General features: G+C 47.0%; 77 protein-coding genes and 3 pseudogenes (1 of these 80 only partly in view). 33 read left to right on the top strand and 47 right to left on the bottom strand.

Annotated elements, in window-relative coordinates; translation table 11 throughout:
- The 4 genes and pseudogenes from I2H74_RS05725 to I2H74_RS05705 form a co-directional block, all read right to left on the bottom strand.
- Positions 1–1,391, bottom strand: a 1,391-nt coding sequence (locus I2H74_RS05725) for an FGGY-family carbohydrate kinase (RefSeq protein ID WP_229106422.1), incomplete at its 3' end; no start/stop codon positions are given.
- Between the two features lie 47 nt (positions 1,392–1,438).
- A pseudogene (locus I2H74_RS25090) lies at positions 1,439–2,199 on the bottom strand (NAD-dependent protein deacylase).
- A 135-nt stretch (positions 2,200–2,334) separates the two neighbouring features.
- On the bottom strand, positions 2,335–4,626 hold the full coding sequence (locus I2H74_RS05710) for a thiamine pyrophosphate-dependent enzyme (RefSeq protein WP_229106471.1): 2,292 nt from the start codon (positions 4,624–4,626) through the stop codon (positions 2,335–2,337).
- A gap of 95 nt (positions 4,627–4,721) precedes the next feature.
- The gene (locus tag I2H74_RS05705; protein ID WP_195572353.1) at positions 4,722–5,741 is read right to left on the bottom strand and encodes a 2-oxoacid:acceptor oxidoreductase family protein; all 1,020 of its coding nucleotides are present in this window, start codon (positions 5,739–5,741) and stop codon (positions 4,722–4,724) included.
- 385 nt (positions 5,742–6,126) lie between these two features.
- On the opposite strand from I2H74_RS05705, the gene I2H74_RS05700 reads away from it, so the two are divergent.
- A complete protein-coding gene (locus I2H74_RS05700; RefSeq protein WP_195572352.1) occupies positions 6,127–6,798 on the top strand; it encodes a stalk domain-containing protein in 672 nt (223 codons plus the stop codon).
- Between the two features lie 137 nt (positions 6,799–6,935).
- On the opposite strand, the gene I2H74_RS05695 is transcribed toward I2H74_RS05700, so the two are convergent.
- Positions 6,936–7,631 (bottom strand): bifunctional 2-keto-4-hydroxyglutarate aldolase/2-keto-3-deoxy-6-phosphogluconate aldolase, encoded by a 696-nt coding sequence (locus I2H74_RS05695; RefSeq protein ID WP_195572350.1) that lies wholly within the window; start codon positions 7,629–7,631, stop codon positions 6,936–6,938.
- Positions 7,632–7,674: 43 nt separating this feature from the next.
- The gene (locus I2H74_RS05690) at positions 7,675–8,649 is read right to left on the bottom strand and encodes a sugar kinase (RefSeq protein WP_195572348.1); all 975 of its coding nucleotides are present in this window, start codon (positions 8,647–8,649) and stop codon (positions 7,675–7,677) included.
- 291 nt (positions 8,650–8,940) lie between these two features.
- On the opposite strand from I2H74_RS05690, the gene I2H74_RS05685 reads away from it, so the two are divergent.
- The 5 genes from I2H74_RS05685 (at position 8,941) to I2H74_RS05665 (ending at position 15,405) form a co-directional block, all read left to right on the top strand.
- Positions 8,941–10,032 carry an acyltransferase family protein gene (locus tag I2H74_RS05685; protein WP_195572346.1) on the top strand — a complete coding sequence of 364 codons (1,092 nt, stop codon included), beginning with the start codon at positions 8,941–8,943 and terminating at the stop codon, positions 10,030–10,032.
- Positions 10,033–10,382: 350 nt separating this feature from the next.
- Positions 10,383–12,068 carry a dihydroxy-acid dehydratase gene (gene ilvD / locus I2H74_RS05680; RefSeq protein WP_195572345.1) on the top strand — a complete coding sequence of 562 codons (1,686 nt, stop codon included), beginning with the start codon at positions 10,383–10,385 and terminating at the stop codon, positions 12,066–12,068.
- Between the two features lie 436 nt (positions 12,069–12,504).
- Positions 12,505–13,200, top strand: a complete 696-nt coding sequence (locus tag I2H74_RS05675) for a response regulator transcription factor (protein WP_195572344.1) — start codon at positions 12,505–12,507, stop codon at positions 13,198–13,200.
- Between the two features lie 9 nt (positions 13,201–13,209).
- The gene (locus I2H74_RS05670; RefSeq protein WP_195572343.1) at positions 13,210–14,610 is read left to right on the top strand and encodes a sensor histidine kinase; all 1,401 of its coding nucleotides are present in this window, start codon (positions 13,210–13,212) and stop codon (positions 14,608–14,610) included.
- Positions 14,611–14,679: 69 nt separating this feature from the next.
- Entirely contained in the window at positions 14,680–15,405 is a 726-nt protein-coding gene (locus tag I2H74_RS05665) for a hypothetical protein (protein WP_195572342.1), read from the top strand.
- A 97-nt stretch (positions 15,406–15,502) separates the two neighbouring features.
- Here the strand turns inward: I2H74_RS05665 and I2H74_RS05660 are convergent, their stop codons facing one another.
- The 13 genes and pseudogenes from I2H74_RS05660 to I2H74_RS05600 all read right to left on the bottom strand — a co-directional run.
- Positions 15,503–16,858, bottom strand: a complete 1,356-nt coding sequence (locus I2H74_RS05660) for an ABC transporter substrate-binding protein (RefSeq protein ID WP_195572341.1) — start codon at positions 16,856–16,858, stop codon at positions 15,503–15,505.
- Positions 16,859–16,997: 139 nt separating this feature from the next.
- A complete protein-coding gene (locus I2H74_RS05655; RefSeq protein WP_195572340.1) occupies positions 16,998–18,401 on the bottom strand; it encodes an ABC transporter substrate-binding protein in 1,404 nt (467 codons plus the stop codon).
- Positions 18,402–18,495: 94 nt separating this feature from the next.
- Positions 18,496–19,857, bottom strand: coding sequence for an ABC transporter substrate-binding protein (locus tag I2H74_RS05650; RefSeq protein WP_229106421.1), 1,362 nt, complete (start codon positions 19,855–19,857; stop codon positions 18,496–18,498).
- Between the two features lie 174 nt (positions 19,858–20,031).
- Positions 20,032–21,009 carry a carbohydrate ABC transporter permease gene (locus I2H74_RS05645; RefSeq protein ID WP_195572337.1) on the bottom strand — a complete coding sequence of 326 codons (978 nt, stop codon included), beginning with the start codon at positions 21,007–21,009 and terminating at the stop codon, positions 20,032–20,034.
- Between the two features lie 36 nt (positions 21,010–21,045).
- Complete coding sequence (locus tag I2H74_RS05640; protein WP_195572335.1) at positions 21,046–21,906, bottom strand: carbohydrate ABC transporter permease; 861 nt, start codon at positions 21,904–21,906, stop codon at positions 21,046–21,048.
- A complete protein-coding gene (locus tag I2H74_RS05635; protein WP_195572333.1) occupies positions 21,903–22,802 on the bottom strand; it encodes a DUF5696 domain-containing protein in 900 nt (299 codons plus the stop codon). The genes I2H74_RS05640 and I2H74_RS05635 overlap by 4 nt, the downstream gene beginning before the upstream one ends.
- A complete protein-coding gene (locus tag I2H74_RS05630; protein ID WP_195572331.1) occupies positions 22,732–23,607 on the bottom strand; it encodes a histidine kinase dimerization/phospho-acceptor domain-containing protein in 876 nt (291 codons plus the stop codon). Before I2H74_RS05630 ends, I2H74_RS05635 begins: the two co-directional genes overlap by 71 nt.
- Entirely contained in the window at positions 23,604–24,311 is a 708-nt protein-coding gene (locus tag I2H74_RS05625; RefSeq protein WP_195572329.1) for a response regulator transcription factor, read from the bottom strand. Before I2H74_RS05625 ends, I2H74_RS05630 begins: the two co-directional genes overlap by 4 nt.
- Before the next feature lie 86 nt (positions 24,312–24,397).
- The gene (locus I2H74_RS05620; RefSeq protein ID WP_195572327.1) at positions 24,398–26,110 is read right to left on the bottom strand and encodes a multicopper oxidase family protein; all 1,713 of its coding nucleotides are present in this window, start codon (positions 26,108–26,110) and stop codon (positions 24,398–24,400) included.
- A gap of 322 nt (positions 26,111–26,432) precedes the next feature.
- Positions 26,433–27,590, bottom strand: a pseudogene (locus tag I2H74_RS05615) (pyrimidine-nucleoside phosphorylase); the annotation flags it as partial.
- An 80-nt stretch (positions 27,591–27,670) separates the two neighbouring features.
- Entirely contained in the window at positions 27,671–28,378 is a 708-nt protein-coding gene (gene deoD / locus I2H74_RS05610) for a purine-nucleoside phosphorylase (protein ID WP_195572326.1), read from the bottom strand.
- A 30-nt stretch (positions 28,379–28,408) separates the two neighbouring features.
- Positions 28,409–29,557, bottom strand: a complete 1,149-nt coding sequence (deoB, locus tag I2H74_RS05605; RefSeq protein WP_195572324.1) for a phosphopentomutase — start codon at positions 29,555–29,557, stop codon at positions 28,409–28,411.
- A 4-nt stretch (positions 29,558–29,561) separates the two neighbouring features.
- A pseudogene (locus I2H74_RS05600) lies at positions 29,562–30,114 on the bottom strand (Na+ dependent nucleoside transporter N-terminal domain-containing protein); the annotation flags it as partial.
- Positions 30,115–30,514: 400 nt separating this feature from the next.
- On the opposite strand from I2H74_RS05600, the gene I2H74_RS05595 reads away from it, so the two are divergent.
- The 5 genes from I2H74_RS05595 to I2H74_RS05575 all read left to right on the top strand — a co-directional run bounded on the left by I2H74_RS05595 (position 30,515) and on the right by I2H74_RS05575 (position 34,462).
- On the top strand, positions 30,515–30,958 hold the full coding sequence (locus I2H74_RS05595) for a hypothetical protein (protein WP_229106420.1): 444 nt from the start codon (positions 30,515–30,517) through the stop codon (positions 30,956–30,958).
- A gap of 394 nt (positions 30,959–31,352) precedes the next feature.
- Positions 31,353–31,676: a hypothetical protein gene (locus I2H74_RS05590; protein WP_195572322.1), complete on the top strand. Its 324-nt coding sequence runs from the start codon at positions 31,353–31,355 to the stop codon at positions 31,674–31,676.
- Between the two features lie 511 nt (positions 31,677–32,187).
- Positions 32,188–33,276 (top strand): serine hydrolase domain-containing protein, encoded by a 1,089-nt coding sequence (locus tag I2H74_RS05585; protein WP_195572320.1) that lies wholly within the window; start codon positions 32,188–32,190, stop codon positions 33,274–33,276.
- 698 nt (positions 33,277–33,974) lie between these two features.
- Positions 33,975–34,175: a hypothetical protein gene (locus I2H74_RS05580; RefSeq protein WP_195572319.1), complete on the top strand. Its 201-nt coding sequence runs from the start codon at positions 33,975–33,977 to the stop codon at positions 34,173–34,175.
- Positions 34,151–34,462: a DNA cytosine methyltransferase gene (locus I2H74_RS05575; protein WP_195573371.1), complete on the top strand. Its 312-nt coding sequence runs from the start codon at positions 34,151–34,153 to the stop codon at positions 34,460–34,462. The genes I2H74_RS05580 and I2H74_RS05575 overlap by 25 nt, the downstream gene beginning before the upstream one ends.
- A gap of 660 nt (positions 34,463–35,122) precedes the next feature.
- On the opposite strand, the gene deoC is transcribed toward I2H74_RS05575, so the two are convergent.
- Positions 35,123–35,788: a deoxyribose-phosphate aldolase gene (gene deoC / locus I2H74_RS05570; RefSeq protein WP_195572317.1), complete on the bottom strand. Its 666-nt coding sequence runs from the start codon at positions 35,786–35,788 to the stop codon at positions 35,123–35,125.
- Between the two features lie 239 nt (positions 35,789–36,027).
- Complete coding sequence (locus I2H74_RS05565) at positions 36,028–36,963, bottom strand: sugar-binding transcriptional regulator (protein ID WP_195572315.1); 936 nt, start codon at positions 36,961–36,963, stop codon at positions 36,028–36,030.
- A 323-nt stretch (positions 36,964–37,286) separates the two neighbouring features.
- On the opposite strand from I2H74_RS05565, the gene I2H74_RS05560 reads away from it, so the two are divergent.
- Both I2H74_RS05560 and I2H74_RS05555 read left to right on the top strand, forming a co-directional pair.
- Complete coding sequence (locus I2H74_RS05560) at positions 37,287–37,613, top strand: PadR family transcriptional regulator (protein WP_195572313.1); 327 nt, start codon at positions 37,287–37,289, stop codon at positions 37,611–37,613.
- Positions 37,614–37,616: 3 nt separating this feature from the next.
- Positions 37,617–38,906: an FtsW/RodA/SpoVE family cell cycle protein gene (locus I2H74_RS05555; RefSeq protein WP_195572311.1), complete on the top strand. Its 1,290-nt coding sequence runs from the start codon at positions 37,617–37,619 to the stop codon at positions 38,904–38,906.
- Between the two features lie 125 nt (positions 38,907–39,031).
- Here the strand turns inward: I2H74_RS05555 and I2H74_RS05550 are convergent, their stop codons facing one another.
- The 3 genes from I2H74_RS05550 to I2H74_RS05540 all read right to left on the bottom strand — a co-directional run bounded on the left by I2H74_RS05550 (position 39,032) and on the right by I2H74_RS05540 (position 43,410).
- A complete protein-coding gene (locus I2H74_RS05550; RefSeq protein WP_195572309.1) occupies positions 39,032–40,378 on the bottom strand; it encodes a GH1 family beta-glucosidase in 1,347 nt (448 codons plus the stop codon).
- Between the two features lie 194 nt (positions 40,379–40,572).
- The gene (locus I2H74_RS05545) at positions 40,573–42,030 is read right to left on the bottom strand and encodes a BglG family transcription antiterminator (RefSeq protein WP_229106468.1); all 1,458 of its coding nucleotides are present in this window, start codon (positions 42,028–42,030) and stop codon (positions 40,573–40,575) included.
- 345 nt (positions 42,031–42,375) lie between these two features.
- Positions 42,376–43,410, bottom strand: a complete 1,035-nt coding sequence (locus I2H74_RS05540) for a hypothetical protein (protein WP_195572305.1) — start codon at positions 43,408–43,410, stop codon at positions 42,376–42,378.
- Between the two features lie 150 nt (positions 43,411–43,560).
- Between I2H74_RS05540 and I2H74_RS05535 the strand changes: the two genes are divergently transcribed.
- Positions 43,561–43,878, top strand: coding sequence for a DUF4870 domain-containing protein (locus tag I2H74_RS05535; protein ID WP_195572303.1), 318 nt, complete (start codon positions 43,561–43,563; stop codon positions 43,876–43,878).
- Positions 43,879–44,068: 190 nt separating this feature from the next.
- Here I2H74_RS05535 and I2H74_RS24955 read toward each other — a convergent pair whose 3' ends face one another.
- The 3 genes from I2H74_RS24955 to I2H74_RS05525 form a co-directional block, all read right to left on the bottom strand.
- Positions 44,069–44,200 (bottom strand): hypothetical protein, encoded by a 132-nt coding sequence (locus I2H74_RS24955; RefSeq protein ID WP_267490711.1) that lies wholly within the window; start codon positions 44,198–44,200, stop codon positions 44,069–44,071.
- A gap of 76 nt (positions 44,201–44,276) precedes the next feature.
- Complete coding sequence (locus tag I2H74_RS05530) at positions 44,277–44,627, bottom strand: hypothetical protein (protein ID WP_195572301.1); 351 nt, start codon at positions 44,625–44,627, stop codon at positions 44,277–44,279.
- Positions 44,624–44,950, bottom strand: coding sequence for a hypothetical protein (locus tag I2H74_RS05525; RefSeq protein ID WP_195572299.1), 327 nt, complete (start codon positions 44,948–44,950; stop codon positions 44,624–44,626). Before I2H74_RS05525 ends, I2H74_RS05530 begins: the two co-directional genes overlap by 4 nt.
- Positions 44,951–45,537: 587 nt before the next feature.
- Between I2H74_RS05525 and I2H74_RS05520 the strand changes: the two genes are divergently transcribed.
- Together I2H74_RS05520 and asnB are read left to right on the top strand one after the other, a co-directional pair.
- On the top strand, positions 45,538–45,825 hold the full coding sequence (locus I2H74_RS05520; protein ID WP_195572297.1) for a CD3324 family protein: 288 nt from the start codon (positions 45,538–45,540) through the stop codon (positions 45,823–45,825).
- A gap of 239 nt (positions 45,826–46,064) precedes the next feature.
- Entirely contained in the window at positions 46,065–47,912 is a 1,848-nt protein-coding gene (asnB, locus tag I2H74_RS05515) for an asparagine synthase (glutamine-hydrolyzing) (protein ID WP_195572295.1), read from the top strand.
- Between the two features lie 157 nt (positions 47,913–48,069).
- Here the strand turns inward: asnB and I2H74_RS05510 are convergent, their stop codons facing one another.
- From I2H74_RS05510 to I2H74_RS05490, 5 genes are all read right to left on the bottom strand, one after another.
- Positions 48,070–48,822, bottom strand: coding sequence for an SDR family NAD(P)-dependent oxidoreductase (locus I2H74_RS05510; protein ID WP_195572293.1), 753 nt, complete (start codon positions 48,820–48,822; stop codon positions 48,070–48,072).
- A 307-nt stretch (positions 48,823–49,129) separates the two neighbouring features.
- On the bottom strand, positions 49,130–50,425 hold the full coding sequence (locus I2H74_RS05505) for a homocysteine synthase (RefSeq protein ID WP_195572291.1): 1,296 nt from the start codon (positions 50,423–50,425) through the stop codon (positions 49,130–49,132).
- A gap of 243 nt (positions 50,426–50,668) precedes the next feature.
- Entirely contained in the window at positions 50,669–51,328 is a 660-nt protein-coding gene (locus I2H74_RS05500) for an XTP/dITP diphosphatase (RefSeq protein ID WP_195572290.1), read from the bottom strand.
- 2 nt (positions 51,329–51,330) lie between these two features.
- Complete coding sequence (gene rph, locus I2H74_RS05495; protein WP_195572288.1) at positions 51,331–52,086, bottom strand: ribonuclease PH; 756 nt, start codon at positions 52,084–52,086, stop codon at positions 51,331–51,333.
- A gap of 136 nt (positions 52,087–52,222) precedes the next feature.
- Entirely contained in the window at positions 52,223–53,317 is a 1,095-nt protein-coding gene (locus I2H74_RS05490) for a GerMN domain-containing protein (RefSeq protein WP_195572287.1), read from the bottom strand.
- A gap of 250 nt (positions 53,318–53,567) precedes the next feature.
- Between I2H74_RS05490 and I2H74_RS05485 the strand changes: the two genes are divergently transcribed.
- Positions 53,568–54,101, top strand: a complete 534-nt coding sequence (locus I2H74_RS05485) for a phosphatidylglycerophosphatase A (protein ID WP_195573369.1) — start codon at positions 53,568–53,570, stop codon at positions 54,099–54,101.
- Between the two features lie 82 nt (positions 54,102–54,183).
- Here the strand turns inward: I2H74_RS05485 and I2H74_RS05480 are convergent, their stop codons facing one another.
- Positions 54,184–55,263, bottom strand: coding sequence for an MBL fold metallo-hydrolase (locus I2H74_RS05480; RefSeq protein WP_195572286.1), 1,080 nt, complete (start codon positions 55,261–55,263; stop codon positions 54,184–54,186).
- A 244-nt stretch (positions 55,264–55,507) separates the two neighbouring features.
- Between I2H74_RS05480 and I2H74_RS05475 the strand changes: the two genes are divergently transcribed.
- Complete coding sequence (locus I2H74_RS05475) at positions 55,508–56,938, top strand: hemolysin family protein (protein ID WP_229106418.1); 1,431 nt, start codon at positions 55,508–55,510, stop codon at positions 56,936–56,938.
- A gap of 100 nt (positions 56,939–57,038) precedes the next feature.
- Here the strand turns inward: I2H74_RS05475 and I2H74_RS05470 are convergent, their stop codons facing one another.
- The 5 genes from I2H74_RS05470 to I2H74_RS05450 all read right to left on the bottom strand — a co-directional run bounded on the left by I2H74_RS05470 (position 57,039) and on the right by I2H74_RS05450 (position 62,815).
- Positions 57,039–58,385 carry a uracil/xanthine transporter gene (locus I2H74_RS05470; RefSeq protein ID WP_195572284.1) on the bottom strand — a complete coding sequence of 449 codons (1,347 nt, stop codon included), beginning with the start codon at positions 58,383–58,385 and terminating at the stop codon, positions 57,039–57,041.
- Between the two features lie 472 nt (positions 58,386–58,857).
- Positions 58,858–59,580, bottom strand: coding sequence for a ThuA domain-containing protein (locus tag I2H74_RS05465; RefSeq protein WP_195572283.1), 723 nt, complete (start codon positions 59,578–59,580; stop codon positions 58,858–58,860).
- 36 nt (positions 59,581–59,616) lie between these two features.
- On the bottom strand, positions 59,617–60,585 hold the full coding sequence (locus I2H74_RS05460; protein ID WP_195572282.1) for a sugar phosphate isomerase/epimerase family protein: 969 nt from the start codon (positions 60,583–60,585) through the stop codon (positions 59,617–59,619).
- 244 nt (positions 60,586–60,829) lie between these two features.
- Entirely contained in the window at positions 60,830–61,912 is a 1,083-nt protein-coding gene (locus I2H74_RS05455; RefSeq protein ID WP_195572280.1) for a Gfo/Idh/MocA family protein, read from the bottom strand.
- Positions 61,913–62,059: 147 nt separating this feature from the next.
- On the bottom strand, positions 62,060–62,815 hold the full coding sequence (locus I2H74_RS05450) for a sugar phosphate isomerase/epimerase family protein (protein ID WP_195572278.1): 756 nt from the start codon (positions 62,813–62,815) through the stop codon (positions 62,060–62,062).
- Between the two features lie 191 nt (positions 62,816–63,006).
- On the opposite strand from I2H74_RS05450, the gene I2H74_RS05445 reads away from it, so the two are divergent.
- From I2H74_RS05445 to I2H74_RS05425, 5 genes are all read left to right on the top strand, one after another.
- On the top strand, positions 63,007–63,858 hold the full coding sequence (locus I2H74_RS05445) for an AraC family transcriptional regulator (protein ID WP_195572276.1): 852 nt from the start codon (positions 63,007–63,009) through the stop codon (positions 63,856–63,858).
- 352 nt (positions 63,859–64,210) lie between these two features.
- Entirely contained in the window at positions 64,211–65,068 is an 858-nt protein-coding gene (locus tag I2H74_RS05440; RefSeq protein WP_195572274.1) for a MurR/RpiR family transcriptional regulator, read from the top strand.
- 6 nt (positions 65,069–65,074) lie between these two features.
- Positions 65,075–65,803, top strand: a complete 729-nt coding sequence (nagB, locus tag I2H74_RS05435) for a glucosamine-6-phosphate deaminase (protein ID WP_195572272.1) — start codon at positions 65,075–65,077, stop codon at positions 65,801–65,803.
- Positions 65,796–66,977 (top strand): N-acetylglucosamine-6-phosphate deacetylase, encoded by a 1,182-nt coding sequence (gene nagA, locus I2H74_RS05430; protein ID WP_195572270.1) that lies wholly within the window; start codon positions 65,796–65,798, stop codon positions 66,975–66,977. The genes nagB and nagA overlap by 8 nt, the downstream gene beginning before the upstream one ends.
- 195 nt (positions 66,978–67,172) lie before the next feature.
- Positions 67,173–67,517, top strand: a complete 345-nt coding sequence (locus I2H74_RS05425; RefSeq protein WP_195572268.1) for a hypothetical protein — start codon at positions 67,173–67,175, stop codon at positions 67,515–67,517.
- A gap of 142 nt (positions 67,518–67,659) precedes the next feature.
- Here I2H74_RS05425 and I2H74_RS05420 read toward each other — a convergent pair whose 3' ends face one another.
- Positions 67,660–69,447 carry a sensor histidine kinase gene (locus I2H74_RS05420; protein ID WP_195572266.1) on the bottom strand — a complete coding sequence of 596 codons (1,788 nt, stop codon included), beginning with the start codon at positions 69,445–69,447 and terminating at the stop codon, positions 67,660–67,662.
- Positions 69,444–70,121 (bottom strand): response regulator transcription factor, encoded by a 678-nt coding sequence (locus I2H74_RS05415; protein ID WP_195572264.1) that lies wholly within the window; start codon positions 70,119–70,121, stop codon positions 69,444–69,446. The genes I2H74_RS05420 and I2H74_RS05415 overlap by 4 nt, the downstream gene beginning before the upstream one ends.
- 129 nt (positions 70,122–70,250) lie before the next feature.
- Between I2H74_RS05415 and I2H74_RS05410 the strand changes: the two genes are divergently transcribed.
- Genes I2H74_RS05410 through I2H74_RS05395 form a run of 4 tightly spaced genes read left to right on the top strand, consistent with a single transcriptional unit; the run spans position 70,251 to position 74,648 of the window.
- The gene (locus tag I2H74_RS05410; RefSeq protein ID WP_195572262.1) at positions 70,251–71,120 is read left to right on the top strand and encodes a carbohydrate ABC transporter permease; all 870 of its coding nucleotides are present in this window, start codon (positions 70,251–70,253) and stop codon (positions 71,118–71,120) included.
- 31 nt (positions 71,121–71,151) lie between these two features.
- Complete coding sequence (locus I2H74_RS05405; protein ID WP_195572260.1) at positions 71,152–72,042, top strand: carbohydrate ABC transporter permease; 891 nt, start codon at positions 71,152–71,154, stop codon at positions 72,040–72,042.
- A 45-nt stretch (positions 72,043–72,087) separates the two neighbouring features.
- Entirely contained in the window at positions 72,088–73,269 is a 1,182-nt protein-coding gene (locus I2H74_RS05400; protein ID WP_195572258.1) for an efflux RND transporter periplasmic adaptor subunit, read from the top strand.
- A gap of 35 nt (positions 73,270–73,304) precedes the next feature.
- Positions 73,305–74,648, top strand: coding sequence for an ABC transporter substrate-binding protein (locus I2H74_RS05395; protein ID WP_195572255.1), 1,344 nt, complete (start codon positions 73,305–73,307; stop codon positions 74,646–74,648).
- Between the two features lie 118 nt (positions 74,649–74,766).
- Here I2H74_RS05395 and I2H74_RS05390 read toward each other — a convergent pair whose 3' ends face one another.
- Entirely contained in the window at positions 74,767–77,385 is a 2,619-nt protein-coding gene (locus tag I2H74_RS05390; RefSeq protein ID WP_195572245.1) for a GH116 family glycosyl-hydrolase, read from the bottom strand.
- A 294-nt stretch (positions 77,386–77,679) separates the two neighbouring features.
- Between I2H74_RS05390 and I2H74_RS05385 the strand changes: the two genes are divergently transcribed.
- From I2H74_RS05385 to I2H74_RS05365, 5 genes are all read left to right on the top strand, one after another.
- Entirely contained in the window at positions 77,680–78,672 is a 993-nt protein-coding gene (locus I2H74_RS05385) for a LacI family DNA-binding transcriptional regulator (protein WP_195572243.1), read from the top strand.
- A gap of 356 nt (positions 78,673–79,028) precedes the next feature.
- Positions 79,029–79,838 carry a ComEC/Rec2 family competence protein gene (locus I2H74_RS05380; protein WP_229106466.1) on the top strand — a complete coding sequence of 270 codons (810 nt, stop codon included), beginning with the start codon at positions 79,029–79,031 and terminating at the stop codon, positions 79,836–79,838.
- Between the two features lie 507 nt (positions 79,839–80,345).
- Positions 80,346–81,203 (top strand): TetR/AcrR family transcriptional regulator, encoded by an 858-nt coding sequence (locus tag I2H74_RS05375; RefSeq protein WP_195572239.1) that lies wholly within the window; start codon positions 80,346–80,348, stop codon positions 81,201–81,203.
- Between the two features lie 570 nt (positions 81,204–81,773).
- On the top strand, positions 81,774–82,223 hold the full coding sequence (locus I2H74_RS05370) for a hypothetical protein (protein WP_195572236.1): 450 nt from the start codon (positions 81,774–81,776) through the stop codon (positions 82,221–82,223).
- Positions 82,224–82,673: 450 nt separating this feature from the next.
- Positions 82,674–82,928, top strand: coding sequence for a hypothetical protein (locus I2H74_RS05365; RefSeq protein ID WP_195572234.1), 255 nt, complete (start codon positions 82,674–82,676; stop codon positions 82,926–82,928).
- A gap of 462 nt (positions 82,929–83,390) precedes the next feature.
- Here the strand turns inward: I2H74_RS05365 and I2H74_RS05360 are convergent, their stop codons facing one another.
- The 6 genes from I2H74_RS05360 to xylA form a co-directional block, all read right to left on the bottom strand.
- Positions 83,391–83,636 carry a hypothetical protein gene (locus tag I2H74_RS05360; RefSeq protein WP_195572232.1) on the bottom strand — a complete coding sequence of 82 codons (246 nt, stop codon included), beginning with the start codon at positions 83,634–83,636 and terminating at the stop codon, positions 83,391–83,393.
- Between the two features lie 42 nt (positions 83,637–83,678).
- Positions 83,679–84,236 (bottom strand): spore coat protein, encoded by a 558-nt coding sequence (locus I2H74_RS05355; RefSeq protein ID WP_195572230.1) that lies wholly within the window; start codon positions 84,234–84,236, stop codon positions 83,679–83,681.
- A gap of 33 nt (positions 84,237–84,269) precedes the next feature.
- A complete protein-coding gene (locus I2H74_RS05350; RefSeq protein ID WP_195572228.1) occupies positions 84,270–84,650 on the bottom strand; it encodes a spore coat protein in 381 nt (126 codons plus the stop codon).
- Positions 84,651–84,785: 135 nt separating this feature from the next.
- A complete protein-coding gene (locus tag I2H74_RS05345) occupies positions 84,786–85,232 on the bottom strand; it encodes a hypothetical protein (protein ID WP_195572226.1) in 447 nt (148 codons plus the stop codon).
- A gap of 169 nt (positions 85,233–85,401) precedes the next feature.
- Positions 85,402–86,913 (bottom strand): xylulokinase, encoded by a 1,512-nt coding sequence (gene xylB, locus I2H74_RS05340; protein ID WP_324254012.1) that lies wholly within the window; start codon positions 86,911–86,913, stop codon positions 85,402–85,404.
- A gap of 97 nt (positions 86,914–87,010) precedes the next feature.
- Positions 87,011–88,324, bottom strand: coding sequence for a xylose isomerase (gene xylA / locus I2H74_RS05335; RefSeq protein ID WP_195572222.1), 1,314 nt, complete (start codon positions 88,322–88,324; stop codon positions 87,011–87,013).
- 303 nt (positions 88,325–88,627) lie between these two features.
- Between xylA and I2H74_RS05330 the strand changes: the two genes are divergently transcribed.
- Positions 88,628–88,659 carry the start of an ROK family transcriptional regulator gene (locus I2H74_RS05330; protein WP_195573367.1) on the top strand. The gene runs 1,138 nt beyond the window's last position, so 32 of the gene's 1,170 nt are visible here — the first part of the coding sequence; it begins with the start codon at positions 88,628–88,630; its stop codon lies beyond the right edge, outside the window.

Genomic DNA, 88,659 nt, shown 5'->3' with positions numbered 1-88,659 from the left:
TCCACGCCCCGCCCCTCAACAAGCTGCTTGAGCTCCTTGATATCGTTCAAATGCCCCGCACCGAGCAGCGCTGTATAAGCAGCGCCCTGAAGCGTCGCCTCTTCGACAGGCGGAACGATGAGCGTCACATTCGCCGCATTCGCCTTCATCTGAAGCCATGGCTTCAGGCGCGTGCCGCCGCCCACTGCGCGAATCACGTGAATCGGCTGCCCTGACACCTGCTCCGCGCTTCGCTTGATCATCTCAAGCTGATAGGCGGTTCCTTCACAGACCGCTTTGACAAGATCGGCTTTGCCGTGAGCATAGCTTAAGCCGATAAAGGAAGCACGCGTCCGCGAGTTCGGATAAGGCGCCCCGCTTCCCGACAAATACGGGAAGAACAGCACCTCGCTAGGCGCATCTTCCTTCTCTGCGAGCAGCTTCGCGACCTCTTCATAGGTCAAAGCATCGTCGCCAAGCTGCTTGCGAATCCATTCAACCGCACCGCCGGAAGCGGCATTGCCGCCCATCCAGAATTGGTAGCCTGGTATGACATGATAGCCATAGGACAAGCCTGTCTCAAATTCCGCTTGTCCAAGCGCTCTTGGCTTCATCATCCCTACCAGCGTCTCCGCGGTGCCCATGGAGGCGAATACTTCTCCCGGCTCAACCGCACCGACAGCAAGCGATGCCGCCACATGGTCGTGACCCGCGATAGCAACGGTCGTATCCTCCCATAGGCCAAGCTCTGATGCAAGCTCCGCCTTCACCTTGCCAAGCGGCGCTCCGCTTGGAAGCACATCCGGGAACACCTCTGCAGGCAAGCCAAACTCTCGGATCCATTCCGTATCCCATTGGTCACGTCTCATATCATAAGCAAACGTCCGTGTCGCAAGCGTAGGGTCGAAAGCCATCACTCCGCTAAGGCGATACGCAATAAATCCCGACACGGAAAGCCACTTCGCCTCACGGAACATTTCACGATCACGCTCATAGAGCCATAACAGCTTAGGAAGGCCGTGCTTGAAGGACAAATGCAGGCCTGTCCGCTGGAATAGCGCGAGCGGCGTATCCGACTGTTTGATGATCTCTGCTTGCGGAGTTGAACGGGTCTCGAACCATGGCAGCAGCGGGGATTGGATTGTTCCCGTATCTTGGTGCACCAGCAGACCACTTTCCGCCATGCTGGCGATTCCAATGACTTGAACCTTGCTGACATTTGCTTTCGATGTTACTTCCTTGATCATATCCACTACATCCTGCCATAACGCCTCAGGATCGTAGACGGAATAGCCCTCTTCTGTTTCAAGCGCAACCGTCGGCCGGCTCGCAATCGCAAGCACCTGCCCTTTCGGATCAAATAATCCCACTTTACGATTCGTTGTCCCTAGATCAATTCCCATCATGTACATGCTCGGTTCCCCCTCTTCACTCCTGTGTATGAAACAAATGGCTGTGCTTAGAGCTTGTTATACGCGTCCGCCAGCAATTGGCCCAGCGGCTCTCTAAAGATAGCCTCCGCCTGCCAATCCATTGAGGTCTCCGTGCGATTCATTAATACGATCTTAGCGCCCTGCCCCATTCTCACAAAGCTTGCCGCTGGCTGCACACTTAACGAGGTGCCCCCGATAATGAGCAGATCAGCCTGCTGCACGTAATGAATGGCACGCGCAATCACGGCTTCATCGAGCGGCTCTTCATACAACACCACGTCCGGCTTCAGCATCCCCCCGCATGCCGGACAGGTTGGAACATTGGCTGCACTTTCAAGCACAACTGACAGATCGTACCTTGCATCGCACGATAAGCAATAATTGCGATGAACCGAGCCATGCAGCTCGATGACCTCTATGCTGCCTGCAAGCTGATGCAGGCCGTCAATATTTTGCGTAATGACGGATTGGAGCCTTCCTTCAGCCTCAAGCTTAGCCAGTGCGATATGACCTGGGTTAGGCTTCGCGTTCGGATGAATCAGCTTGTCCCGGTAAAGGTGTAGAACATCTCTGTATCCTGATAGAAGAAGGAGCGGCTCACCATCACCTCTGGCGGATACGGATAAGGTGCATCCCCCTTGAATACTCCGCCTGCGGAACGGAAGTCCGGAATTCCGCTCTCTGTTGAAGTTCCGGCTCCTCCGAAAAATACGATTCGCTCGCTCGAACGAAGAAGCTCGGCTAATTGCTCGACCTTCTCCTCGTAATTCGTCGGCTGCTGCTTCATGATTAACCTGCCTCCTGATTCACAACATATGGTACTAGTATAGCACAGCCATACAAAAAGACCGCTTCCTCGGAAGGAAACGGTCTGTATGGATGACGCAGTTATATCATTGTAGAAAAGCGGTGAGCATTTTTCTTACAAATACGGGTTTTCGTTCTTCGCCTTCAGTATATTCCAGCGGCGCTCGACCTCTTCCTCAAAAGCCTTCAAGCTTGCTTCATTCTCTGGCTTCGTCAGATGGCGCGTCTTGCCCATCTTTTTCAGCCAATCCGAGAGTGGAATGCGCTTGTTCTTCTCTTCAGGGTTGTAGGTGATCGACGTTATGCCCTGTTCCACCTCATACAACGGGAAGAAGCAGGAATCGACAGCAGCCTGAATGATGGCTGTTCCTTCCTTCTCATCAGACAGCCAGTTAAGTGGGCAGGTGATCAGAATCTTGCCGTAGACAAGCCCCTCATGCTGCGCATACCACTGCGCTTTTGCTGCCTTTTTGACCAAATCCTGAGGGTTAGCCTCACAGCCGGTAAACACATAAGGAATATGTGTCGCTGCCATGATTTGAGCCGTATCCTTATGGTGGAACGCTTTGCCCTTCTGAACAGACCCAATATTGGATGTCGAAGTACGGTGTCCAAGCGGCGTGGAATACGACATTTGCGCCCCTGTATTCATGTAGCCCTCGTTATCGTACTCCAAAATAATCATCTTATGGTTGCGAAGCGCAGCACCGATCGCTGGCCCCATGCCAATATCCATGCCGCCGTCGCCTGTTACCATGACAAATGTAAAGTCATCTGACAGGTTCAAATGATCAAGTTCCCCGCGGCGCTTGCGCTCCCAGAACATTTCAACCACACCTGATAACGTAGCCGAACCATTCTGGAACAGGTTGTGAATGTAAGTTGCTTTATGAGACGAATAAGGATAACCCGTCGTCACGACCATAGCACAGCCTGTATGGAACAAGGTTACGATGTCCCCTTCGATGCCCTTGAAGAACATCTCAAGGCCAGAGAAGATGCCGCAGCCTGGACATGCACCATGGCCAGGAGCGATGCGCTTCGGCTTGCGAGTCAGGTTCCGAAGCGGCGGAATGCGGACATTCAGCTTGCCGGTCTCCTCGTTAGGCGTAACCTTGATCAAGCCCGTCTTCAAGTCCTCCAGCTTTAGAGGCTCTATGACACGCTTAGGCGCATGGTTAGGATCGCCTGGCGTATGGCCATGGTAATCAAACGGCTTCTCTACATAGCCCTTTTGAACCGCATCAAGCGCATATTGGAAGAAGGCATGACCGTCCTCTGCATAGAAATCCTTGCCTCCAAGACCATAGATACGGCTAATGACCATCGGCTCATGTACGCCATGCGTCATCAGGGCGGATTTGATCTCATTTACCATATTGCCGCCATGACCGCCGTAAGAGTCTGCGCGATCACCAACGGTAACGGCCTTCACATGCTTAAGGGCTTCCGCAATCTCCTTTGCCGGGAACGGCCGGATGATATTGGGCGAGATTGAGCCAGCTTTAATGCCTTCTGAGCGGAGCTGATCAACCACATCCTTGATAATCTCAGCAGAAGAGTTCAGCAGGAATACCGCAACCTCAGCATCCTCCATTCGGTACAGATCAAGAACAGGATAATCACGTCCCGTCAGCTTCGCATATTCCTTTCTAATGCGATCGAATACTTCTCCCGCCTTATACATCGCCATAGACTGTTGATAACAGTTATTGATATAGTCCGGTTCATTCATATACGGACCTACGGTAATCGGGTTATTCCGATCCAGCGTATCCGCAAACCCTTTAACAGGCTGTTCGCCAACATATGCTCTAACATCCTCCACGTTCGCAAAGGTCGTTACGCGGCGCTTCTGATGAGACGTAAAGTAGCCGTCGTATGCAACCATGACCGGGAGCCGAACCTCAGGGTCTTCCGCCAGCTTAATAGCCATCAGGTTCATATCATATACGGCCTGAGGATCACGGCAGAGCAGAATAGGCCAGCCTGTGTTTAAGGCAAAGTACAAATCCGAATGGTCGCCATGAATATTAAGCGGCCCCGATACGGAGCGGCACACCAGATTCATAACCATCGGGAAGCGTGTACCCGATTGTACAGGCATCTGCTCCAGCATATACATATAACCGTTTGCACTTGTCGCATTGAATACACGGCCGCCAGCCGTCGAGGCGCCGTAACAGATCCCTGCTGAGCTGTGCTCGCCGTCTGCTGGAATTAGCTTAATGTCGTGCTGACCATTCGCCTTCATCAGATCGAGGAATTGTGCAACCTCAGTCGAAGGCGAGATTGGATAATACCCCATGATATGATAGTTGATTTGATAGGCAGCATAAGCGGCCATCTCATTCCCCGATTCATACACAACGCGCTCTTCAATCGTGCTTGTTGTTTGGTCTTTCATCGTCTCCAAAGACACGGACCCTCTCCCCCTTTATGCTTTATTTCATCTATTTCTTCATCCATTAGATCATTCTTAAGACAATCTTTGCAGCTGCCCTAGCCGCGGGATGCTAGCTGAACCAGCGAGAATGGATGCGGTGTGCGGTGTGCTTCTCCGTAGCCATCTTGTTCTCTTGCACTGGACAATGCATCTGTCGGGCAAGCTTCGATGCACTTCAAGCAGCCCTTGCAATATTGATAATCAATGCCTTGCAGGAACATTTGCGGTCTGCCCTTCTTGTCTTCCTTCTCCTCCCAGACGAAGCAGAAGTCTGGACAAACATTATCGCAAGCCGCACAATGAATGCACGCGTCTTCTGCAAAGTGCGGCAGCATTCCCGCACGAGAGATGCTAAGATCCTTCAGCACCGAATTCCCCGGGTTCACGACCACGCCGCCGATTGGCTGATTGTCATAGCCCAGAACGGATACATCCCAACGTGTCGGCTCAGGCAGCTTATAGCCTTCAGGGAAGGCGAACGTTTCAAAGCGCACCTCATCATAGCCGCGCTGGAACGTATTCAGGGCAGGCTGTACCGTGTGAGGATACTTTTTCTCCAAGGACTTGCGAATGACGTCTTTCATGTTCTCCGCGTCCAAAAAGTCGCACAGCCGGAATAATGCGCCAAGCATCGCCATATTGACACGGTTATGCTCCTCTAGGGCAATGCCCGTTGCGTCAATTACCGCAATGCTGCCTCCAGCAAGCCCCATACGATCCATGAGCTCTTTTGGAGACTTTTCAGAATTGACAAGTACGAGGCTTTCTTCATTAATGCCGCTTGTTACGTTGACCGTTTTATATAAGGACTCGTGAAAGATGCCCACGATATGCGGACGCTCAATCGGCGTCGTATCTCGAATCAACGTATCCGGCATGCAGAAGCGAATGTGTGCCTTAACCGGGGAGCCTTTCTTTTCAGAACCATAGGAAGAAAAACTTACGCCATTCAAGCCGCTGCCCATGACACCAGCTTCCGCAAGCATCTTACCAGCCAGGTTGGCACCTAAGCCGCCGATGGATTCTAAGCGAATCTCAAAAAAGCCGAGATCATTGACTTTCGGCAATTGAACCATATCATGTATCTCCTTTCCTTGATCTCAAATGGTCGAGACCGGAACGAATCTAGGAATCATCCTGCGCACCTGTTACCTATAGGCATACCTCGCCTTATGTATGGTGCGACCAAATCTTAACCTATTCAGAAGGAAAGCATTGTGCGTTACATCACACCATTTTGCTGTGCCGATGACGATTACGTGAAAATGAAGTAATTAAATTTTTACTCTTTTCATGGTAAAGGGAAAAATGTCATCACGTTTTTGTAACTCTTCTCTGAAAACGATGACAACCTATTCATGAACATTGTGAAAGCTGTCATTTTATTTTCATCCATTCCCTATCGAAGGGACCTATAATAAGAACTGCAACATGCATCAACCAACTAGGAGAGAGCATACGATGAAAAAAACAACGATTATTACAGGATTAAGCGCGCTTATGCTGTTGTCAGCATCTGTAGGTGTATATGCGGGGACGAATCTGCAAGAGATTAAAGCTTACCTGAACAAAGATATCAAGTTCGAGGTTAACAAGAAGGCTGTTGAACTAAAAAGCGGCGAACAGAAACTAAGCCCTATTACATATAACAATACGACCTATGTGCCGCTTCGCTCCGCTGGCGAACTGCTGGGTGCAGGCATTCAATACGATAGCAAAAGCAAGACCATTCAAATTACACCAGGTCATAGCGGAGCAAATGCCAATACAGACGAGAACCCATCAAAGTTCGTCTATACCTTTACCGCACCTGCGAAGTGGGATGGCAAAGTTAATTCCTATACCTACAATATGAATGAGCTGAAAGAGAAATTCCCTGGTTTCGGTTCGACCGTTGAGTATATGTACAAAGATGAGTCTGTATTGATAATTTATACGATGGATAAAGCAGCTTGGGATAAGGAGCAGAGCAAGGATGAGCCTCCATTCGGCGAGCTTGTTACGGTAAAAGGGCAAACAGCTGTCGTAGCGGTATTCCCGCAAAGCAATCCATTTGATGAGAAGAGTGCAGACCACAAAGAATACAATAACTTGGTGCTCGATCTTGCAACCGTTAAGAAGCTTGTGAAGTAGCGTCATGCAATGACCGACTGTTATAGATGGATAAAAAATCCCCTTTCGCACACTGAATCTAAGGATTCATGGCTGAGGGGATTTGTTTTATTAAGCCTTCTGATCGTCTTGTAAATGATGATGCTCGTGCGATGTTCTTAAGATGAGATCGCGGCGCCTTCCTTCGCGCTTGCTCCGACTGCTTCTTGGTAGGCTGCCATATAGCGTTCAGCCTGCTTGCGTACACAGCTCATATCGCCTGTCGCTACTGCTTCCTTCGTCAGATCGGAACCGATCCCTACCGCTACTGCGCCTGCCTTGATCCAATCCGCAAGATTATCAACATTAACGCCTCCAGTAGGCATAATGTTCACTTGCGGAAGAGGCCCCTTAATCGTCTTGATGATAGATGGATCATAGAGATTGCCTGGGAACAGCTTCACGATATCGACACCAAGCTCAAGCGCCGTCTGCGCATCCGCAATGGTCATCACACCTGGCATAATAGGCACCCGGTAGCGATTGCACAGCTTAACGGTATCTTCCTGCAGCGAAGGCCCTACGACAAATTCTGCCCCAGCCAAGATACAAGCTCTTGCTGTAGCGGCATCAAGCACGGTTCCTGCTCCAATGATCGCAAATGGCTTGTCGGCATTAGGTTCTGAGGAATATCTAGCAGCCAGCTCTTCAATGGCGCGCAGCGCTTTTGGAACCGTCATTGTAATCTCGATTACCTTGATTCCTCCGCGGATCGCCTCCTCGGCCATCTCGATTACCTGCTCATGGTCATCTGCACGCAATACGGCAACGACACCTTGCTCTTGGATTTGCTTCAACAATTGAATCTTCTTCATGTCTTCCACTCCTCCTCATGAATCACGCTGATATAGTTGATGACTAGCGTTCGATATGTACGGCTTTGCTTTGCTTTGCCTCGACTTGAGCCCAGGTCGGAAGCGCTTCCCAATCTCCAAATGCCTGTACCGCCATCGCGCCTGTTACGTTGGCTAGCTGCACGGCTTCCTGCACGCTGCAGCCTCTCACAAGGCCTGACAAGAGCCCTGCGCAGAATGCATCGCCTGCGCCTACCGTATCCACTACCTGCTCCACGGGTTGGTAGGGCACCTCGTTAACTTGGGAGCCCTGAACGACATAGTTCATGCCGACTCCGCCCTTGACGATGCTAACAGCTGACAGCCGCCCGAGCCGCTTGAAAATGTCCCTTTGGTCGTCTGTCCCATACAGCAGCTTCAGCTCATCAAGGCCAGGCAGAAAATAATCTGCTTCGTCAGCCAATGGCAGCAGCCTTGCTCTTGCCTCTTCGATGCTCCATAGCTTTAAACGAAGGTTCGGATCGAAGCTGACCTTGACCTTCGCCTCCTTCGCTATGCGAACCGCGGCTTCAACGGTATCTGCGCAGTTCGGACTCAATGCGCAGGTAATACCGGTAACATGGAGAATCGACGAGGCTTCAATATAAGCGCGGTCGAGATGCTCCGGCTGAAGCCCTCTTGCAGCCGCATGCTTGCGATAGTAATACACCGATGATTGGCCCGCGACGAGCTCCCGCATCATGACGCCGGTTACCTCTTGCTCGGCAAGTTGTACACGCGATACATCCACGCCTTCTCCGCGAATTCCTTTCAGAATATAACGTCCAAGCGGATCCATGCCCAATCGGCTGAACCAGCCGACACGGTGTCCGAGTCTTGCAAGGCCAATCGCAACATTGCTTTCCGCACCGCCAAATGATTTCATCATCGTCTGCGCATATTCAATGCCGCGTGTGTCCGTTGAGCTGAACAAAGCCATGGTTTCGCCAAAGGTCACCACATCGAGCTGTTTTTCCCCACAAGCTGATAACGCTTCCAACAATCTCAACTCCCTCCGCCTACCCGTGATACCCTTTAGTTTAGGAGATGTCGAATTAACCGTCAATCTTTGGAAATCAGGTTTCTTCTCCGTAAAGTCTTATGAGACAAGGATGATCGTCTGCGTTATATCGCGCGTTCAATAAACTGCCATGAATTTAAACCTTTTCACAAAGGGTTTGTGATCAATATCACAAGAACTTTCTTCTATATATGTTATCTTCGATACGAATCAATAAATAAATAAAAATTCCTGCGCGTTACCTTGATCTCGCAAGAGGAGGAAACGACAATGTCGGGAGACATGTTGCCGTGTATTCGACACAGCAACCGTCCGAATGGCTCGCCTTGGAGTGGAGAGAACTTCGGACTTAATCTACGCTTCTTGTTGATTGTGTCTGTGTTTGTAGGAAATGCGATTGAACCCTTGATTCAAGCTATGCCTGAGATGAAAGCACTGTTCTTATGGCTGCTAACCTTTCAAATGCCTCTGTTCGTAGGGGTTACCGGTTACTTCGCTAAGAACAACCTATTTGGTCATTCGGGCAACCGTATATTGAAGCAAATTACGCTTCAATACCTGTTGTTTCAATCCATATATTCGCTGCTTGATATCATCTGGTTCCAAGTTCCTGGAATCAAGCATTCTTTTTTCGTTCCATATCTACTGTTATGGTTTCTTGTTGGTCATCTGATCTGGAGACTGCTAATGAGACTATTCGCCCGCTTGAATGTAAGACATCCATTCGTATGGGCATGTTTGATTGGTATTCTCGCAGGCTTTCTGCCCATTCAAGGAACATGGTTCGGATTCATGAAGACGCTGGTCTACTTTCCATTTTTCATCATCGGATACAGCTTCTCCTTGGAATGGATTCAAGCTCGCATGAATGGCATCATTCGCATCGTCAGCATAGGTGTATCCCTTGCCTTGTTCGCAGTGATATTCATTCTAGCGCCTTATTTGGAACCTGCTTGGCTGTCCAATAGCATGAACTTCTATGAGCTCGGGTGGATGCACTCTTCTTGGAAGGCGATCCTCATGCGCTGTGCGATCTATGGTGTCGAATTGATCGGCTCCATCGTATTCCTAGCATGGGTACCGCAGCGAATATGTGCATTTACCGATTGGGGCAAACGCACCCTTTATGTGTTTCTCCTTCACGGCATCATCATTCGCATCATTGCAGCCATGGACGTGTATGAACATATCACCAATGGGTGGTATGCGTTACTCTTGATCGCTGGCGCGATGACCAGCACCATATTACTGTTACATCCGAAGGTGCGTCATTGGACACACACCGTTATTGAACCCAATAGCGAAGCTGTATTCGGATGGATCCGTCGCGACGCTTGGCGCTCGCACATGAAGCATAGTTAGCCTCCCCCCGCTAACCCTTCATCTCATCACACCGGATCCAAACGAATGCTTCACATATACTTTACCGCTTCACTCCTAAACACAGGGCGCAACCCATAAGGTTGCGCCCTGTGTTATTTCCTCTATCCCTCTTCTTTCTTGCCCTATTTCAATGGCCGCATTCAATTGGAGACGGTCCTGACCCGCATGGATGCCATAACCCTGCACTGTTACTCTTAGTCACTTTTTATATAAAATACGAGTTTTTGAGTTAAAAAAGATTATGTGTTTTTTCCACAATTATGGTAGACTCATATATTAATAACTTGATTTACGTTGAAGCAATGACGTACAGAAGTGGAGGAATCGAAATGGCATCCCCTAGAATGCGCTCAGATATGATTAAAAAAGGTTTTGATCGTGCTCCTCACCGCAGCTTGCTTCGTGCAGCTGGCGTTAAGGAAGAAGATTTCGACAAGCCATTTATCGCAGTATGTAACTCTTACATTGATATCGTTCCTGGCCATGTGCATTTGCAGGAATTCGGCAAGATTGTTAAGGATGCGATTCGTGAAGCTGGCGGCGTTCCGTTCGAATTCAACACGATCGGTGTTGATGATGGGATTGCCATGGGACATATCGGCATGCGCTATTCCTTGCCAAGCCGAGATATTATTGCAGATTCCGTAGAAACCGTCGTTTCTGCACACTGGTTCGACGGTATGGTATGTATCCCGAACTGTGACAAGATTACACCAGGGATGATCATGGGTGCCCTTCGCTGCAACATCCCAACCGTATTTGTAAGCGGCGGCCCAATGAAGGCTGGTAAAGACTCAACAGGACGCTCCATCTCGCTTACAAGCGTATTTGAGGGCGTAGGTGCCTTCCAATCAGGCAAGATCGATGAACAGAGCCTGCTCGAGCTGGAACAATACGGCTGTCCAACATGCGGCTCCTGTTCCGGTATGTTCACAGCCAACTCCATGAACTGCTTGGCTGAAGCGCTTGGTCTTGCGCTTCCTGGCAACGGCACAATCCTTGCCGTATCCCCAGAGCGCCGCGAATTCGTGAAGCGCTCCGCTGCACAGCTTATGGAGCTGATCAAGCGAGACATTAAGCCTCGTGATATCGTTACGGAAAAAGCAATCGACAATGCCTTCGCTCTTGATATGGCGATGGGCGGTTCTACCAACACTGTTCTTCATACCCTTGCAATCGCTCATGAAGCTGGCGTTGAATATTCGATTGGCCGCATCAATGAAGTGGCAGAACGCGTTCCTCACCTTGCGAAGATTGCGCCTGCTTCTGACTGGCATATCGAAGATGTGCACAATGCAGGCGGCGTAAGCGCGGTCCTCAATGAGCTGTTCAAGCTTGACGGCGCCCTACATGGAGAATGCATCACCGTAACCGGCAACACGCTTCGCGAGAACGTTGCTGGCTGCGAGATCTTGAATACGGAAGTCATCCATACGATTGACAACCCTCATTCCGCTCGCGGCGGTCTTGCGGTATTGTTCGGTAACCTTGCACCAGAAGGCGCGATTGTCAAGGTAGGCGCTGTCGACCCATCCGTAGGCGGCCATCATACCGGACCTGCGATCTGCTTCGATTCTCAAGATGAAGCGTTGGCAGGCATTGCGAATGGCCAGGTTAAAGAAGGCCATGTCGTTGTCATTCGCTACGAAGGACCTAAGGGTGGCCCTGGTATGCCAGAAATGCTCGCTCCTACTTCCCAAATCGTCGGTATGGGACTTGGCGCTAAAGTCGGCTTGATCACAGACGGACGTTTCTCCGGCGCTTCGCGCGGAATCAGCATCGGCCACATCTCACCTGAGGCTGCTGAAGGCGGTCCAATTGCTTTCGTTCAAGACGGCGACATCATTGATCTTAACCTGAATGATCGTAAGATCGAGTTGCTTGTATCTGATGAAGAACTAGCGAAGCGTCGTGCTGAATGGAAGGGCTTTGAGCCTAAAGTGAAGACCGGCCTGCTCGCTCGCTACTCCAAGCTTGTAACGAATGCTAGCCAAGGCGGCGTATTGAAGATCTAATCTCTCTAATCTATTCCTTCTATGATTCAACAACATGACCAGTTAGAACGAATTCCCTTCGCTCTAGCTGGTCTTTTTCTCCTAATACATGAAGATGTTCGTTTACATCTTTCTACAAAAACTAGGGCTTCTGTCTGTAACACTTATCATGCCAAAGACGCATTTCACAAACTCGCTTAACATCAGGCTCCCACATCGATAGAATTTGATGTAAAATATAACCATTCATTATTGTAAGCGTTTACTAATAACATATTTGTATAGTTGATATATTCCCCAGCCGAATATGATGCATGGCTCTAGTCCTATAAATGAAGCGATTATAACAGTCTAATAGAGCTTCACTACCTATCATCGTTCATACTGCATTTGAATACATAAATGAGGAAAGCTGTAAGTCACAACATCATGATGAAGAGTTCTAGGGGGTAACAGAATGGACATCTTGATTGTAGAAGACGAAGCCTCGGTCCGGGATATCCTGCAGTCGTATTTTATTAATGAGGGTTGGAATGTGCACATAACGAGCGATGGCAGAGAAGCGCTGAAGAAGCTCCAGCTGCACAAGCTGGATTTGATCGTGCTGGATCTCATGATTCCTGGTCTGCCGGGAGAGGATGTATGCCGCAGTATTAGGCAGGTTTCCAATGTACCTTTGATTATGATTACGTCAAAGGCTCGCGAAGTGGACATGATTCATGGACTGAATCTGGGTGCGGACGATTATATTACGAAGCCATTTCGTATGAAAGAAGTTATTGCACGCATCTATGCCCTTCAGCGACGGATGAATCTCATGAATAAGATGGGACCGAGCCTTCTATACTTCAATCGGCGAAAGCTTATGGTTAACTTTGAATTGGAAGATGTATACATCGATGGGCGACCTGCAAACCTGACTGCAACGGAGTTCCGTACACTAAGCATTCTTGTAAAAAAGCCTGGCAAAGTATTTAGCCGTCATGACCTCTCCTATGAGGTACAAGGCTATCGATTTATCGGCGATGGTAGAGTCATGGATGTACATATTCGCAACATTCGAAAGAAAATTGAAGAGGACCCTAAGAACCCGCAGTATATCACGACAAAGATCGGTTCTGGCTACAAATTCAATTTTCAGCCGGATGAATGAGGAGATCGTATGCGGAAATTCACTTCGCTCACATTCTCAACAAGAAACGGGCTTCTTATTCTGCTGTTCGGCATTTCGATTATCTTGATCATTGGCTTCTATATGGCCCTGACTCAGTCATGGAGCAAGCAACTGATCCAATATAAGCAGCAATATGCCAAGGAGCAAAGCTATCATTTATTATATGTGCTTCGTGAACGTCTGAAGGTTCATCCTGATCAGGAGGAGCTATTGCCTATTTTTAAAGAGACAGCCTATCACTTTTCTGTCCCTATTCGCTACCTAGATGAGCATCGAGAGACGATCCTCATTGATCTGCTCGATCACGATTGGCTGACTCGGTCTTCTCTCTATACCGTTGAAGCCCCGATCATTAGAGATGGGCAGATTGATGGCTATCTTACAACCTATTACGATCTCGACAATGCGAATTACTCACCTGCCCTTCAGCAGCTGGAAGATCAGTATGAGCGGCGAAGCAAGCAGCTGTTATATCTATTCATTAGCATCGCTATAGCCTTATCTGTGTACACTTCTTGGCGGTTAAGTCGAAATCTACGTGCTGCGGCTCGTTTAGCGGAGTCGATTGTTATCGATAACCACTGGGAAACGATTCCCGTTCGCGGAACAGCAGAAGCTAAGGTGCTGATCACCGCCATCAATTCGCTGATACAGCAGTTTGAACGCCACGAAGCCTGGCGCAACCAGCTGATGCAGGACCTTACGCATGAGCTTCGGACACCGCTGACGGCTGTCCTGTCTCATCTTGATGCGATTATTGATGGCATTTACCCGCTGACAACCAATAATATCCAGAGAATACTCGTAGATATCGAGAGACTCTATCGACTTGTCGAGGACATGGAGAAGCTCTCGGAAGCAGAGGGAGCTCAATTCGAGCTCAATAAGCAGGAGGTCAACCTATCCCGCGTCGTGCAAAGCATCTATGAGGGCTTCTTGTTCTTGAGCCGGGAAAAGGGAATTTATTTCGACTTCATTCCGTCCCGCACCCCTTGTGTGATACAGGCAGATCCTGACCGCATTATGCAAATTGTATCGAATGTGATGTATAACGCCATTAAGTATACGCCCCGCGGCGGCCAGATCGAGGTGGGCATTGTCTCACAGGACGAAAGCTTTTCCATTTACTGCAAGGATACGGGCATTGGAATTGCGGAAGAAGAGCTGCCCCGCATATTTGACCGATTCTATCGAACCGATAAATCCCGATCGAGAGACAGTGGCGGTTTAGGTGTAGGACTAAGCATAGCGAAAGCACTTGTTGAAGCCCATCAAGGCGAGATCTGGGCAGAGAGCACCCTTGGTGAAGGGTCCATCTTCTGGATTCGCCTTCCCAGCCAGCAGCTCTCTCTGCTGGAGCAGCCAAGACACCATTTGTCTGCTGGCTGAATGTGAGCTCATCCTTTAACCGTTACCATTGAAATACGATTGTCGATCTTTATTCCCAAGGAGGCTGCCATGTCAATCGTGCAAGCATTTCGTACGCTTAAGCGTCATCCATATGTGATCCTGCAGCCGATCGTTATCGATATGATCCTGTTAGGGCTGCTGCTCGTCTCTCATGCCTTTCCGCTAGAATCGCAGTCAAGCTCGCGCGTGATATTAAGCATGGGACTCCCATCAATCTTTCAATTGTTCTCTCTTCCCTTTTCATGGTTTTTGCTGGTCGTCATTCTGTTATGGTCATTTGGACAAGGGGGATATATTCGTGCGCTTGTTGCTGCATGTGAGGATACTTCGCTGCCCACTGCCCAGATCATGAAGGCCAATACGCGATACGGCCTGCCCTTCATGTTCTTGTACTTCGCACTGCTGCTCGCCACTTCTGCTGCTGGCGCACTGCTCCTCCTGCTGTTCGGCACGATCGGATCCGGGGCGGCTTTGTTGTTCTTTTTAGCATTTCGCGTGCTGTTTGTTTATTTGGAGTTTACGATGGTAACGGACAGACTCCCTTTTGACGCAGCATTTCGCCGTGCTTTTCAGACCTTGAAGCAGCATTGGCCCGCTTCGATTGGGATGGCTGCCTTGATCCTCATCTTTTCAGGTGCTGCCAGCTTGATCGCGAATCTGTATACTGCTCCGATCCTGCTCCTCGTGATCCTTGTGGTATACAATGTGATGATGACGCTGTTGTTTATAGCCTTAATGCATACCTATAATGAAGCAAGAAGATATGAAGGTTAAAGCAGGAATTACGAGAACGGATGATTTACTCCAATACCTGCAAGAGATAACACGGCCCTCTTCCATATCCATATGGTTGAGGGCCTTCGTTCATCTGTTATTGTCCGCTGGCTGACTTCGCTTCCTGAATCGCCTTCTGCGACTCCTCCTCCAGCTTTCTTAAAAACACTTGAATATCCATATCCGATTGTAAAAATTCCTTCATGCCATCATCAAGCTTCACATAGCTGTCCCAGGGACTGCTCTTTGCAGGCGGTGGCGTGAATGGATATTGGAAGAACGCTGCAATATTTTTCCCTTCATAACGAATGTTGTCTTGTGCGAATTGCTCATTGATCGTCTTGTCTCCTGTAAGCACAGACGGAGTGCCCGCCTTAGCCAGGATGGATTGATATTCGGGTGAAATGCTCTCCAGGATCCACTGGAAGGCAGCTTCCTTATGCTCACTGAACGCATTGATCGTAAAGATCTGCGTATTCGGTGTTGGAGCTGTAAGTTCCTTGCCAGGGAACGTGGGCACAGGCACGATATCCATTTCCTGCTGGAACTCCTTCGCTTCTTCGTCATTGCCTCCGAACCACGTCAGGTATCCATGCCAATCAATATGCATCGCAACCGTTTTTTCGCTAAAGCCGCTCATGTTCTCATCATACATGCCAGGAATGCTGTACAGCTTCTTCATTAGCTCCATGTATTGCACAAACTCTGCCTTCTTCGTCAACTGAACCTCGCCTGTGTCAGGGTCGGTATACGTGACAGACAACTGCTTCAACGGGAAGGAGTAGCTGCCAAGCTCCAGTCCGCGATATTTTATGCCATTTCGTTCCGCGGTCAGCTGCTTTGCCAGCTCAATGGCTTCATCCCAGGTCATATCATCGCTTGGATATTCAACACCGAACAGATCAAAGATTTCCTTATTGTAATGAAGTCCGATAACGCCCATCTCTTGTGGAATGCCGATCAAGCGGCCTTCCTTATCGCGGGATTGGACTTGGGCAACAATCGCTGGGTCCACCGTGCTAAGATCTATGCCATACTCTTTTATCATGTCATCAAGCGGATAGACCATTTCCAGCTCTTCCAACGGCGCCTGGCCTGTATAGGCAAGCACAATATCCGGAACGGTTTGCGAGGCATTAAGCTCCTGCATCTTCTCCACCGTACCGTTCCAATCCACATGGGTCACTTGGATATGAGGCAGCTTCTCCCGCATATAATCTCCGATGCGAGTATTGAAGTATTCCTCCCCCCACGGTGTGGCGACAAGCAGCTCAGCAGGTTCATTGGAGAATGTCTTCGCAGGCGCTTGCTCCTCAGGCTTCGCTTCTTCTTTGGTCTGTGATTCTTGAGTTGGTGCTGGCTGTGCTTCCGGTGTTCCTCCGCTTGAGCAAGCAGAGACAATGAATAGCAGCATTAGGCTAAGTAAGAATAGAATAACTCGCTTCCTGACCATCTGGTATCCTCCTCAAGCTTGAACTTGCTGATCGTTATCAAATCATCCGCTAGAAGTCTATAAAGAGAAAGAGGCAGCGAACTGCCTCCTTTTTGTTATCAGACAGATGCTAAGCCGCATCACGCGGATCCGGTCAACCTTATTGCTGTGCCTGCTTCTCCTTGACTAATACCGCATACTCCTCTTCAATCTCGCGCAGGAAAGTGGCGACGTCCTTATCCTGAAGCTTCACAAAGTCCTTCGACTTTACATTGATAAAATCATCATAGTGGAATGTAACTAAAGGACCATAGGGCGATATAACCTCGATCGCGGCCAGCTTCTGGCTAAAGATCGGCTTTACGTTATACGCTTTTCCGCTTCCTTCTATAACGTCAGCTGCATATTCGTTGATCACCTGCTCATCCTTCACAATCGGCGGACTGCTCGCACGTGATAGGATCAGCTGTCCCTCGGGCGAGGAAAGATAGGCCATTACCGACCAAGCCGCCTCCTTTTGCTTGCTGTGCTTGTTGATGCTTATGGATACAGGAGGAGCTGTCGGTCCAATCCCCGTGTGATCAGGCCATTCCGGCACGGTGACCATATCGAACTCCAACCCCTCTACTCCTGCATTCAATGGAAGATGCTGAACCTGGCCAACATACATAGCCAGATTCTGCTCGTTGCTGAAGCTGTACTTGTAATCGCTAGGGTCAATCATTCCTGGAATGCGGCGATAACGATCAAGCAGCTCAAAGTAACGGGTAAATGCTGGATCCTTCGTAAACAGCACCTCCCCGCTCTTCGCATCCGTACCGTTGACACCCAACTGGGAGAAAGCATGTGAATAGTATCCGAAGGACAGGCCCTTGAACTTCACCCCGTCACGTCCAGCCGTTAGCTGCTTCGCAACCTCCAGAATCCCGTCCCACGTCATTCCATCGGTCGGATAGTCAACACCAAAGCGGTCAAAGATGTCTTTGTTGTAGTAAAGTGCTTTTTGAGAACCCTGAAACGGCAGTCCGTACAGCTGCCCCGCCCCCTGCGGGTCTAAAGCTCGAATGATGTCTATGGCTCCATCTTGAAAAATAGATAGATCATAGCTGCTCTTCTCAATAAACGGATCAAGAGGTTCAAGCATATCCAGCTCTTCAAACAACTCGTAGCCTTCATGCATCACGTACATATCAGGCGTTTCTCCTCGGGCATTCAACTCCTGAAGCCCGTTGCGATCCAATGACGCCTCTACAAGCTGCAGCTTAATATTCGGAAACTTCTCTTCGACGTGACTGGCAATTTGATTTTTGAATGTTTCCTCATCCATGGCAATAATAAATTTAAGCGTTGCAGGCTCGCCGTCATACGGTACAAAGGTCGTCTTTTCCGCTTGATTCGCTTCCATCTCCTCTTCCCCATCAGGCTTAGCCGATCCATTGTCTGTCGTTGTTGTGGCCTCTTTATCAGGTGTTGGACCAGGTTCTGCCGCATTGCCGCTGCAGCCCGCTAATACCGTCAGCAAGATAAGACATACAACGAGGAACACAGGTAACCGCCTTTTCACCACTCATAACCCCTTTCGTTTCATCGGATTCTGCACAGTCGTTCTCTCACATCATCCTGCTTAGGATTGCTCATGATGAAAAGGATGGATCTATTTAGTTTTGCAGTTTGCGCTCTTTCACAATGGTCGTGTATTCCTCATCCATCTTGCGCAAGAATGTCTGAACATCATCGCCTGATTTTAGGAATGGCGTCACTTGTGAGCCTACAAAGTTCGTACCGTAAAGGAGAATATCCGGTCCGTAAGGGCTATAGATAGCTGGCTTTGCTTGCTCCAAAGAGTAAATACCTTTGATATTCATCTCGCGATCTTCCTTTTGCTCTAACGTATCTGCGGCAAACTGTTCGAGAATGCTTAAATCTCCCGATACAGAAGGAACCTCCAAACGGTGCATCCGCAGCTGCTGCTCGTCACTGAGCAAATATTCAAGAATGTCGAGCGATTCATCAATATGCTTGCTGTGCTTATTAATCGCAACGGTAAGCGGCAGTGTAGAAGGCCCCACGCCCGGCAGATCTGACCAAGTCGGGAAGCTGACCACATCATAATCCAATTCATCCGGATAATGAGGAATTGTATTCGCGATCAGTCCGAGACTCATGGCCACTTCGCCTTTGGTGAAGTCGTATTGAATATCTGGCTCCCAGTTGCCTGGAATGCTCGCGATACGCTTGGCAAGATCAAAAAACTTGGCGAAGGCAGGATTTTTAGAGAATTGAGGCTCTCCTGTCTCCGGGTCCGTTCCATTCGCTGACAGCTGTGTCATCGCTTGAGACATAAGGTTTGTAGCAAGTCCTCGGTAGTGGATTCCGTCACGCTCTCCGGTTACCTTTCCCGCAAGCTCAATGACCTCATCCCAGGTCATGCCGTCGGTTGGATAGTCCACACCGAACTTATCGAAGATCGTTTTATTATAATGAAGCGCAACTGTAACATCCTCGATTGGAATGCCAAGCAGTCTTCCTTGCCCTTCTGGATCCCGCGCACGCAATGCCTCCATGATGCCTGGTCTGATTTTATTAAAATCAAAATTTCGTTCTTTCAGCAGATCATCGAGTGGGAGCAGCATATCTCTTTCCTTTAAAATATCAAAGCCGTCAGTCGTCAGAATGATATCCGGCATCACTTCTTGAGCAAAAAGCTCATCAAAGGAGGTTGCATCTGCGAATTTCCCTGTTGGCTCGACCGTTATATGCGGAAATTTCTCTTTCGTTCCCGCATGAAAGCGGCCCTCCACCTGCTCCTTGCTCCATGGAGCCATAAATACCAACTTAACTGGCTCTTTAGGTTCATTGTCTTCTTGCTTTGGGTCTGTCGATGGATTGGTTCCTGTTCCCTCAGTCTGGGCTTGCTCCTTCACAGGTGCTTCTGTCCCTGTATTGCTGGAGCTGCATCCCGCCAACATGAGAGCAAATACAAGCGAAATCAAGAGAATCACATTCATCCGTTTCTTCATAACTGAAATCATCCCTTCATCGTGTATTTACTTTTTCCCCTATGACGCTGCAAATTTGGCAGAGTGCATTCTATTTGAACCTAATCCACCCCCTATGACCTTCTTCACTATGCATGACGACGCTGAAGACAGGCAGCCAACAGCGCGCCATGCTTCATGAAGCTCTTCGGAATATTATTCTACGAGTCCTGTACGCTCGACACTCTCCACGAAGTAACGCTGTGCAAAGAAGAATATAAGCAGTGGCGGCAGGAGCGCAAGGAAGCTGGCAGACATCTTGATCGCCTCGACGAGAACGAGCGCAGTCTCCTCATTCCCAAGTAGGCTCGTAATGCTGGCGTCCACTCTGGACATCTGAGTCGCTAGCGGAACCAGCGGGGACTGCCCCAGGAACATTCTTGGGTAGTACGTATCATTCCAGGTCCATACGAAGGAGAAGAGCGACACGACCAGAATGGCTGGTTTCGCCAGCGGGAACATGACCTTCCAGTAGAACTTGAAGCTGCTTGCCCCATCGATCTTCGCCGCTTCCTCTAGCTCCTTAGGCTGAGTCGTGTAGAATTGGCGGAAAATGATGACAAACAAGGCTCCCTTGATCCCGAAGCCAAAAAGAGACGGCAGGACAAGCGAGAACAAGCTGCCCTGCAGCCCAAGCTTCGTGTACATGATAATCATCGGCAGGACGATGACTTGCGGCGGGATAATAAAAGTCATCACCAGCAAAAACGTAAGCAGCTTCTTGAATGGAAACTGCATCCTTGCAAGGGCGTATCCCATTAAGCCGCAAGAGATGACATGAAATACAGCAACAATGGTGGATATTCCGATGCTTACGAACAGCGATTCCAAATAATGAAGCGCGGTCCAGGCCGTTTTCAGATGTCCAAGATAAATCTCATGAGGAATCCAGGTCACCGTAGGATCATTGAGATCCTTCTCATTCATGACCATCTTCACCAGCATCTTCAAGATCGGATTCAGATAAATATAAGAGGTTACAATCAGAATCCAGTAAATGAACAGCTTGAACAGCAAGCCTCTGTTAATCTCGCGACCCAATATGGCGTAGCGAATCGTATGAAGACCGTCCCGCATCATTCTCTTTTTGAATAATGGAGGCTTGATCTTCGCAGTATTGATTTTACCTAACATCGAAATCCTCCTCTCCTCGAAGCTTCTATACGGCTACTAGCGGCTTCGGGCTTGTCGATTCAGTCGCAGGAACATGAGCATGATCAAGCTTAGGAATACAGCAATCACGACAAAGTAGATCCAGGCAAGCGCACTGTTATAGCCATAATTGCCGGTATTGATCAGCTCAATGACAGGGTTGTATGGGAATGTGAACATGTCGACCACCGTATAGATCAGATTCAGCAGGATAAAAGGAGACATCGCAGGGAGTGTAATCTTCCAGAACACTTCCCACGGAGATGCACCGTCGATCCGTGCAGATTCATAGCTCGACTTCGAGATCGTTTGTCTTCCTGCGAGGAAGATCAGGATCTGTACGCCGGAATACCACAATACAAGGACAAATCGATTTAGCACGTCCATGACCGGTTTTGCCCATGAGCTGTCCCCGAGAAACTGAATCAGATATTCCCCGATTGCGAATCGATCCAGAAAGCCAAGCGTGCCCTCTCCCTGATTCACGAACTCCGTTAACACATAGCCGGAGGTAAAGATAATCGGCAGGAAGAATACAACTCGGAAGACGAGTCGGCCTGGGAAGTCCTGGTTCAGCATGATGGCGATAAACAAGGAAAATACGATGATGACCGGCACCATAATGACAATCTCTTGGAAGAACGGAAGCAGATTATCATAGAAGGCCGAACTGCCGAACAGAATTTCCGTGTAATACTTCAAGCCTTGAAAGTCATATTTTAAGCCTGTCGGCAGGACCGTCACCTTATGCAGGCTCATATACAAGGAGAAGCCAAGCGGAAAGGCCATGAATAAAAGGAAGCCGATGACCCAAGGAGCGATGAACACGAGCGCCTCAAGGTGACGTGATGTCCGAGCTTTCAATTTGAATCTGCTCATGATGATCTCCCCCCTGTAACAACAGCAAAGTCCTGCCCTTTCACTTCAATGCCGTCATGATGAAATGGCATCTCATTGTAATTGACGATCATGCGCTTGCCGTTCTCATAGGTCGTCTCATAGACGCCGTTCGCCAATGCTTGATGGTTGACGATTAATTGATCCTGCACATCGCCAAGCGCCTCATTGAATCGGCTGTACTGCTTGGCAATTTCTTCAGACCAGTCCTTATAGTGCGTGCTGTAGAAGTTGTACAGCGAACGCGTGCCAATTAGATCCTGCGATGCTGCATACGTCAGCATAAAGCTCGGAATCGAGCCGTACTCCAGATTTTTCAGAAGATACGAGGTGTAATTATCCGAAATATTAGCAAACTCCGACGAATAGGAGATCAGGCCATGCAAAGCCATCTGCATGAACGGAACCGTCTCATCCACAAATAAATCAAAGGAATTCTCAATCGGTACGCCGCTCAAATGATTCACATACTTCCACGAATACGCATTCGCATCGTCAGCTTGCGCGGACCCAAGCATTTCCGTCGCCTTGGTGAACAAGCCCTCCTGAATGCCCTTCACGTCGTCTCTTGAAGACGCGTAGCGATCATTGAAATCACTGTTCAACAGCGATCCCATGCCGTCTCCAAACGTCAGCCCATCCGCTCCAAGCTGCTTCACCTTATCGAAATCTTTGAGCAGCACCTTCTCCATAAAGCGAGGGCTTACAAGCGTCCGTGCTGCCTCTCTTCTGCCGCCGTATTTCATGACAACAGCCCCAAGATCCTGCAATCCGTCCCGACTGGAACGAAAGCCATCACGACCGGTATTATTGTAGGTATAGAAGCGCCTCCTGATGAATGATTGCCAAATAGCGCTGCTTCTCCTCTTCTGTATCATACATGTCGTCCTGAAGCACCTTGGCGTAGCCCTTTAGATACGTAATGGGGGTTCTAAGTTCATGCGAGATATTCGCAAAAAATTCCTGGCGATTGTCACGATAACGCTTCAGTTCCACCCCAAGATCATTGATCGCCTCCGCCAAATAACCAATCTCATCCTTGCTCCGAATATGAACCCTTGTCTCCAGCTCACCGCTTGCAATCTTCTTTGTCGCCTGCTGCATCTGAAGCAGCGGTCGGGACAGCATGTACGCCATGATCCAGGTGATGCCTAAGGATAATAGGAAGGCTCCCGCTCCAGACAGCATAAGCAGCTTGCGAATGGACAGCAGCGATTCATCCAAATGCTTCGTTGAAGCCATCACATAGATTGCGGCCTGCGTAGCACCGTCCTTGATTAAGGGTTGTCCTACAACGAGATACCCTTCTCCGCTCGGATCGGTATGAGAGAGGCTGATCGATTCTCCCTTGAAAAGGGACGCCAAATCTGCAGCCTGAATAAATGAACGATCTGCCGGATCATGTGGACCTGAATGGAAGCCAATCTCCCCATTTTCCTGCACGTAGAACATACTGACATTCGAGAAGTCGGCAAGCGTGCTCATCATTTGCGCTGAGGTTGGATTCGTCTCTTTGCACATCGCAACAAAGTGTGCCGTGAGCTCCGACACCTCCGTTTTCATTTCAATATGATAAAAATTCGAAAACACCTGGTAAACCATCGTACCTAGTGACAGCAGCACGATGAGAAAGGCTGTCGTAATGAGCAGACCAAGCTTAATCCCGATCACATTGCGCTTCATGTAGACGCTCCTTGTGCGTGGAATTTGTAGCCAACGCCCCATACCGTTTGAATAGGCGAATAATCTAGACCTGCACGATGCAGCTTCTCTCGAATATTTTTGACATGTGTATCGACGACACGGGAATCTCCGCTGTATTCATATCCCCAAAGACGCAGCACCAAGTCCTCGCGCTGGAAGGCACGCTGTGGATGCTTCGCTACGAGATACAACAGATCAAATTCCTTTGGTGTAAACTCCACCTTCTCCTCTTGGACATAGACTTCACGCGCATCAGGATCGATTCGCAGTTGAGGGTAGGTCAAGAGATCCGAATCCTCTTTCGCCGCCTGGCTAATCGAAGATCTTCTTACCAGAGCGTTCACTCTGGCCACAAGCTCCTCAGGTTCAAAAGGCTTCGTCACATAATCATCCGCGCCTATTTCTAAGCCATGGACCTTATCCTGTGTATCTGATCGCGCTGTCAGCATGAGAATCGGAACGGTAGTCTGCTCCCTTATGGCTCGGCATACTTCCCAGCCATCCATGCCAGGCATCATAATATCCAATATAACGACGTCCACGGAATGCTGCTGAATGATCGATAGCGCCTCGTAGCCTGTGGAAGCTTCTTTAATCGCAAAGCCTGCCTTTTTAAAATAGATTCGAAGGAGATTCCTCATGTTCCATTCATCATCGACAAGCAGTATTTGGTGTTGAGACATCTGTTTCACCGCCCTGAATCATTTCCATTGCCTTTACTAAACATACAACTCCTGCTGAGATCAATCAACAGGAGTTCATGCGCTTGTTATTCCGGCTTATTCCCTACGCTTGGATCGGGCACATAATCCGATTTGTAGTCCTTATACATCACATCGGTGACCATTCCTGCCGACGCATGATGAAGGTCGTGGCAGTGGAACATCCAATCCCCTGGATTATCAGCTTCAAAGGCAACCTCATACGTTTCTCCAGGCCTTACATTCAGTGTATCCTTAATCACTGGAGAGCCTTGCAGCGGCTTGCCATTTTTGCTTAGCACTTGGAAGAAATGCCCGTGAAGATGCATCGGATGATCCTCCGTCATCGATTGGTTGACGAACGTGACAAGCACCTTCTCTCCCTTCTTTACAGAGATCTTTTCCGTATCCGGGAACACCCTGCCATTAATCGTATATACCATCTCTCCATCGCGCATCTCGGTATTCAGATTCATATGAACCTTTTGATCAAAATTCTGGTTGAGTGTGAATTTCGTATCAGCCTGCTTACCATAGAGCACGGGATCGAATTCTGGCAGCTCTTCCGCAGCATTGGATTGATCCTTAGCAGTGGTTGCGACTTCGTACTGAATGAGCGCTCTCATTCCGTTAACCCGCTCATCTGTGCCGTGCTCCTCCAACAACCAAGAGCCTGGATTGTTGGCGATAAACTCGATGTCATAGCGTTCACCGGGTGCTATCGACAGCGCTTGATCAGAGATCAGCGCAGGACTATTAACCGGCTGACCGTCAAGTGCCACGATCTTGAATTCATGGCCATGCAGATGCATGCGATGCGTGATGTATCCTGCATTGATAAGACGCAACCGTACTTTATCGCCTTCCTTAACCACCAGCTTGTCGATAGCGTCGCCCGTCTTGCCATTGATCGTATATAGATCATACATGCTCATATCATGACCAGCCATGCCCTCATGCTGCATACTGCCATCGCCGTTATCAGCCTGCCCTTGTTCCATTGCCCCATGTTCCTGAGCATTCTGTTCTTCGTCCTTGCTGCTGTCACTCGCATTCATGCTCATATTGCCATGATCCATGCCGCTATGATCGCTCTCATTCTGACCCATGCTGCCGTGGTCCATTCCCTCCATGTTGGGCATGTCGTGATCGTCCTTATTGGTGTCCGCGCCATCTTTTGAAGCTTCACTCTCTGCCGCAGCGCTCATCCATTCATCCAGCATCAAAGTATAATCTCGGTCATAATCCTCATTGGGATCCTCTACGATAAAGGAGCCATAAAGTCCTTTATCCAGCTGATTAACGCTGTCTTGATGCGAATGATACCAATAGGTTCCCGGAATTGTTGCCTTGAACTCGTAAACAAATTCCTTTCCCGCCACAACAGCATCCTGCGTTACGCCTGGAATGCCATCCATCTCATTCGGAACAGGGTAGCCATGCCAATGGATAGATACCGGCTCCTCCAGTTCATTCTGAAGCTTGATCCTTACGGTATCTCCAACCTTCACACGAATCTCCGGACCCGGCACCGATTGGTTAAACGTCCATACGGGCAAGGTAACCTTATCATTCACAGGCAGCAGGCTTGGCTTCGCAATAATCGTATACGTCTTGCCATCCACAACAGGTGTCGCCTTGACCGTCTCTATCTTAGTTACATTAGAGCTGGAAACGGTGCTCGCATTCTTCGATTCTTGATCGTCCGTACAGCCAGCCAGTACAATCGTCAAAGCGCCGAGCAGCAGCCAAAGCTTTGTAATCGAGTACTTTCCTTTCATCTCTATATCCCTCCACATTATAGGTTGTATCGTTTCCCATGCGGTGATAAGCTCTTGTTCATCCGATGGAATTAAGATAACCAACAGTTGTGGAGAAACTGTGTAGATTTTTCAATAATTGTGATAAATGTAATTGCGAATTCCATTGTATAAGCAAACAACCATTCGATTCAGCATCAATACGATTGATTGTAATCAAGAAAGAAAGGTTTACCATGATAAAAAAGCAGGATACTCCCACTTAGGGCAGCATCCTGCTCATATATTCACGCTAACTTTACCGTTCTTTTCGAAACTACCACTGCTTGATATTTGCTAAACCTTACTCCGTTACAAGATCATGGACAAGTACCTGAGGCTCAGCATGGTCGCCAATGCGAATATTCGCATAGATCATCTCAATGACTTGAGCGACATCTTCACGATTCGCATGGATCGTTACGAGCGATTCGCCTGCCTTGACAGCATCGCCAATCTTCTTGTTAAGCATCAAGCCTACCGCAAGATCGATCTCCGATTCCTTCGTGGCGCGGCCTGCTCCAAGCAGCATTGCTGCGGTTCCAATCTCATCGGCTACAATCTGCTGCACGACGCCATCCTGCTTTGCAGGAACCTCAATCCGATAGGAAGCCTGCGGAAGCTTGCTAGGATCATCAACAACCTCTGGATTGCCCCCTTGGTTCTTGATAAAGTCCTTGAACTTCTCCAGCGCCTTGCCGTTCTGAATCACTTCCTTCAGCTTCTCTTCCGCTTCTTCAAGGGAAGACGCCTTGCCTGCAAGATAGACCATTTGTCTGCCGAGCGCAAAGCACAGCTCCTCCAAATCCTTCGGACCATGTCCGCGCAGCGTATCGATCGCTTCCTTAACCTCCAAGGCATTGCCGATGGCACGGCCAATCGGCTGGCTCATATCCGAGATGACTGCCATCGTCTTGCGGCCGACATTGTTGCCGATGCTTACCATGGCATGCGCCAAATCCTTCGCATCCTCAACCGTCTTCATGAATGCGCCTGCGCCTGTCTTTACATCCAAGACGATCGCATCAGAGCCTGCTGCAATCTTCTTGCTCATGATCGAACTCGCAATAAGCGGAATGGAATTGACGGTTCCTGTCACATCGCGAAGCGCATAAAGCTTCTTATCCGCAGGCGTCAAGTTGCCCGATTGCCCAATGACCGCAATCTTGTCCTTGTTGACAAGGTTGACGAACTCGTCCTTGCTAATCTCCACATGAAAGCCTTCGATCGATTCCAACTTGTCGATCGTTCCGCCTGTATGACCAAGCCCGCGTCCGGACATCTTCGCGACCGGAATATCAAGCGCGGCAACCAATGGGGCCAGCACCAGCGTCGTGGTATCGCCAACGCCGCCGGTCGAGTGCTTGTCTACCTTGATTCCCTCGATCGCAGACAGATCAATCGTATCTCCCGAATGAACCATGGCCATCGTCAGATCTGCACGTTCACGCTCATTCCTTTCCATCCCGCTTCTTCGCAATTACATCTACCATCTCATCGTGTAATTCCTCCCTGTCTCCCATGGATTCATGTAAATATGAATTAGATGGACAAAGCCGTTTCCAGTGCAACCTCCATCATATCGTTGAAGGTCGTTTGTCGCTCTGCCGCTGTTGTCTCTTCCCCTGTGAGCAAATGATCGCTTACCGTCAAGATCGTGAGCGCATGGACACCAAACTTGGCAGCAAGGGAGTACAGCGCCGTCGTTTCCATTTCAACAGCAAGCACCCCGTATTCCATCATCTTCCCTACGACAGATTTATCGTCACGATAGAACATGTCAGAGCTGAAGATGTTGCCGACATGAAGCTTCAAGCCCTTCTCTGTTCCCTTCTCGTAGGCCGTCTTAAGCAGAGGGAAGCTTGCGATTGGAGAAAAGTCATAATCCTTAAACACATGACGGTTCATGCTGGAATCCGTACAGGACGCCTGTGCCAGAACAACGTCCCGAACATGAACATGCTCCTGCATCGCGCCGCATGTGCCGACTCGCATTAAGTGTTTAACCCCGTATTCACTAATCAGCTCATTGACATAAATGCTGGTCGTCGGAATCCCCATTCCTGTTCCTTGAACGGAAATTCTCTTTCCTTTATAAGTCCCCGTAAATCCAAGCATGCCGCGAACCTCGTTATAGCACGAGATGTCTTCCAAATACGTTTCAGCAATATACTTCGCACGCAAAGGATCGCCTGGAAGCAGGATCGTATCCGCAATGTCTCCTTGCTTTGCACCAATATGAACACTCATCGTTATCCCTCCAATTATCGTCTCATACTCTTATTTCAAGGCTGTCCAAAAACTAACCACGTACGCTGGCATGGTCACATTGAAGTTCTCTGCAATCGTTGCCCCTAGATCAGCAAAGGTGGTTCGAAGCGGCAGCTCCTGTCCGCCACTCGTGAAGCGGGGAGAATAAGCAAGCAAAGGCACATATTCACGGGTATGATCTGTTCCCTTGTAGGTTGGATCATTGCCATGATCGGCCGTGATCAGCAGGAGATCATCTTCACCAAGCTTCGCCATCACCTCTGGCAGCCTTGCATCAAATTCCTCCAGCGCTTGGCCGTAGCCCTTCGGTTCTCTGCGATGACCATAGAGCGCATCGAAGTCTACGAGATTATGGAAGCTGAGCCCTGTAAACGGTTCGTTCAGGCTCGCTATGAATTGGTCCATGCCATCGCTATTAGACTTTGTTCGAATGGCCATTGTAATTCCTTCACCGTCATAAATGTCTGAAATCTTGCCTAGCGCGATAACATCATAGCCTTGGTCCTTCAGCTCATTCATCGTGGTGCGGCCAAATGGCTTTAAAGCATAATCATGCCGATTGGCTGAACGCGTGAAATGTCCCGGTTCTCCATTAAACGGCCGTGCAATGATACGTCCCAGCATGTACGGATCATCTCTTGTAATCTCGCGGCAGAATTCGCAGATCTCGTACAACTCGCTTAGCGGCACTACATCTTCATGGGCAGCAATCTGCAGAACCGAGTCGGCAGATGTATACACAATAAGCGCACCTGTCTTCATCTGTTCTTTGCCAAGCTCCTCGATAATCTCAGTCCCGCTGGCCGGCTTGTTGCCAATGACCTTGCGGCCTGTCTTCGCTTCGATTCGCTTGATCAATGCCTCTGGGAAGCCATCCGGAAATACGCGGAACGGTGTATCGATATAAAGCCCCATGATCTCCCGATGACCGGTCATCGTATCTTTTCCGCGAGAAGCCTCCTGCATTTTGCAGTAATGAGCAAGCGGCCGTTCTGCTGCTGGCATACCTTCAATGGATCGAATATAGGAAAGACCAAGGCTTCCCATATTCGGCATGCTGAGCCCGCCGCACGCCTGCGCAATATGGCCTAGCGTGTCAGCGCCAATGTCATCGAATGCTGCCGCATCTGGCGCTTCTCCAATTCCTACGGAATCCATCACAATATGCCCCGACGATGGACATCGACACGGTTGACATGGCAGATGCACATAGGGTGTAGAGACGGCGCTCGGGAAGGAGCCCGATTTGTTTTTTCACAGAGATAAATACTTCTGACTGGCCTAATATAGCTGAAGCGACTGCATTATAAGATTCAAGCTTGCCCATGCCGTTCACTTTGCTTAAGCCTAATCCAATGTACTTGATGATAAAGGGCAGTATCTTGGTGTATTGCAGAATCCCGATTAATGCGGATAAACACAATCGGAAGCAATATCGATAGGAAAAACTGCGTTCCTTGCCCCTCGTTGACGATGCCGCCGAATACAAAGTTGATGCCTTCGGCTGCATAAGCGAGTATCGATTCAAAGATGGAGGCAAAGCCTCGAATCAGCGTATCACCAACAGTTGTGTTTAATAGCACGAACGCCAATACGGCCTGCAAGATAATCATTTGCGTAAGCGGGCGATAGCGGATGCTGCGCCGGTCTTTACTTGCGATATAGGTAAGTCCAAACACAGTCAGCAAACCTACGATTGCGATCCCATACTTCATCTGTAGTTCCTCCCCTATTCATAGATGCGAAATTCATAACTGAAACAAAAGGAAATAGTTGTTGTTTTGGTATAAGGCAAGTGAATCAACCCATCTGTTACTCTAACAGCTGATGCATGCCGAAGGAGGAAATCAAATTTAAAGAGCCACAGGCCAAGGGAGAGATGGGAAATGAAAGGCTGCACATAAGTAAAAACTTACACTCCAATCATTCCAGCAGGAACAGGACCTACACTTAAAAATCTGGAAGATGCAGTTATGGAAATGCTCACGGACATGAATGATCTAGTAGTCGATCAATTGGACAATACGCAACTGGAAATGGTGCAAAACTTGGTGATTAGAGCGCTAAATTTAACAGAGTTGACAGATGGTGAGTATGCCCTCTAAGGGGGATGACATGGCAAAAACAGCAGTAACGTTATCACTTGAGCGAGCACTTGAATCCGTTACAAACAAAGCCGGCGTGTTTGGTTGTTTTGAAGTGACAATTGGATGGGATGGAAAAGAACGTGTTGACTATATCACCTATGACACAAAAGGTACGTGGCGCTGCTATGAAATTAAAGTATCGAAGAGTGATTTTAGATCCAAAGCACATCACACCTTTTGTGGTCATTATAATTATTTCGTGATGACACAAGAACTATTTGATCAAGTAAAAGAAGAGATACCGGAACACATTGGAGTTTATATCAATTTCGAGTATTGGCCTTATATTAAGAACGTAAAGAAAGCAAAGCGTCAAGAGCTTGGTATAGATGAACAGGTGCTAAAAAGATTCTCTTATTCGTTCGTTGAGCCGAGAAGCAGACAAAGCAAAGGCGAAGCTTCTAAAGCTTGAACGCGAAAATCCACAAAGGGGTAATTGTGATGAAAGACATTATTCTTAAAATAGTTGAACTTTCTACCGCACATATTCAACAAGAGACAGGCCAGTTTCTAAACCAGATTGCTAATGTGTCAAATGAATTCGCTTACCTGTTAATTCTATGGATTACGGTTATCTAATTGGAGTAGATACCGAGAATGTAGGAAATCGGCATCCGATTCCAGCTGAACTACTGAATTCATTGGTTCTTGCAGAAAAGGAAGGCTGTTCTTGGATTCCCTTGGATCGAGACGCTTCTCAATGTGAGGAATTACCTACTTGGGATTGGTAAGGGAGTTAATGTCCGTGCAAGTCAATTGATCTTGTACGGACATAAATACCGCATAGCTAAAAAGGAGGTATAGCTATGCTTGAGGATGATCAAAGAGAGTACCATATACGTATAAAAACAGACACTGAAACATACATGGCTGAGGTAGTGCAGGAAATTGAGGAGCTTGAGCAGTTTGTCATTAAAGCATACAAGAACACTACTAGAAGTGGAAAAAAAGATAGGGATTATGCGAATACGCTGGTACATGAGGTTCTTCCTCGATTACGCGAGGTTGTTAAAGGTGGTGAAAGAAACATACGACTTCATGAGCTATATATAGCCGGCCACAGCCGAGATGAAGTCCTTGCAATCTTGGAACAAGAAGATAATCAGGAATTAGAACCAATCCTGTTTTAGAAGTAAGGCTGAACAAAAAAAGCCCGTGCTATACGGAGTGAGCTGAAAAAGCGGCGAACGGGGAATTGGAGAAGGTAGAAGCGGTAGTTGAAGTATCCGTCGAGCCTAAAGTAAATGAGACCTTGGAACGGTGGAAGGCCTTGCTTGGAGAGCTCGGCAAAAAGTAAGCATCACCGATGTGGCATCCTTCTAGACGAGTTGGATATATGATGTTGATGGTAATGTGTGAGTTTCTTGAAGCAGAGAAGTTGTTCTTCCATTTCGAATCTACATGATTATAAGGGATTTACATATTAATAACGTCTTATTCATGAATAGGACGTTAACAAAGGGGTTGTTTTGGAGAAATCACAGCAAACCATTTGATCAGGTGAACAATCAATAGCTGTTCGATTATCATCATCGTAATTAATTTCTACATCAGCACGAGTACCATTTCCTACATAATAAGTTTTAAGTTTGCTTTTAGAAGGATCATCACCAAAATCCCAATAGACTGAGAGGTATAAATATGAAAAAGTCCTTTAAAATATTCTATATTACTATAATTGTTATAGTAATCGTGGTTATAGTAGCTTTGCTGTTATTGGGACGTAACAGCCATAGTGATTTATCAGGAAGCATTTCCGAAAAAGTCGATCAATATTTGACCAATGAAAAATTTCAAGGAACCGTCCTGATTGCAAAGGAAGGTGAAGTGTTATTTTCAAAAGGTTACGGATTGGCTGCCGCTGATGTACCTAACAGCCCAAGCACGCTCTATCCGATCGCTTCGTTATCGAAAACATTCACTGCAGTAGCAGTCATGCAACTAGTAGAACAGGAACGCCTACACCTAGATGATGCAGTTTCGCAGTACTTTCCAGACTTTCCAAAGGGAGAGTCTATTACAATAAGTCATCTACTAAGCCATAGCTCGGGGATTCCGGATTATCTAAAGCCGAATTTCAAATTCGACTACAGCCAAGAATGGAATCCACTTGATATTGTAAAAACCGTTAGCTATTCTGAATTAGAATTTACCCCAGGTAAAAGCTTTCGCTATAGTAATACGGGTTATGTGATGCTAGGACTTATTATTGAAAAAGTCAGCGGACAGTCATATGCCAATTATATTGAAGAGCATATTTTTGAACCGAGCAGCATGTTTAATTCTATGTTCACAGTTCCAGCAGGCATGCCGCAAGCGGAAGGACATATTGAAGGAAAAGTCGGACCCTTCATGCATCATTCTGCAGCGTACGCAGCTGGAGATATTATTTCTACAGCGGAAGACTTAGAACGGTTTGACAGAGCCTTGCGTAATCATGTGCTGATAAGCAAAGAAACATCTGAGTTGATGAGTATGACCCATGCTAAAAAGTTTCCGCATCGATATGGATATGGTTGGTACACTCAAGATGTTATGGGAAAAAAAGCAGTTGGGCATCCAGGAGGATATCCAAGTGGCTTCCGCCATTATGTTGCACGGCTAATTGACGAGGATTTAACCGTGATCGTGCTTAGCAACGAGATGACAGTGAATGCAAAAAGAATCAACCGTCATCTTACATCTATCGTTCTTCAGCAGCCAATTTGGATATGGGAAGAGCGACTTTAATGACTTGATTTCCCATCGTCTCGCTATTTTGTTGTCATGTTATTTGATTTTAGAAAAGGTTGAATGATTGGCTTGTTCTGTCAGAAGGAAATGGAAGAGACGCGAGAATCCAAACTCCAATTATGGGGTTTATTTGGATACTTAGCGTCTTTTTTTGTGGAAAAAGGGTTTTCGCAGAATTAAAATTAGCATAGATGGGTCAGTGATAAACACAGGAAAGGCTTGTTTCGGAAGTATATATTGATATATATTGCCCCTAATATTCATCCATTTTAACGGTTCACTACGAACCTCTCGAAATGATTTAATAATGACTTTACTTCGTTATTAGTATTATAAAAAATTTATACAAATTATGAGGAACGATTTCATTCTAGAAGTGGTCGCCTTCAGCTGCGCTGAAGCCTGCGGCCTTTTTTAGCCCCATGCCGCAACAGGCAAAGCGTACCACAGCATTCCTTTCATCAAGGGTTTGCCTGCTTTGCAGTTTTCCCCTTGACGTAAGAGACCCACCGTTCCGGCGCTGCGTATGAACGCACCTGGCGGAACCTTGGTGGGGCTAGATTTTTGTTGTGCTTGTGCCAGCGGCAAGTTGATCGGCCGCATGAAGGAACGAATCTAAGGATGCAAGTCAAGAATATTCTCAAAAGAATACCAAACTTTCTCGTAAAGTGTGCGATATTACACGGATTTTAAAGGTGAAGCAGAAGGCCACGGCTGTTATTTCCAGAATTGAACTGGAAAAGGTTGTCGGTGGCGTTGAACAGTTTTCCTTTTCCTTTTATGAAGAGGAGATCCAGGAGCAACAAACCTCATCCGTGCGCTATATTCAGGATGCGATTAAGCATGCTGGTCTAGCTTTAGCTGTAGATAGCTGTTTCTCAGGTGCGGCCTTTTAGATTTTGGCTTCCTTCAGGAAGGGTTCGAAATTGAACTCGCTGTCGAACTGGATGAAGATGCCGCTAATTCGTATCGAGTCAATCTCGGAAATCATGTGCTTACTCAAGATATTCGCAAGGTAGATCCCAAACGAATTACTTCACCGGTTATGATAGGCGGCACACCATGTCAAGGCTACTCAAGAAGTAATAGAGTGAACCAAAAAGTAGACAATCCCAATAACTTGCTGACGTCATCTTATACGGAAGCCCTGGCTGGCCAGGCCCTTTATTTTGAGACAGGGTAAGGAGCCTTGCCGGCTCCGCGATCGATTCAAGGCCTCGGATCAAAGGTTTCTTCCTTTTGCCCCTCCCATGGTACCAACCGGATCGATCTAAATAAGAACCAAGCGGAGCCTCTCGCTGCGCTCCTCGCACTTGCTTCTTATCAAGATCGAGACGCCCTCTGTCAAGGGCACTATTTTTTTCTCTCTGTATGGATAAATAGAGGACGAGAGAAAAGAGCTGCGCAGACCTTGACTGATTGCTCACCGTTTGGTTCCAAGTCCGTGTCAAAAGGAAAAAAACTCCCCTTTAGGGGACCCATGGCCATGGAAGGGGCACCGGAAAAAATTTAATTCTCAAGGAGGCAGACGGATGTTCCATCCTATTTCTAAAAGGACGTATCACATTTACAAGGATAACAAGTTTCTTGGAGCAGTACTTGCTTTGAATGCAAAAGAAGCAAAACGACAAGGGAGCATTAAATATTTTTGTTTAGTAGGGTGTTAACGCTTTCAAATTGGTTAAAATAACATAGACAGTCCCCTGTCTTGGCTTACTCCTTGCATGATTTTCCTGCTATCAGATATTGAGAAAAAAGAGCGGGTGGATTTGCTTTCATCACGATATTACAGATGCTGCTACCATATCCTCCAGCGTGCCAGCCAAACCAACCGCTCCATCTATTAATAAGACGACGAAGACGTCTCTCCATTCACAATGCTTACGCCGGAGCTAGCGCCAATTCTTGTTGCGCCCGCTTCGATCATCACCTTCACATCCTCCAAGCTGCGAACACCGCCGGATGCCTTCACGCCTGCTTGGTCTTTAACCGTACTGCGCATTAATGCCACATCTTCTTTTGTCGCTCCACCCTTAGAGAAGCCGGTAGAAGTCTTTACAAAGTCAGCTCCTGCCTTCAAGGACAGCTCGCAAGCCCGAACCTTCTCCTCGTCTGTCAGGAGGCAAGTCTCGATGATCACTTTCACAATAGCTTTTCCTGCCGCTGCCTTCACAACTGCCTCGATGTCCTGCTGTACATATGCATCGTTGCCAGCCTTCAGCTCACCGATATTGATTACCATATCAATCTCAGCAGCTCCATTCTGAATCGCATCCTGCGTCTCAAATGCTTTCACTGCAGAAGTCGCTGCCCCGAGCGGGAAGCCGATAACGGTGCATACCTTCACTGGAGTACCTGCGAGCTGCTTCGCACTGTAAGCTACCCATGTCGGATTTACGCATACCGATGCAAAGCCATACTGCTTCGCTTCATCTGTCAGCTGCTTAATCTCGTCTTGCACTGCGTCTGCACGAAGCAGTGTGTGGTCAATCATGCCTGCTATGTTCATAGCTGTACACCCCTTGCATTCTATTTGTCAAGAAAGTCGAAATGGCTTGTAACTGATTTCATCGGTATCATAACACGACGGTTGAACAAAAGTAAATATTGCTTTGAAATTTTGTTCATGTCATAATCATGAACAACTGGACGCGTCGCACTAACTTCTCCGTACACAAAAAAAGCCCCTTGGAGAATAGAGCTTTGCACTCCAATCCATCTCCAAGGGACTTTATCAACGCTATTGTGTTATCGCAGCAATGCCTGTGCTGTAAATTGGTCCGTCACCAAAATGTTCGCGTACTCGCCGATAAGAGCAGCTCGAATGGCCTCGGCTTTTTGCTGGCCGCCTGCAACGAGAATGGACTTCTCCTTCTCTCGCAAATCGGACAGATCGATTCCGACCGTACGATTGTTAATCTCTTCACTGCACAGATGACCGTCTTTATCAAAAAAGCGTGAGCAGATATCGCCGACACCCGTGCTTTGCAGAAGCTTCTTCTCTTCTTGGCTAAAATAACCAAGCTGAAAGAGCAGCGCATCGTCATTCAATGTTCCAATCGTAAAGACTGCAATATTCGCCTGCTTGCCGAGTTGAATGATTCGATGAATATGCCGATCCTCCTCTACCATCTGCTTCACTTCAATGTTGTCAAAGATGACCGGCAGCGGCAAGTATCTCGCAATCGTCTGATAGGCGGATGCGAATAAATTAACCGTCTCCGCTGCATACGTGTTCACATGCGAATGGCTGATGCCGCCTTTGAGCTGAACAACCTCAACGCCTCGCACCTGCTTCTCTTGAAGCCGCAGGGCAACCGCATGCATCGTTCTTCCCCAGGTCACGCCGATAATATCCGAATCCTGTACCGTTTCATGCAGGTAATCAGCAGCCTTTTGACTAATATGCTTCTGTATCTCCAAATACTCGTTTATCGGGGAATACCCTATGATAACCGTATCCAGATTGTACTTCTGCTTCACCTGGTCCCCTAAAGCATCCAAATCCTCAAGAGGATCAATAATGCTGATTCTGACATAGCCCTGATCCTTCGCATACTGAAGCAGTCTTGATACGGTTGGGCGAGACACTCCCAGCTTGGTCGCAATGTCCATTTGGCTATAATCCGACATATAATACAATCTTGCTGCTTCGATGCTTAATCTTTGCTTCTCAAGATCCATAACCCCAACCCGTTTCTATAAATAGATTCCTGAAAAATTCTATCTTACCTCTATCCTAAGCCACTTCATATCCCTTTTAATCCTGCTCGATACTCCTATTCTACAACAAGAAATTTTTTATGTGGTGAGCAATTGCGCAAAGCTGCTGATTTCATCCTTTTGTCAGTTCTTTTATGAATGCTTGCAGACAATCCCTTGATTTGGAAATAAAAGTATGATACATATATACATAGATATCCAATGTATCGGAACTAGATGTATTAACAATAGAAGCATATGAGGTTTTAACCATATTAACCATGTGCAATAAAAGGAGGCATATTATGTCCATCAACAAGGAGTTAATGAAGGGCAGCACCACGATTCTCATCCTTAATCTACTAGAGAAGCAGCCCATGTACGGTTATGAGATGACGAAGGAGATGGAGCGGCTGTCCAACGGCCTTTTTATGTTCAAAGAAGGAACCCTGTATCCCATATTGCATGCCCTAGAGTCGGATGGCTCGATTGAGGCTTATTGGGAAATGAAGGACGGGCGCAAGCGCAAGTACTATATGCTTCTCGATCGTGGACGGCAGCAGCTCGCGGAGAAGAAACAAGAATGGCGATTATTTCGCACTACTGTGGATCAAGTGCTCGGGGAGGGGTAAAGGATGGAACATCGCATTCGCGATCAATACTTGGATCAGGTCTGCAAGCAAATCAAAGCCAAAGATATGCATGATGAGATCCGAGATGAGCTCTTGTCGCATTGGGACGAGCTTGTGCAGGATGCTTTGGAAGATGGATGTCCTGATGAAAATGTAGATGCCCTTGTACATAGGCAAATGGGTGACCCTGAGGAAGTTGGACGAGGCTTCAACCAGGTTCATTGTCCAAAAATGAATTGGGGATTGATTGTTTCCGTCGGGATACTCGTGGTAATTGGCATTGTGATATCGATCTTCTCTTCACTCAGCTTGGATCATATCAATTTAATTGTTCCCAAGCTGGTGTACTCCGCGCTAGGAATTGCCATTATGTTTGCCTTCATTTTTATGGACTATCGAATATTCAAAAAATACTCGTGGGTATGGTTTGTGCTGCCATTCATCATCCATATGATTGTTTATCCTTGGACAATAATTATAAATGGAGCGAGGAACTACCTTCCAATAGGGCCATTCTCAATAAATGTATTTTCCTGCTACACAGTCCTGTTTTTGATTGGAATCAGCGGAATTATTCAGCGCACATCGACATCTGTATGGAAATATAGAATGAAGCTATTAACCATTTCTATGCTTCCGTTCTTATTATTTATTATTTCAAATGAGAGAGCCTTATACTTGATGTATGCCGTTGCACTGTTCGCCATCCTATGGGGATGCCTCAGATCCAAATGGTATTTTTATATTGTATCTGGACTGCATGTTTTATTTGGGTTAATTTTCCTGTTTTTATCTCCTAATCATTATGTAATTAGTCGTATTTTAGGCTTTTTCAGTAATGATGAAGACTATCATTTCATTGTAGAGCGATCACGAGAAGCCATCATGTCAGGCGGATGGTGGGGACGAGGTCTTCAAGCTGCCTCTCAAAGTTATCCATACATCTATTCTGATTATGCATTAAGTTATTTATTTGACTCTCTCGGATGGATAATCGGTGCTCTGTGCCTTACACTTATTGCATATGTGATCGTTCAGTTTGCCTGTATGAGCAAACAAGTAAAAGATAGCTATGGAAAAACCATCATGATTGCATTTGCCGCATTGATTGGGTTTCAATATATATACAATATCTTAATGGTCTTCGGATTCGTTCCACAAAGCGGAATTAGTTCTCCGATTATTTCGTATGGTGGAACCTACTCCATACTCACCTTAGCGATCATTGGAATGATGCTGAGTATCTATCGACGCAAAGATATGCTCCCAAGACAGTCGTCAATAAAGGAATAGCTGCGGCATACAAAGAAGGCGTTTGACCATATCGTCAAACGCCTCTTCTATGTTCTCTTCAAGCAACCAGCACACAAACCGTTTGTGATCAAGCAGCTTTCATGAATGAATCGCAAGCTCCAAGCCTATCTCAACTCAAACCAGTTGTTCGCAATCACATGCTTATACCAGTAATAGCTGTCCTTCTTCGTCCGCACGAGCGTATCAAAGTCCACGTGCACAAGGCCGAAGCGCATGCTGTAGCCTTCCGCCCACTCGAAGTTATCCATGAGCGACCAGGCCATGTACCCCTTCAGGTTAATGCCGTCAGCAATGGCGCGGCTTGCCTGCACGAGATGCTGGGACAAGTAATCGATCCGGCGCTGGTCGCGTACGCGGCCGTTCTCGGCTTCGTCGTTATAGCATGCGCCATTTTCCGTAATATAAATATCAGGATTGCCGTACTTATCCGCTGTATAGCGAAGCAGCTGATACAGTCCCTCCGGGTAGATCTCCCAGCCAATATCCGTTCTGGCTGCGCCCATATTCATGTACTCCGCCTGCAGCATGCCAGAGCGTTCGTTATGTCGATTCATCGATGACGTGTAATAGTTGATACCAATGAAATCAATCGGTTGATGAATTGTCTGCATATCCCCCTCGACCACTGGAGGCTTATGGCCAAGCTTCTCATACCAATCCAGCATAAAAGCAGGATATTCGCCAAAGTAGATCGGATCTAGATACCAGTCTCCTGACCAACCGTTTAGGCGAAGGCAAGTAGCTTTGTCCTCTTCAGATTGCGTGTAAGGAATCCCCCATGCCGTATTCGGCGCAATGCCGATCTCCCCAGAAAGTCCAAGCTCTCGGTAGCTCTTTACTGCTTCGCCATGGGCGACAAGGATATGATGGCTGATATCAATAGCAAGCTGAAGATCACGATAGCCTGGCGCATGAATGCCTAGATAGTTCGACAGAAAAGCAAGACACCAAGGTTCATTGAACGTAATCCAGTATTTGATCTTTGATCCGAATTCCTTAAACATCACCTCGGCATACTCCTTAAAGGCAGCGATCGAGCGTCGGTCACCCCAGCCTCCCTGATCCTGAATCGCCTGCGGCAGATCCCAATGGTACAGGGTACAGAATGGCTCAATGCCTTGTTCAATAAGAGCATCCACCAGCTTGTGATAATAATCCAGGCCCTTTTGATTGATAGCGCCAGTGCCCGTAGGCAGAACGCGCGACCACGAGATGGAGAAGCGATACGTCTTAACACCAAGCTCTTTCAGTAATCGGATATCCTCATCCAAGCGATGATAGCTGTCACACGCCACATTGCCGTTGTCCCCATTCTTTACATTACCAGGGGTATGGGAAAACGTATCCCATATGGATGGTCCGCGTCCATCCTCGTTATAAGCTCCTTCAATCTGATAAGCGGCGGTTGCCGTTCCCCACATAAAATCGTTCGGAAATCGATTAATGCTCATTTCATCCACTCCTCACCAGGCTATAAGTATGAATGCTGTATGCGCTTACGAATCAGAACAGCACGATCACAAGCTTTTTCACGGTGCTGATCACTTCCATTATAAATCACAAAAACAGATTTGTGAACGCGCGTTTATAGAATTGAAAACAAAAAAAGAATCAAAGAACACATTGTTCTCTGATTCATCTTTAATCAAAATAAGTTTGCTTCAGGAAGGTTAAAAGAAGATATTTTCTGATGCCAGGCCCTCCTCGCCTCTTCATTGATACGATCCATATCATGATCAAACAAGAGCGGATTCATATAGGTATACCCGAACTCCTCATTCCAGTGTTGATCCGTCGTAATGACGATATCGTAGCTGTTGAAGGTATGATGCTTCATCTCTTGCTCATCATAGCAGTTAATGGTCACAGGAACTTCCATATGAGTAGCCAGCTTCGATTCGAAGTAACGAGCGGAGCAATCACAGGTCGGCACAATGAGAGCCAACTTCAAGGAACTTGCGGATTTTTGTGCTTCAAGACTCCCCGTAATCTGAATGACAATGTCCGCAATATCATCATCCATCACAACATGATAATAAGGAAAGTGATTCATTAAGTAAGAGCGAACCACACGAAATACCTTAGGATACATGGCCTTGATCTCTTGGAGATAAAGGTTGCGGTGAACATGGATTTGTGTCGTCCAGCGGAAGGAAGCTTCCTTTAAGTATTGAAGCAAGTTATCAATAAACAGCTTATCCGTACGAAGCGTAATCTCAAACGTATGCTCAACGTACTTAACAAAGCTCTGCACCGCCTCCTTTGAGACGTGAATATCAAACAATTGATACATGCGAACCGGATAATCGCCTTTCTTTTGAACACTTAAAAGAACCATAATTAAATATAAATACTCATGCTCTGGTACCTTCACGCCAAATAACGATTCAACAGGCCTGTAAATGCTCCTTATGGCAGACAATACATCCTGTGCCCCTTCATATACCACTCTCATCTTTGAATCCATTTGAAAATAGCGATACTGCGAAATTCGATACAGCCATATATCGATCGCTGATGTGAGCAGTTTCGTCGTCTGCTCCGAGTAATGAATCTGAAAATAGCTTTCAGTCTCTGTGATCATCACTCTTATTTGATCATTATGCTTACTCTCCCAATACGGAGGATGCCCCGAATAAAGAGACAAATCGAAGATCAGCTTGCGAATGAATCTTTCCTTTCCTGAAATGCGCACCGGCCTTCTTTTCAATACCAATTGGTATGATTGAAGATGTTTTTCAATGCTGCTTAATGAACGATTGATGGTTGTCACACTCTGATACATGGTATCCGCAAGATCCTGTATGGTTAGACCTTGCGGGTGCTCCAGCAGAAGCATAAGCAGCTTCATGCTGTTATCCTGCTTTAGGACAACATAATCGAGATCTCGATTAAGACCATTACATGGACGCTTTAAGTATACGCCCTTTCCTCTTTGAGACTGCAGCTCCCAGCCATCTGGCAACTCTGAGGATAGATGATGCAGCTCCGTAAGTATCGTTTTATTGGAACAACCCAGCCGATTCGCTAGCTCACTTGAACTGATCCAGTCGGTTTCACTTGTTAGAATTCGAAGCAATCGGACTTTTCTCGATGTGAGCATCACCTTCACCTACTCTCTCCTAAACAATAGCAAAAAACATACGTCGTAAGATCGGAGCTTCGCATCTCTAAGCCTATTATCGATCTTATCTTTCTACAGCTGCTCCATATTACTTATATAATCAAATCAAAACGGTACATAAACGTGCATTTTTACCGTTAGTTGAGGCCCGTAACAGAAAATTGTTATGAAATTCGTCTTGAATTTTACAGTTAAATCCTACCTTGGCGCTAAATGCCGATGTCGGTTACGTAGGATCTTATTCCGGGATCGTTTCAGTGGCCTCATTTCTCATACTTCCCGCTTGAAGCATCACTGAACGTAAAAACCATATAAAAAAGCGCCCTAGCTGAGCGCTTCTTCGTCGTAATCGATATGATAATATTGCAAATGCCTGATGGCCGATACGGGCATTTCCTCTTGAACCCACTGCGACCAAAAGTGGGAGAAATCGTTGATCTTTGCCGAGGTCACGACTTCCATGATCCGAGCCATTCCTAACTGCCGATCCTGTGTAATCCTCCATAATACACCTACAATACTGCCTTCTACCTCATCACCTGCACGATACTTTGCATTGACGACGACGTTCGTTCTAGCCCCATTTGTAAATGTATACGTCGGTTGGTTGGTCACATACAAGGCGACAAAGCTTGCCCAGCCCTCAACCCATGCACAGCTCTCGCTCGATGTCCGATCAAAGTAATGATTGCTGCAATTCTCAACGGGCGGTATCCCCTTGTACCAATCATACATATAGGCATGAGCGATTTCGTGGATGGCGACCGTATTGGAACGCGGGCTGCTTTTATTTAAGTAAATGTTCTTACCGAATATGTAATGGGAAGCCTTCGTCTGCTCGTTCGACCATTGCATGGTTACAAAGGTCGGTTCGATATAAGGTTTAAGGCTTTCAGCCGTCTTTATGATATCCTGATGCAGCCAAAAGGCTCGAGTCTTGAGAGAAACGGAATCAATCGAAGCTGCGATCATGGCACCCTCTTCTGCCACTGCCTCGATCGAGGTTTGATAGATATGCTGTTCCTCATCTACAATCTGCCCATACTTTGGATGGTAGGCCTTTAATTCAATCGTCCATCTATCAGGCAGCTTCTTCTGCTCAGGAATAGCCAACTCCCAACTACCGTCCGCCTTTGTCAGGGCTGTGCCTATAGACACGCGTTCATGCCATTCATTCCAATACCATGCTTCAACTTGGGCTTGTACGACCGGAACTTCTCGCCCCTCTCGCCCTTCCATTCTCCACTGTCCGTGCAATTGACGCTCTTGCGCTTGTACATCCTGTATGGATAAATTAAATGCTAGAAATCCGATCATAATAAGGAGTGATGCTTTTAAATAGTGTATGTACTTTGGCATAAATAACCAACCCCCGATTCCTTTATTATGACACAATTCTTCCTTAGCTCAATAAGATTATGGAAAAAAGAGAAGGTACGGATTGGATGAAACCAAAAGGACGATAAGAGTGTAATACTTATGTAAAGGCTACTATGAGGAGGATCCATCATGTCGACCCGAAATATTCTAGCTTCCTTAAGTTATTTCAGTATATTTTTTGCACCTATTCTCGTACCGCTTGTCCTGTGGATCGTAACAAATGATCGTTACGTTGCCCGTCATGCCAAAAATGCTTTGGTCTCGCATATCGTGCCAACCGTGTTCCTAGTCATGGCCATTGTTTTCTTTATGTCCGGCGTATTTTTTATTCAAAATGTGTTCGTCGGGATTGCGTTGTTTGTCCTATTTGGATTACTTAGTCTGATCCTGTTCATTTGGAATATATTCATGGGCATCAAAGTGCTTCAGGAAAACACGGCTTGGTAATCACCTCGTTTATGAGTAAATAGAACGAAAGGACGTAAGACTGCAATCTCTGTAGAGAAGCGGTTACGTCCTTTTTACCTGTCTAGAACCCGATTGGAAGACAGTTCAACTATATCCTGTTTTTTAATTCATAGCTATGAACCATGTCATTGTATGTCTAAATATACATAACTATCTCGATCTTGCTCGATTATCGTCGACCGTTCTCCCATGGGTTTTTCTCCCCAGGATGCTTTAGATTTTTATTAACGACGGCCTCAGCATGCTTTTGCTGATGAGCGTATTTATTCCCTTTATTCTGCTTAAATTGTTCTGTCATCATGAATCAGCTCCCTAAGTAATGATCTAGTATGATGATAATAATGGGCTTTGGTGATGCCTATAAAAATAAGGTTTTGCTACTGCCCCAGTTGCTCCGCTAACGCTTCGCATACTTCTTGGCAGCCAAGCAAGCTATCCAAGAAGTAGGATTTAGCCTGCCATTCCGAACCAAAGTCGATGTTTGCCATCTCTTCTCCGAAGGAGGCTGACAATACCTGGCCCATATTGTTGTCAAAAGCACCACTGTCTGCTACCGCCGTCTGCTGCGAACGCGCGTCTACAATCTCATAGCCGCCATGCGGCACCTTCGCCACGTACACCGTGAAGCTCCCTGTATTCGATTCAAAAGGAACGACCTCTACTTCTGCACATGGACGTCCGTTAATCTGTTGAATGCCGCGCACATGAGCAGCTTGAATTTCAATCATGTTGCTCCCTCCATCCCTATTGACTCATTTGCCACAGCAATGGCATGCCTCGTTTTTGGAGTACCTGATCGATAAATGGCTCGATACAGGCTGTCCAACTGAGATTGATAACGTGCATTGATCTCCTCGATCGGCTTGAAGCTGATTAGGGTAAATTCGTCGATCAAAGCGTCGCTATCTGCATCTGCTAGCTGGCCCAGAATATAATGCAGCTCCGCTAGTTCTTCTTCATTTACTATCACTTCAAGTGCTGCGGCTTGATCTGTAGACGAAAGTATCGTACGATCAGCGATAGATACATACATCCTCTGCTTCTCCATCATCGTCTCCTCCTTACACGTATAGCGTATCCAAATGGTAAGAATAAATGTAACGATTCTCTCCATTGTTCCTTGACCTTGACCGTGATTTAATGGAAGTACGCCGGCTAATCCATGTGAAAGGAGCTGATTGAAGTGATTCAATTTTATAATGAGGTGATCTCTGCGTAAGCGGAGATCCTGTAAGCGGGGAGAGAGTCGGGACACCTCTCTCCCCTTTTTGACCTGAATCGAATCCTACTCTTCGTCATAAGAAACGTTAGCTTAATTTGGCGATACTACTACCTCTAAGCGAGTCGCTCATCGTTATTGACCTCGGAAAGAGGTTTTCTTATATGGTGGGGAAAAGCTAAATTTAGGCACAATAACCACAAAAAAACGTAAAGCCAATGTGGTGACAGCCAAGCGGCTGGCATACATTATGGTGTTTATATAATCTACAGCATTGTCTGTAGCGTCATTTCGTTGTAGCATAAAGAGGAAACAAATACACATTTTACTGAAAGGAGGCTGTCACATGTTAATCATGGACACGAAACGTATTCGTAACACATTTATTCGGAATATGCGCGAAATCAAGGAGGGCCTCTATGGGTTATATAAATGGAAAGGATGTACTTCCGGCTAGCCTGCTTCAGGAGATTCAAAAATACGTTCAAAGCGAACTTATCTATATTCCGCGGGAAGATGACAGCGTACGTGCAGGATGGGGCGATCTGAACGGAACAAGACGCAGCCTCGAGCAACGCAACCGCGAAATTTATGACCGCTATGCCAAAGGAACATCCATTGATGAATTGGCGAATCATTATCATCTGTCTCGTGACAGCATTTACAAGATCGTGTACAAAACGAAGAAAGTTCTCCAGCTCACATGATGAACATGCGGGACTTGAGGCTTTTATATAAGCAGTACAACGAGCGATGCTCGCAAGTGACCGACAAACTTGCGGGCATTTTTACGTTTTCCCAGCTAGGCAGATTCCTTGACTTTTTTGTGTGATTTCGAGGTGGACATACATTTTATACGACAGCGTGCATACCCATGGTATTATCTCGATTTACCCCCGCGCGTCAACCCTCGGGGATACCGGAGCGAAAGAGGGATGAAACATACATGTGTGGAATAACTGGTTGGATTGATTATCATCAGGACCTAAGCCAAAGCTCCTCCATCATCGAACAAATGACTGCAACACTCACTGCTCGCGGTCCTGATGCAAAGGGAACTTGGTTATCGGGTTCATGCGCGCTCGGTCATCGGAGGCTGTCCGTCATTGATCCGCTGAATGGTGCTCAGCCCATGATTCGCGAGCATGAGAGCGGCACCTACGCGCTTGTTTACAATGGTGAATTGTATAATGCCCCAGAGCTTAAACAGGAGCTCCTATCCAGAGGCTACAGCTTCAAGACGACTTGTGATACCGAAGTGCTGCTTGTCGCCTATATCGAATGGAAAGAGCATTGTGTGGAGCGATTCAATGGCATTTTTGCCTTTGCGATCTGGGTTGAACAAGAGCAGAAGCTCTTCATGGCACGTGACCGACTGGGCGTTAAACCCTTATTCTATCAAGCAGGTGAAGGGACATTCTTATTTGGTTCTGAGCCGAAGGCGATTCTTAAGCATCCGGACGTCGTACCGGAGGTTGGGGCTCAGGGGCTCGCAGAAATCTTCCTTGTCGGGCCAGCACGGACGCCTGGCCATGGCGTATATGCCAATATGAAAGAGCTGCGCCCAGGTCATACGCTAACGCTCGATCATAGCGGCGTTCGCACGCACTGCTATTGGAAGCTCGAGAGCATAGAGCATCACGAGGACGCCGAACAAACGGCTGCTGCGGTTCGAGATCTCCTGATCGATACCGTCGAGCGTCAGCTGATCTCGGACGTTCCTGTCTGCACGCTGCTGTCCGGAGGTCTTGACTCCAGCGCGCTTACGGCGCTTACCGTGCGGCACTACAAGGAGAGAGGCCTAGGCCAAGTCGATACCTATTCGATTGATTATGTAGACAACGACAAGCATTTCAAAGCCCACAGCTTCCAGCCGAATGCGGATGCGCCTTGGATTGAACGGATGGTTCAAGAGCTGGGTACTAATCATCATGCGATTACGTTCGATACTCCAGAGCTTGTCCAATCACTTAAGGATGCCGTTTTTGTACGTGACTTGCCGGGTATGACCGACATTGACGGTTCTCTATACTTATTTTGTCATGAGATTAAAAAAGGAGCGACGGTTGCCTTATCTGGGGAAGCTGCAGATGAGGTATTTGGAGGCTACCCGTGGTTCCACCGAGAAGAGGCGCTTAACGCCAATACCTTTCCTTGGGCACTTGCCTTCCCGCTGCGAAAAAGCCTCCTGAAGCCGGATGTCGCAGCAGCGATCCATGCCGATGAATATGTGGCAGACCGTTATCAGGAAGCCGTTAATGAGGTTCCTCCGCTACCAGGAGAGGATGCCCTCGCCAGAAAGATGAGGGTGATGTCCTATCTGAACATTACCCGCTTCATGCCGACGCTGCTTGACCGCAAGGATCGCATGAGCATGGGTGCAGGACTCGAAGTTCGCGTTCCTTATACCGACCATCGGCTCGTGCAATATGTGTTTAACATTCCATGGGCAATCAAAACGTATGGCAATCGTGAAAAAGGGCTACTGCGTAAAGCACTGGAAGGCCTCCTTCCGCATGATGTGCTATATCGGAAAAAGAGCCCTTATCCGAAGACGCATAATCCAAATTACTTGAACGCAGTTCGTGCAATGGCGCTGGAGCGCCTTGATGACCCAACATCGCCTCTGCATCAATTTATCGATACTGCACGTATTCGCGAGATCGCTGCCTCTGAAGAAGCCAGCTCCAACCTTCCTTGGTTCGGCCAGCTCATGTCCGGCCCTCAGTTGTTTGCCTATTTGCTTCAGGTCGATTGGTGGCTTACCGATTACAATGTCAAAGTGACCCTCTAGATCTAGATATCCAGCTCATATCATCCATATTGCAAAACTACAAAGACGCCTCTCGGCTTATAAGAGGCGTCTTTATGCTATATTTGAATGAGAAGGAATAGTTTATGAAACAAAAAGTTTGCTAGCTAACATAAATCCTGAATGATCTTAAAATAGCTTATTGCACAGTAGCTCCACCATCGATGACGAATTCTGCTCCGGTTGTAAAGGAGGATTCATCAGAAGCAAGGAAAAGAACCGTTTTCGCTACTTCTTCAGGATCACCCATGCGTCCTAATGGGTAAGTGGCATCAAGCTGCTCTTCGGACTTCCCGGTTACTTCAGAAGCATAGGTTGCCATGCCAGTCTTGATGTATCCAGGGTGGATGGAGTTTACACGAACACGTTGTCCTGCATATTCCATTGCCGCATCTTTCGTCATGGTACGCACTGCGCCTTTACTTGCTCCGTACAACACATGACCTGGAGCACCGATAATCCCCGCGATGGAAGAGGCATTAATCACAGAGCCTTTTTTCTGCTCAGCCATGACTGGCATCACATGCTTCATGCCAAGGAACACGCCTGTTACGTTAATCGCCATCAACTTGTTCCATTCATCAAGGCTGATTTCTATCATCGGCTTAATAATATAGATACCCGCATTATTGAAAAGCACATCTATTTTGCCAAAGGCCTCTTTGGCTTCCTCGACAACGTGCATCCAAGCTTCTTCCTTCGTTACATCGTGAGGAACAAAGATCGCTTGTCCACACTGATCTTGAATTTCTTTCACGGTTTGATTTCCTGATTCTTGGTTTACATCCGTTACAACAATAGATGCTCCCTCAGAAGAGAAGAGCAAGGCTGTCTTTTTCCCAATTCCGGTACCTGCACCTGTAATAATCGCCACTTTATTTTCGAGTCTCATGATGTCCACTTTCCTTTCAGATGTTATGTAATATTTCGTATATGACATTTATTACACCTATTATCTTAAACCAAAACATTTTATTTATAAAATAATTTAATTCGAGATATCAGTGAAAGTGGTCACATTCTCATTCCACTTTTCGTTTGAGCGGCTTCTTGTTGATAGACCGTATCAGCTGTTATCCCCATAAGAAGAACCCTTCCAAGGATAACCAAGAAAGGGTTCTTCTACGTCAGATATTTACTTCTAAATATAAAGCAACAAGTACGCTATGAGTGCTGCTTGCCACTTTTAATAAGTGATATTAGGATTGGCTTGCTTTAAGCGCCTGATCGAGATCTGCAATGATATCCTTAGCAGACTCTGTTCCGATCGACAAGCGAATCATGCCTGGCGATACGCCTGCAGACAGCTGCTCCGCTTCCTCAAGCTGCTGATGCGTCGTGCTGGCAGGGTGAATGATCAAGGACTTCGAATCCCCTACGTTTGCAAGGTGGGAGAACAGCTTTACGTTCTCGATGACTTTGCGTCCTGCTTCTACGCCGCCCTTTACCTCAAAGGTCATGATCGCGCCTTGACCATTAGGCAGATACTTTTGCGCAAGCGCATAGGATGGATGGCTTGATAGCCCAGAATAGCTTACAGATTGTACGGCGTCATGCTGCTCTAAGAACTGTGCGACCTTAAGCGCATTCTCACTATGGCGCTCCATACGAAGATGAAGCGTCTCAAGACCTTGCAGCAATAGGAACGCGTTGAACGGGGAAATGGTAGCTCCCATATCGCGAAGCAGCTGTACCCGCGCCTTGATAATATAAGCGATCGGTCCTAACGCTTGCGTATATACCACGCCATGATAGCTAGGATCAGGCTCTGTTAAGCCCGGGAATTTATCGTTTGCCGCCCAATCGAATTTGCCGCCATCCACGATAACCCCACCGATAGACGTGCCGTGTCCGCCAATAAACTTCGTCGCGGAGTGAACGACGATATCCGCTCCGTGCTCAATTGGACGAAGCAAGTAAGGACTCGGGAAGGTATTATCCACGATGAGAGGAATACCGTTCTCATGCGCAATATTGGCGACAGCCTCAATATCCAGCACATCACCCTTAGGATTGCCCACCGTCTCCGCATAAAGTGCCTTTGTATTCGGCGTAATCGCTTTGCGGAAGTTCTCCGGATCAGAAGCATCTACGAAGTGTGTCTTGATGCCTAGCTTCGCTAAGGTAGTAGACAATAAATTGTACGTTCCACCGTACAACGATGACGCAGACACAATCTCGTCGCCTGCACCAGCGATATTAAGGATCGCGTAAGTAATCGCCGCCTGGCCAGAAGCCGTTGCGAGTGCGCCTACCCCGCCTTCCAATGCAGCTACGCGCTTTTCAAATACATCTGTCGTCGGATTCATAAGGCGTGTGTAAATATTGCCGAATTCCTTCAACGCAAACAGATTGGCCGCATGATCCGCATCGCGGAATGCGTAGGAAGTGGTCTGATATAACGGAACTGCACGTGATAAGGTTACAGGATCAACCTCTTGACCGGCGTGAACGGCCAATGTTTCTAAGTCATACGTATTCGGTTCATTACTCATGATGATTGCTACCTCCCCGTCCTATGTGGATATCATTTGTTTGGGATAAAACGCTTTGCGACGAGGCCTTTCAAGGAGGAACGACCGCGCTCAAAGGTTGGTTTTATCGTGCAATCGAATGATGGTTCCATCAAGCTGAAACACAACGCTTCGATTATGGTAAAAAAAGACACCCATACAAGATTGCTTTGCAAGGTGTCTTTTTTATAACAATATCCAATTATTTCTTAAATGTCTAGTGGATTACTCAGAAAAAGAAGAAGATAATCGTGTCAGCAAGGCATCCAGCGCTCTGCCGCGATGGCTGATGCGCTGCTTCTCCTCTGGACTAAGCTGTGCCATCGTACAGTCGTAAGCGGGCACGTAGAACAGAGGATCATACCCGAAGCCATACTCTCCGCGCGGATGGTCGGTAATATAGCCATCCACCGTCCCCATGGCTTCGTATGCTTTTTTGTTCGCTGGATCATATAGCACCAGCGAACAGACGAATTGCGCTGGGCTCAGCCAATGCTCCTGTATCCGCTCGCTCTTGCTATCGCCTGAGGTATCCCATGCAGGCAGCTTCTTTAGCTCGCGAAGCAGCTTTTCATTATTGGCTTGATCGTTGCCATGCTCTCCTGCATAACGAGCCGAATAGACACCTGGCTCCCCGTCCAAGCGGCCTACGCACAGCCCAGAATCATCGGCAAGGACGGGGACCTGAAGCGCTTCTGCAACCGTCTTCGCCTTCTTCATGGCATTCTCAAGGAAGGTCTCTCCATCCTCTACCACATCCGGAATATCCGGAAAGTCAGCCAGACTCTTGACCTTCAAGCCGAGCGAGGAGAAGGCGAGCGAGAATTCACGCAGCTTGCCTGCATTGCGTGTTGCGACGAATACCGTATCTCCTTTAATCGGCATGATTAAGCCTCCTTGTTCGCGCGTGCTGCAACCTTCTCCGCAGCCGCTCCTAATGCTTCACGCTGCAGCTCCACAAGCTGCTTTACGCCTTGCTCGCCAAGAGCAAGCAGCTGATTCAGCTCTTCTCTCGTGAACGGGCTTTCTTCGCCTGTTCCTTGAACCTCAACGAACTTGCCGCTGCCTGTCATCACGACGTTCATATCCACCTTCGCTTGGGAATCCTCGTCATAATTCAAGTCGCAAACCGGCTCATCCTGAACGACTCCAACGCTAACAGCTGCAAGGAAGTCCGTTACCGGGAACACAGCGAGCTTGTGCTGCTCCGCAATCTTATGTATAGCCATTGTCATTGCGACGAACGAACCTGTAATCGATGCTGTACGTGTACCGCCATCGGCTTGAATGACATCGCAGTCGAGCGTAATCGTACGCTCGCCAAGCGCATGTAGATCAACGACCGAACGCAAGCTGCGTCCGATTAGGCGCTGTATCTCCATCGTGCGTCCAGTAAGCTTGCCTCTAGCTGCTTCACGCTGATTGCGTGTTTGCGTTGCGCGCGGCAGCATGGAATACTCGGCTGTTATCCAGCCCTTTCCTTGTCCCTTCATAAAAGGGGGAACCTTCTCATCCACTGTTGCCGTACAGATTACTTTCGTATCACCGACTTCGATCGTAACTGATCCTTCGGCAAATTTGTTCGTATTCGTTCGTATCGTAGTAGGCCGGATATCCTCCGCCTTGCGTCCGTTGCTTCTCATGGTAGTTCCTCCTAAATTTCCAATCCGCATATAAAATGAACATCACCTATTCTACCAAAGTCAGAAGCGAAAAGCATCTTTTCATCGGAGAATAGGTGAGCTCTTGATTCACGCTGCATCCACTATTCCTTTGCGATTATCCCTTAATCATCGGGTTAACGGAAGGTCTAGTGACAGGCTTTGAATAGTCTATGTCATCTGATCCAAGGATATCCGTTTGTCCATTCATCGTAATCTGAACCTTATCTACATCGCTTAACTCTGTTAAAGAGAAGATAACGGACTTGAGCAGGTCTGCCGGCACTTTATCCCCTTGCTCGAACATCGGATCACTCAAATGCACAACTAGTGAATCCTCCTTATGCTCGATCTTGCTGATCTTTGTTTGATCCGTTGCCACCATGGACATGGCGGTCTTATTATGCGGCCCCTCGATGAGCTCATTGATGGTAGCGGTCACGATATCGTCCGAAGGCTCCACCAAGCGGGTGATTGGAATATAATAGGTCTTACCTTCTTCTGTCAGGGATGTGAAGTACAGCTGAACCGGCATCGAGCGGTAGTAGCTTACTGTATCATCCTTCTCAAGATTAATGCCTGTATGACGGGTCAGATTCGTATCCAGCGGCGTATGTCCCACCGGCATTTCTGTAAGCTTCTTCGAATCCATCCACAGCTGCACCTGCTCTACATCTGGAAGCGAAGTCAGCGTCCAAGTCAATGACTCCATAATGCTCCGCTCATCCTCTGGGGCGTAATTGGCAAACTCCTTTGACAGCTCAAGGACAACCAGCTTCTGCTCAGGATTGAACGTCATATTTTTAACCTGAGTGCCTTTGGGAAGAGTGGCCGTAAAGCCTGTCGGCAATCTGCCCGCTTCTGTGCTCCCCTCCGTCAATAAGGTTACGGCTGCATTGGCAAGCCCCTCTGTATCCTTGTCGCCCCATTGGTAAGACACTGGCGCAAGGTAACCATAGCGATCCTTTAAATATACCGTTAGATTAGCGTTGGCTTCCTCGTTGCCATCCACTTGCTCTCCACTCGTATTCTTCGTTGTCACAGGATTACCATCCACCGCTTGCAGCATCTGATTCTCAATATCCGTAGGAGGTTGGTCAATGGCACTCTCACCTCCGCATGCAGTAAGCCCTGCCGTTAGTACGAGCGTGCAAGCCAGTATCCCGATTCGATATCGGTTGCGGCGAGTATTCTGGTTTGATGTTTTCTTCATCTTATCCTTCAGCCTCCTTGGCGATTGGAAATGCGGCAGCCATGCGGGTGACGCTTGTCTGCTCACCTGTTTGTCCTATATATACGAGCCCCCCTATCAAAACATGACCACTATCCTCATCTTTTTTAGAGCCTATGAATGTGCAAAGAAGCGGATCATTATCTGGGATGTGATTAGTTCCGAGGAATCATGTACAATAATAGAGTATGATTTCTAGATAACTTTTCAGTGAGGTGATGAGCTTATGACTATTGACAACCAAAAGCCATACAGCCTAGACAGCGAGAAGGTAGAAGCAGCAACCAGAGAATGGCTTCGTAAACGCGGAGTAACAATCGAGCAGATTGCAGAGCTCGTCATGTTTTTGCAAAGCCAATATTTTCCCGATCTCACAATGGAGTTCTGCATACATAATGTAGAGCAAGTCCTGCGCAAGCGTGAGGTGCAGAATGCAGTGCTGACCGGGATTCAACTCGATATTTTAGCAGAGCAAAAGCAGCTTATTCCTGCACTTCAGGACATGATCGAACATGATGAGGGGCTGTACGGCGTAGATGAAGTTTTGGCCTTCTCCATCGTAAACGTATACGGAAGCATCGGCTTTACGAACTATGGCTACGTAGACAAGCTGAAGCCTGGCATCTTGAAGAAATTAAATGATAAGACCGATGGAAATATTCATACATTTCTTGATGATATCGTAGGCGCCATTGCCGCTGCGGCAAGCAGCCGGATTGCTCATCGCAAGCAGGCGCACTTTGAAGAAGAGAAGAATGACAAGTAATTGGTTATACAAGATTCCAAAAAGAAAGCTGATCCAAGTCAATTCATGACTGAGATCAGCTCTTTTTATGTCTTATGTTCGTTTAAGACTTCAATTCCTTTATGCTTGTCCAATAAACCATATTATCTCGCTCGATTGTTTTTGCCCAGCCTCTGCGCTTAAGCTCCACCATATGGGCAAGCGTCTCTCCCATCGCAAAGCGGAATTGGTGAATCGAAAGGGAAGGAGGTGCTCCAAACGTTAACGTACACAGCTCATACGCCGTTATGGGTGTGGTTAGCTTCTGATAAAATTCGGTGAGCCGCTCTTCATGATGGTCAAGCAGATAGTCGATTCTTGCATGAAAATGGGCGAATGGATAACGATGACCCGGAAAAGCAAACGTTACTGGAAGCTCATAAAGCTGCTTAAGTCCAAGCAGGAAGGATTGCAGCGGCTCTGGATCACTTTGCAGCATAAAGCTCACATTCGGCGTAATTCTAGGAAGAACATGATCCCCAACAAATAAACTGCTCAGCTCTTCATTCCAGAACGACAGCTGTCCGGGGGCATGCCCGTGCGTTTCGAGCACCAGCCACTCCCTGTCCAAAAAGGATACTTGCTCGCCATGATGAAGCAATGTGACTTTTGGAAGCGGCGATACTTGAGCGACAAAGCTTTCCATATGGTCATATATCTGCTCCAAGCTCTCTGTTGGCATGCCATGCATGCCGAACAGCTCGCACATCTCTGTGCTCATGCTCCGCTCCTCGCTCCACATGCGCTGCGCCATATCCCAGCCGATTGGCGAGATGTAGACGGGGCAGGCGTATTGCTCCTGCATCCATCCGGCAAGGCCCAAATGGTCAGGGTGATAGTGTGTTAGAATAATTTGCTCCATCCCGTGTTCTTGAATCTGAAGATGCGTATAAACCTGCTGCCATACCTGCTCTGCCTCACTTGTTCTCATTCCAGGATCGATAATCGTGAAGCCGCGTCCCTGAGAAAGAATGGCATACGCATTGACCCAGCGCAGCGAGTTTGGTACAGGCACTTGTATCTGGTAAATGCAGTAGCCTAATTCCTCGTGAATCCACGTCGTTAATCGCCATGTTTCCTCAACAACAGTATCTTCCCTTCGATAAGGCAAATGGCTTTCTTGATCGTCATGCTCCTGTATCATACTTGTATCCTCCATATGCTTACGTATCTATCAACGGCTCCATTTATTTGAGAAAGAGTTCGTCACCTTATACAAACAACTTATATTCCCTAATCGCTTTATGAATTATGCTCGATCATTCGTTATAACTAAGCAAAGTTTAGCTCGTCACTGCAACCAGTAAATGAATACCGTCCATCGCTTATTGGTCCAAGCTGAACATTTGACTCTCCTATTGTACATAACTTTAGTAAGTTTTGTTAACATGCGCATCTGGATAAAGCCACTCTCATTACACAACCTAATGGATGATCAGCCCTGCTTTCAAAGCTTTCATGCAGGTCACTTAGACCATCATCACAACTTGGAGGTGGACGCCATCCTGTGGAGTATGCTTATCGTCCTGATCTTGATTGCGATGACGGCTTTCTTTGTTGCTACCGAGTTCGCGATCGTCAAGCTGCGACCAAGCCGCGTGAACCAACTCGTTGCAGAGGGCGTCCCACAAGCCAAGGCCGTTCAGAAAGTCACGACTCATGTCAATGAATACTTATCCGCCTGCCAGCTTGGGATTACGATTGCGTCCCTCGGAATAGGCTGGCTTGGGGAGCCTGCTTTTGTCCGGCTGTTTGCTCCTCTATTCGAGCTATTGGAACTTCCATACGCCATTCAGCATTTGCTTTCCTTTATCTTTGGCTTTACCGTCGTCACCTATATATCTGTCGTCGTGGGAGAACTGCTGCCGAAGACGATTGCGCTTTTCTACGCAGAGCCCCTCGCCCTTCGATTCGCGATGCCGATCATTTGGTTCTACCGTATCCTATTTCCGTTTATCTGGCTGCTTAACAACTCTGCCAATAGCCTTGCGAGGCTATTAGGCTTTCATCCCGAACAAGCTAATGAGCAGGCCCATTCCGAGGATGAAATCCTTCTCATCCTTAGCAACAGCTTAGCGAGCGGCGAGATCACGAAGACGGAATATGGCTATGTGAATCGAATCTTCAGCTTCGATGAGCTCTCTGCAAAGGAGATTATGGTTCCCCGTACCGCTATGGTTGTCTTGTATGCCGATCGATCCCTGCAAGACGTCTGGAGAACGATCCGGCGGGAGCAATATACCCGCTTTCCGGTTGCCCGTGACAACAAGGATCATATTATCGGCATCATTAATACGAAGCAGCTGTTTCTCGAAGCGGATCATCAAATGGACTATCCTTGGGAGCGCGTCATTCGACCTGTGCTAATGATGCCTGAGACTGCTCCGATTAAGGCTGTGCTCCGCCGAATGCAGCAGGAGCATTCCCACATGGCCATACTGCTGGATGAGTACGGTGGAACTGCGGGGTTAATTACGATTGAAGACATCCTTGAGGAAATTGTAGGCGAGATCAGAGATGAATTCGATGAGGATGAAGTCCGCGAAATTGCGAAGCTAACAGAACGACGATATTTAATGGATGGGGTTACCCCTCTCGTCCATGTCACCCAGCTCGTACACGTCGATTTTGACGATGATGAAGCCGATACGATCGGAGGCTGGCTCATTAATCGCAACTCCGAGCTGCGCGTAGGACAGAAGCTGAATTATGGTCCGCTAACCTTTATTGTCAAGCGCAAAGAAAAGCATCGGATCAAGCTTGTAGAGATGCTTGTTAGCGAATCGCATCCCATTAGCGTTAGTCCTCATCATGCGTAAAATGAACAGATCCATCATGTTCAGCTGTACAAATTAAAAGGGCCGTCCTTATGAAGGACAGCCCTTTTATTCGTACAACATTTTTACAATAGTCTCCTGTTTAACACGAAGAATTCGAAGGCGTTTCCGCCTTCAAGCTCTCCTGTCGATCCTGCTCCTCCATTCGATCCCAAGGAATGAGATGATTAATGAGCAGTGTAATGATAATGCCGAGCAGAAGACCATTGGAGATGAGCGGCTGAATCAGCACTGGAACCTCCGTCCAGACCGAACTCGGAAAGGTCATCCACGCGAGCCCGATAAAGGCCGGAAGCGCAACACGATATATCGTGCGGGACGTAAACGTAATGCCTTTTAGCTGAGTCAGGGCGGAGTTCATCATACTGAGGTAAGCGACGAACAGCACCGCATTGCCTACAGTAAGCGGCAATGTCGAGAAGAACTCAGCAAGCTGCGGTACAAAGCCGAACAGGATTAAGCCTGAAGACCCGATAATGAAGGGTATTCGGCTAAAGATACGGGTTGCCTGCAAAAATCCAATCGAGGATGCGTATGTTCCATATGGAACAACTCCAAAGATCCCTGCCAATATATTCATAAGCCCTGTAATCGCAAACCCACCGCGATACTGCCTTGCTGTCGGCTCACTGCCAAACAAAGCGGCAGAGCCCTTTAATGCAGCCATCGTATTGGACAGGTTCAATAATCCTGTTAGATAAGTAACCGTCACGATGCCCATATTCAGATGCGTATCAAGCGGATTCCCCCAAGTAAAGGGCATCCACAGCTTCCCTCCGCCTTCAAAGGTTTGCGCTTCTGACCCGAAGATTAGCGTATAGAAGATCCACCCCAGGATAATCCCGATCAAGATGGCAAAGTTGCGAAGCTTAGCGGGCCCTGCGAGCGTTAGAAGCAATACCAGTACGATGACGGCTAGAATAAATAAAGAAGTCGTGGGATGTACCGTTGTATCCGCGTTCAAGCCAAGCATGCCTTTTGCAAAGATAAAAATAAGCTGTGATGCGATGAGAAAGATGACGACAAACATGACGTGCGGCGTAAACCACTTTTTGATCTTATCCCCAACGCCCAGCATTCCTAATAGGATGATCGTAACCCCGCCTAATACAATTCCCGTAATCATGGAAGCCCCGACCTCTGGGAGCGTTAATCCCATCGTTGGTGCGGATGCGCACAAGCTAATAATGACGCCCCACCATAATCCCGACTGTCCCTCCAGCAAGATCCAACGATGACCAACGAACACCTGAAGCAGAGAGGCTACTCCTGTTAAGATAAAGGCACGCTGTATCGATGTTGCGATATCTCCGCTGCTAAGGTCAAATGCGTGCCCGATCGTTAATGGAATGACAATGGTATTGGCAAACATAAAGAACAACCATTGTATTCCGGCTAATGAATGTTTTACAGCCTCCTGCTTACCCATTCTGTTCCCCTTCCTTACGAAGTACCATTCCGAAAACGTTATCTATCGTTTTACATATTATTTGATTATGTCATAGGTCAATTCTGAAGCGCAAACAAGATAATTCAGAGCTTAGGGCGAGAAATACGGGCTATTCGCAGGGCTAGTGCACAGATTTGAGGAAATTCGCTCTTTCACGTCAAAATGAGAAAAACTTCAACTGTAGGACTTTCAATGTCGGGTTTTCAAAAAGAGAGACTTTGTTTAGAGGCATTTATGTGAACCTTATAGTTCAATATTCCACCTTATCAAAATTCATCCCATCTGGATACGGTAAAAACACCGGCCTGCTCTCATAAGCAAGAGCAGGCCGGTGCTAATCTTCAGATTTATTTAAGCGGCAACAGAAGTAAAATCATACATTATTTCTTCATGTAGACTTCCATCGCTGGCTTCGTTTATATCTTTATACGGTTTGAAAGGTCATTAGCCGTTACGCAAGCGGCTCCAACGGCTTAGCATTGCCGTACGCTGGATAAGCGCGATGAACAGGCTTTGTCCATTCCACCGCATTGCGGATTACACGCTGAACATTGCTGTCATGATAAGTCGGATACGTCTCATGCCCTGGGCGGAAATAGAATACTTTCCCCATGCCGCGGTTATAGCAGCAGCCGCTGCGGAAGACTTCTCCACCTGTGAACCAGCTTACAAATACGAGCTCGTCTGGAGCCGGAATATCGAAGTGCTCACCGTACATCTCTTCCTCTGGAAGCTCGAAGTATTCGCCTAATCCTTCTGCAATTGGATGTCCCGGAGAAACAACCCAGAGACGTTCTTTGTCATTCGCCTCACGCCACTTCAAATCGCAGGATGTCCCCATCAGCTTCTTGAAGATCTTCGAGAAGTGACCTGAGTGAAGCACAATGAGCCCCATGCCGTGCATCACGCGCTGATACACGCGCTCTACGATCTCCTCGCTCACCTCATGATGAGCCATGTGTCCCCACCAGATCAGGACATCGGTCTCCTGAAGCACTTCTTCGGTCAAGCCGTGCTCAGGCATATCGAGCGTCGCATACTGCACGCGATAACCGTCCTCTAGCGGAGCGCCGATTGCACGGTGGATGCCATCGGGATAGATTTCTGACACCTTCGGATTTTGTTTTTCATGTCGATTTTCATTCCATACCGTAACTCTAACAGGTTGTGACATTGTACATACTCCTTCCTATCTAAAAGGCGGTTCTGATTACACCCACCACATCTCCCCAAGCGGTTCCTTCATCAAGAGCGGCTGTAGGGCTTGAACAGCCTTCGTAAAGCCTTCATCGATAGACATCAAGCCGTCCTCATGCTCGATGCTAATCACATAATCATAACCGACGAGACGCAGTTCGCTAATGATGTCCGCCCAAGTCTTCGCATCGTGACCATAGCCAACGGTGCGGAATTGCCATGCGCGGTCAAGCATCTTCGTATATGGCTGCATATCGGTAACCCCATGCATGTTTACATTGATCGGATCGATCGTCGTATCCTTAGCATGGAAATGATGAAGCGCATTTTCCCTGCCGAGAATGCGAATCGCTTGCACAGGATCGATGCCCTGCCACCACATATGACTTGGATCCAAGTTCGCGCCAATAACGTCGCCCACCGCTTCACGAAGACGAAGCAGTGTGCCTGGCGAGTGCACGGAGAAGCCGCCGTGCAGCTCAAGTCCGATCTTAATGCCTCGGTCGGACGCGTACTTGCCGACTTCCTTCCAATAAGGAATAACCTTTTCAGACCATTGCCACTCCAAGACTTCAGAGAAGTCATTCGGCCAAGGCGCAATCGGCCAGTTAGGATACTTTGCACCTTCATGGTCTCCAGGACAGCCGGAGAAGGTGTTGACTACTGGAATGCCGAGCTTCGCTGCAAGGTCGATCGTTGCGATCAGATCGTCATGGAAGCCTTTTGCGATATCCTTTTGCGGATGCAGCATATTGCCATGCGCGCTAAGCGCACTAATCATCATGGAACGGGAGTCGACCGCTTCCTTGAAGGCCTTCAGCTTGGATTCGTCTTTAAGCAGCTCATGCGGATTGCAGTGCTTGTTCCCTGGGTAGCCGCCGCAGCCGATCTCAACGGCTTCCACGCCTTTTGCCGCAATTGTATCCAAAGCCTCTTCAAGCGGCAATTGTCCATATAATACTGTAAATACGCCAAGTTTCATGATGAATCCTCCTATTTCTTCAATCATTCTGTTCAAACATAAGGCAGAAGATCTCCTGCCGATCGTGGTTCAACAAAGTTGACTGACTAACGATCGTATCATTCGGATTCTTCTGCCCACTTTGTTTGGTGTCGATACAGAAGCAGATCGCCTTGATCCGCTGCTATCTATACAGTTCTCATCCCATGATCATGCTCATATTATGCGCTATGCCAACATGGCTGTTATGGGGTTAGTGCATCTATTAATCGAAATATACAGCCTTGCCTGTGCGGGACGACTCATAGATCGCCTCAAGCAATTCAGATACCACGCAAGCCTGCTTCGGCGTTACGACAGGATCTTTATCCTGGTCGATCGCTTCCAGCCACAGCTGCATTTCAAGATCGATATCACGTACGGTCTCGCCGTCATAGAACGCTACACCGCCTGCGTTCAATTCAATCTTTTGATCATAGAGACGGCTGTGCATTTCTCCGTTGATGTTCAGGCCATTCCACATGTCCGCTCCGCCTTCTGTACCGCAAAGCGTACATTTTGCTTCGCCAACCTGCGTCATATTGATCGCCCAGCTGGATTCCAGAATGATCGTTGCGCCATTCTTCATCTTAATCATACCGAACGCTGAATCCTCAACCGTGAACTTCGCTGGATCCCAAGGCCCCCAGGAGTTAGCAGCATTCTCTTTGCCTCCGAGCTTGTGGAAGGAGCTTCCAAGAACAACCGCCGGCTCGTAGTTGTCCATCATCCACAACGTCAAGTCGAGCGCATGCGTCCCGATATCGATGAGCGGACCTCCACCTTGTTTCTCTTCATCCAAGAATACGCCCCAAGTTGGAACCGCACGACGGCGAATCGCATGTGCCTTTGCATAATAAATGTCGCCAAGAGTACCGTCTTCACATACTTTTTTCAAGTATTGGCTGTCGCTGCGGAAGCGGTTGTTGTAGCCGACCGTCAGCTTCTTGCCAGTGCGCTCTGCGGCTTCCACCATGCGGCGAGCATCTGCTGCCGTCTTTGCCATTGGCTTTTCACACATCACGTGCTTGTCGCTCTCAAGCGCTGCGATCGCAATCTCAGCGTGAGAGTCGTTTGGCGTACACACATGAACGATATCGATTGTCTTGTCCTTCAATACTTCTTTATAGTCCGTATATACTTTTGCATCCTCTTTGCCGTACTTTTCCTTTGCTTCAATCGCGCGTTCTTCAATAATGTCGCAGAAAGCTACCATTTCCGCATTTGGTCTTTTGGAAAGAGCAGGCATATGCTTACCGTTAGCGATACCCCCGCAGCCGATAATAGCAATGCGATATGTTTTAGACATGAAAGATACCCTCCATCAATGGTTTGAAATGTTATGGTTAAATCTATTGCGTGATGTACATGCAATATTCGTGTTATCTAGATTGTGATATGGATTCGTGCAAAAAACCACGCTCTTATTGTTGAGCCAGAGGCTCCAATTGAACGATTAAAGATCCTTCAAATGCTCTTTAATCCACTTCAAGCTTGCTTCCACACTCTCAAGCGAGCCGCGCTGTGTAACGTCTTGCTCAACGATCAGCCACTCGGCTCCTGCGGCTTTCGCCTTCTTCGCAACACTAGCAAGATCTAACGTTCCTTTGCCAAGCTCTACTGTAATTGGAGAGCCATCTTCGGCAATGGCAAGATCCTTGAAATGCACGAATGGCAGACGGCCTTGATAGCGATCGATCCATGCAAGCGGGTCATGTCCGCTGTATTGTACCCAGCATACATCAAGCTCTGTCACGACATCAGGCGCGAGTTCAAAAATCTGTTCCAGAACAGTCTTGCCGTCCACTTCATGTTCGAGCTCAAACGCGTGGTTGTGGTAACCGATCTTCATGCCATGCGGTTGTACGCGTTCAGCTGCTTTTGTCAGCGAGGAGACGGTTTTCTTCAGGGCCTCCATCGTCTCATACTGCTCTTTCGCTATCCAAGGGCAAACCAGATATTTATTGCCGATTGCCTTGTTCATCTCGATTTGCTCATCTAGATGATTTGTCAGCTGATCAAGCCCGATGTGACTGCCGACAGCCTTCAAATTAAGGCGAGATAGTGTAGCGGACAGCTCCTCAGGCGTTAATCCGCCGTATCCTGCAAACTCTACACCTTCATAGCCCATTGCGGCCACTTTTTCCAAAGTACCGACAAAATCCTTCTCCATCTCGTCACGAACGGTATACAACTGCAACCCAATACGCATGAAATCATCCACCTCTTATCGTTATCCAGTTTCGTCATATTTGAAAAGGCTTGCAAGAGAACGATTTCATTGTGCCATAGCTCTCCACAGATTGGTATGAAGGATACTCCCCTAACATGAACAATTCTGCTATTTGATGATATAATATAAACAAAAGAATGATATGACGCGGTAAAAGGAGCATATCGCCAATGAATCTATCCCCTTCTTTCCATACGGCCTTTAGTCGTCTGTATGCGGGCTATGCCAGACATCGCAAGCCAATGCATATGCACATCCCTGCCTTAAAGCACTATCTCATCCGGCTGCAGATCGAGGGTTCTGCTCATATTGTCATGGGGGATCAATATCTCTCCATGAGTCCTGGACATTTGCTCATGCTCAAGCCTGGCGAATCCTACGATCTTCGGATCGGCTACAAGAATCCCGCAACGTTTGAGCCTCATGCCAAAATACACAGCTTTGATTACTACTTGATCATTAATGGTCCTTGGCTTGACGCTTGGTGGGACAAGTATCAGCCTGCCTCAATTTCCGCCCATGCATTGGATGACCGTATGCTGACACTCTGGAGAGAGATTATGCAGGAGCAACGCCTGCAGGAGATGCACATGAACGATATTGTTATGCACTTGACATTTGCACTATTTCAGATGTTCGATCGGAAGCTGAAGCTCCAAGACATTGAGAACATCGATATCCGCACGACACGGCTTGCCCATCAGATGAAGCAATATATTGATCGCAATCTGATCGAGAGCTTCACAGTGAACGACGTAGCTCAATCGGTGGAGCTTAGCGCCTCACGCGCAGCGCACATCTTCAAGGCGGAGTTCCAGCAGTCGATAATGGATTATGCGATTGACGCAAGAATCTCGCTTGCCTGCGAGCGCATCCAGCATGAATATATGTCGATGGAGCAAATCTCAGAGCTGTGCGGCTTCCAGAGCTATACGTATTTTCACCGCACCTTTAAGAATCGGATGGGGCTTTCCCCGAGACAGTTTCGAGATCAGCGACAGCTTCAAGGTGAAATCCAGTAGTGAAGCTGATGAAGATGCTCCTTCTGGGGCAACCTACCTTTTTGTATAGAAGAAAGATCACTTCTACCACAACATAAGGTCAAGCAACCGCTTCTCTCTAAAAGCAAACGGTTAATGATATATTAGGAAGCACTTTTCCTGAATAAACGGCTTTTTTCTGATCAGCACGGCTTTATCGTCTGCGTGATTTTCATTATCCTCATTGGAATATTACTAATCGGTGACAAATGTTGTTTTCCCTTGAAGTACGTACGCTACTTCGTTATGATAAGGGTGTGCTTAAAAATATTTTTCATGATTTTCTTCTATTTAATTAAAATTTTTTTCGTATTCGGCTTAAAGGATGATGGTGATGTCAAGCATTCTACACGCAATCAAGCAAGAATTGGATCAGCTTCATCAGCAGGAACGAAAGCTAGCCGACTACATTCTCCACTTTCCGGGCAATGTAGTCACGATGGGCATCACAGAGCTTGCCGAGCAGTCTGGCACTTCTGCGGCAACAGTGACCCGCTTCTGCAAAAGCTTGAACTTCCGCGGCTATCCAGACTTCAAGACGAAGCTTGCCCTTGATCTTGCTCAATCAACCGCTCCGATGACCTATCAGGATATCATTGCAGGCAATCCGCTTGCCGATATTGTGTCCGCTATGGAGCAGAATCACCTTCGTTCCATCTCAGATACGACACGCCTCATTGATCTGCAGGCGCTGGAGCAAGCGATTAACGCTTTGAATCAAGCGGGACGCATTGATCTGTACGGGGTTGCGACCTCGGGAATCGTCGCGATGGACTTCTATCAGAAGCTGATTCGGATCGGCAAGAACGCGACCGCCTTTCCTGACCCGCATATGCAGGTCACGTCCGCAGCAAATCTAGGACCTCAAGACGTCGCCATCGGAATCTCTTATTCCGGCGAGACGCCAGAGACCATCGATTCGCTGCTTGGCGCGAAGGAGCAAGGCGCGACGACCATCTCGCTTACAAAAGTCGGCTCTAGCACACTAGCAAGTGTCGCCGACATCAATCTCTTTGCCTCGTCCTTGGAAGAAGGCATGCGCCGAGGAGATATGGCTTCTCGTATTGCGCAGCTGCATGTCATCGATATTCTGTTCGCCGGCATGGTGAGCGAGCAGTTCGATGAACGCATTCCGAAGCTTGAGCACTCGTATCACCTGGTACGCAAGTACCGTAAAGATAAAGGGAGGTAATCGTTAGTGAACATTATGACTTTTAACACGAATGAGGAACTGGACCAGATTGGAGCAGGGATTTTTGCAAGCCTCATTCAAACAAAGCCAAATGCAGTACTTGGTCTAGCTACAGGAAGCACCCCAATCGGCATTTATCAAGAATTAATCCGTCTGAACCAAAAGGGCTATGTCAGCTTCAAAAACGTCCGCACGTACAACTTGGACGAGTATGTAGGCTTGCCTGAAGGCCACAAAGAAACGTATCGTGCGTTTATGGACAACCAATTGTTCAATCACGTCGATATCGACAAGGCGAACACGCATGTTCCTAACGGTATGGCGGAAGATCTAGAAACAGCCTGCAAGGAATATGATGAAGCGCTTGCGAAGGAATCCATTGATCTTCAGATCCTGGGTATCGGCCATAATGGACATATCGCATTCAACGAACCGGATTCTCATCTTCATGCAGGCACGCACGTCGTAACCTTGAAGGAAGAGACTCGCCAAGCAAACGCTCGCTTCTTCAACTCGATTGATGAGGTTCCCACTCATGCGATTACGATGGGAATCGGATCCATTTTGAAAGCAAAAATGATCATGCTTGTCGTTCGCGGCAAAGAAAAAGCGGAAATCGTACACCGCGCCTTGACAGGCCCTGTAACAACAGAGGTGCCTGCGTCCCTCCTTCAAACTCATCCTAATGTTGTCGTATTACTCGACAAGGAGGCATCAACATATATCCATGGCTAATACAACCTTTACGATTAAGAATGCTCGCGTTGTTACTCTCACTGGTGTGCTTCAGAATGCGGTCGTTCGCGTAGAGAATGGCCGTATTGCCTACATCGGTACTGCTTCCCAGCTTACCGAGAAGGAACAAGCTTATCTTGCTGACGCGATTGACGCTAAGAATGGCTATGTTCTTCCTGGATTCATTGATGTTCACGTGCATGGCGGTGCTGGTTCAGACTTTATGGATGCCACTGCAGAAGCCTATGATACGATTACGAAGTTCCATATGGAGAATGGTACGACAGCTATGCTTGCCACTTCGATGACGCAATCTCGTGAAGCACTCGATGCGGTCGTATCCGCTGTCGACGCTTATCAGAAGAGCGGCTCGAAGTATGCACAGCTTGCAGGTCTTCATCTCGAAGGCCCATTTGTGAATCCGAAGTATAAAGGCGCTCAAAATGACGCCTTCATGATGGATCCGCAAATCGACTGGCTTGAAGATTGGCATGAGCGCTACCCTGGCGTAATGAAGCAGCTCAGCCTTGCTCCTGAACGCAATATGGCACTTGAAGCGATTCGCTGGTGCCGTGCTCACGGCATTAACGTAGCTGCTGCGCATACGGATGCCACTTTCGATCAGATCGAAGTTGCGGTCAATGCAGGCTTGAACCAAGCGGTTCATACCTTTAATGCCATGACACCGATCAACCACCGCAATCCAGGCACAGCGGGTGCCGTGCTGTCCGATGATCGCATTACAGCTGAAGTGATTGCGGATGGACATCATGTTCACCCTGCTGTGATCAAGATTCTTTACCGCTCCAAGGCTCCTGGCAAGCTGGTGCTCATTACCGATGCCATGTCTGCTGCAGGCATGCCAGACGGTGAAGGTTACTCCCTTGGCGGACTTAACGTTACGGTTAAAGAAGGCGTTGCTCGTCTTACTGAGGGTGGATCGCTTGCAGGCAGTACGCTCACGATGATCGGCGCGCTGAAGTTTGTTATGACGCATCTGGGCCAGCCTGTCGAAGAAGCTTCGAAGCTGGCAAGCTACAATGCGGCTAAGCAGATCGGCATTGATCATGTGACAGGAAGCATTGAAGTCGGCAAGCAGGCTGACTTGGTTCTTACGAACGACGACTTCGATATTCATGCGGTGTGGGTACAAGGCCAAACACACATGCTCTAATTCTATGAACATACGCAATGATATATAGATTCGGATGTTGCTTCTCTATCCAAATGGATAGAGAAGCTTTTTTTGTTTTAGAAGACACTCTCCTATTTTTCCTCACCTATTTTTATAGATAGGGACAACTCCCCTTTACCTCATCATGAACAAAAGAATAGGATGTACTATCCAATGGACAAGGAGGTGTCATGCATGGGATATCGTTACGACCATCAGAAAAAGTGTCATGATTACGACCCTTGCAAAAAGCACAAGAAGTGTGAGGAAAACTACGATTACGACTATGAGTACGATTATGACTTCGAGGAAGATTATGGCTACGATTATGACTATGAGTACGACGAGGAATATGATTACGACTATGAGATAGAAGATTATGAGCATGATAAGTGCAAAGAGAAAAAACACAAAAAGCATAAATGCAAGGATGACAAGAAGAAGGATTGCAAGAAGAAAAAAGAGAAGAAGCACTGTGCTAAAAAAGTGGTCATCATCATTGAATGTGATTGCAAGAAGTGCAAGGATAAGAAGAAATAGTAATGCCGCTCTCCGCTAGACATTATCCTTTTGCATGCATTTCGCATATAAATCTCAGCTACTCCACAGAAATATAAAGAGACTTGCCTCTTCAGGAGACAAGTCTCTTTCCCTTACATCAAATCCTGCACTTCAACTGCGATCACCTACTACATTCGCGGATAACGGACTTCCCATCTTCTCTGTCATCCGTATCGGTCCAGATGGGGAGGTCAAATACGACCTCGACTCCTCCATGCGCATTCTGAATGCTATATTGGCTCCCATGCTTCTCAAGCAAATTTTTCACAATCGACAAGCCGATTCCATATCCGCCATCATGCCGGCTTCCTGATTCATCTGTTCGATAAAAAGCATCCCAAAGATGTGAAAGATGCTCCTCCGAAATGGTATGCCCAGGGTTAAATACGGTTACTTCCACCCACGAGCCCCCCTCTCCGCTTGGATTAGGCATTCGCGCCGACGAGCGCACAGACACCACAATGCTGCCGCTTCCTTCAGCGTGACGAATAGCGTTCGTAAGCACATTCGTAAAGATTTGTTGAAGACGTCCCAAATCGGAGCGAACCTGTATCTCATCCCCTTCAAGCCCCCAATGCAGCTGAAGCTTTCGACCATCTGATAGAGAGGATAGGGTATTCAACGTTTGCAAAATAACGTTTCGAAGCGGTACAGCATGCCATTGCAAGCGAAATTTCCCACTTTCCAGCTGTGACAAATCCAGCAGATCATGAACAAGGCGAGACATGCGGTCCGCCTCGTTAACAATGACCGTTGCGTACTTTTCTCGCTTCTCCCCTTGTCCCACATTATCTAGCAGCGCCTCTGCGTACCCCTGGATGAGACTTACGGGAGTCTTCAATTCATGGGATACGCTTGCTACGAAACGCTTGCGCAGGCGTTCCAGCTTCTTCTCCTTCTCAATATCCAGCTGAAGCTGATGATTCGCCTCCTGCAATTCCCCCATCGTATCTCGAAGCTCTGTCGCAAGGTAATCCAGCGTGCCTGCCAGTTCACCTATCTCATCCTTGCGCTGTATATCTGTACGTTTGGAAAAATCAAGCTTGGCCAAGCGCTTGGCCGCTTGATTCAGCTTTACAAGCGGACTTGAGATCATCTTGCTGAACAAATAGGCAAAGCCCAACAGCAGCAGAATAGCTGCTGCATAAAAATATTGATAAAAACCTCCAAGCATCTTAGCCGCATCAGAGACTGGCTCCAACGTAGAGACCGCAACCAAGTAGCGTTCCGATCCTTGGTCTGGTTCCAACTGCGCGATAGCTGTCCATATGCGCTCTTCCCCTTCTTTACTACGGCTTGGTCTGTCCTGACGAACAAGTTCCGTACGGATCTCGCCATGAAGAGGGGTCTGCAGCATGTCACCGAGATAGAATTGCAGCATATTGTTTAGCCTAAGGGCGTCAGCATTATACCAATCTATCGATTGAATATCCCGCAGTGGCACATTTTCTTTAGGTGAATCTTCCGGCACCCTGTGCTCAATCCTCTTTGGAATAAGAGGGGCTGTCTTCTCCTGCTTGCCCGCATGCTCACCAGGGTCGGTCGTCATGAGATCAATCGATAAGGTTGGGCCATCTATCGGAACTCGCTTCACATTCATCTGAAAAGGCCTTGTTCCCAAGTAGACATCGACCTGATCCCCTTTCTTGTAAGCGATGCCGGTCAAGGAATAATGCACGTCGTCAAACTCGACCACACGCTTCATCTGGTCGGATTGGCTAGGTTCTGCCTGAATCTCGTCATACAAGGACTGAAAATCCTCACGCAGCTGCGAGGAACGAACCTTAAGCGAATAAGACTCGAAAAAGAAGAGCTGAAGCACCATGAACAAGGTGACAAAAAGCAAAAAACCAATCGCGGTCGTCCAGTATACCTTCGTTGTTAATCGTCTTGCGCTCCATTTTCTCATGGCTGATATTTGTACCCGTTGCCTCTCACCGTAACAATTCTCCTTGCTTCAACCCCAAGCTTTCTGCGCAGCCGCTTAATGCTTGTGTCAACGGCACGCGCGTCTCCGAAGTAGTCAAATCCCCAGATGCTGTTCAAAAGGCTGTCACGTGTAAGCACTTGATTCGGATGCCTCATAAAGTGGCTTAACATTTCGAACTCCTTGGAAGAAAGAAGGATGACCTTGCCCTGAATCCGAAGCTCTCGCGCCTGTTCATCAAGGTCAAAGCTCTCGGGTTCTTCCTCTTCTGGCTTTATATCCAGCAGGCAGAATCGTTCTGCCAGAGCCCCGACTTTTGCCGCCAATACTTTTGGACTAAAAGGCTTTGTAATGTAATCGTCCACCCCGCACTTATAGCCGGCAAGCTTATCCTCCTCTTCTGACTTTGCTGTCAGCATAATGACCAGCGCATCGGAGAACTCTCTCAGCCTCGAGCACACCTCATACCCGTTCATTCCTGGCATCATAATGTCAAGTATAACCAGATCAATAGACGTTTCTTTCATGATCCGTAAAGCTTCCGTCCCATTTTCCGCTTGCAGGATATTGTATCCTTCATCAACTAAGTAATCCGCAATGAGCTCCCTCATGAGCGCTTCATCATCAACAATGAGGATCGTTATCCTTTGCTCCATCTCATCGTCTTCCTTTCTATATATGTGACACCTAGATGACACACAAGGCAGATATAGTGTTTCCTGCAAGCCGAGACAAGCGTGATCTATCCGTCCAAAAAATACACACCCCATTATGGAGGAACCAACATGAGATTGCAACCTAAGCTTCGGCGCGATCCTGTCATCGCGCTGATTTTTCTCGCCCCAAGCCTAATAGGGTTCATGCTCTTTTATATCATCCCCTTCATCATGGGGATGGTGTACGCTGTCCAAGACGGCTCAAAGGCAGCCCACTTTGTAGGGTTAGACAATTATATTCAACTCATACAAAGCCAATCTTTCCGAAAAGCGGCATGGAACACCTTTTGGTTTACATCCGTCAGTGTACCCATCATGCTGATGAGTGCATTATGGGTAGCCATGGCGCTTAACAGCAAGCTATTCATACGGAGATTCCTTCGAACCTCCTATGTCCTTCCACTGGTTGTTCCTGTGGCATCCATTGTCTTAGTCTGGCAATCCATCTTCGAATGGAACGGTGCCATGAATCATCTATTCGAGTGGTTCGGCTGGGCTCGAATCGATTGGTTCAAATCAGAGTACGCCAGATGGATCGTCCTGTTCTTATATCTCTGGAAGAACCTTGGCTATAACGTCATCCTTATACTCGCTGGCTTACAGCAAATCCCTAAAGACTTCTACGAGGTGGCGGATATTGAAGCAGGAACAACATGGACGAAATTAAAGATTACGATGATCTATTTGACACCGACACTGATCTTTGTCGCCATCATGGCTATCGTTCAATCATTCAAAGTGTTCCGGGAAACCTACCTGCTGGCGGGAGATTATCCGCATGATAGCATTTACCAGCTTCAGCATTATATGAACAATATGTTTGCATCCATAGACATCCAGAAGCTGACCGCTGCGGCTGTATTAATGGTGTTAGCCATATGGCTGGTAGTGACATTATTGTTCCGTGCAGAACGATGGTTCCGCAGCTTTATGAACTAATAGGTTAAGCCAATAGAAAGGAGGAACACCCATGATAAGAGCAGCCGGAATCCAAACCAGCGAAGCATCCAAGAAGTCCTTTACTCGGGGCCTGCTTACACTCGTACTGTTAATTCCTGCATGCATCTTTCTGCTCCCCATTGTGCTTACCGCAGTCAACTCTATCATGACTGGGGATGAAATCCAGCGCAATTACGCAGCACTTGGGCAGTCCGGAGCCACAGGCTTCATTAACTTGAAACTCATTCCGGATTGGATATCCTTCGAGCAGTACAAGCACATCTTAATCGACAACGTTCACTTCCTGCGCATGTTCTGGAACTCTGTCCTGCTCGTCGTTCCAATCATCGTCGGACAGACGATTGTAGCCAGCCTTGCCGCCTATGCGTTAACGAAGCTAAGGTTTCGAGGGAGAGAAGCGCTGTTCTATGCATACCTGATCACGATGCTAATGCCGTTCCAAGTCACATTAGTGCCAAATTACATTGTCGCGGATTGGCTCGGCTTGATTAATACGCCGCTGTCTATTATCGGACCTGGAATCTTTGGCGCATTCGGTGTCTTTTTACTGCGGCAATTCTTTATGAATATTCCTTATGCCTATATCGAAGCAGGCAAAATTGACGGTGCCGGGCATTTCAGAATCTTTCTATCCATTCTATTGCCAATGATACGCCCTGCGATTATCGCTTTAATCCTGCTCTTGTTCGTGGATTACTGGAATATGGTCGAGCAGCCGCTCATCTTCTTGCAAGATGCGATGCAGCAGCCTTTATCCGTATATCTCTCAAGACTCCGCGGAGACAGTCTCAAAATTGCCTTCGCAGCCTCGATGGTGTATATGGCTCCAATGGTGCTTCTCTTTTTGAATGCTGAGCCCTACTTCATTGAAGGCGTGCAGCAATCTGGGATAAAAGGGTAACTGGATAAGGAAAAACGCAGGATTGTAGAGAAAGGAGGAACCCGCATGGAACAAAATCCTAAGATCAGCAAGTTGTGGAGATGGCTTCTGATCCTATTTGGTATTGCGATGGTCTTGCTAACCCTGCTTAGCGGCACGCTTCAGAATCTAATGCTTCCAAAAGCCATTACTGGAAAAGCATCCGCAGACAAGCTGCAAACGAAAATTGAAGGAGAAGGACAACTGAAGGCGCTTGAGCAGTATGATGCGACCAATTCAAACGGCTTGCCTATCCTCGATATTCGGGTGAAGGAAGGAGACGCTGTCTCCAAAAGCGACATTCTCGTTGTATACGACACATCTGAGCTTGAACGCGGAAAGATGGACATAGAGGCGGGAATCAAGCTCAAAAAACTGAATGGGGACAAGCTTAAAAGCGATTATATTGCTGCAAAAGTAGAAGGTGACGAACAAAAAATACAAGAGGCCAAGCGGGGTCTCGAATCATATGAGATTGATCTTGGCATCGACCAGCGCAAGCTTCAAGCTTTGCTTCAAGATATAGAGAAAAAAAGATACAGCAAAGCCCCTTATGACGGAATCATCACCGAAGTCAAGGCAAGCAAGAACGATGCCCCATCTTCAGGGCAATCGATTCTAACCCTTGTCAAACAAGCGGAAGGCTATCAATTTACCTTTTCCTTAACGGAAGAACAAGCAAAATGGTTAGAAGAAAAAGAGACGGTAGAAGTAGAGCTCGTTGAAGGTAAAAAATCCGCTCGCGTCAAGGGAAATATTGAGTCGATCGCGTTGGGAGCCGAGCGTACGGCGAGCAGCTTCGGTGCTGCTGGTGTCGGTAAGAATGTCGCGGGAGAAAAAGAAAAGCCAGAAGGCAGCGCGACTCCTGACTCTTCCATGTTCCAGGTCACGATAACGATCACTGAAGGACCAAAGGACATGAAGCTGTTGCCAGGAATGAAGGCAGAAATCGACATTTTGCGCAGTCCTAAAGGGAAAGGTCATGTGCTTCCAAATGAATGGATCAAGCAGGATAAGGACGGGAAATATGTCCTCGTCGTTGAAGAACAGCTTGGCGCATTCGGCAATGACTATACGGTTAAGAAAGTTTACGTCAAAGTGATTGCTTCTTCCGGAGAACAGTCGCTGGTCAGTGGACTGACAATAAAAGATGAGATTATCACAGAATCATCAGAGCCGCTTCAAGCAGGGGACCGGGTTCGCCTGTAACCTTCAATTATGACATGGAGAGGAGAATTTCAAGAATGAAATTAAGTCATTCAAGCGTTTATAAAAAAAGCATGGTTATCCTGTTCATCATCCCTATGCTCCTTGCAGCATGCGGTGCACCAGGAACCGAAGATCAAGCCCAAAAAAATGAAGACGAAAAAAAAACGGTCGTCATCTCAGTCACGGAATCGAATCGATTTCTAGAATATGCGGAGCACGCCTTTGAAGAAAAGCACCCCGATGTGGATATTGTCATCAAGTCCTATCGCGAAACCCAGGAGCTTGGTGAAAACCAAATGGGCATTGGAATGACTCAAGAAGAATTTGAAAAGTATGTGAGTACCGTGAACACGGAGATGATGTCTGGAAAAGGCCCTGACATCCTAACGATGGGTAGTCTTCCGGTTGAACAATATGCAGCCAAGCAGCTGCTCGTCAATTTTTATGATATGATGAGCGAGGATCCTGATTTTGACAAAGAGCAATTCTTTCAAAATATATGGGATGCCATGGAGATCAGGGATGGCCTATATTCCCTTCCGATCGGTGTCGCGATAAGCACAACGCAAGCCAACCAAGAGATTTTGAACCAGGCTGGAGCAACGGTAAGCGAGCCTTGGACATGGGAAGACCTCGACCGAATTACGCAGCAAGTCAAAGAGAAGCTTGGACCTGATTACTATGCGGGCGGGAACAACAAACCTGAATTTTATCTGTACGATCAAGTGCGTGAAAACTATGTTCAACTCGTCGATGCTACTGGCAAAAAAGCTCATTTCGATTCACCTCTTTTCAAGCAGCTGATTGAACAAGTTCAAAGCATGTATAGAAATGGTACACTGACGGAGGAAACCGTCGATTATGAGCATGCGATATTTAATAATATGTCGATCATGAAAATGAGCTATTATACCAACTTCTCTAACAACAAAACGCTGATGACACCGTCCATGGATAAAAAGCATAACCAAATTGCCTTTAGTGCTGCTTCATATGGACTGAACAACAACTCTCCAGTTAAGCAAGAGGCATGGGAATTTCTCAAATATCTGCTATCTGACGAGATGCAGCAATCACCCGATTTGCGAGGGCTGCCGATTCGCAAAGCCATTTACAACAAGCAATTCGATGAGCTTATTGATCAAGTGAAAAATGGATCGATTCTTTCTGACGCTAACGATGATTCATCAACTTCGAAGAGTAAGGAATTGGAGCAGTTGCGTCCACTGATAGAAAAGGCCAATACCAATAAAGATAGCGATAATAAGGTGCTCAATATTGTTCTGGAAGAAACCCAAGCCTACTTTGCCGGTCAGAAAGCAATCGAGGAAGTGGTTCATCTCATTCAGAACCGGGTTACGACTTACTTGAACGAATAAGAGGCTTAGATGAATATGTAAAAAACAAGAGGCCCTCAAGCTCACGCAACATTATGGCTTGAAGGCTTCTTTTATTTTGATTTTATTGTTTTGATGTCTTAAATGAGGTTGCTTCCATTTATTCACCTGCAGCAATTTCAATCATAAGCCTTGTTCCCGCACCTACTTGGATGGGCTGATCGAACAGGATAGCGCCTTCCATGTACGCATAATGAAGCTGCTGCTGCTCTGATTTGACCGATGTGATCGATCGCTCACTTAAAAACGGCAGTCTCCAAGCATGAAGCGAGAGCGTGCCGTACAGCACATGGAGCATCACTTGATCCGCCGTTCTTGTGAATGTCCCCCACCCTGCATCCAGCGACCAAAAGGTCTGAAATTCATCCGCCGAACCTACCGGATCAAATCCGATCATGCCCTCTACCATATTGTATTCAAAGCCGCTAATAGCAGGCAGCAGCGCATAGCTGGCCAAGGAGCGGGCATAATGGCTCCCGCACTCGAATTCATTCCAAGGGTTCCGCTTATAGCCGTCGAATCGATCGCGAATCGCCTCAACGATCTCAAACCCTTCTGACACAAGTCCCTCTTGGATCATATGAATGGCCGCCTGATACTCGAAGCCAGTCATCGTCTCCTGCGCGTAAGTAAGCGGAACGGCTGGCTTCCTTGTGCCTTCTGGCCACGTGCAGATCATAAGACCTGCCTCATCGTTCAGACTGTAGATGCGGCAAGGGTTGAACACTTCTCTTATGCTTTTCTTAAAGTTATATTTATAGATCGACGCAAGAGCGCTCTTCGTCTGCACAGGATCAAAGATTTCACCTAGACCCATCAAATTGGCGTGCCACTGGGCCACGACTTGATCAATTCCGCAGCCATCCGCCACCTGATATTTGATTTCTTGCTTTTCTTCATTCCAGTATGCGGCTGACGCCTCATCATCGAATACTTCCAGTACAGCTTTATCCTTCACATTAATCATCTGCTGATAGTAGGAGCCATTGAATAAGTACTGATTGGTCCAAGCCTTTCCTTTAGTGAATAGATTAAGGTATTCTTGCGCCGTAGCAGGTTCGCCAAGTGCTAGCGCCATTTCAGCTCCTGCCTTTAAGGCGCCGAGATAGAACCCGTTCAGCCATGCGTTCGGTCCAAACAGCTCCATATCCAAGGTATGATGCTGACGGCCTTCCAGCACACCGTCCTGATCCACATCCCATTGATCCTCATTTGTTGCTGCCCAAGCATATTCAATTGATTTTTTGACCTCTGGCCATAGGGTCTTCAACCATTCAGTATCCCCGCATATCTTCCAATCGCGATACGTTTTCATCACTCCGCCGAATTGACCGTCTGCACAAGCTCGATGATTGTAAGCCATTCTGCCAAGAGGAAGCGTCAATCGAAACTGCATGCGCCCATCCTCGCGCTGGTTATAGCGATAATCCAGATCACGCATGGATCGTTCCAGCTTAGGGAATAAGAACGGCAAAGCATAAGCGTAGTTCCACACATGCGTACAGGAGCCTTCACAAGAGCCGCTGTCCTCCAAGCAGCCTTCCCATCCATAGAAAGAACCATCTGCTAGCCGGACACAGGTCGGAGATTTAAGCACAGACAAATTCGCCGATACAGCCTCAAGAACAACTGGAGGCAGGGTTGACGCAAACAAGGCCTCTTTGAACTTCAGCGTCTCGTCATATAAACGATCCCAGTGCTGAAGAGAGTAAACAGCGCTTGCGGTAGAATCCGCAAATAAAGCAGCGTAATAGTTTTTCCAGGTGTTAATTGTGGTGGAATCACATGCTCCCTCTTTCCCCTCACATTTCTCAGGGTTCCAATAATTCGTGTAGTTCGGAAAGCTCCAGCTTATGATAAAGCGAACGGAACGCTTCTCACCAGGCGACAGCTTCACATGAGCGGCAAGCGTGCTGTGATCCGTATGCTCAGAGGCTGCTTCTGCCTGGGCACTCTCATAATGTCGGCTCTTGAGCTTCCCCGTTGTCGCAAAATCATTCCAGAACATTTCGACATTGTCAAACCAGCCGCCGCGATACCAATACTCCTGATAGCTTGCTTCATCGGCATCCGTAGCGATTGTAATATCACCGAATTTCGGATCATCATTCTTGTACAGGCTGGAAGATTGCTTGATCCAATGAATATTTTGCTCAAATGTATATTTGCAATATCGCTGTTGATCCATGAACGGATTGGACACAGTCAAAGCAACCGTATAGTCAAGCGCACGATCTGAAGTATTCGTTAGTTCGATATCAAAATAAGCACCCGGTATGCTGGAATCCTGATCGTTTAATGGAATAAATGGATTAAACGCTGTCATTTGTACCTTTCCAGGAAACTGCCGGTCGTTGAACACAAGCTTCGCGATCGGAAACTCTCCTGTAAAAGTCAGGTCTTCAAAATGAGGAACCCCAGCAAGCGTAGAGCGATTAGGACCGAATCCATACCCACTATGATGCCGATATCGAATATTCCCCATGTAGCTTGGAGGGAGATCGCCATGCAGCACACGAGCATCTACAAGCTCGCCATCTGCCTCCGCTTTGACCGCAAAGTGGCTGAAATAATTATCGCTCTGCTTGTTAGGCCGATTATAAATCTCCCAATCAATCAAGCGGCCACAGCCTGACAATCCGATACTGCCTGATCCTATGCCGCCAAGAGGAAATGAGATCTCCTTTGCTCGTTCCCCTTTATAGGTGAATCTGCTCATGACTCACAGCTCCTTTAGATGAATGAATTGGAGAATGCGCTTTCTTTTTTCGTCACTTGAATAGTCGTAATTCAAACTCGTTAGGGAAGTAAGATGCGTAGAAAACAGCGCGATCGATTTAACGCATAGATGATTATATTTATCGTTCACGTGCACGGAGTTATTGTATCAATACTTTCATGCCCTGTAAACCAACACGTTCACTTCAATTTTCTCTTGGCGTTCACGTGCACAAATTGACCCTTCATCCAGATTGATATACGATATTGCCAATAGAACGAGAGAGCGGTGGTTATGTTGAACAAAATCACAAGCAAGCAAATTGCCGAGCAATGCGGGGTCACGCGAGGAACGGTTGATCGCGCACTGAACAATCGCCCCGGCATTAAGGCAGAGACGAGAGCACGCATCCTAAAGGCAGCCGAGGAATTGGGCTATCGCCCTGATTATTTGGGGCAGAGTCTTGTTAAAGGAGAAACAAAAACGCTTGGCATGCTGACCTTTGATATGCATAACCCCATCTTCGCTCAGCTGTACCATGCCTTCGAGGATGTCGCAAGACAGCATGGTTATTTCGTATATCTTGCGCTAACCCACAAAGACAAGCACGTTGAACAGCTGCATATCCATCATCTGATGGATCGGCGTGTCGACGGCCTTGCCCTGAACCCCATCAATGAGGGGGAAGCATTCGTGTCCTTTCTTCACCAGACACGCACCCCTATCGTTACATATGGGAATCGCGTATCCAGGCACATCCCACATGTATGGATCAATGATCAACGAGCCGTGCAAGAGGCTGTGCAGTATATGGCCGCCAAAGGCTATCAGCATATCCTCTACGTAAGTCCACCGCTTCAATATGAGGGAACAGAGAATATTGATGTACCCAAGCAGCGCTATGTCGGACTGCAGGCCGCTCTTCAGCAGCTGCCGTCGATGTCATGCACGGTGTTACGGGAGAAGCACTATATCAAAGATCTAATAGAACTCCTTCCATCGTTGTCAAAAAAGACCGCGATTCTCTGTACCAGCGATATTTTCGCATTGGAGATCTTAAAGATATTAAAGCAGCCATACATATCCGTTCCTGATCAGATTGGCATTATGGGATTCGATAATATTGGGATGTTGGAATATGTAGAGCCGGCGCTAACGACAGTGGACTATACGATCGAGGAAATCGGTCGTTCCCTCGCTGAGACGTTAATTCAGCAAATCCAAGGCGTGCAGGTCAATGCAGATATCGTAATTCCGCATCGCATTATTGAACGAGCATCACTGTAACTGCTCCACAATGGTTGTATCCACTGTAATCGTGATGCTGCCTTGTAACTGAAAGCAAAGGCTGCGGTCGTGGAGCATTTTCAAAGGGAGAAGAAGATGAACATTGAGATTACAAGTACGGGCTTCAAATTACAACTGTCGTCGATTCTCGCGATGGCTTCAAAGTAAAAGAAGCAAGCATTGATTAATAGGAGGTCTATGGACCCGATCTGTTAGCAAGCAGCCCCTCCCATCTCTTTCTATGTTACAATGCACGTAGTAAGGAGGTTACTATGAAAAGATTTTTACTAACATCACTGGCACTGCTACTAACCGTAGTAACTATGCTCGGCTGCTCGCTCGAAGAGGTATCCCCTATGAATGCCTCGACAACACCAGAGAAGATGGATGCTCAGTCCGTCGGCTCCGAGAAGCTTGAAGTCCACTACATCGATGTCGGTCAAGGGGATTCGACCTTGATTAAGACACCAGACAGCAGGTACATCCTCATTGATGGAGGCGACAATCACAAGGGCGACACGGTCGTGGATTATCTCAAAAAGACGGGCGTGCAGGAGCTCGATGCTGTTATCGCTACTCATCCTGACGCGGATCATATCGGAGGTCTCGATACGGTAATAAATGCGATACCTGTAAAGTCGGTATACGCACCGAAGGTTTCACATACCACCCAAACCTACAAGGACTTTCTGCTAGCCGTTAAAAATCGAAACTTGAAAATCAAATCTGCGAAGGGAGGGCTTGAACTCCCATCCGATGGATTGAAAGCCTCGTTTATCGCACCCGTTGGCGAATACGGCAAAGATCTAAATGCGTGGAGCGCTGTATTGCGTGTTACATACAAGGATACAACTTTCCTATTCACGGGAGATGCAGAAAGCAAAAGCGAAGCCGACATGCTAAGCAGCGGCAGCTTCTTAAAGGCGGATGTCCTTAAGGTTGGCCACCATGGGTCGGACACCTCAACTTCGATGGAATTTCTAAACGCTGTTAAGCCGAGATACGCTGTCATTAGTGCAGGCAAGGACAATAAGTATGGCCATCCCAAGCAGACCATCCTTAATCGTCTTAAAAAGGCCAATGCAGCCGTGTATCGAACCGATAAGCAGGGAACTATTATTGCAACCAGCGATGGTGCATCCATCTCATTTCGAACAGAAAAGTGATCGGTAAGATGATTGTAAAAAAGCCGTGGAGTTCACACTCTCCGGCTTTTTATTAACTTATTTAACTTAAATATCTCACTCCTAATCCTACGCTTAAATCGGATAAATTTCTTATCCTTTGCTTCGAAATCATCAATGGCAGCATAGGAGTTCAGATCAATGATTTGCATGATTTCTCCTTTTTAGAAAAATGCTCTTCGTTCGTCCAACAAAAAAAAATATAAATTCTTCTCCAGGTGAGCCACATTCTCGCATGAGTTTCAATAGCTCATCCACGTACTGAGATCATTCCTGAACATTTGGGGCATTATAACAACGACAACCGGTTTTTGAGAAAAAGATGAAGGTCATTCATAAGTAGTCTATTTTACGTACGAAAAAGCGCTTGGGGAAAAATATTTAGCGGTTAAATTGTGGAATATGGAAAAATTACAATGATCTACAATATTGATAATCATACAAGTGTATGTTATCGTACATTTGTACGATAAATTCATTGGAGGAGATATGGATAAACGAATTGTTAAGACGCGCAAAAATATAATCGATGTGTTTTTGCAATTGCTGGAAGAAAAAGCAGTTAGTCATATTACAGCGCAGGAAATCATTGATTTAGCAGAGATCAGCAGAAGCACCTTTTACCAGCATTATACCGACGTATATGACCTGCTGGACCAAGCAGAAGATGCAATATTTATAGAAATTTCAAACTTGCTAAAAGGATATACCTATGAAGCGATTAAGGCAGACCCATTGCGATTGTTTACAGAACTTTTCTTCTATTTCCAGCAAAATGCTAAAATCTGCCTGGTGTTGATCAATAAAAACGGTGGTATCACGACCGGGCAGCGCATCAGTAAGATGATACAAAATAAGTTTAAACATGAATGGGAGGCGTTGATAAACTGCGAAAACGAATTTCTAACACACTATCTATCGCAGTATATTATCACAGGGTTTGTGGGCATTTTGCAAAAATGGATTGAGGGCGGAATGAAAGAACCAGTAGAAGACATGGCTTTTGTAACAAGATTTTTTATTAACAATAGTATTGAAAATATCAAAAACGAGATGGAGGTAGCGTCAGAAATGAGTACTTTTAAAGAGAAAATCCATTCAGATGCAAAGGGATTTGCCGGTGGGGTTTTAAACGAAACATCGGCACTAATTGATGAGAAATCTGCAGATATACAAAAGAAGGTTGAAGCAGGTCTAAACATTGCAATCGGCAGATTAGCGCAAAGAGGAAATCATTTACAAACAGAGCAATCCACATCTGCTGCTGAGAAGGAGCACAAACAGCAGAAGCTGCTTAAAAAGAGAACCGAGCTGGATGAAAGTACGAAGAGAAAATTGCCAAGCTAACTAAAGAGGGTAAGTCAGATAAACTGGCTGAAGAACAGAGAAAATATAGAGAAGAATATGAAAAAATTAATAAAAAGCTTAAGGAACTGGCGTTCTCCAAAAACGAGAATTCAGATTTTAATAACTAGGGTATGTTTACAATAAGACAACAGCGCTTGTACAAGATTTAAATAAAAATATTACCACAGCATAATTACGATTGAGGATTATTTTAAAATTCCCGGCGGGCAAAAGGCTAGCCGGGAATTTTAGCATCCAGTCCAATTATGTCAGATAAATTAGACACTCTCCATCCTCCTCCTATCATCGTCACACTTCGAAAAAAATAAAAAAAATCCCGCAACATAATGTATATATTTGGCTCACGTAAAAAATGATCTGTTAGTATCTCCTAAATCTTTAGAATAAAAATCTAGTATATCCACCCCAATATATAACTTGTAAAATAAAGTAATATAATGTAATATTTAAACAAGAATGTATTTTGATAGTGGCCACTATTGAATAGTTCCTAAACTACGTATCTATTAGTTTTATTACTATTGACATTTAAAAGGAGGATACATAAGCATGAATAATCTCTCTAAAATTGCAGTTGCTTTTGCTGCAGCCTTCACATTATTATCCAGCACTCAAGTACAAGCACAAGAAGTAATTCCTTCAACATTGCCTACAAACACTGATGTAGTTACCACTTCAGGTACAGTTAACAATCTATTAAGTGATTTGAAAACATACTCTTTCGGAAGCACGTCTTTTAGCAATTATGTTTGGGTAAACAGCGGTAATACCTTTTACAGTGTTTCGGGTGTAGATGTTGAGATCATCGGCACTGCATCATTCGACATAGAATATTACTCGAGTGCAGGAGAGTACCTTGGAAAAGACACTTATGTTAATAAAACCGGATGGGTTTCAAGTTATGGAGTACACATTAAAAATGTCAAAATAAAGTTCGTTAACACAGGTGACGAAAAAGTTAATATTAAATGGGGAGAAGTATCATATTATTCATCATAGAACTAAACTCTATGATTTTTATAACAACAAGAGAAAGTAAAAACCCACCCCAAGGTTGACCGCCCAAGGTGGGTTTATATCCCGAATTGACTTAGAAGGGAAAACCCATCCAAGCCAATTGTATGGACCATGTGTTTCCCCACTTGGTCTTTCTTAAATATATATTACCCTATCTGAAATGATGTATCAAAGAACTGATAATCCTGCGAGGCTAAGTCTTCGACCCAGTCGCTGACGCTCCTTTAAGCCTCTCGGACTCGTGAATACATTGAACGTTATACGAAATTGAGGCAAGTACCATAATGGTGGTAAATTCAAGATTATGAAAACAATCAAAACCATTATTACTTTATTGATTTGAGCTGATTCAGTTAATGTTCGTTCTTTGCTCATTTGATTTCGACGACATAATACTAAATACATTTAAGTGATGCGGAACGAATTGATGTTATGAAAAGAGCTAATGGCGAGCCAGTGGCTTTTTACCAGCTCGAAAATGATGAATGGCCTAAAGTTTACAAAGTGCGAAACGTAAAAATTGAAGTAAGCCAATTACTTGAAGGCACAATAGAACGTTACATAGACGCTGTAATTGTAAAGTTTGATGAGAGTATCATCGAGGAGACGTACTTTATAGTTGAAGAGATTTACCCATCCATCGATATTAAGCGTCCAACCTCTGTTGAACGTATCAAGTTAAATTGAAACCTTAGATAGATTGAGGCTTATTTCAGAGGAGAAGTTTGTTACTCGAAGAAGGCATTAACATTCGATAGCAACGCAATCACGCTAAGATCATCTCTGAACGTTTGAGGCACACTAACATTACCACCACAATGAACATACATGAGCATGCCCTCCAAACTGCAGATCAGATGGCTGCAGAAAAACTAAATAACCTGTTTACAATATGTGATTATACAGAAGACAAAAAGACACATGGATGAGCTCATTTCATCTCGTCTTTTTTATTTGATTTTACTTAGATTTTCCTCCTCTACAGTGCTCCATTAAGCTTTTTCACATCAACATTACATGTCCAACAAAACAAAGGCTTGTACCCCTACCAGATACAAGCCTTACGTTTTTTTATTATTAGCAAGCAGTCCGTTCATATGGCGTATAGAGATCCAACTTGTCTAGAAGGATGCCACATCGGTACATGCCTTACTTTTTACCTAGTTGGTCAAGCAATGACTTCCAGCGATCAAGCGTCTCGTTAGCTTTAGGCTCGACGGATTCTTCAATCACTTCCTCGACCTTTTTCACAGCATCATTAACCGAATGATTCGCGCGCTCAAGTTTCTGCTTAAGCCGCTTCTCACGCGCTGCCGCAAACAATGCCTGCATTTTCCGCTCATTGTATGCTTTTAACTGTTCAAGAACGTCATCTATATTTTTGATGTCCGCCACAAAGAATCCCTCCTCCCTAGGTCGAATGTGGGCGTTTATCGATTACAGCACATCTAATTGAACGACCAAGGCGAGCAAGATTTGCAGCAGTACTTGAATATTAACCGATATGAAGGAGTCCGTTGTAGAAACGACTACACCCTTCGAGTTTTGAACGTATACGCGTTGACGGTTGCTTTGCGTAACGTTGATTTTTTGCATCAGATCCTGAACGATCGCTTCGGCACGAGTTGAGCTGCCGATCGAAATGCTGATTACAGCGACAAGCGCAGCCTGAAGAGACGCCTGAATCGATGCAGCGATCTTCGTATCCGTTGTCGTTACGTCCACATCGCAGGAATCACGAATAACAATTTCCTCATAGGAGGTTTGAACATTTTTAATCTCTTGATCAGCTTCCTGCTCAATCGTTGAATCTAGCGGGTGTTTGCAGTTGCTGAATGGAGACCATCTATGGTCCTTCCTCTTCTTCTTATCGCAATCATCGTCATCGTAGTCATCATCGTCGTCATCACAATCGTCATATCTCTTATGGCACTTGTCGTGCTTAGAATCGTGCTTCTTATGCTTCTTTTTATCATGCTTCACATCGTATCCCATGATTTGATCCCCCTAATCTTCTAAAGTGTAGGATTAGAACACATCCAGTTTAATGACAAGAGCAAGCAAAATTTGGAGAAGCGCCTGAATGTTCAACGATACATCCGTGCTCGTTGTCGCTACACGAACGTTAGCGGAGCTTTCGATTACGGTGCGCTGGAACGTTTGCTGCTGTACCTGCACCTTTTGAAGTAATTCCTGTGTGACACTCTTAGCTCGATCACTATCTGCAATAGAGATGCTCACCACAATGGCGATAGCGGCTTGAAGGGCAATCTGGAGCGTTGCTGCAATCTTAGTATCCGTAGACTCTACTGTGACACCGCATGAATCTTTAATAACAATGATCTCATCAGATCCTTGGAAATTATCAATGACCTCATCTGCGCGTTGCTGAAGATCTGCTTGATTCATTGAATACCACCTCCTTGTACTCTATTCTTATTCACTAGCAGTGAAACGTGCATGGGTAATCTCTCATCTCAAACACCCAATCTGATAGATTCATTAGACATAAAAAAAGCACCTATAGGTGCTTTACATCTCTTACTAGTCTTTTTTTCTACGTTTTTTCTTCTCATCAGACGATTTGACTCTTTTTTCGTCCCGCTTCTTTTTAAGCCCTTCTTCCTTCGATCTAACAGCTGATCGGCTTGGAGATCTCGATTCCTCGCGGCGGACCGGAGCCGACCGTTCCCTTCTGCTTTGCTCTTTCTTCCGCTGCTGCTCCCGCATAAAGGCTTCATAATCCTCTTGTTTCACAAGGCGCTTGCGCTCTTCTTCATTTTTTTTCTGAACGTCCATATACTGCGTTACTTGTCTGGATAAATCGTCAATCATCCGACGCATTTGATCTTTATGCTCATCCGAAATGGGCTGTGTCGACTCCACGGTTACGCCATTTCGCTGAAAAGAGTCGGAAATAAGTAGCTCTACCACGCTAGTAGGCAATAAGAAGCCTTCATCCTTATTCTCATTATTTTCTTCCTGAGCCATTCTAGGTAACCTCCTCTTGATTGCAAACCTTTTTCCCAACCTGCCCCTATTATTCTATGATCGCTCGCCACAAGTGGTATGGATGGACGCATAGAAGCCCTAGGCAATCCTATGGAATAAAAAAATCCCGCCGCAACATGCGTTGCAGCGAGATGACAGTTCTGCTCTCCTACTCATAATCCTTTAGATTACGATAAGGAGCTAAACGTTCGTTCAGTTCTTTTGTAGCTTGGTAGATATCTATATAGATCTCATATAGCCCATTATATACAGCATGTCGCTCAGCATCTGGATGCCATCGATCCACAGCCTTCACGAAGCAGCTGACCGCCTCCTCGATGGTACTGAACCATCCGCAGCCATAAGCCGCTAGGATGGCTGCTCCCATTGCGGGCCCCTGCTCTCTTTCCAATCGCACAATATCGACGCCGAATATATCCGCCTGCATTTGCAGCCATGCTTCATTTTTGGCACCGCCGCCAATGGAGACAATCTCCTGAATCACCTTCCTGCTGTCACGAAGCATATCCAGGGATTCTCGCAGCGAAAATGTAATTCCCTCCATTACAGCCCGCGCAGCCTGGATTCGCGTATGCTTGCTATCTAATCCAATAAAGCTTCCTCGAATATTAGCATCTGCATGTGGCGTCCGTTCTCCCGCCAAGTAAGGGGTGAATAACAGGCCATTGGCTCCAGGAGGCACCCGCTCAATGCCGGCAAGCAATTCATCAAAGCTCAGCTCGCTTGCAAATGCATCTCTGAACCACTGCATGCTGTGTCCAGCAGCAAGCGTCACGCCCATCACATAGTAAGCCTCAGGCACACTATGATTAAAATAATGGATGCGGCCGCGATAATCAGCTTCAACTCGCTCCTCATAAGCAAGCATGACCCCTGAAGTTCCAATACTGCACATCGCGGTTCCTGGCTTGATGATTCCTGCTCCAATCGCTCCGCAGGCATTATCGGCTCCTCCTGCGAATACCCGAACCTGGTCGTGGAGCCCCATCTGTTCGGCTGCCTCTGGAAGCAGAAGTCCGGCTTCTGCACTTGACTCCAGAATAGGCGGGCATAGCTCAAGTGGAATGCCCATCTTATCTGCAATCTCTCTGCTCCACTCCCGATGAATGATATCGAGGAGCAGCGTTCCAGCCGCGTCCGACAGGTCAATGCCAAGCTTCCCTGTCAAGCGATAGCGAACATAGTCCTTCGGCAGCAAGAACACCTTTGCTGCAGCGAATCGGTCTGGCTCATGCTTTTTCACCCACAGCAGCTTAGGAAGCATAAAGCCCTCCAGCGCTCGATTTTTCGCGATGTCGAGCAGTCGATCTTGAAGGCCCTCCTCGATCTCCCTGCACTCCGCTGTCGTTCGGGTATCATTCCATAGGATGGCTGGCCGCACCACCTGATGCTCTTCATCCAGCAAGACGAGACCATGCATTTGACCGGAGAAGCTGAGCCCTTCTACCTCATCCACCTGCACGCCTGTCTTCATCACCAGTTCGGACACAGCATCCACCGTGCCCTGATACCAGTCCTCCGGCTGCTGCTCGCGATATCCTGGCTGTTCCTGATAGAGCGGATACACGCGGCTCGCCTCCGCTATCACCATTCCGCTTCGACTAACCATGATCGCCTTAACTGCACTTGTTCCAAGATCGATCCCGATCACATAAGACACCCTCACCCCTCCTTTACGTTTCGTTATATACCTTTTAAAGCGGTACGGATGATTTGAACCGATCATGGCCTATTTTATTTGTGAATTATAAAAGTGCTTACGCTTGCCAAATGTATTGATTCAAGATGGACCGCAGGTGCTCCTGTCTGCCTGACACATTACGGCGGGTCTCATGATCCAGCGCATACGCCTCAAGCGATTGTAAAGTCGCCTTGCCCGTAACGATATCCTTGCCAATGCCCTCGTTGAAGCTCGCATAGCGATCTTCGATTGCTTGCTCGAATACACGGTCTTCCAGCAGCTTCGCTGCCACTTTCAAGCCTTTGGCATAAGCGTCCATGCCTGCAATATGAGCAAGGAACAGATCCTCTGCTTCAAATGAAGCTCGGCGCACCTTGGCATCGAAATTAATGCCGCCTTTGTGCAGTCCATCATTCTTCAGCACTTCAAGCATCGTTAGCGTCGTGCTGTACAGATCGGTCGGGAATTCATCCGTGTCCCAGCCAAGAAGCAGATCTCCCTGATTCGCATCCAGCGAGCCTAGCACACCATTGATGCGGGCATAATGCAGCTCATGCTCGAATGTATGCTGCGCAAGAGTCGCGTGGTTCGCCTCCAGATTCAGCTTAAAGTGCTCCTTCAAGTCGTATTTCTGCAAAAAGGCAAGCGTTGACGCTGCATCAAAATCATACTGATGCTTCATAGGCTCCTTCGGCTTAGGCTCGATTAGGAACTGAGCATTGAATCCGATCTCCTTCGCATAATCGACCGCCATATGGAACAAGCGAGCCATATTGTCGAGTTCAAGCTCCATGTCGGTATTCAGCAGCGTCTCATAACCCTCGCGGCCGCCCCAGAATACATAGTTTTCCGCTCCAAGCTCCTTCCCGACTTCCAGCCCCTTCTTGACCTGTGCCGCTGCATAGGCGAATACATCGGCATTGCATGTCGTTGCTGCACCGTGCACATATCTTGGATGGGAGAACATATTCTGCGTATTCCACAGCAGCTTGCGCCCTGTGGATGTCATATATTCCTTCATCATTCCGACAATGACATCGATATTTTGATTCGTCTCGCGAAGCGTTGCTCCTTCAGGTGCAATATCACGATCATGGAAACAGAAATAAGGCAATTGCATCTTCGCCATAAACTCAAATGCCGCTTCCACTCGCGCCTTTGCCAGGTCCATGCCATCGAATCGCTGGAAGGAGCGCTCCATTACCGCATCACCAAACGGATCGTTGCCCCCATAAGTCAGCGTATGCCAATATGCCATGGCAAACCGGAGGTGCTCCTCCATCGTTTTCCCTAGAATCACTTCGTTTGGATTGTATTGTTTAAAAGCAAAAGGATTCGTGGATTGTGCACCCTCAAATGCAATATTGGTAACGCTATCAAAGTAATCCATGCTCTAGTTCCTCCCTGCTTTCATTTTACGATCATCCTAGCACAGTTCCGTCAACTTTGTCTATCCATTAAACTAAGTATTTTACTTCGTTTTCATGTACTAGTATCCGCAATATCCATGATCTTTTATTATCCGTCCAATTCCCAATCCTTCTTAAGGCGCTTCCTTCTAGCATTTTCACAGACATCCCTGACATGATTATCTTTATATCCAGCGCTATTTCTTGCATGAATCGTTCTTTCTTACTACACTAGATATAGCATTCTTCATTTAGAGCCTAAACAAAGATAAGATAGGAAGATGATGGTGAACATTACTGGCGATCAAGCCTTGGT

Source organism: Paenibacillus sp. 1001270B_150601_E10 (assembly GCF_015558675.1).
GTDB lineage: Bacteria > Bacillota > Bacilli > Paenibacillales > Paenibacillaceae > Paenibacillus_B.
The sequence above is the reverse complement of the archived record's forward strand: the minus strand, read 5'-3'. Positions and strand labels throughout refer to the sequence as shown.

Coding starts and splice junctions, on each gene's coding strand:
- I2H74_RS05370 (WP_195572236.1), top strand. CDS start 81,774: ATGAATAATCTCTCTAAAATTGCAGTTGCTTTTGCTGCAGCCTTCACA.
- I2H74_RS05505 (WP_195572291.1), bottom strand. CDS start 50,425: ATGAGTAATGAACCGAATACGTATGACTTAGAAACATTGGCCGTTCAC.
- I2H74_RS05545 (WP_229106468.1), bottom strand. CDS start 42,030: ATGCTCACATCGAGAAAAGTCCGATTGCTTCGAATTCTAACAAGTGAA.
- I2H74_RS05355 (WP_195572230.1), bottom strand. CDS start 84,236: ATGGGATACGATGTGAAGCATGATAAAAAGAAGCATAAGAAGCACGAT.
- nagA (WP_195572270.1), top strand. CDS start 65,796: ATGGCTAATACAACCTTTACGATTAAGAATGCTCGCGTTGTTACTCTC.
- I2H74_RS05700 (WP_195572352.1), top strand. CDS start 6,127: ATGAAAAAAACAACGATTATTACAGGATTAAGCGCGCTTATGCTGTTG.
- I2H74_RS05425 (WP_195572268.1), top strand. CDS start 67,173: ATGGGATATCGTTACGACCATCAGAAAAAGTGTCATGATTACGACCCT.
- I2H74_RS05350 (WP_195572228.1), bottom strand. CDS start 84,650: ATGAATCAAGCAGATCTTCAGCAACGCGCAGATGAGGTCATTGATAAT.
- I2H74_RS05460 (WP_195572282.1), bottom strand. CDS start 60,585: ATGAAACTTGGCGTATTTACAGTATTATATGGACAATTGCCGCTTGAA.
- I2H74_RS05635 (WP_195572333.1), bottom strand. CDS start 22,802: ATGATACAGAAGAGGAGAAGCAGCGCTATTTGGCAATCATTCATCAGG.
- I2H74_RS05525 (WP_195572299.1), bottom strand. CDS start 44,950: ATGATGGAGAAGCAGAGGATGTATGTATCTATCGCTGATCGTACGATA.
- I2H74_RS05400 (WP_195572258.1), top strand. CDS start 72,088: ATGGAACAAAATCCTAAGATCAGCAAGTTGTGGAGATGGCTTCTGATC.
- I2H74_RS05670 (WP_195572343.1), top strand. CDS start 13,210: ATGCGGAAATTCACTTCGCTCACATTCTCAACAAGAAACGGGCTTCTT.
- I2H74_RS05650 (WP_229106421.1), bottom strand. CDS start 19,857: ATGAAGAAACGGATGAATGTGATTCTCTTGATTTCGCTTGTATTTGCT.
- I2H74_RS05510 (WP_195572293.1), bottom strand. CDS start 48,822: ATGAGACTCGAAAATAAAGTGGCGATTATTACAGGTGCAGGTACCGGA.
- I2H74_RS05375 (WP_195572239.1), top strand. CDS start 80,346: ATGGATAAACGAATTGTTAAGACGCGCAAAAATATAATCGATGTGTTT.
- I2H74_RS05565 (WP_195572315.1), bottom strand. CDS start 36,963: ATGGATCTTGAGAAGCAAAGATTAAGCATCGAAGCAGCAAGATTGTAT.
- I2H74_RS05710 (WP_229106471.1), bottom strand. CDS start 4,626: ATGAAAGACCAAACAACAAGCACGATTGAAGAGCGCGTTGTGTATGAA.
- I2H74_RS05595 (WP_229106420.1), top strand. CDS start 30,515: ATGGCAAAAACAGCAGTAACGTTATCACTTGAGCGAGCACTTGAATCC.
- I2H74_RS05705 (WP_195572353.1), bottom strand. CDS start 5,741: ATGGTTCAATTGCCGAAAGTCAATGATCTCGGCTTTTTTGAGATTCGC.
- I2H74_RS05590 (WP_195572322.1), top strand. CDS start 31,353: ATGCTTGAGGATGATCAAAGAGAGTACCATATACGTATAAAAACAGAC.
- I2H74_RS05685 (WP_195572346.1), top strand. CDS start 8,941: ATGTCGGGAGACATGTTGCCGTGTATTCGACACAGCAACCGTCCGAAT.
- I2H74_RS05695 (WP_195572350.1), bottom strand. CDS start 7,631: ATGAAGAAGATTCAATTGTTGAAGCAAATCCAAGAGCAAGGTGTCGTT.
- I2H74_RS05520 (WP_195572297.1), top strand. CDS start 45,538: ATGGGTTATATAAATGGAAAGGATGTACTTCCGGCTAGCCTGCTTCAG.
- I2H74_RS05345 (WP_195572226.1), bottom strand. CDS start 85,232: ATGGCTCAGGAAGAAAATAATGAGAATAAGGATGAAGGCTTCTTATTG.
- I2H74_RS05560 (WP_195572313.1), top strand. CDS start 37,287: ATGTCCATCAACAAGGAGTTAATGAAGGGCAGCACCACGATTCTCATC.
- I2H74_RS05490 (WP_195572287.1), bottom strand. CDS start 53,317: ATGAAGAAAACATCAAACCAGAATACTCGCCGCAACCGATATCGAATC.
- asnB (WP_195572295.1), top strand. CDS start 46,065: ATGTGTGGAATAACTGGTTGGATTGATTATCATCAGGACCTAAGCCAA.
- deoD (WP_195572326.1), bottom strand. CDS start 28,378: ATGAGTGTTCATATTGGTGCAAAGCAAGGAGACATTGCGGATACGATC.
- I2H74_RS05385 (WP_195572243.1), top strand. CDS start 77,680: ATGTTGAACAAAATCACAAGCAAGCAAATTGCCGAGCAATGCGGGGTC.
- I2H74_RS05390 (WP_195572245.1), bottom strand. CDS start 77,385: ATGAGCAGATTCACCTATAAAGGGGAACGAGCAAAGGAGATCTCATTT.
- I2H74_RS05665 (WP_195572342.1), top strand. CDS start 14,680: ATGTCAATCGTGCAAGCATTTCGTACGCTTAAGCGTCATCCATATGTG.
- I2H74_RS05675 (WP_195572344.1), top strand. CDS start 12,505: ATGGACATCTTGATTGTAGAAGACGAAGCCTCGGTCCGGGATATCCTG.
- I2H74_RS05445 (WP_195572276.1), top strand. CDS start 63,007: ATGAATCTATCCCCTTCTTTCCATACGGCCTTTAGTCGTCTGTATGCG.
- I2H74_RS05420 (WP_195572266.1), bottom strand. CDS start 69,447: ATGAGAAAATGGAGCGCAAGACGATTAACAACGAAGGTATACTGGACG.
- I2H74_RS05405 (WP_195572260.1), top strand. CDS start 71,152: ATGATAAGAGCAGCCGGAATCCAAACCAGCGAAGCATCCAAGAAGTCC.
- I2H74_RS05365 (WP_195572234.1), top strand. CDS start 82,674: ATGAAAAGAGCTAATGGCGAGCCAGTGGCTTTTTACCAGCTCGAAAAT.
- I2H74_RS05380 (WP_229106466.1), top strand. CDS start 79,029: ATGAATGCCTCGACAACACCAGAGAAGATGGATGCTCAGTCCGTCGGC.
- I2H74_RS05645 (WP_195572337.1), bottom strand. CDS start 21,009: ATGTTAGGTAAAATCAATACTGCGAAGATCAAGCCTCCATTATTCAAA.
- I2H74_RS05625 (WP_195572329.1), bottom strand. CDS start 24,311: ATGTCTCAACACCAAATACTGCTTGTCGATGATGAATGGAACATGAGG.
- xylA (WP_195572222.1), bottom strand. CDS start 88,324: ATGGATTACTTTGATAGCGTTACCAATATTGCATTTGAGGGTGCACAA.
- I2H74_RS05660 (WP_195572341.1), bottom strand. CDS start 16,858: ATGGTCAGGAAGCGAGTTATTCTATTCTTACTTAGCCTAATGCTGCTA.
- I2H74_RS05470 (WP_195572284.1), bottom strand. CDS start 58,385: ATGGGTAAGCAGGAGGCTGTAAAACATTCATTAGCCGGAATACAATGG.
- I2H74_RS05555 (WP_195572311.1), top strand. CDS start 37,617: ATGGAACATCGCATTCGCGATCAATACTTGGATCAGGTCTGCAAGCAA.
- I2H74_RS05415 (WP_195572264.1), bottom strand. CDS start 70,121: ATGGAGCAAAGGATAACGATCCTCATTGTTGATGATGAAGCGCTCATG.
- I2H74_RS05630 (WP_195572331.1), bottom strand. CDS start 23,607: ATGAAGCGCAATGTGATCGGGATTAAGCTTGGTCTGCTCATTACGACA.
- I2H74_RS05530 (WP_195572301.1), bottom strand. CDS start 44,627: ATGATTGAAATTCAAGCTGCTCATGTGCGCGGCATTCAACAGATTAAC.
- I2H74_RS05620 (WP_195572327.1), bottom strand. CDS start 26,110: ATGAAAGGAAAGTACTCGATTACAAAGCTTTGGCTGCTGCTCGGCGCT.
- I2H74_RS05535 (WP_195572303.1), top strand. CDS start 43,561: ATGTCGACCCGAAATATTCTAGCTTCCTTAAGTTATTTCAGTATATTT.
- I2H74_RS05585 (WP_195572320.1), top strand. CDS start 32,188: ATGAAAAAGTCCTTTAAAATATTCTATATTACTATAATTGTTATAGTA.
- I2H74_RS05540 (WP_195572305.1), bottom strand. CDS start 43,410: ATGCCAAAGTACATACACTATTTAAAAGCATCACTCCTTATTATGATC.
- deoC (WP_195572317.1), bottom strand. CDS start 35,788: ATGAACATAGCAGGCATGATTGACCACACACTGCTTCGTGCAGACGCA.
- I2H74_RS05500 (WP_195572290.1), bottom strand. CDS start 51,328: ATGCCGATTAAAGGAGATACGGTATTCGTCGCAACACGCAATGCAGGC.
- I2H74_RS05455 (WP_195572280.1), bottom strand. CDS start 61,912: ATGTCTAAAACATATCGCATTGCTATTATCGGCTGCGGGGGTATCGCT.
- rph (WP_195572288.1), bottom strand. CDS start 52,086: ATGAGAAGCAACGGACGCAAGGCGGAGGATATCCGGCCTACTACGATA.
- I2H74_RS24955 (WP_267490711.1), bottom strand. CDS start 44,200: ATGATGACAGAACAATTTAAGCAGAATAAAGGGAATAAATACGCTCAT.
- I2H74_RS05640 (WP_195572335.1), bottom strand. CDS start 21,906: ATGAGCAGATTCAAATTGAAAGCTCGGACATCACGTCACCTTGAGGCG.
- I2H74_RS05550 (WP_195572309.1), bottom strand. CDS start 40,378: ATGAGCATTAATCGATTTCCGAACGATTTTATGTGGGGAACGGCAACC.
- I2H74_RS05480 (WP_195572286.1), bottom strand. CDS start 55,263: ATGATACAGGAGCATGACGATCAAGAAAGCCATTTGCCTTATCGAAGG.
- deoB (WP_195572324.1), bottom strand. CDS start 29,557: ATGGATTCCGTAGGAATTGGAGAAGCGCCAGATGCGGCAGCATTCGAT.
- I2H74_RS05475 (WP_229106418.1), top strand. CDS start 55,508: ATGCGCATCTGGATAAAGCCACTCTCATTACACAACCTAATGGATGAT.
- I2H74_RS05465 (WP_195572283.1), bottom strand. CDS start 59,580: ATGTCACAACCTGTTAGAGTTACGGTATGGAATGAAAATCGACATGAA.
- I2H74_RS05395 (WP_195572255.1), top strand. CDS start 73,305: ATGAAATTAAGTCATTCAAGCGTTTATAAAAAAAGCATGGTTATCCTG.
- I2H74_RS05410 (WP_195572262.1), top strand. CDS start 70,251: ATGAGATTGCAACCTAAGCTTCGGCGCGATCCTGTCATCGCGCTGATT.
- I2H74_RS05440 (WP_195572274.1), top strand. CDS start 64,211: ATGTCAAGCATTCTACACGCAATCAAGCAAGAATTGGATCAGCTTCAT.
- I2H74_RS05450 (WP_195572278.1), bottom strand. CDS start 62,815: ATGCGTATTGGGTTGCAGTTGTATACCGTTCGTGACGAGATGGAGAAG.
- ilvD (WP_195572345.1), top strand. CDS start 10,383: ATGGCATCCCCTAGAATGCGCTCAGATATGATTAAAAAAGGTTTTGAT.